Origin of the sequence: Heterorhizobium halophytocola, assembly GCF_017873095.1 — a bacterium.
GTDB lineage: Bacteria > Pseudomonadota > Alphaproteobacteria > Rhizobiales > Rhizobiaceae > Allorhizobium > Allorhizobium halophytocola.
In genome coordinates this window covers 55,370-169,893 of sequence record NZ_JAGGJU010000006.1, presented here as the reverse complement: position 1 = coordinate 169,893, position 114,524 = coordinate 55,370, and the positions used below count along the sequence as shown (strand labels likewise).

105 protein-coding genes and 1 riboswitch (2 of these 106 running past the window's edge) are annotated in these 114,524 nt (G+C 63.7%); of the genes, 51 read left to right on the top strand and 54 right to left on the bottom strand.

Annotated elements, in window-relative coordinates; all coding sequences use genetic code 11:
* The 5 genes from sufD to J2Z17_RS12430 all read right to left on the bottom strand — a co-directional run.
* Positions 1-589, bottom strand: the start of a protein-coding gene (gene sufD, locus J2Z17_RS12450) for a Fe-S cluster assembly protein SufD (protein WP_209945417.1). Its footprint begins 692 nt before the window's first position; 589 of the gene's 1,281 nt are visible here — the first part of the coding sequence; the start codon lies at positions 587-589; the stop codon falls past the left edge of the window.
* A 22-nt stretch (positions 590-611) separates the two neighbouring features.
* A complete protein-coding gene (gene sufC / locus J2Z17_RS12445) occupies positions 612-1,367 on the bottom strand; it encodes a Fe-S cluster assembly ATPase SufC (RefSeq protein ID WP_209945415.1) in 756 nt (251 codons plus the stop codon).
* Between the two features lie 48 nt (positions 1,368-1,415).
* Entirely contained in the window at positions 1,416-1,574 is a 159-nt protein-coding gene (locus tag J2Z17_RS12440) for a hypothetical protein (RefSeq protein ID WP_209945413.1), read from the bottom strand.
* A gap of 109 nt (positions 1,575-1,683) precedes the next feature.
* Positions 1,684-3,153 carry a Fe-S cluster assembly protein SufB gene (gene sufB / locus J2Z17_RS12435; protein WP_209945410.1) on the bottom strand — a complete coding sequence of 490 codons (1,470 nt, stop codon included), beginning with the start codon at positions 3,151-3,153 and terminating at the stop codon, positions 1,684-1,686.
* 145 nt (positions 3,154-3,298) lie between these two features.
* Entirely contained in the window at positions 3,299-4,465 is a 1,167-nt protein-coding gene (locus J2Z17_RS12430) for a cysteine desulfurase family protein (protein WP_209945408.1), read from the bottom strand.
* Between the two features lie 217 nt (positions 4,466-4,682).
* Here J2Z17_RS12430 and J2Z17_RS12425 point away from each other — a divergent pair, with 217 nt between their 5' ends.
* The 3 genes from J2Z17_RS12425 (at position 4,683) to tyrS (ending at position 7,789) form a co-directional block, all read left to right on the top strand.
* Positions 4,683-5,360, top strand: coding sequence for an alpha/beta hydrolase (locus J2Z17_RS12425; protein WP_209945407.1), 678 nt, complete (start codon positions 4,683-4,685; stop codon positions 5,358-5,360).
* Positions 5,361-5,512: 152 nt separating this feature from the next.
* Entirely contained in the window at positions 5,513-6,406 is an 894-nt protein-coding gene (locus tag J2Z17_RS12420) for a patatin-like phospholipase family protein (RefSeq protein ID WP_209945405.1), read from the top strand.
* 126 nt (positions 6,407-6,532) lie between these two features.
* A complete protein-coding gene (tyrS, locus tag J2Z17_RS12415) occupies positions 6,533-7,789 on the top strand; it encodes a tyrosine--tRNA ligase (protein ID WP_209945403.1) in 1,257 nt (418 codons plus the stop codon).
* A gap of 217 nt (positions 7,790-8,006) precedes the next feature.
* Here the strand turns inward: tyrS and J2Z17_RS12410 are convergent, their stop codons facing one another.
* Both J2Z17_RS12410 and J2Z17_RS12405 read right to left on the bottom strand, forming a co-directional pair.
* Complete coding sequence (locus J2Z17_RS12410) at positions 8,007-8,351, bottom strand: hypothetical protein (protein WP_209945401.1); 345 nt, start codon at positions 8,349-8,351, stop codon at positions 8,007-8,009.
* Between the two features lie 198 nt (positions 8,352-8,549).
* Entirely contained in the window at positions 8,550-11,969 is a 3,420-nt protein-coding gene (locus tag J2Z17_RS12405) for a YhdP family protein (protein WP_209945399.1), read from the bottom strand.
* Positions 11,970-12,091: 122 nt separating this feature from the next.
* On the opposite strand from J2Z17_RS12405, the gene J2Z17_RS12400 reads away from it, so the two are divergent.
* From J2Z17_RS12400 to J2Z17_RS12380, 5 genes are all read left to right on the top strand, one after another.
* Positions 12,092-12,559 carry a peroxiredoxin gene (locus J2Z17_RS12400; protein WP_209945753.1) on the top strand — a complete coding sequence of 156 codons (468 nt, stop codon included), beginning with the start codon at positions 12,092-12,094 and terminating at the stop codon, positions 12,557-12,559.
* 15 nt (positions 12,560-12,574) lie between these two features.
* On the top strand, positions 12,575-13,414 hold the full coding sequence (locus J2Z17_RS12395; RefSeq protein WP_245224066.1) for a ferritin-like domain-containing protein: 840 nt from the start codon (positions 12,575-12,577) through the stop codon (positions 13,412-13,414).
* 160 nt (positions 13,415-13,574) lie between these two features.
* A complete protein-coding gene (locus J2Z17_RS12390) occupies positions 13,575-14,915 on the top strand; it encodes a M23 family metallopeptidase (RefSeq protein WP_245224064.1) in 1,341 nt (446 codons plus the stop codon).
* 327 nt (positions 14,916-15,242) lie between these two features.
* A complete protein-coding gene (locus tag J2Z17_RS12385; RefSeq protein WP_209945397.1) occupies positions 15,243-16,760 on the top strand; it encodes a DEAD/DEAH box helicase in 1,518 nt (505 codons plus the stop codon).
* The gene (locus tag J2Z17_RS12380) at positions 16,757-17,176 is read left to right on the top strand and encodes an NUDIX domain-containing protein (RefSeq protein WP_342454402.1); all 420 of its coding nucleotides are present in this window, start codon (positions 16,757-16,759) and stop codon (positions 17,174-17,176) included. Before J2Z17_RS12385 ends, J2Z17_RS12380 begins: the two co-directional genes overlap by 4 nt.
* Before the next feature lie 13 nt (positions 17,177-17,189).
* On the opposite strand, the gene J2Z17_RS12375 is transcribed toward J2Z17_RS12380, so the two are convergent.
* The 9 genes from J2Z17_RS12375 to J2Z17_RS12335 all read right to left on the bottom strand — a co-directional run bounded on the left by J2Z17_RS12375 (position 17,190) and on the right by J2Z17_RS12335 (position 25,393).
* Positions 17,190-17,951 carry a DUF2182 domain-containing protein gene (locus J2Z17_RS12375; protein WP_209945395.1) on the bottom strand — a complete coding sequence of 254 codons (762 nt, stop codon included), beginning with the start codon at positions 17,949-17,951 and terminating at the stop codon, positions 17,190-17,192.
* The gene (locus J2Z17_RS12370; RefSeq protein WP_245224063.1) at positions 17,948-19,441 is read right to left on the bottom strand and encodes a tyrosinase family protein; all 1,494 of its coding nucleotides are present in this window, start codon (positions 19,439-19,441) and stop codon (positions 17,948-17,950) included. The genes J2Z17_RS12375 and J2Z17_RS12370 overlap by 4 nt, the downstream gene beginning before the upstream one ends.
* Positions 19,442-19,635: 194 nt before the next feature.
* The gene (locus J2Z17_RS12365) at positions 19,636-19,989 is read right to left on the bottom strand and encodes a TfoX/Sxy family protein (protein WP_209945393.1); all 354 of its coding nucleotides are present in this window, start codon (positions 19,987-19,989) and stop codon (positions 19,636-19,638) included.
* A 4-nt stretch (positions 19,990-19,993) separates the two neighbouring features.
* Positions 19,994-21,628 carry an NTP transferase domain-containing protein gene (locus J2Z17_RS12360; protein ID WP_209945391.1) on the bottom strand — a complete coding sequence of 545 codons (1,635 nt, stop codon included), beginning with the start codon at positions 21,626-21,628 and terminating at the stop codon, positions 19,994-19,996.
* Positions 21,625-22,329 (bottom strand): XdhC family protein, encoded by a 705-nt coding sequence (locus J2Z17_RS12355; RefSeq protein ID WP_209945389.1) that lies wholly within the window; start codon positions 22,327-22,329, stop codon positions 21,625-21,627. The genes J2Z17_RS12360 and J2Z17_RS12355 overlap by 4 nt, the downstream gene beginning before the upstream one ends.
* Complete coding sequence (locus tag J2Z17_RS12350) at positions 22,329-22,658, bottom strand: XdhC family protein (protein WP_209945387.1); 330 nt, start codon at positions 22,656-22,658, stop codon at positions 22,329-22,331. The genes J2Z17_RS12355 and J2Z17_RS12350 overlap by 1 nt, the downstream gene beginning before the upstream one ends.
* A gap of 2 nt (positions 22,659-22,660) precedes the next feature.
* Positions 22,661-23,914 carry a vWA domain-containing protein gene (locus tag J2Z17_RS12345; RefSeq protein ID WP_209945385.1) on the bottom strand — a complete coding sequence of 418 codons (1,254 nt, stop codon included), beginning with the start codon at positions 23,912-23,914 and terminating at the stop codon, positions 22,661-22,663.
* A gap of 3 nt (positions 23,915-23,917) precedes the next feature.
* Positions 23,918-24,844, bottom strand: coding sequence for an AAA family ATPase (locus J2Z17_RS12340; protein WP_209945383.1), 927 nt, complete (start codon positions 24,842-24,844; stop codon positions 23,918-23,920).
* A 54-nt stretch (positions 24,845-24,898) separates the two neighbouring features.
* Positions 24,899-25,393 (bottom strand): flavin reductase, encoded by a 495-nt coding sequence (locus J2Z17_RS12335; RefSeq protein ID WP_342454401.1) that lies wholly within the window; start codon positions 25,391-25,393, stop codon positions 24,899-24,901.
* 195 nt (positions 25,394-25,588) lie between these two features.
* Here J2Z17_RS12335 and J2Z17_RS12330 point away from each other — a divergent pair, with 195 nt between their 5' ends.
* Positions 25,589-26,695, top strand: coding sequence for a branched-chain amino acid ABC transporter substrate-binding protein (locus J2Z17_RS12330; RefSeq protein ID WP_209945741.1), 1,107 nt, complete (start codon positions 25,589-25,591; stop codon positions 26,693-26,695).
* A gap of 12 nt (positions 26,696-26,707) precedes the next feature.
* Here the strand turns inward: J2Z17_RS12330 and J2Z17_RS12325 are convergent, their stop codons facing one another.
* Entirely contained in the window at positions 26,708-27,472 is a 765-nt protein-coding gene (locus tag J2Z17_RS12325) for an SDR family NAD(P)-dependent oxidoreductase (RefSeq protein ID WP_209945380.1), read from the bottom strand.
* A gap of 122 nt (positions 27,473-27,594) precedes the next feature.
* Here J2Z17_RS12325 and rpe point away from each other — a divergent pair, with 122 nt between their 5' ends.
* The 4 genes from rpe (at position 27,595) to purB (ending at position 30,903) form a co-directional block, all read left to right on the top strand.
* Positions 27,595-28,272 (top strand): ribulose-phosphate 3-epimerase, encoded by a 678-nt coding sequence (rpe, locus tag J2Z17_RS12320; protein ID WP_209945378.1) that lies wholly within the window; start codon positions 27,595-27,597, stop codon positions 28,270-28,272.
* Positions 28,269-29,003 (top strand): DUF2259 domain-containing protein, encoded by a 735-nt coding sequence (locus J2Z17_RS12315; RefSeq protein WP_245224059.1) that lies wholly within the window; start codon positions 28,269-28,271, stop codon positions 29,001-29,003. The genes rpe and J2Z17_RS12315 overlap by 4 nt, the downstream gene beginning before the upstream one ends.
* Complete coding sequence (locus tag J2Z17_RS12310; RefSeq protein ID WP_209945377.1) at positions 29,000-29,533, top strand: hypothetical protein; 534 nt, start codon at positions 29,000-29,002, stop codon at positions 29,531-29,533. Before J2Z17_RS12315 ends, J2Z17_RS12310 begins: the two co-directional genes overlap by 4 nt.
* 62 nt (positions 29,534-29,595) lie before the next feature.
* Entirely contained in the window at positions 29,596-30,903 is a 1,308-nt protein-coding gene (gene purB / locus J2Z17_RS12305; RefSeq protein ID WP_209945375.1) for an adenylosuccinate lyase, read from the top strand.
* A gap of 88 nt (positions 30,904-30,991) precedes the next feature.
* Here purB and J2Z17_RS12300 read toward each other — a convergent pair whose 3' ends face one another.
* On the bottom strand, positions 30,992-31,795 hold the full coding sequence (locus J2Z17_RS12300; protein ID WP_209945373.1) for a DUF2189 domain-containing protein: 804 nt from the start codon (positions 31,793-31,795) through the stop codon (positions 30,992-30,994).
* Positions 31,796-31,960: 165 nt separating this feature from the next.
* Here J2Z17_RS12300 and J2Z17_RS12295 point away from each other — a divergent pair, with 165 nt between their 5' ends.
* From J2Z17_RS12295 to J2Z17_RS12270, 6 genes are all read left to right on the top strand, one after another.
* The gene (locus tag J2Z17_RS12295) at positions 31,961-32,509 is read left to right on the top strand and encodes an RBBP9/YdeN family alpha/beta hydrolase (protein ID WP_209945371.1); all 549 of its coding nucleotides are present in this window, start codon (positions 31,961-31,963) and stop codon (positions 32,507-32,509) included.
* Between the two features lie 257 nt (positions 32,510-32,766).
* Complete coding sequence (gene purC / locus J2Z17_RS12290) at positions 32,767-33,531, top strand: phosphoribosylaminoimidazolesuccinocarboxamide synthase (protein WP_209945369.1); 765 nt, start codon at positions 32,767-32,769, stop codon at positions 33,529-33,531.
* Between the two features lie 22 nt (positions 33,532-33,553).
* Entirely contained in the window at positions 33,554-33,796 is a 243-nt protein-coding gene (gene purS / locus J2Z17_RS12285) for a phosphoribosylformylglycinamidine synthase subunit PurS (RefSeq protein ID WP_209945367.1), read from the top strand.
* Positions 33,797-33,815: 19 nt separating this feature from the next.
* Positions 33,816-34,073: a hypothetical protein gene (locus J2Z17_RS12280; protein WP_209945365.1), complete on the top strand. Its 258-nt coding sequence runs from the start codon at positions 33,816-33,818 to the stop codon at positions 34,071-34,073.
* On the top strand, positions 34,070-34,744 hold the full coding sequence (gene purQ / locus J2Z17_RS12275) for a phosphoribosylformylglycinamidine synthase subunit PurQ (RefSeq protein ID WP_209945363.1): 675 nt from the start codon (positions 34,070-34,072) through the stop codon (positions 34,742-34,744). The genes J2Z17_RS12280 and purQ overlap by 4 nt, the downstream gene beginning before the upstream one ends.
* A gap of 14 nt (positions 34,745-34,758) precedes the next feature.
* A complete protein-coding gene (locus tag J2Z17_RS12270; RefSeq protein WP_209945361.1) occupies positions 34,759-35,139 on the top strand; it encodes a hypothetical protein in 381 nt (126 codons plus the stop codon).
* A gap of 108 nt (positions 35,140-35,247) precedes the next feature.
* On the opposite strand, the gene J2Z17_RS12265 is transcribed toward J2Z17_RS12270, so the two are convergent.
* Positions 35,248-35,529: a DUF1127 domain-containing protein gene (locus J2Z17_RS12265; protein ID WP_209945359.1), complete on the bottom strand. Its 282-nt coding sequence runs from the start codon at positions 35,527-35,529 to the stop codon at positions 35,248-35,250.
* A gap of 82 nt (positions 35,530-35,611) precedes the next feature.
* Here J2Z17_RS12265 and J2Z17_RS12260 point away from each other — a divergent pair, with 82 nt between their 5' ends.
* The 7 genes from J2Z17_RS12260 to J2Z17_RS12230 all read left to right on the top strand — a co-directional run bounded on the left by J2Z17_RS12260 (position 35,612) and on the right by J2Z17_RS12230 (position 42,420).
* Complete coding sequence (locus J2Z17_RS12260; protein ID WP_209945357.1) at positions 35,612-37,030, top strand: aminotransferase-like domain-containing protein; 1,419 nt, start codon at positions 35,612-35,614, stop codon at positions 37,028-37,030.
* Positions 37,031-37,118: 88 nt separating this feature from the next.
* A complete protein-coding gene (locus J2Z17_RS12255) occupies positions 37,119-37,673 on the top strand; it encodes an acyloxyacyl hydrolase (protein ID WP_209945355.1) in 555 nt (184 codons plus the stop codon).
* Positions 37,674-37,812: 139 nt separating this feature from the next.
* Complete coding sequence (gene purL, locus J2Z17_RS12250) at positions 37,813-40,047, top strand: phosphoribosylformylglycinamidine synthase subunit PurL (RefSeq protein ID WP_209945352.1); 2,235 nt, start codon at positions 37,813-37,815, stop codon at positions 40,045-40,047.
* A gap of 16 nt (positions 40,048-40,063) precedes the next feature.
* Positions 40,064-40,297, top strand: a complete 234-nt coding sequence (locus tag J2Z17_RS12245) for a BolA/IbaG family iron-sulfur metabolism protein (RefSeq protein WP_209945351.1) — start codon at positions 40,064-40,066, stop codon at positions 40,295-40,297.
* A 17-nt stretch (positions 40,298-40,314) separates the two neighbouring features.
* Entirely contained in the window at positions 40,315-40,542 is a 228-nt protein-coding gene (locus J2Z17_RS12240) for a hypothetical protein (protein ID WP_209945349.1), read from the top strand.
* Between the two features lie 205 nt (positions 40,543-40,747).
* The gene (gene grxD, locus J2Z17_RS12235) at positions 40,748-41,080 is read left to right on the top strand and encodes a Grx4 family monothiol glutaredoxin (RefSeq protein ID WP_209945347.1); all 333 of its coding nucleotides are present in this window, start codon (positions 40,748-40,750) and stop codon (positions 41,078-41,080) included.
* 134 nt (positions 41,081-41,214) lie between these two features.
* A complete protein-coding gene (locus J2Z17_RS12230; RefSeq protein WP_209945737.1) occupies positions 41,215-42,420 on the top strand; it encodes a multidrug effflux MFS transporter in 1,206 nt (401 codons plus the stop codon).
* A gap of 86 nt (positions 42,421-42,506) precedes the next feature.
* Here the strand turns inward: J2Z17_RS12230 and J2Z17_RS12225 are convergent, their stop codons facing one another.
* The 4 genes from J2Z17_RS12225 to rpsD form a co-directional block, all read right to left on the bottom strand.
* Complete coding sequence (locus J2Z17_RS12225) at positions 42,507-43,331, bottom strand: inositol monophosphatase family protein (protein ID WP_209945735.1); 825 nt, start codon at positions 43,329-43,331, stop codon at positions 42,507-42,509.
* Position 43,332: 1 nt separating this feature from the next.
* Complete coding sequence (gene ttcA, locus J2Z17_RS12220; protein WP_209945345.1) at positions 43,333-44,220, bottom strand: tRNA 2-thiocytidine(32) synthetase TtcA; 888 nt, start codon at positions 44,218-44,220, stop codon at positions 43,333-43,335.
* A 103-nt stretch (positions 44,221-44,323) separates the two neighbouring features.
* Entirely contained in the window at positions 44,324-45,256 is a 933-nt protein-coding gene (locus J2Z17_RS12215; RefSeq protein WP_245224054.1) for a glutaminase, read from the bottom strand.
* 63 nt (positions 45,257-45,319) lie between these two features.
* On the bottom strand, positions 45,320-45,937 hold the full coding sequence (rpsD, locus tag J2Z17_RS12210; RefSeq protein ID WP_209945341.1) for a 30S ribosomal protein S4: 618 nt from the start codon (positions 45,935-45,937) through the stop codon (positions 45,320-45,322).
* Positions 45,938-46,297: 360 nt separating this feature from the next.
* Here rpsD and J2Z17_RS12205 point away from each other — a divergent pair, with 360 nt between their 5' ends.
* Positions 46,298-47,155: a D-alanyl-D-alanine carboxypeptidase family protein gene (locus J2Z17_RS12205; RefSeq protein WP_209945339.1), complete on the top strand. Its 858-nt coding sequence runs from the start codon at positions 46,298-46,300 to the stop codon at positions 47,153-47,155.
* Between the two features lie 75 nt (positions 47,156-47,230).
* Here J2Z17_RS12205 and J2Z17_RS12200 read toward each other — a convergent pair whose 3' ends face one another.
* Positions 47,231-48,154 (bottom strand): alpha/beta hydrolase, encoded by a 924-nt coding sequence (locus tag J2Z17_RS12200; RefSeq protein WP_209945337.1) that lies wholly within the window; start codon positions 48,152-48,154, stop codon positions 47,231-47,233.
* Between the two features lie 150 nt (positions 48,155-48,304).
* Here J2Z17_RS12200 and pepT point away from each other — a divergent pair, with 150 nt between their 5' ends.
* Positions 48,305-49,546: a peptidase T gene (gene pepT / locus J2Z17_RS12195; protein ID WP_209945335.1), complete on the top strand. Its 1,242-nt coding sequence runs from the start codon at positions 48,305-48,307 to the stop codon at positions 49,544-49,546.
* 68 nt (positions 49,547-49,614) lie between these two features.
* A complete protein-coding gene (locus J2Z17_RS12190) occupies positions 49,615-50,046 on the top strand; it encodes a DUF1810 domain-containing protein (RefSeq protein ID WP_209945333.1) in 432 nt (143 codons plus the stop codon).
* 192 nt (positions 50,047-50,238) lie between these two features.
* Here J2Z17_RS12190 and J2Z17_RS12185 read toward each other — a convergent pair whose 3' ends face one another.
* The 3 genes from J2Z17_RS12185 to J2Z17_RS12175 form a co-directional block, all read right to left on the bottom strand.
* On the bottom strand, positions 50,239-51,768 hold the full coding sequence (locus tag J2Z17_RS12185) for a helicase HerA domain-containing protein (RefSeq protein WP_209945331.1): 1,530 nt from the start codon (positions 51,766-51,768) through the stop codon (positions 50,239-50,241).
* 91 nt (positions 51,769-51,859) lie between these two features.
* Entirely contained in the window at positions 51,860-52,999 is a 1,140-nt protein-coding gene (locus J2Z17_RS12180) for an MFS transporter (RefSeq protein WP_377300072.1), read from the bottom strand.
* A 90-nt stretch (positions 53,000-53,089) separates the two neighbouring features.
* Entirely contained in the window at positions 53,090-53,281 is a 192-nt protein-coding gene (locus J2Z17_RS12175) for a YjiS-like domain-containing protein (protein ID WP_209945326.1), read from the bottom strand.
* Positions 53,282-53,442: 161 nt separating this feature from the next.
* Between J2Z17_RS12175 and J2Z17_RS12170 the strand changes: the two genes are divergently transcribed.
* Entirely contained in the window at positions 53,443-54,153 is a 711-nt protein-coding gene (locus J2Z17_RS12170) for an ArsR/SmtB family transcription factor (RefSeq protein WP_245224053.1), read from the top strand.
* Between the two features lie 9 nt (positions 54,154-54,162).
* On the opposite strand, the gene J2Z17_RS12165 is transcribed toward J2Z17_RS12170, so the two are convergent.
* From J2Z17_RS12165 to J2Z17_RS12145, 5 genes are all read right to left on the bottom strand, one after another.
* On the bottom strand, positions 54,163-54,396 hold the full coding sequence (locus tag J2Z17_RS12165) for a DUF1127 domain-containing protein (protein WP_209945322.1): 234 nt from the start codon (positions 54,394-54,396) through the stop codon (positions 54,163-54,165).
* A gap of 408 nt (positions 54,397-54,804) precedes the next feature.
* On the bottom strand, positions 54,805-55,596 hold the full coding sequence (gene murI / locus J2Z17_RS12160; protein WP_209945321.1) for a glutamate racemase: 792 nt from the start codon (positions 55,594-55,596) through the stop codon (positions 54,805-54,807).
* Positions 55,597-55,736: 140 nt separating this feature from the next.
* Positions 55,737-57,686, bottom strand: a complete 1,950-nt coding sequence (locus J2Z17_RS25535; protein WP_209945319.1) for an FUSC family protein — start codon at positions 57,684-57,686, stop codon at positions 55,737-55,739.
* A gap of 104 nt (positions 57,687-57,790) precedes the next feature.
* Entirely contained in the window at positions 57,791-58,609 is an 819-nt protein-coding gene (locus tag J2Z17_RS12150) for an RNA methyltransferase (RefSeq protein WP_209945317.1), read from the bottom strand.
* A gap of 91 nt (positions 58,610-58,700) precedes the next feature.
* A complete protein-coding gene (locus tag J2Z17_RS12145; RefSeq protein ID WP_209945315.1) occupies positions 58,701-59,222 on the bottom strand; it encodes a hypothetical protein in 522 nt (173 codons plus the stop codon).
* A 246-nt stretch (positions 59,223-59,468) separates the two neighbouring features.
* Here J2Z17_RS12145 and J2Z17_RS12140 point away from each other — a divergent pair, with 246 nt between their 5' ends.
* The 3 genes from J2Z17_RS12140 (at position 59,469) to J2Z17_RS12130 (ending at position 63,122) form a co-directional block, all read left to right on the top strand.
* Positions 59,469-60,683: an NADP-dependent isocitrate dehydrogenase gene (locus J2Z17_RS12140; protein WP_209945313.1), complete on the top strand. Its 1,215-nt coding sequence runs from the start codon at positions 59,469-59,471 to the stop codon at positions 60,681-60,683.
* 166 nt (positions 60,684-60,849) lie between these two features.
* The gene (locus J2Z17_RS12135; RefSeq protein WP_209945311.1) at positions 60,850-61,095 is read left to right on the top strand and encodes a hypothetical protein; all 246 of its coding nucleotides are present in this window, start codon (positions 60,850-60,852) and stop codon (positions 61,093-61,095) included.
* Positions 61,096-61,466: 371 nt separating this feature from the next.
* A complete protein-coding gene (locus tag J2Z17_RS12130) occupies positions 61,467-63,122 on the top strand; it encodes a SulP family inorganic anion transporter (RefSeq protein WP_209945309.1) in 1,656 nt (551 codons plus the stop codon).
* Here J2Z17_RS12130 and J2Z17_RS25530 read toward each other — a convergent pair.
* From J2Z17_RS25530 to recA, 3 genes are all read right to left on the bottom strand, one after another.
* Positions 63,106-64,341, bottom strand: coding sequence for a GGDEF domain-containing protein (locus J2Z17_RS25530; RefSeq protein WP_209945307.1), 1,236 nt, complete (start codon positions 64,339-64,341; stop codon positions 63,106-63,108). The genes J2Z17_RS12130 and J2Z17_RS25530 overlap by 17 nt on opposite strands.
* 327 nt (positions 64,342-64,668) lie before the next feature.
* Positions 64,669-67,329: an alanine--tRNA ligase gene (alaS, locus tag J2Z17_RS12120; RefSeq protein WP_209945304.1), complete on the bottom strand. Its 2,661-nt coding sequence runs from the start codon at positions 67,327-67,329 to the stop codon at positions 64,669-64,671.
* Between the two features lie 164 nt (positions 67,330-67,493).
* A complete protein-coding gene (recA, locus tag J2Z17_RS12115; protein ID WP_209945302.1) occupies positions 67,494-68,582 on the bottom strand; it encodes a recombinase RecA in 1,089 nt (362 codons plus the stop codon).
* A gap of 245 nt (positions 68,583-68,827) precedes the next feature.
* Here recA and J2Z17_RS12110 point away from each other — a divergent pair, with 245 nt between their 5' ends.
* Both J2Z17_RS12110 and J2Z17_RS12105 read left to right on the top strand, forming a co-directional pair.
* Complete coding sequence (locus J2Z17_RS12110; protein WP_209945300.1) at positions 68,828-69,772, top strand: carbohydrate kinase family protein; 945 nt, start codon at positions 68,828-68,830, stop codon at positions 69,770-69,772.
* A 30-nt stretch (positions 69,773-69,802) separates the two neighbouring features.
* A complete protein-coding gene (locus J2Z17_RS12105) occupies positions 69,803-70,732 on the top strand; it encodes a pseudouridine-5'-phosphate glycosidase (protein WP_209945298.1) in 930 nt (309 codons plus the stop codon).
* 101 nt (positions 70,733-70,833) lie between these two features.
* On the opposite strand, the gene cckA is transcribed toward J2Z17_RS12105, so the two are convergent.
* Positions 70,834-73,428, bottom strand: coding sequence for a cell cycle histidine kinase CckA (gene cckA, locus J2Z17_RS12100; protein WP_209945296.1), 2,595 nt, complete (start codon positions 73,426-73,428; stop codon positions 70,834-70,836).
* Between the two features lie 263 nt (positions 73,429-73,691).
* On the opposite strand from cckA, the gene J2Z17_RS12095 reads away from it, so the two are divergent.
* Positions 73,692-74,870: a flagellar biosynthetic protein FliO gene (locus J2Z17_RS12095; RefSeq protein WP_209945294.1), complete on the top strand. Its 1,179-nt coding sequence runs from the start codon at positions 73,692-73,694 to the stop codon at positions 74,868-74,870.
* A gap of 561 nt (positions 74,871-75,431) precedes the next feature.
* Here the strand turns inward: J2Z17_RS12095 and dksA are convergent.
* Positions 75,432-75,851 carry an RNA polymerase-binding protein DksA gene (gene dksA, locus J2Z17_RS12090; protein WP_209945293.1) on the bottom strand — a complete coding sequence of 140 codons (420 nt, stop codon included), beginning with the start codon at positions 75,849-75,851 and terminating at the stop codon, positions 75,432-75,434.
* 275 nt (positions 75,852-76,126) lie between these two features.
* On the opposite strand from dksA, the gene J2Z17_RS12085 reads away from it, so the two are divergent.
* The 4 genes from J2Z17_RS12085 (at position 76,127) to J2Z17_RS12070 (ending at position 79,957) form a co-directional block, all read left to right on the top strand.
* The gene (locus J2Z17_RS12085; protein WP_209945292.1) at positions 76,127-76,636 is read left to right on the top strand and encodes a SixA phosphatase family protein; all 510 of its coding nucleotides are present in this window, start codon (positions 76,127-76,129) and stop codon (positions 76,634-76,636) included.
* 82 nt (positions 76,637-76,718) lie between these two features.
* A complete protein-coding gene (locus J2Z17_RS12080) occupies positions 76,719-78,194 on the top strand; it encodes a YcjX family GTP-binding protein (protein ID WP_209945291.1) in 1,476 nt (491 codons plus the stop codon).
* A complete protein-coding gene (locus J2Z17_RS12075; protein WP_209945290.1) occupies positions 78,191-79,255 on the top strand; it encodes a YcjF family protein in 1,065 nt (354 codons plus the stop codon). Before J2Z17_RS12080 ends, J2Z17_RS12075 begins: the two co-directional genes overlap by 4 nt.
* 162 nt (positions 79,256-79,417) lie before the next feature.
* Positions 79,418-79,957, top strand: a complete 540-nt coding sequence (locus J2Z17_RS12070) for a hypothetical protein (RefSeq protein WP_209945289.1) — start codon at positions 79,418-79,420, stop codon at positions 79,955-79,957.
* An 84-nt stretch (positions 79,958-80,041) separates the two neighbouring features.
* Here the strand turns inward: J2Z17_RS12070 and folK are convergent, their stop codons facing one another.
* From folK to folP, 3 genes are read right to left on the bottom strand one after another with little or no spacing between them, the layout of a single operon-like run.
* Complete coding sequence (folK, locus tag J2Z17_RS12065) at positions 80,042-80,584, bottom strand: 2-amino-4-hydroxy-6-hydroxymethyldihydropteridine diphosphokinase (protein ID WP_280923363.1); 543 nt, start codon at positions 80,582-80,584, stop codon at positions 80,042-80,044.
* Entirely contained in the window at positions 80,568-80,936 is a 369-nt protein-coding gene (folB, locus tag J2Z17_RS12060) for a dihydroneopterin aldolase (RefSeq protein WP_209945288.1), read from the bottom strand. The genes folK and folB overlap by 17 nt, the downstream gene beginning before the upstream one ends.
* The gene (folP, locus tag J2Z17_RS12055; protein WP_209945287.1) at positions 80,933-81,796 is read right to left on the bottom strand and encodes a dihydropteroate synthase; all 864 of its coding nucleotides are present in this window, start codon (positions 81,794-81,796) and stop codon (positions 80,933-80,935) included. Before folP ends, folB begins: the two co-directional genes overlap by 4 nt.
* Before the next feature lie 103 nt (positions 81,797-81,899).
* Here folP and J2Z17_RS12050 point away from each other — a divergent pair, with 103 nt between their 5' ends.
* Positions 81,900-82,526 carry a DUF922 domain-containing Zn-dependent protease gene (locus J2Z17_RS12050; protein WP_209945286.1) on the top strand — a complete coding sequence of 209 codons (627 nt, stop codon included), beginning with the start codon at positions 81,900-81,902 and terminating at the stop codon, positions 82,524-82,526.
* Positions 82,527-82,830: 304 nt separating this feature from the next.
* Here the strand turns inward: J2Z17_RS12050 and J2Z17_RS12045 are convergent, their stop codons facing one another.
* Both J2Z17_RS12045 and J2Z17_RS12040 read right to left on the bottom strand, forming a co-directional pair.
* Positions 82,831-83,151, bottom strand: a complete 321-nt coding sequence (locus J2Z17_RS12045) for a 2Fe-2S iron-sulfur cluster-binding protein (protein ID WP_209945285.1) — start codon at positions 83,149-83,151, stop codon at positions 82,831-82,833.
* 162 nt (positions 83,152-83,313) lie between these two features.
* Positions 83,314-83,679, bottom strand: coding sequence for an Hpt domain-containing protein (locus J2Z17_RS12040; RefSeq protein ID WP_209945284.1), 366 nt, complete (start codon positions 83,677-83,679; stop codon positions 83,314-83,316).
* Between the two features lie 474 nt (positions 83,680-84,153).
* Here J2Z17_RS12040 and J2Z17_RS12035 point away from each other — a divergent pair, with 474 nt between their 5' ends.
* Together J2Z17_RS12035 and J2Z17_RS12030 are read left to right on the top strand one after the other, a co-directional pair.
* Positions 84,154-89,982, top strand: coding sequence for an apolipoprotein A-IV repeat region-like domain-containing protein (locus J2Z17_RS12035; RefSeq protein WP_209945282.1), 5,829 nt, complete (start codon positions 84,154-84,156; stop codon positions 89,980-89,982).
* Between the two features lie 222 nt (positions 89,983-90,204).
* A complete protein-coding gene (locus tag J2Z17_RS12030) occupies positions 90,205-90,756 on the top strand; it encodes a cytochrome b (protein ID WP_209945280.1) in 552 nt (183 codons plus the stop codon).
* 156 nt (positions 90,757-90,912) lie between these two features.
* Here the strand turns inward: J2Z17_RS12030 and J2Z17_RS12025 are convergent, their stop codons facing one another.
* From J2Z17_RS12025 to J2Z17_RS12005, 5 genes are all read right to left on the bottom strand, one after another.
* Complete coding sequence (locus J2Z17_RS12025) at positions 90,913-91,560, bottom strand: ABC-type transport auxiliary lipoprotein family protein (RefSeq protein ID WP_377300071.1); 648 nt, start codon at positions 91,558-91,560, stop codon at positions 90,913-90,915.
* A 6-nt stretch (positions 91,561-91,566) separates the two neighbouring features.
* Positions 91,567-92,937: an MlaD family protein gene (locus J2Z17_RS12020; RefSeq protein ID WP_209945278.1), complete on the bottom strand. Its 1,371-nt coding sequence runs from the start codon at positions 92,935-92,937 to the stop codon at positions 91,567-91,569.
* A 9-nt stretch (positions 92,938-92,946) separates the two neighbouring features.
* The gene (locus tag J2Z17_RS12015; protein ID WP_209945276.1) at positions 92,947-93,759 is read right to left on the bottom strand and encodes an ABC transporter ATP-binding protein; all 813 of its coding nucleotides are present in this window, start codon (positions 93,757-93,759) and stop codon (positions 92,947-92,949) included.
* Positions 93,760-93,769: 10 nt separating this feature from the next.
* Positions 93,770-94,921: an ABC transporter permease gene (locus J2Z17_RS12010; RefSeq protein WP_377300069.1), complete on the bottom strand. Its 1,152-nt coding sequence runs from the start codon at positions 94,919-94,921 to the stop codon at positions 93,770-93,772.
* A gap of 187 nt (positions 94,922-95,108) precedes the next feature.
* A complete protein-coding gene (locus J2Z17_RS12005) occupies positions 95,109-95,954 on the bottom strand; it encodes a UDP-2,3-diacylglucosamine diphosphatase (RefSeq protein WP_209945274.1) in 846 nt (281 codons plus the stop codon).
* A gap of 242 nt (positions 95,955-96,196) precedes the next feature.
* Between J2Z17_RS12005 and J2Z17_RS12000 the strand changes: the two genes are divergently transcribed.
* From J2Z17_RS12000 to J2Z17_RS25525, 4 genes are all read left to right on the top strand, one after another.
* Positions 96,197-98,506 carry an NADP-dependent malic enzyme gene (locus J2Z17_RS12000; RefSeq protein WP_209945272.1) on the top strand — a complete coding sequence of 770 codons (2,310 nt, stop codon included), beginning with the start codon at positions 96,197-96,199 and terminating at the stop codon, positions 98,504-98,506.
* Positions 98,507-98,783: 277 nt separating this feature from the next.
* Positions 98,784-99,455, top strand: coding sequence for a helix-turn-helix transcriptional regulator (locus J2Z17_RS25410; RefSeq protein ID WP_280923362.1), 672 nt, complete (start codon positions 98,784-98,786; stop codon positions 99,453-99,455).
* 123 nt (positions 99,456-99,578) lie between these two features.
* Positions 99,579-100,220 (top strand): acyl-homoserine-lactone synthase, encoded by a 642-nt coding sequence (locus J2Z17_RS11990; protein ID WP_209945270.1) that lies wholly within the window; start codon positions 99,579-99,581, stop codon positions 100,218-100,220.
* Positions 100,221-100,368: 148 nt separating this feature from the next.
* Positions 100,369-101,472 carry a DUF2865 domain-containing protein gene (locus J2Z17_RS25525; protein ID WP_209945268.1) on the top strand — a complete coding sequence of 368 codons (1,104 nt, stop codon included), beginning with the start codon at positions 100,369-100,371 and terminating at the stop codon, positions 101,470-101,472.
* A 5-nt stretch (positions 101,473-101,477) separates the two neighbouring features.
* Here J2Z17_RS25525 and bluB read toward each other — a convergent pair whose 3' ends face one another.
* The 3 genes from bluB to J2Z17_RS11970 form a co-directional block, all read right to left on the bottom strand.
* A complete protein-coding gene (gene bluB, locus J2Z17_RS11980; protein ID WP_209945265.1) occupies positions 101,478-102,185 on the bottom strand; it encodes a 5,6-dimethylbenzimidazole synthase in 708 nt (235 codons plus the stop codon).
* 48 nt (positions 102,186-102,233) lie between these two features.
* Positions 102,234-102,429, bottom strand: a riboswitch (cobalamin riboswitch).
* 30 nt (positions 102,430-102,459) lie between these two features.
* Positions 102,460-103,302, bottom strand: a complete 843-nt coding sequence (locus tag J2Z17_RS11975) for a TolB family protein (RefSeq protein ID WP_209945263.1) — start codon at positions 103,300-103,302, stop codon at positions 102,460-102,462.
* 29 nt (positions 103,303-103,331) lie between these two features.
* Positions 103,332-105,011 carry an NAD+ synthase gene (locus J2Z17_RS11970; protein ID WP_425342635.1) on the bottom strand — a complete coding sequence of 560 codons (1,680 nt, stop codon included), beginning with the start codon at positions 105,009-105,011 and terminating at the stop codon, positions 103,332-103,334.
* Positions 105,012-105,270: 259 nt separating this feature from the next.
* Here J2Z17_RS11970 and J2Z17_RS11965 point away from each other — a divergent pair, with 259 nt between their 5' ends.
* The 3 genes from J2Z17_RS11965 to J2Z17_RS11955 all read left to right on the top strand — a co-directional run bounded on the left by J2Z17_RS11965 (position 105,271) and on the right by J2Z17_RS11955 (position 109,659).
* Complete coding sequence (locus tag J2Z17_RS11965) at positions 105,271-107,157, top strand: LTA synthase family protein (protein ID WP_342454400.1); 1,887 nt, start codon at positions 105,271-105,273, stop codon at positions 107,155-107,157.
* Positions 107,158-107,512: 355 nt separating this feature from the next.
* Positions 107,513-107,929 (top strand): TadE/TadG family type IV pilus assembly protein, encoded by a 417-nt coding sequence (locus J2Z17_RS11960; protein WP_209945261.1) that lies wholly within the window; start codon positions 107,513-107,515, stop codon positions 107,927-107,929.
* A gap of 2 nt (positions 107,930-107,931) precedes the next feature.
* Positions 107,932-109,659, top strand: coding sequence for a pilus assembly protein TadG-related protein (locus tag J2Z17_RS11955; protein ID WP_209945259.1), 1,728 nt, complete (start codon positions 107,932-107,934; stop codon positions 109,657-109,659).
* 76 nt (positions 109,660-109,735) lie between these two features.
* Here the strand turns inward: J2Z17_RS11955 and J2Z17_RS11950 are convergent, their stop codons facing one another.
* On the bottom strand, positions 109,736-111,112 hold the full coding sequence (locus J2Z17_RS11950; RefSeq protein ID WP_209945257.1) for a class II 3-deoxy-7-phosphoheptulonate synthase: 1,377 nt from the start codon (positions 111,110-111,112) through the stop codon (positions 109,736-109,738).
* 224 nt (positions 111,113-111,336) lie between these two features.
* Here J2Z17_RS11950 and J2Z17_RS11945 point away from each other — a divergent pair, with 224 nt between their 5' ends.
* On the top strand, positions 111,337-112,227 hold the full coding sequence (locus tag J2Z17_RS11945) for an alpha/beta hydrolase family protein (RefSeq protein ID WP_209945254.1): 891 nt from the start codon (positions 111,337-111,339) through the stop codon (positions 112,225-112,227).
* Positions 112,228-112,269: 42 nt separating this feature from the next.
* Here the strand turns inward: J2Z17_RS11945 and J2Z17_RS11940 are convergent, their stop codons facing one another.
* The 3 genes from J2Z17_RS11940 to gor form a co-directional block, all read right to left on the bottom strand.
* Positions 112,270-113,205, bottom strand: coding sequence for an ATP-grasp domain-containing protein (locus tag J2Z17_RS11940; RefSeq protein WP_209945252.1), 936 nt, complete (start codon positions 113,203-113,205; stop codon positions 112,270-112,272).
* 2 nt (positions 113,206-113,207) lie between these two features.
* Entirely contained in the window at positions 113,208-113,948 is a 741-nt protein-coding gene (locus J2Z17_RS11935) for a hypothetical protein (RefSeq protein ID WP_209945250.1), read from the bottom strand.
* A gap of 107 nt (positions 113,949-114,055) precedes the next feature.
* On the bottom strand, positions 114,056-114,524 hold the final stretch of the coding sequence (gor, locus tag J2Z17_RS11930; RefSeq protein ID WP_209945248.1) for a glutathione-disulfide reductase. The gene runs 920 nt beyond the window's last position; only the last 469 of its 1,389 coding nucleotides appear in the window; its start codon lies beyond the right edge, outside the window; its stop codon occupies positions 114,056-114,058.

The following is a 114,524-nucleotide window of genomic DNA, read 5'->3' as shown; positions in this document are numbered from 1 at the left end:
CGTCGGCTGCCAGATGCCGCTCGATCACGGTCGCCTTGCTGCCGGCGCCGAAGTCGACCGGGAAGCGGCTGTGAACCTGGCCGCCGGCGTGGATGCATTGCAGCTCCACCGGCTGCTCGAGCTCGGCGTCGGCCTCCAGCGACAGCACATAGCCGTCGGAAACGAAGCTGCCGTTGATCTGGCCGATGGCATCGTCGTGACCGATAGCCACGAGGTCGGCGGCATGATCGCCGGCGCTGAGGGCATCGGTGAGCTTGGTGACCGTAAGGCCGCCCGGCAGGCTGTCGGGTGTCGCGGCATAGCCCTGGACCAGGGCGATCTTCGTCGCCCCGGAGACAATCGTGTCGACCGAGTTGGCGCTCGCCGTGGTGTCGGACGCCGGCACCTGGCGCAGCAGCGATTTCAGGTCGGTATAGTGCCATGCCTCGACACGGCGCGTCGGCAGCCCGCCCCGCTTCAGCTGGTCGAACAGCTTGTCGCGGGCGGTGAAGACGGCGCCATTGCCGGGCAGCGAGCCCACCTGTTGCGAATAGGCTTCGTTCAGCGCGCTCTCGGCGGCTGTCGGCCTGTTTGCAGCATTCATATCCATTGGGAAAGCCCTCCTCTGCCGATCAGGCCGCTTCGCCGATGATGTCGTTATAGCCGTTGGCTTCGAGCTCGAGTGCCAGGTCCTTGGTCCCCGTCTTGATGATCTGGCCCTTGTAGAGGACATGGACCGTGTCGGGGACGATATAGTCGAGCAGGCGCTGGTAGTGGGTGATGACGATGGTGGCACGGTCGGGCGACTTCAAAGCGTTGACGCCGTCGGCGACGATCTTCAGCGCATCGATGTCGAGGCCCGAATCGGTCTCGTCGAGCACGCAAAGCTGCGGCTCCAGCAGCGCCATCTGCAGGATTTCGGCGCGCTTCTTCTCGCCACCGGAGAAACCGACATTCAACGGCCGCTTCAGCATGTCCGGATTGATCTTCAGCTTGGCTGCGGCATCCTTGACCAGACGCATGAAATCTGGCGTCTTCAGCTCGTCTTCGCCACGCGCCTTGCGCTGCTCGTTCATCGCAACCTTCAGGAACTGCATGGTGGCAACGCCCGGGATCTCGACCGGATACTGGAAGGCGAGGAAGATGCCCTTGGCGGCCCGCTCGGCCGGATCGAGCTCCAGAATGCTCTCGCCGTTGTAGAGGATGTCACCCTCGGTAACCTCGTAGTCCTCGCGGCCCGACAGGATATAGGACAGCGTCGACTTGCCCGACCCGTTCGGGCCCATGATGGCGGCAACTTCGCCCGCCTTGACCGTCAGGTTGAGGCCGCGGATGATTTCGGTGCCGTCTTCGGCGATACGGGCGTGCAGATTTCTGATTTCAAGCATGAACAACGATCCTGATAGTTTGGCGCCCCTGGCGCATTTTTCTTCAATTCAAAAGCCGAGCAGCTGGTGGACGATCGGCAGGAGCGCCGCCGAGACGGCGCCCGTCGCAACCCCTATGCCGGCCTTGGCCACCTTCGAAATCGGCGGCGCATAGGCGGCAAGTCCACCGCAAACCACGGCGTAGTAAACCAGATTGACCGGATCCATCGTCATCCTCCTCAAGAGACACGCCCCAGTCTTACACCGGATCCGTGTTGCGAGAGAATGCTTGTTTCCGGCCTGCCCGGCGCTCACCGCCGGGCATGACTGACGAAAATCAGCCGACGGAACCTTCGAGCGAGATGCCGATCAGCTTCTGCGCCTCGACTGCAAATTCCATCGGCAGTTCCTGGATGACTTCGCGGACGAAGCCGTTGACGATCAGCGCAATCGCCGCCTCTTCCGGAATGCCGCGCTGCAGGCAGTAGAACAGCTGGTCTTCGGAGATCTTCGACGTGGTCGCCTCGTGCTCGAACTGCGCCGTCGAGTTCTTGGCCTCGATATAGGGCACGGTATGCGCCCCGCACTTGTCGCCGATCAGCAGGCTGTCGCACTGGGTGAAGTTGCGGGCATTCGTCGCCTTGCGGTGGGCCGAAACCTGACCGCGATAGGTGTTCTGCGAAACGCCGGCCGAGATCCCCTTGGAGATGATGCGGCTCGATGTGTTCTTGCCGAGATGGATCATCTTGGTGCCCGAGTCGATCTGCTGGTGACCGTTGGAGACCGCGATCGAATAGAACTCGCCGCGCGATCCGTCGCCGCGCAGGATGCAGGACGGATATTTCCAGGTGATCGCCGAGCCGGTCTCGACCTGGGTCCAGGAGATCTTCGAGCGGTCGCCGCGGCAATCGCCGCGCTTGGTGACGAAGTTGTAGATGCCGCCCTTGCCGTTCTTGTCGCCCGGATACCAGTTCTGGACGGTCGAATACTTGATCTCGGCATCGTCGAGCGCCACAAGCTCCACCACGGCGGCATGCAGCTGGTTCTCGTCGCGCTGCGGTGCCGTGCATCCCTCGAGATAGGAGACATAGGCGCCGTCCTCGGCGATGATCAGCGTGCGCTCGAACTGGCCGGTGTTCTTTTCGTTGATGCGGAAATAGGTCGACAGCTCCATCGGGCAGCGAACGCCCTTGGGCACGAAGACGAAGGACCCGTCGGTAAACACCGCGGAGTTCAGCGTGGCATAGTAATTGTCGGTGGCCGGCACGACCGAGCCCAGATATTTCTTCACCAGCTCTGGATGCTCGCGGATCGCTTCCGAGATCGACATGAAGATCACGCCGGCCTTGGACAGCTCTTCCTTGAAGGTGGTGACGACCGACACCGAATCGAACACGGCATCGACGGCAATCTTCGAGGTCTGGACGCCGGCCAGGATTTCCTGCTCGCGCAGCGGAATGCCGAGCTTCTCGTATACGGCCAGAAGCTCCGGATCGACCTCGTCGATGGACTTCGGCCCCGACGTGCTCTTCGGCGCGGCGTAGTAATAGATGTCGTTGAAGTCGATCTTCGGATAATCGACACGAGCCCATGTCGGCTCTTCCATGGTCAGCCAGCGGCGATAGGCCTCAAGACGCCATTCCAGCATCCATTCGGGCTCCTGCTTCTTGGCCGAGATGAAACGGATGATGTCTTCCGAAAGGCCTTTCGGGGCCTTGTCGACTTCGATCATCGTTTCGAAACCGTATTTGTACTGGTCTACGTCGATCTGGCGAACCTGATCGATCGTCTCCTGGACGGCAGCCATTGCGCACTCCAATCTTGCCGGGTCAAGGCCGGCAGCTTGTCAATGTGTGAGGCGAATTCTCGCCTCCATGTAAGTATGCGGAAGTGAGATTTCACCCCCGCCGTGGTTCACGACGGCGCCTTGGCAGCGCCGATCGCAGAATCTGTCAGGCCGCCTGGCCCTGCCCGCGGCGTCGCCCGGCAACCGTCGCGAAGATCGCGCCGGCCCGGTCGATATCGTCCGCGGTTGTCGTCGCCCCGAGCGAAATACGCAAGCCCCCCGCCTGTGGATCAAGACCCATGGCCGTCAGAACATGGCTCTGGCCGACCTTGCCCGAGGAGCAGGCCGAGCCGGCAGACAGCGCCATGCCCTCGAGATCGAAGGCGATCTGCCCAGTTTCCGACTTCAGCCCCGGCAGGCCGAAGAATATCGTGTTGGGCAGGCGCGGCGCGTCTGCCCCGTAGATCACCATATCGGGCGCGCAGGCCTTCATATGCTGTTCCAGCGCGTCGCGCAGCCCGGCGATGCGCGTATTTCGCTCCGTCAGGTCATGTTGCGCATGGTGCGCCGCCGCGCCGAAACCTGCGAGGGCCGCAACGTTCTCCGTGCCGCCGCGATGGCCCTTTTCCTGCCCGCCCCCCGTTACCAGCGGCTTCGGCATCAGCATTTCGCCGCGCGACACAAGCGCACCGGCACCTTTCGGCCCGCCGATCTTGTGCGACGAGACGATCAGGAAGTCGGCATCGAGCGCCTCGATGTCCACCGCCATGCGGCCGATCGCCTGCACGGCATCGACGACCATCAGGCCGCCCTTGGCATGCACCAGAGCTGCTGCCGCGCGCACCGGCTGGATGACGCCGGTCTCGTTGTTGGCAAGCATGATCGCCACCATCGGCAAACCGTCTTCGGCTGGATGGGTATCCAGCAGGGCGCCCAGCGCGTCGATATCGACCACGCCATTGCGACCGACCGGGATTTCGCTGACCGAAGCGGCATCGAAGCGACCGCCCAGCCGGACGGCCGGATGCTCGATGGCAGAGACATAGAGACGACCGATCTTCAGCGGCGACCGTCCCATGCGAAAGTCCGGCGTCAGCACGAGACTGGCCGCCTCGGTCGCACCGGCGGTGAAGACGAGATTGGCGGTCGACGCATGGACGAGCGACGCCACCTGACGACGGGCCTTTTCAACCGCCTGGCGGGCCGCACGGCCTTCCGAGTGCACCGAATTCGGATTGCCGCAGAGCGACAGCGCGGCGAGCATCGCGGCGCGCGCTTCATCCAGAAGCGGCGCCGTCGCGTTCCAGTCGAGATAGATCCGCGTCTTGCCCATTGAGACCCCTGCCAGTCCGAAGGTTCCGGTCTCGGCGCATTTTGCTTGAAATCCGCGCCTTGACTGTCCTATGACACGATCCACCAGAGCAGTGGCCTTCAATCACAGTTTCGAACCGTTCTAAACTGGGTTGTAGAAAAGATGACTTGTTGCGTCAAGTCATCTTGGCCCATCCAAGGGTGTTCGACACACCAAAAACGACAGCACCGGAGTATCAATGCCCGAAGTCATCTTCAACGGCCCGGCAGGGCGCCTCGAGGGCCGCTATCAGCCGTCCAAGGAAAAGAGCGCCCCGATTGCGATCATCCTGCATCCGCATCCGCAGTTCGGCGGCACGATGAACAACCAGATCGTCTACCAGCTCTTCTACATGTTCCAGAAGCGCGGCTTTACGACACTTCGGTTCAATTTCCGCAGCATCGGGCGCAGCCAGGGCGAATTCGATCATGGCTCGGGTGAATTGTCGGATGCGGCTTCGGCGCTCGACTGGGTGCAGAGCCTGCATCCCGATTCGAAGAGCTGCTGGGTTGCCGGCTATTCCTTCGGGTCCTGGATCGGCATGCAGCTTTTGATGCGCCGTCCGGAAATCGAGGGCTTCATTTCGGTCGCGCCGCAGCCCAACACCTACGATTTCTCCTTCCTCGCGCCCTGCCCGTCCTCCGGCCTGATCATCCACGGCGACAACGACAAGGTGGCGCCGGAAAAGGATGTCCAGGGTCTGGTCGACAAGCTGAAGACCCAGAAGGGCATTCTGATCACCCACAACACGCTGCCGGGTGCCAATCACTTCTTCACCAACCAGGTGGATACGCTGATCGACGAATGCGGCGACTATCTCGACCGCCGCCTCGACGGCGAACTGGTACCGGAACCGGCCGCCAAGCGCATTCGCTGAACCATCTTGAATATTGCGGAAGGGCGCCGCGTCGAACCGGCGCCTTTTTTTCGTTTCGCGACTGTCGAAACGACGCAGCCCCCATCTTCAGGTTGACAACCCGCCCTGCCCTTGGCTCACTTCAGGCAACGTCAACGCGCCAAGATCGGGCCATGCAGGATCTTTCTTTCGATGTCATCGGATATGCGGGCGGCGGCAATCGTTGCTACTGGCAGAGCGGCTTCGTCGAAGCGCTGAATGCCCGCTATCCGCAGAAGCCCCGCCATTATGTCGCCGTCTCTGCCGGTGCCTATCACTGCGCGATGAACCTGATCGGCATCGGCGAGCGGGTGCGATCGGCGGCCTACGGCTTTGCCGGCGAGCACAGGCCCGACATCGACTGGCGCGCGCTGCGCAGCGGCCGTTCACCGCTCGTGGTCGGCGACCTGTTCCGCCAGTTTCTCGCCCGCGAGTTCGGCCCGCTGGAGCTTTCGGCCCTGAAGGCGGCGCCACCGATCCTGATTCAGGTGTCGCACCCGCCGGCATGGATGCCCGCCAGCATGGCCGCAATCGGCTCGATCACGGCCTACCAGATCGAGAAACTGCTGACCGGCGGCCGCCATTCCAGGGCGGGACGCTATCTGGGGCTCACGCCGGCCTGGATCTCGACCCATGACATGGCGACGCCCGAGGATCTGGTCGGCGCGATCATGGCCAGTTCCTCGGTGCCGCCCTTCATGCCGGTCGGCCGCATCAACGGCCGGCCGGCGCTCGATGGCGGACTGACCGACAACCCGCCGCTTGCCAGGCTCGCCCAGGCGGAAGACAAAGGATTGCGCACGCTGCTGATGACGACCCGGCATGGCCGCGCGCCGCCGTCCTCGCCGGGGCGCACCATTGTCGGCCCGAGCGAGGAAATTACCGTCAACAAGTTCACCGTCGGCGACGAGGCCGGATTGCGGCATGCCTTCGAGGTCGGGCTTCGCGACGGCGAACGTTTCGCCGCACGGCTGCCGGCCCTGCTCGGAGGACGCCGTCGGCAGGATCCGTCGCAGGCCAGCGCCTGACCCATTGCGGGGCGTGATCGAAGTGATCGCCAATTTTCATACGCCGGCGGGTGCACATTCTCGAAAAACGGTGCTAAATCGCGCCGCGTTTCCTAACAAAGTCAGCATCCAGAGAGCCCCAAGGCCATGTCCAAGTTCAAATCCGATTTCCTGCGCACCATGCACGAGCGCGGCTTCATTCATCAGGTCTCCGATGAAAGCGGCCTCGACGATCTGCTCGCCAAGGAGACCGTGACGGCCTATATCGGCTTCGATCCCACGGCACCGTCATTGCATGCCGGTTCGCTGATCCAGATCATGATGCTGCACTGGTTCCAGGTGACCGGCCACCAGCCGATCTCGCTGATGGGCGGCGGCACCGGCATGGTCGGCGACCCCTCGTTCAAGGAGGAGGCACGCCAGCTGATGACGGTCGAGAAGATCGAGGACAATATCGCCTCGATCAAGCGCGTCTTTGCCAACTACATCGATTACGACAAGGGCCCGAAGGACGGCGGCCTGATGATCAACAACGGCGAATGGCTGCGTTCGCTGAACTATCTCGAATTCCTGCGCGATGTCGGCCGCCATTTCTCGGTCAACCGCATGCTGTCCTTCGAGAGCGTCAAGACGCGCCTCGACCGCGAGCAGTCGCTGTCCTTCCTCGAATTCAACTACATGATCCTGCAGGCCTACGACTTCGTCGAGCTCGCCAAGCGCTACGACTGCCGGCTGCAGATGGGCGGCTCGGATCAGTGGGGCAATATCGTCAACGGCATCGATCTGGGCCACCGCATGGGCACGCAGCAGCTCTACGCGCTGACCTCGCCGCTTCTGACCACCTCCTCCGGCGCCAAGATGGGCAAGTCGGCCAATGGCGCGATCTGGCTCAACGCCGACATGTTCTCGGCCTATGACTTCTGGCAGTACTGGCGCAACACCGAGGACGCCGACGTGGAGCGCTTCCTGAAGCTCTACACCACGCTGCCGCTGGACGAGGTGGCAAAGCTTGCAGCGCTCGGCGGCGCAGAGATCAATGAGGCCAAGAAGATCCTGGCCACCGAGATCACCGCAATCCTGCACGGCCGCGGGGCCGCTGACGCGGCCGCCGAGACGGCGCGCAAGACCTTCGAGGAAGGCGCCGTCGCCCAGGACCTGCCGACGATCGAGATCGCATCCGCGGAACTCGACGCCGGGGCCGGGCTGCTCGGCCTTCTGGTCAAGGCCGGTCTCGCCGGCTCGAACGGCGAGGCGCGCCGGCACATCCAGGGCGGCGCGGTCAGGGTCAACGATAGCCAGGTGTCGGACGAGCGGCTGACGATTGCCAGCGACAGCGTGACGGCGGACGGCGTCATCAAGCTCTCCGTCGGCAAGAAGAAGCACGTGCTGGTGCGGCCCACCTGAACCGCAAACGATATTAAAACACTGCCTTATCCCCGGCCGGATCGCTCCAGCCGGGGTTTTTCGCTGTACGGCCGAGAATGGCTCCTTGACGGGAGAGACACGCACGGCAGGTCACTGAAGCAGGCGAATAATTCGCGATCTAACTGACCCTTTTCGCCGGTTTGTTCGCACAAACATCGGTGGCCGTCCCACCTGCCGAAGGCACGTCTCTGGCTGGTCAGCCACCGGTCGCCGTCACCAGACCGGTCAGGAAGAGAATCACGGTTATGGAGCCCATGATCCAGGACCAATAGCGCACCGGGATGAAAAACAGGCTGTCGTCGCGCTTCAGCACCAGTCGCTCGCCGGTCTGCGCGTCGATCATCGCACGGCCCTCGTCGGCGTTTTCGAGCAACATGGCCGAGAACACCGTGCCGCAGGTGGCAAAAAGCCCGAGAAACCCGGGCTCCAGCCCGCTGGGCATCATCGATTGGGCAAAAGAGAGTATCAGGCCGCCGGTCAATGCGCCGAGCGCCGCGCCCAGAATCACAAGAATGCCCCAGCCTCTCCAAATCACGAACATCAAGCAGGTCCCTTCCCGATCGCTTGAAATGAGAATTGACGCGACATTGCGGCCGCGCGAAGGCAATTATACCTCTCTAAGAAAAAAGCATGCGAATTATAACCGCTGATTTTGAAGGGTTTATTAGCCTTTTACCGCCTTGATCCGGCCATGTTGCGGGACCCGCCCCCACAGGTCGCCCCACAAGTCGAAAGCCTCTCAGCGAAATTCGAAAATCTGGCGGAAGACGCCCGGTGCGATGATCGAGAGGGGATTGACGGTGACCTTCGGATGGGCGATCGCACCCGTCAGCCGGAAGGTGATGCCGAGCAGTCCGCGGTCGCGGCCATTGCCGAGAAGCGTACCGATGATCGGCAGTTCCCCCAGAATGCGATTGAGGCCATAGGCCGGCATGAAAGTACCGGTCATGTCCATGGCGCCGGTCTCGTCGCGCACCAGCCCCTGGAAGGTCGCGCCGACCTGCTCGCCGCGCACCACACCGCCATCGACCCTGATCGCCGACTGGTTGATCGCCAGGCGTGCATAGGCCCGCTGGAACCGCTCCGAACTGACATCGATATCACGCTTGACCGCGGCGTTGAGGCTGCGGCCGTCGGCGTCGGCCGGGGTGGAGACGATCGTCTGCAGCCGCTGCTCGTTATTGACGCTGAAATTGCGCACATCGACGGCGCCGTTCCAGCCACCATTGCCATCCCCGGTGAGCCTCAAATTCAACAGGCCGGAATCCATGTGCGTATAGAGATTGGCAAAACGCACAAGCGCGCCGGCATCGCTGGTCGTCAGGTCGATGCGGCGACGCTGCTGGACGCGCCCCATCTTGGCAACGACCGCCTGACTGCTGGAGCTGATCGCCTGCAGGTCGAAGGCATTCACCCGATCGCCGAGCGATCCATAGGTCAGCTTCACATTGCGCAGCGATTCACCGGCAAAACCGATGACGCGGTCGAGGCTAAGATCGAGCGACAGCTTGTCCTTCGACGCCACCGCGTCCGAACTGGGGCCTTCGCTGTCACCGGGCGTTTTCAGCGAGGCGATCAGCGCCCGTGCATCGGCCTGGGCGCCACCGACCTTGACGCTATAGGTTCGGCCGCTGTGCCTTACGGAAACCGAATAGTCGTCGCCGGCCGACAGCTTGACATTTTCCACATCGGCCGCGATCAGGCCGTTCTTGTTGAGGCTGAGGGCGCCGTGCGCCCCGAAACCGTCGCCCAGGAGACGGAAGTCCTCGATATGGGTGACGCCGTCGGCCTCCCTGACGTTGAAGGTCGCCTTGGCGGCGACGCCCTGCCCCTTGCTCCAGCCGACCCAGGGCAGTGTCATGCGCGCCTGGCGCAGGTCCAGTTGGATGGACTGGTCACTGTCGCCCTTCTGCGTCATCGTCAGTCCGACCGTGCCCTTGACGATGGCGTCGAGCCCCGGCGCCAACTTGTCGCGGGCGTCGTCGCTCAACTGCGCCTTGATCACCCGCTCGCGCGTCGTCACCGATGCATCCGAGACCGGTTCGACCAGCGCCAGATCCATGGCGATCCCATCGATATCGGCCTTGCCGTCGATACGGGCGCTTTGCGGATCGATCTTCAGCGTGCCGTCGAAGCTTTCGATCTTGCGGTTGGCATAGGGCTTGGCAAGCGACACATCCTTCAATGCGAGATTCGCGGTCCACTCCGGCGGAGGCGGGTTCTGGTCCGGCACCAGGCCGACCTTCAGCGCCAGACGCGCGGTGACATCGCCCGTCAGGTCCGCCGGTGTCAGGCCGGTTCGCTTCAGCGCATCGATCGGCTTGTAGGTGACCAGTTCGGCGACGGCATCCGCCTTGCCGGCAAGATCGAGTGCGATATCGGCCATCAGCGGCTTCTGGTAGGCATCGGAGACCGTCAATGTCCCGCCGCTCAGCTCGACCTTTCGCCCGGAGCGGAAATAGCTGGCGCCCGATTTGAAGGCGACGCTGACCTTGCCGCCATGCACCTCGACACGCGCCGCTGCGTCCCGCACCGGCGGGATATCGCCTGGAATATTGACCCGGGTATCCACCACATCGAAGGCGATACTCAGTTCGTTTCCGTGCAGCTGCAGCGGGCTCGGCTCGATTGTCATCCGGCCGGCCGGAATGAAGACGCTGATGGAGCCCTGCCGGACGGTGCCACCGATCAGATTTTCCATCACCCATTCCCGCGGCTTGTCGGCCATCCAGAAGGGCCAGAGCTGCTTGACGGCAGAGGTCTGCATCTGGGCGATCTGGCCGCTGAAGCTGATCTCCGGAGACTTGCCGTCGACAAAGCCCACATGCAGCGACCCGGCCATGTTGCCGACAGGCGTCGCAACCGTCAGCTGATCGAACTGCAGCTCGGACTTCGCATAGAGATAGCGGCCGAGCAGCTTGAAATCGAACGGAACCGAGGGTTCGCCCGATGCCGGGATGGAGGCGACCGCATCCTTTGCCAGCAGATCGATCGCGATGCCGGAACCACGCGCATAGGAGGGATTGAAACGGTCGAGATCGATCAGGCCGCCACTGAAGGGCACCACCGTCCTGCCGAACACCGCCCGCGACTTTCGAACCTCGATCGTGTCCTTCGAAAAATCGTAACCGAGCGCGATCTGCGTCGTCGTCACCTTCTGCGAATTGCCATCCATGTAGAAGAGCAGATCGCTGCCGGAGATCGCGGCCGACAGGCTCGGCGCCACCTGGTCGCCCGCCCGGAGTGCGGCAATCGATATCTCGACCTGTCCGTCCAGCCCCTGGCGTATCTCGCCCTCGGAGCTGTAGCGCAGCAGCACGGGGCCGAGGTCGAACCCTTCGAGCTTTGCCTGCAGCCGGCCCGTATGGCCCTTGTTGCGCTCGCTCTGGATCGACAGGGTCGTCGGCTTGCCGGCAATCGAGACCTCGCCGTCGATCTTCAACCCGCCGCGCAGCGCCCGCTGCAGCGTCAGATGATCGACCGCGATCTCGGCTCCCGGCGTCTCGCTCTTGCCGTGCAGGATGGCGAGATCGTCGATCACCACCTTGTCGAGACCGCCGCGCGAGATGAAATCCGAAGCCGTGTCGATCTGGCGGAAGGCCCGGTCCATCAGCTGCGGCACCGAATCGACCCTGAGCTTGGCCAGATCCATGGCCGGCCCGGCCGGCAGCCGGTCTGCGTCGATATCGACGCCGTCGCTGATGATCTCGTCGATCATGATCTTGCCGGACAGAAGCGACAGTGGCTCGATCACCAGGCGCAACCGGTCGGCGCGCGCCATCACCTCGCCTTCGGGCATTTGCCGGATGACGACGCCGTGCGCCTCGACCGCCAGGTCCAGCCCGTTGGAAAAGCGCAGCGCCGTGTCCTGGATCTCGGCGCTGTATTCCGAACCCAGTGCGGCCGACAGGGCATTGCGGGCGCTTGCCGACAAGGCACGGTCAAAGGCGCCGCTTTCGATCGCCATGACGAGGCCCGAGACGACCAGAATGATGAAAAGTGAAAAGATGGTGGCCAGACGCAGACAGCGGCGCCCGAACCCGGATCGCGCCGGGCAATGCACGATCAGCGGATCCTCAGCCTGGGCCGAAGGCAGCTGGTGCAGGGCAAGAATGTCTTTCCTGCGAAAGCTGAGCTTTTCGCCTCGTACTTCTCCCATGTCGGGTGAATGTGTCTCCAACAGTCGGCTTGAATAAGCTCTACGGCATAGACCTTGAGCGAAGCCTTTCCATCTCGTGGCTATGGTTTATATCGGCAATGAAGGCGAAAGAAAGGATCATGATGAACGTTTTAGATAAAGGTCAGAAAGCACCCGGTTTCAGCCTCCCCCGCGATGGCGGCGGCACGCTGTCGTTGACCGACTTCGACGGTCGGCCGGTCGTGATATTCTTCTATCCGAAGGACAATACCACCGGCTGCACCAAGGAGGCCACGGAATTCAGCGCCAATCTCGAGGCGTTCACAGCCAAAGGGGTCGCGGTGATCGGTATTTCGCCCGATTCGGCGAAAAGCCACGACAAGTTCGTCGCCAAGCACGGGCTGACGGTGGCGCTCGGCGCCGACGAGAGTCATGAGGTGCTCGAGGCTTATGGGGTGTGGAAGGAAAAGAGCATGTATGGCCGGACCTATATGGGCGTGGAACGCACCACGATCCTGCTCGACCGCAACCACGCGATCGCCGAGATCTGGCACAAGGTGAAGGTGCCGGGCCATGTCCAGGCAGTGCTGGATGCCCTCGATACCCTCTGACCGCGGAGCCGCCTGATGGACGTGCCGATGATTCCCGAGCCTCGATCCCTGCGGGCGGGCGCCACCCTGGCGATCGCCAGCAAGGATCTCGCGGTCAAATGCGCATTGACGCGGGAGACCGCCAGACGCTGGCGCGAGCGCCAGCTTTCCCTCAGATCGCCGCTCGATCCGCCCCTGCCCGACCGTCCCGGCCGGCCCGACAAGCCCGAACTCGTTCCGCCGAGAGATGTCGGCAAGCGCTCGCTCCACACTGTGCCGGGGCGTATCGCCATGCTGCATGCCCTTGCCCATATCGAACTCAATGCCGTCGATCTCGCACTCGATATCGTCGCCCGATTCGCCTCGGAGCCGGTGCCGCAATCGTTTTTCGATGGCTGGATGCGGGTGGCCGACGAGGAGGCCAAGCATTTCGGCATGGTCCGCGGCCGGCTGAACGAACTCGGCGCCGATTATGGTGACATGCCCGCCCATGACGGGCTCTGGCAGGCAGCCCATGCGACCCGCAACGACCTGACCGCCCGACTGGCGGTGGTGCCGCTCATTCTCGAGGCCCGCGGCCTCGACGTCACGCCGGCGCTCCAGGAAAAGATGCGCCAGAGCGGCGACCTCGACAGTGCCGAGGTGCTGAAGATCATCTATGAGGACGAGAAGGGCCATGTGGCCGTCGGCGCCAAATGGTTCAGATTTCTCTGTGCCCGCGAGCGCAAGGATCCCGCCCAAACCTTCAAGGAGCTGGTCCGCGCCAATTTCCGTGGAGCGCTGAAGGCGCCTTTCAACGATATCGCCCGCGCCGAGGCCGGCTTGACGCCATCCTTCTACCGATCGCTCACGGCAACAAATTTCGGTTGGATCTAATAGACTTAACGGCTCTCCCGACCCGGTCAGGAAAGCCTTTGTTAACCATATTGGCCTCTAATTTCCTCAGAGGAAACAAGCCCGATTCTGGGATGTTCCACCCCAAGCAAGCCGCATTAAGCAGTATGCTACTGCTGCGACTGAACTGAGGAGACTCCCCTTGGCCGTGAAATCGGACAGAGCCTTCGGCAAACGCCGCGAACCGCATATCATCATCCTGGCGCATGGCGACCAGATCCGGCATATGACGGTTCGCCCCTGGATGGCGGCATTGACGGCAAGCGTGCTGGGGATGATGGCCATCGGTTATCTCGGCTCGACCTCCTATCTCGCCCTTCGCGACAACCTGATCGGTGCCACCATGGCGCGCCAGGCGCGCCTGCAGCACGACTACGAGGACCGCATCGCCGCTTTGCGGGCCCAGGTCGACCGCGTTACCTCCCGCCAGCTTTTGGACCAGCAGGTGGTCGAGACCAAGGTCGACAAGCTTCTGCAGCAGCAACTGGCCCTCACCTCGCGGCACGGACGGCTGGGCGAGCTGCTCGATCGTGCGGAGCAGTCGGGCATTTTCGGTCCCGACGTGCCAGTGCCGACCGCAAGACCCAACCCCGGCAACGAACAGGCATCGGCCGCAGGGACGTCGAAAAAGACGGCACGGGCGATCGACAGGCTGCTCGGCAATTCGGCCGAGGCGGAAGCAACGCCGGACAATCTGAGCCTTGCCTATCTGCCGCTTCGCCAGACCGCAGCCGACAAGGCAGACCGGCTGTTTTCCAACGTCACCCGCTCGCTGAAATCGATCGAACGCGACCAGCTGAACCGCATGCAGAAACTGACGGTCGGCGCTCAGACGGCGGCCAACCAGATCGACAGCATCCTGACCGGGTCGGGCATCACGCTGCCGGATGCCGCGACAAGCGCAGACGGTGCCGACGGCGCCAAGGAGGCCGCTCTCGATCGCGACAGCGATGCCGTCGGCGGACCCTATCTGGCGCCCGAACCGCCGGCCGCATTCGACGCCACGCTCGGGCAACTGGACGACGCGCTGGACCGGCTGGAGCGGCTGCGCGACACCGCCCGGGACCTGCCCTTCGCCAATCCGGCGCCGGGCAGAGTCGTCACCAGCCCGTTCGGCAATCGCAAGGATCCTTTCCTCGGGCGCCTGGCGCTGCATCCCGGCATGGATTTTCGGGAGCCGCCCGGCAACCCGATCACCAGCACCGGCGCCGGGACCATCGCCGTTGCCGGCCCGGCCGGCGGCTATGGCAACATGGTGGAGGTCGATCACGGCTATGGCATCACCACCCGCTACGGCCATCTTTCCAAGATCCTGGTGAAGGTCGGGCAAGAGGTCGAGCCCGGCGACGTTGTCGGCCTTGCCGGCAGCACCGGACGGTCGACCGGCACGCATCTGCATTACGAGATCCGCCGCAACAATCGTCCGATCGATCCCCTCCATTTCCTGAACGCCGGGATGAAGCTCGAAGGCCTGGTCAACTGAGACGATCGGCGCATGGCGCCTCGGGTGGGGTTGACATCCTCGAACATCGGTCCATGTAGTGCATGCAAACGCACATCTCGAACCCTATACGGGTGAATGATCAGGGCGATCCGGCTTACATGATCCGCTGATTTACATCAGACTTGATCGACCGAACCGGATATTTGGTAACAATACACTGTAGCCAGCTGTGAGTACGGCCACGGAATCACCTGTATTCCTTGACTTTACAGCAGATTGCCACTAAGCGCCCTACCGACAGCCTTGCGTTATGGGCTTCCGATCGATCACAGTTCGCCCGAAAACGAAACGGACACAGATTTCCCTTTGACAACCTTTGCCGATCTTGGCCTGAGCCAAAAAGTATTGTCCGCCGTAACCGACGCCGGGTACACCATCCCGACGCCGATCCAGGCTGGCGCCATTCCCCCTGCCCTGCAGCGCCGCGATATCTGCGGCATCGCCCAGACGGGAACTGGCAAGACCGCCTCTTTCGTGCTGCCGATGCTGACGCTGCTTGAAAAGGGCCGAGCGCGGGCACGCATGCCCCGGACGCTCATTCTCGAACCGACCCGCGAACTCGCGGCACAGGTTGCCGAGAACTTCGAGAAATACGGCAAGAATCACAAGCTCAACGTTGCGCTTCTGATCGGCGGCGTGTCTTTCGACGAACAGGACCGCAAGCTGGAACGCGGCGCCGATGTGCTGATCTGCACCCCCGGCCGCCTGCTCGACCATTGCGAACGCGGCAAGCTGTTGATGACCGGTGTCGAAGTCTTCGTCATCGACGAAGCCGACCGCATGCTCGACATGGGCTTTATCCCGGATATCGAACGCATCGCCAAGATGATCCCGTTCACCCGCCAGACGCTGTTCTTCTCGGCCACCATGCCGCCGGAGATCCAGAAGCTAGCCGACCGCTTCCTGCAGAACCCGGAGCGGATCGAGGTCGCACCGCCGTCCTCGACGGCCAAGACGGTGACGCAGCGCCTGGTCGCCGCGCCGAACAAGGATTACGAGAAGCGCGCCATCCTGCGCGACATCATCAATGAAGAGACGGAACTGACCAACGCGATCATCTTCTGCAATCGCAAGAAGGATGTGGCCGACCTGTTCCGTTCGCTCGACCGCCACGGTTTTTCCGTCGGCGCGCTGCACGGCGACATGGACCAGCGTTCGCGCACGACCATGCTGGCGAACTTCAAGGACAACAACATCAAGCTGCTCGTCGCCTCCGACGTGGCAGCCCGCGGCCTGGATATCCCGGCCGTCAGCCATGTTTTCAATTTCGACGTGCCGATCCACGCTGAAGACTATGTTCACCGCATTGGCCGTACCGGCCGCGCGGGCCGCTCTGGAAAGGCATTCACTGTCGTGACCAAATCCGACGTCAAGCACCTCGACGCGATTGAAAAGCTGATCGGTGAGACTATCGAATGGAAGGACGGCGATCTGTCGAACCTTCCGGCGCCGGCCGAAGGCGAGAGCGACAGCCGCTCGCGCGGCCGCGGCGAACGCGGCCGCAAGGGTGGCAGGGGCAAGTCTGCCGATCGTCACACCAGCGAGCGCAAGACCGCAGAGGCGCAGCCGGCCGACCGCAAGCTGGAAGCGCCGATCGAGGAGCCGAGGGCTGCCGCCCCCGCACCCCGCGAGGAACCGCGTCCGGCCCGTTCGTCCAATAGCCGCAGTGATCGCAACGACCGGAATGATCGCAACGACCGTCCCTATCCGGCCAATGACGATCGTCGCAACCGTCGCCGTCACCGCGACGACGACGATGGTCCGACACCGGTGGGCTTCGGCGACGACATTCCCGCCTTCATGCTCATCGCCGGCAAGGCGTGAACTCTGACAACGGCAAGCCCGGGATCGATTTCCCGGGCCTCGGAGTCGGTCTCGCCATCATGCGGGATGACAAGATCCTGCTCTACAAGCGTGTAAAACCACCGGAAGCCGGCCACTGGAACATTGTCGGCGGCAAGGTGGATCACATGGAGCCGGCGGAACAGGCCGCGCGTCGCGAGGCGGTCGAGGAGACCGGTCTCGAAATCGGCGCAATCGAATTCGTCGCCATGACCGAACAGATCATCGCGGCCGACCGCCAGCACTGGCTATCCCTGCTCTACGTGACGCGGGACTTTACCGGCGAACCTTCCCTGACCGAACCTGACAAGCTTTCCGACTTCGGCTGGTTTGCACTGGATGCCCTGCCGGAACCGCTTTCAGCCTTTACCCGAGAGATCGCCCGCCATCTGACCTGACCTGCCCACACCGTCAGATCAGCGCGCGCGGCCGATCACTCGAGAGCGGCCATCGCCATCTGACGCTGCGCGCCGGGTTCAGGCGCTCCGAGACCATCACGCCGGTCACCAGAACCATCGCCTGCAGATGAAATGTCCCCATGGTGAGCGGGACGAGCATCAGCGCCCAGCAACTGGCAAGGCAATTCAGCGCCTCAAAGACACCGAATAACAACGCATCGACATCGGCTTCCGGTCGTCGATAGCGCAGGCGTGGGCTGCGATGGCACTCATTGAGGCGTGCCTGTTTCCATGGGCTGACTTGCCAGACGCCCGCAAGCACGAGAGCCGGCAGCACGGCGACTATCCCGACGCTCTCGCCAAGCGCGCGCAGCAGTGCACCAAGCCCCACAAGCGGCAGACAGGCCGCCATCCAGATTCCGCCATATCCGGCGAGAAAGAGACTCAGCGCGCTCGCCCGCCGGCGCGCCGGCATACGGTCCTGCAGATATTGCAGCGGCGGCGCCAAGAGCAGCGGCATCATGGCGACAAGCATCAGCAGCCAGGCGATCCAGGCAAGGCCGGAGCGGAGCGGGAAGCCTGCAAGCGCCGCGGCCACCCCCTGGTCGAGCAGCAGCTGCGAGGCGGACAGGCAGAGACCGTCGAGCGGCTCCCGCCCGCCGAGCCCCACGAGCCCCAGCCACCCACCGGCGCTGATCACCACAAGCCATGGCCATGGCGGCTCGCGCAGCAGCGAGGCCGCTGCGCGCATCGTCGAGACGAGATCCGGTTTCACGAAGGCTGCCGGTAGAGGCTGATCCGTTCGACGGTGATCGGCGCCTCGTCCGGGACCGGATGACGCGGCACGAGATGCACTTCGACTTCGCCGCCCTGCATCTCGCCTTTGTTTTCCAGACTGGACATCACGTCGGTCACGTCGAGGATTTCGGTTACTCCGTTGCCGGCTTGCTCGCCCTCGGGATTGGATGCCTTGCGCGCGCCGAACAGGCCAAAGGAACCGGCATGAAGATCGACGCGCTCCGCCCCCTTCTCACCGGCCGGCAGGTTGAAATAGACATCGACGACTATGCCGTCCCGACTGGAACGGATGTTTTCCAGGTTGAGCAGCATGCGGTGGTCGCGTGGTGCCTCGGGTGCCGTACCCTCGCGCATCTGGGCAAGCTTCGGTGACGGTCCACCCTCCATCTGCACCATGGTGACGGCCGCTACCGCACCCTTGAGCACCACGGGGCCGTTGTTGGCGCCCATCATTTCGACAGGTCCGGTCATTGTCCTGCTCTCCGCCCCTCCGGTGCCGCCACTCGCCTGAAGCGATGCGAGGGCCTTCTGCTGCACGAACTGATCATAGGTGTAACCAAGCGGCGCGACCAGCGTGTCGACCATTTCCGCCGGCGTATAGAACCAGGGATTGCCCGCCAGGTCCGGCATGACGAACTTGCGGTCCATCGGGCCATTCAGCCAGGCGGCATCGGTCGGGTCGGAATTGCCCGCCGCATTCCACACCGCCCACAGACGATCGATGTTGGCGTGATGCAGCCAGAAGATCGGATCGAGCCCGGCGGTGTCCGGGTCCGACATCAGCCCGGGTCCGGCGCTGTTCTGCCCGCCGATATCGACATGGACGATATTGTGCGGCTTGCTTTCGAGCCGACCGCTCACCCCGCCGCCATGGGAAAAGCCGGTCTTCAGCCCGCCGAAGCCGCTGCTGGCGCGGCTCGTTCCCGTATAGAAAGTGACCGACAGGGCCTCGAGCGTCACATCACCCGCCGGCAGAACAATCGGCGACGTACCTTGTCCGTAGCGCTGCTGCACGAATAGCGGGTTCGCGGATCCATCCGGCAGCGTTTGCCGGGAAAAGGCCGGCGGCAGAAGCCTGGCATTTGGCCTGCTGGTGTCGCTGTAGTTCCAGTAGGGCAAGGCCCAGTCGTCCGGGCCGCCAGCATCGACGATCGCCTGACGCAGCATGCTCTCGATCGCCCAGACATAGCCGCGATGCCAGGGCAGGAAATACCAGCTCTGATGCTGGCACTGGTTCCAGTAGAGCGTCTGGTCGGCCGGAACGGGTACCGGTTCGCCGGGGGTGAAATAACCGTATTGCTGCCAGAGCCCCGTGTCGATCCCGTGGACCGCGCCCATGAAGCGCCAGCCGGCAAGCGATGACAGCGGCCGTGCCTTCATCTCGCCCACCCCCTTGGCATACCAGAACAGCAGCGGGTCATCGACATCCCCGCCATTCGCCCAGACACTCTTGCGCACGAAAACCATGGCAATCCCCCCTTGAGGCGGGTCGAAAGGACAACAGGAAACCGCCCGCACACCCCTTCGACCCTTCAGGGGGCCGGTGCGGCGAAAAAGCTCTCGATGTGGTGGATACGCGCTACTGTCGAATACCAAACACAGTCAGGCACTACTTGCAACCCAAAATAGCATTGCAATCCCCCTGCCACCTAAACTGCAAGTCAGGCCTTCTGCGTCCTGGCCTTTGCCGGCTTGTCCTTATCTGCCCGCAGGCCCGCTTCGACCGCGAGCCGGACCCAGCGCGCCATGTCGTCGGGGTCGTCATAGGCGTCTTCGGGCACCGACCAATAGGGCATCGAGACCGGCGCCTTGCCCTGGCGCTGATAGACCCATTGGCTTGCCCCGGCCTCGGCAAATTGCGGGCCGGTGTTCGCATCCGCTTTGAACATCATGTCGCCGCGCAGTTCGATGGCGATGATCACCCCGTGGTGATAGATGCCCTTGCCGCCGAACATCCGCTTGATGGTGACGGGTCCGAGACTGGAAAACATCTCCTCGATTGCCGCATTGTCCATCGCCTCACCCCTTCAGCACGCCGCCGGCAAGCGCCACTGCGTCGGGCGTGTCGACATCCAGATGGGCAGCGGCGCCGAGTTCGACATCGATGACCGGCAGGCCGGAGCCCTCGACGATCGACCGCGCGCCAATATCGCCTTCCAGGTCCCGCACCGCCTCGTAGACGGCTTTCGGCAAAATGACCGGATTGCCGCGCTTGCCGCCGGCCGACGCCCGCACGATGGCGGCCCCGCGCTGCTCGCGAAAGACCGAGGTGAGCCGCTGCAGGTCCGCCGCCGTCAGGCCGGGCATGTCGGCGAGCACCACCATGACGCCGTCGCAGTCGCGCAAGTCGGGCGACGCAAACCCGGCGCGAAGCGAACTTGCCATGCCGCTTGCAAAGTCGGGATTGTGGACGAGCGCGACATCGAGCCCGGACACGGCCGCCTCGATCTCGCTTGCCCGATAGCCGGTGACGGCCACGACAGGTGCTGCGCCGCCGTCCAGCGCGATGCGCACCGAGCGCCGCACCAGCGCCTCCCCATCAAATTCGGCCAGCAGCTTGTGATGACCGTCGACACCCATGCGGCTTGCCCGGCCGGCCGCCAGCACCAGCGCACCGACGGACATCTGCGGCCGGCTGGTCGTCGCCCGCTCGCGCGGCAGCGGCCTGCTTGGAATTTCCATCAGCAACCCTCCGACGCCGAGACCCGTCAAAGCCTCGCACGTCGGCCATTCCCCGGCAAGCAGCCGGTTCATCACCCAGTCGAAACCGTTGACCTTGGGCGAGCGGGCGCAGCCCGGTGCGCCGACGACCGGAACGTCGCCGACCCGCCCGAGCACCAGCAGATTGCCCGGATCGACAGGCAGGCCGACCTGCAGCACTTCGCCGCCTGCATGGCGGATCGCCTGCGGGATCACGTCGCCGGCATCAACCATGGCCGAGGCGCCGAAGATGACGATCATCCGCGGCCTTTCGCCGTGCCGGGCAAGGCTGATGCCGATGGCCTCGGCCACCGCTTTTTCGCCGTGCGCCACCCGTTGCTCGGCAAGGATGCGACTGCCGGATGGCTGGAGCCGCCGCGCCAGGACATCGGCTGTCTTGTCCATCACCGAGGCCTTCAGCGACGGCAACTCGGTGGCGATCAGGGCCACGTCATGCGGCGCATAGGCCTTCAGCCGCACCGGCGCCTGCGCTGCAAAGATCGCGGCAGCGCGTTCGACATGGTCCTTTGCCACGGCCAGGGGAATAATCTTGACGGTAGCGACAAGATCGCCGGCGCGCACATCCGCATGATCGGCAAGACAGGCAAAGGTGACGGCCGGATCGACCCTATTGAACCGGTCTACGATATCCCGGTCGGCAATGAAGAGGCCATTGCAAGCCGCATGGATGTTGACGCGCCCGGTGGTCGCTTGCGTCAGCGTCAGGTTCGACGGGTCGATCGCAGCCGCCAGTCGCGCGGCCGCCTCGTCCTCGCCGAGATCACCGTCATCCAGCCGGCAGGCAATGACCGACGTCACACCCGCCGCAAGCAGCGTCTCGACATCACCGTTTGCCAGGGTATGGCCCTTGGCAAACCGCCGGTCCGGCAGCCGCAGCGAATGGGCGAGCACCAGTCCCGCCCCGTCGGCGACGGGAAACGCCCCGAAGTTCATGCAGCAGCCTCGGACAGCACGACGCCGCGGCGGCGGAACGAGCCGATGATGTCGGCAAGCACGGATACGGCGATCTCCGGCGGACTGGAAGCCCCGATATCGAGGCCGATCGGCGCCGAGATCTGTCCGATCTGCTCGACCGACAGCCCCTCCGACAACAGCCGCTCCACCCGCTTGCCATGGGTCTTGCGACTGCCGAGCGCCCCGACATAGAAGCATCCGGTCCGCAGCGCCGAGACCAGCGCATAGTCGTCGATCTTCGGATCATGGGTGACGGCGGCGAGCGCCGTATAGCGGTCGAGTGGCCGCTCCTTCAGCACATCCTCCGGCCAATCGGCGATCAGTTCGACGCCTTCGAAGCGCTCCGGCGTGGCAAAGGCGGTGCGCGGATCGATGACGGTCACGTCGAAGCCGGCAAGGCTTGCAATCGGGCAGAGCGCCTGGCTGATATGCACGGCGCCGATGATGACGATGCGCGGCGGCGGCAGATGGACGTTCAGAAAGACCCTGTTCCCGCCGATCTCGACGGTGCCGGACTTGCCGGACCGCAGCCGGTCATCGATCTCGTCTGCGAGCGCGCCATCGACCACCTCGCCCTCCCGGACCAGCCGCTCGGACCCGTCCTGAAGATTGGTGACCATAACGGCGGCTTCCCGGCTCTGCCGCGCGCCATTCAGCGCCTTGAGAATATCCAGCTGCATCAGTCGATCCTTTCGACATAAACGCGAATGCGCCCGCCACAAGACAACCCCACCTCCCAAGCCGTCTCGTCGGCAACGCCGAATTCCAGCATGCGGGCCTGTCCTTCGGAAATCACGTCGCCGGCTTCGGCAATCACCGCACCTTCGACGCAACCACCGGAGACGGAGCCTTCGAAATTGCCGTCGGCATCGATCACCAGATGGCTGCCGGCCGGACGCGGCGCCGAACCCCAGGTTTCCATCACGGTGGCGAGCGCCACCTGACGCCCCTCGGCCTTCCAGGCTTCGGCGATCGCCAGCGGATCGCGCGATACGCTCATTGCGTTCATGACTAGATTCTCCCTCGGTCGAGAAAACGACGTGGATGATGGTCCCGGCCTGTCGCTCCGGTCAGTGCAGCGGAGAGGTCCGCCAGAGACTTCAAATTGTGCACCGGACGCAACTCGTCAACATGCGGCAGCATAGCTTTTACACCTTGGGCCTTTGCCTGGAACCCGTCAAAGCGCAAAAGCGGGTTCAACCAGATCAGTCGACGGCAGGACCGGTGCAGCCGGTCGGTCTCGGCCGAAAGGTTGTCGACCTCGGCGCGCTCCAGGCCGTCGGTGATCAAAAGCACGATGGCGCCCTGTCCCAGAACACGCCTGCCCCAGAGGCGGTTGAACTCCCGCAGCGTCTCGCCGATCCGCGTGCCGCCGGACCAGTCCTGCACCAGCGCCGAGCAGGCCTCGACCGCGACATCCGGGTCCCTGGCGCGCATCTGTCGCGTGACATTCGTCAGGCGCGTGCCGAACAGGAAGGTATGAACCCGCCGGCGGCGTGCCGAAAGCGCATGCAGGAAATGCAGGAAGATCCGGGTATACTGACTCATCGATCCGGAAATATCGGCCAGAACCACCAGCGGCGGGGCAATCTCGCGGTGCGTGCGCCAGCGCGGGAGGATGAGATCGCCACCGGACCGCATCGCCGTGCGCATGGTCGCCCGGGCGTCGATCACGCTGGCCGTGGAGGCTGGCCTGAAGCGTCGGGTACGGGTCATGTCGAAGGCGCCATCCAGCTCCGCGATCGCTCGGTAGGCCGCGGCCAGCTCCTCGACCGACATCTGGGCGAAATCCAGCGTCCGTAGCCGCTCCGTATCCGAGACGGTCAGCCGCGCATCGATCTCGACTTCCTCGCGCTCGCGCTCGGGCGCCGATTTCCGTCGCGTTCCGGCCAGCGCTTCGCCAACCCTGGCCGCCCCCGGCTTTTCCTTCTGCTTCGTCGACGATTCCGGTGTCCGCGGCGACATCAGTGCGATCATCTTCGCCGTCAGATCGCGAGAGCGCCAGAACAGGACGAACGCTTCGTCGAATACCGGCTGGTCCTCGTGGCGGCGGATGAAGACGGCCGAAAGGGCCGCATGAAATTCGCTGCGCGAACCGATATTGATCGCCTCGATCGCCAGGATGGCGTCGGCGACCGCGCCGGGGCCCGGTTTCAGTCCCGCCCCGCGCAGCACGCGGGCGAAATGCACGATATTGTCGGCAAGACGTCCGTCGCCGGACAAAGGCGACGCATGGGGTAATCCGTCCGGGCCGCCGTCTGCCATGGCTCAGCCCGCCAGCAGCTCGGCGCGCACTTCCGACAGGAGGCGCTGGCCCTCGCCGCCCTTGATGCGGGCGATGTCGTCCTGGTATTTGAGCAGGGTGCCGAGCGTGTCGGAAATCGCCTGCGGATCGAGCGCCAGCCGGTCCAGCTCGGTGAGCGCACTCGCCCAGTCGATGGTCTCGGCGACGCCCGGATTCTTGAACAGATCGAGCCCGCGCAATTTCTGCACATAGGCGACCAGCTCGCGCGACAGCGCCGCATTGCAGCCGGGCACCCGGCGGCGCACGATCTCCAGCTCTTCCTCGGCGCTCGGGTAATCGACCCAATGATAGAGGCAGCGCCGCTTCAGCGCATCGTGAACCTCGCGGGTGCGGTTGGAGGTGACGATGACGATCGGTGGCTGCTGCGCCCTGATCGTGCCGAGTTCGGGGATCGTCACCTGGAAGTCCGACAGCACCTCCAGCAAAAATGCCTCGAAGGCCTCGTCGGTGCGGTCGAGTTCGTCGATCAGGAAAACCGGCGGCCCGCGGTCGGAGGGCTCCAGCGCCTGCAGCACGGGCCGCCGGATCAGATGCCGCTCGGCGAACACATCGCCTTCGATCCGCTCCCGGTCGCGAATGCCGGCGGCTTCCGACAACCGGATCTCCAGCATCTGGGCGGTATAGTTCCACTCGTAGACGGCCGAGGAAATGTCCAGTCCCTCATAGCATTGCAGCCGGATCAACGGCCGATCGAGCGCCTTGGCCAGCGCCTTGGCGATCTCGGTCTTGCCGACGCCCGCCTCGCCCTCGAGAAACAGCGGCCGTCCCATGCGCAGCGCCAGGAACACCACCGTCGCAAGTTCTCGTCCCGCCAGATAGTCCTGGCCGGCCAGAAGCGCGATCGTCGAACCGATATCGCCCGGCACGCCGTGATCGGATGGCACGGTCATGGCTCCTCCCTGATGCTCAAGGCCCGCATCTTCGGCGTGGCCCTGCGCAAAAGCTTACAGGCTGCGGAATGCCCGGTCCAGATAGACAAGAGACTGGTCGGCGGGTCCGAAATTGAGCGCCACGACCTCGCCGAACAGCACGGTATGGGTGGCGGTGACCTTAGTGTCGACCACCCGGCAATCAAAGGAGGCGATCGCATCCGACAGCACCGGGGCGCCGGTGATCAGCGTCGTCCAGTCGCCAAGCGCAAAGCGGTCCTCGCTCGCAAGACCACCGAAGCCGGCAAAGGCGGCGGCCAGGGCTTCGTGGCGTATGCCGAGCGTGTTCAGCACGAAGCGCCCGCTGTCGAAGAAGACGGCATTCTTTGCATTGGTGTTGTTGAGGCAGGCCAGCACCATGGGCGGGCTGTCGGATACCGAGCAGGCGGCTGTGATCGTCACGCCGCGCCGCACGCCTTCGTGCTCGCCGGTGATCAATTGCACATGGCCGGCGTAATGCGCCATCGCATCGCGGTAGAGCGCCGATTCTATTGCCTGTCGTCCCAACACATCCCTCTCCTGCCCGGCATTCACCGGTCAGCGTTTTCCGGTGGCGCCAGCATGCATGGCTGCGGTTACCGTTTCGACAACAGCAGATAAGGCCTATGCCTGCCTATTGAAAGTGCCGGACAAACAGCTTTGCCGTTTCCATCGGCGTCGCGAGGCTTTAGCATGACCGGCGAGACCAACAAGGAATGCCCGTCCATGGCCACGCTCGCCGTTCATGCCCGACACCTTTTCAGCAGCGCACCGGCGCGGGCGGCTCTGGTGATTGTGTTCGGACTGGGGGCGGCACAGGCGCAGGCGGCAACCCTTGCCGTGGTCGCGCCGCAATCCGGACCGTTTGCCCCGCTTGGCCAGCAGATCATCGCCGGCGCCAAGGCGGCGGCAGTGGCAAGTGGGCAAGAGGTGGCCCTGATCGATGAAAGCTGCGACGAGGCCGACACGCGCTCGGTCGCCGACGCCATCGTCAATGCCGGGGCGGATGCCGCGATCGGCTTTCTCTGCTCGGAGACACTGGCGCATGTCCTGCCGGACCTGACAAAGGCCGGCATTCCGGCGATCACCGTCTCCGTTCGCTGGAAGAGCCTGATGGAAGACGCCGTCAAATATGGCTGGCCCTTCTACCGTCTGGCGCCGGCACCGGACGACGAGGGCGAGAAGATCACCCAGACCATCCTGTCGACCTGGGCCGACCGGACGATTGCGCTGATCGATGACGGAACCATCCACAGCCGCGAGCTTGTCGACGAGGTGCGCAACAAGCTCGAAACCGGCGGACTGAAGCCTGTTTTCGTCGACACCTTCAGGCCTGGGCAGGAGAACCAGATCGCCATCGTCCGCCGGCTCCAGCGGGCCGGCGCAAGCCATGTCTTCATCGGCGGCGACCGCAACGATGTCGCCATCATCGCCCGCGACGCCGCGGCAGAAAACAGTGGCTTGACGCTGATCGGCGCCGACAGCATGCGGGCCGCCGACCAGCCGGTGGCGCTTCCGGACGGTGTCTATGCGATCGCGCTTCCGGATTATGCCCAGCTGCCGGAGGCACAGCCGACGGCCGAGCGGCTTCGCGCGGAAGGCATCGAACCCGAAGGCTATCTGCTGCCGGCCTATGCCGCGGTCCAGATCGTCGATGCGGCCCGGCAGCGGGCAAACACCAAGCCGCTTGCCGAGGCAATCGGCAGCGGATCGTTCGACACGGCGATCGGACCGATCGGCTTCGGCCCAGATCATGAGCTGATCACCAATCCCTACCGACTGCAGGAATGGGAGGGCGGCAAATTCGTTCTCGTCCCGCCGCCCGGCCAATAGCCTCAAATTGCTTTACACCGGATAAGGCCATTGCGGCTGCGAAAACAGGCCGCCATCCACCCAGATCGTCTGGCCGGTAATGAATCCGGCCTGTTTGGACGCCAGAAACAGCACGGCAGCGGCAATGTCATCCGGAGTGCCGGCCCGGCGCAAGGGGGTGATCCGGCCCCAGCTCTCTTCGTAATCGGGCGCCTCGGCCAGCGTGCGTTCCGTCACCACAGCTCCCGGCGCAACGCAATTGACCCGGATGCCATCGGGCCCGAGCTCGACCGCCGCGACCTTGGTGAATTGCTCGATACCGCCCTTCGAGGCGGTGTAGTCGACGAGACGGGGAAAGGCGAGCTTGTTGCAGCCCGAACCGATATTGACGATCGCGCCCGCGATGCCCTGATCCTTCATCCGTCTGGCGGCGGCCTGGGTGTTGAGGAAGGTTCCGGTCAGGTTGGTACGGATCACCCGGTTCCACGCCGCCTCCGAAAGCTCCAGCAGCGGCGCCCAGGTCTGGATGCCGGCATTGTTGACCAGGACGTCGGGTGCCGCGCCCGCAAAGGCACAGGCCTCGTCGAAGAACTGTTCGACGGCAGCCCCGTCTCCAGCGTCGCAACTAAGCGCGACCGCCGCACCGCCCGCCGCCTCGACCTCCGCCAACACCGTGCCTGCGGCGTCCGCAGCCTCAAAATGGCTGAACGCCACCCGGTATCCGGCTGCGGCAAAGGCCAAGACCAGGCCGCGCCCGATGCCGCTGCTGCCGCCGGTCACAACCGCAAATCCCGTCATCTCCATCCCTCCCGACATGGTCCTCACACCGCCACTCCTAGCAGCTGGCAGCCAGTTGTACAGGCCATCCCCCGGTGATAAAGGCGAGCACAGAAAACGTCGTCCGAGGAGCCCGTTTGCCGATGACCCGTCCCGTCAGAATTGCCCCGTCCATTCTTGCCGCCAATTTCGCCAAGCTCGGCCAGGAGGTCGAGGACGTCATGACGGCCGGTGCCGACTGGATCCATCTCGACGTCATGGACGGGCATTTCGTGCCGAACATCTCGTTCGGTCCTGCAGTCATCAAGGCACTCAGGCCGCACACCAAGGCCTTTTTCGATTGCCACCTGATGATTGCGCCCGCGGACCCCTTCCTCGAAGCCTTTGCCGAGGCAGGCTGCGACCAGCTGACCGTGCATGTCGAGGCCGGTCCGCATCTGCACCGTTCGCTGCAAACCATCCGGGCGCTGGGACTGAAGGCCGGCGTCTCGCTCAATCCGGCGACCCCGCTGTCCTCGATCGAACACGTGCTGAACGATATCGACCTGATCCTGGTGATGAGCGTCAACCCCGGCTTCGGCGGGCAGCAGTTCATCCCGGCCATGGTCGACAAGATCGCCAAGACCAATATGATGATCGGCAGCCGGGAGATCGAGCTGCAGGTCGACGGTGGCATCACCGCCGAGACGGCCCCGCTGGTGACGGCGGCGGGTGCCAATGTGCTGGTCGCCGGCTCGGCGATCTACAAGGGCGACGGCGTTGACGATTACCGCAAAACCGTCGACACTCTCAGAAAAGCAGCCGAGGGAGGCCGCGCTTGAGATCGACCGGCAAACGCGTCATCGCAATCCTGATCGGGGTCTGGCTCGGTTCCGCCGGAGCCCACGCCGCCGACATTGCACATTTTTCTCCACTCGGCTTTTCCGCCGACGGCAAGGTTTTCGCGTTCGAGCAATTCGGTGTTCAGGACGGTTCCGGCTTCCCATATTCCGATATCTTCTTCGTCAATACCGACAATGACACCTTCGTTGCCGGCACGCCGCTGCGCCTGCGGATCGACAATGAGAGCGCCACGCTCTCCGATGCGCGCAGGCAGAACATGGACAAGGCCCGTGATTTGATCGACCGGTTCGCCATCACCGATCACCCGGGACAGCTTGTCGCCCTCAATCCCTTCGGCGAGCTCGACAACGACCCGCACGAATTGCGCTACCGGGCCGTTGCCGCCGACCCGCCCTTTGGTGGCGCCTACAGGCTCAGTCTCGAGGAATTCGATCAGGAACCGCCGGCCGGTTGTGAAAACCTTGCCGAAACGATCAAGGGATTTCGGTTGCGGCTGACAGAGACCGACGGCAAGACCAGCGATGTCCTGCTGCACGAGGACGGTCCGGTGCCGAAGAGCCGCAACTGTCCCCTCGGCTACCGGATCGCCGGCGCGATGACCTATCATGAGGGCGGCGAAAGCACCGTGCAGGTGGCGCTGGTCATGGTTATCTCGCAAGGCTTCGAAGGCCATGACGGCCGGTGGATCGCCGTTCCGTTCCGTCCATGACGAACCTTGGCGATGCGCCCGCATCGCGGCCACACCGCAGCCTGACCGCACGCATCGCAGCGGCTCGGCCACCCTGGTTCGACTGGCTTGCCGGCGCCCTTGCCTGGGGGATCGCCATTGCCGCGGCGGCATGGATCGGATACCGGCTTTCCCATTCCCTCTCTGCCAGTCACGACACGATATTGCTGGTGCTCCATTTCATCGGCGCAGCCATCGCCTGGTTGATCGCCCTGCCGCTGATCCGCGGCCTGGTATGCGACCGGCGCGCGGCGACCCGGTTTGCCGCCGCTCTGCTATTGCTCGGCGCCGGCACCATTCTTCTGATCGCCTTTGCCTATGCCATGCAGTACAGACAGTTCTATTCGAGATGGCACGCGCCCTTCGGCACGATCACCTGGTGCTACCAGTTCGTCTTTACCGGCGCGGTCGCTGCCTATCAGTTCGCCGTACTCGGAATCCGTCCGCTGCTTGCCGTCGGCGGACCACTGCTGATTGCCAGCTCCCTGTGGCTGGCACACCGCAACCGTTGAGATCGCCGCCACTTCTTGCTAAAGCGGCCCCAACGATTTCAAGACACGAAAGCTGAACGCCGATGATCCCTCGCTATTCGCGGCCCGATATGGTCGCCATCTGGTCTCCCGAAACCAAATTCCGCATCTGGTTCGAGATCGAGGCCCATGCCTGCCAGGCGCTCGCCGATATCGGCGTGATCCCGGAAGACGCTGCCAGGACGATCTGGGAAAAGGGCAATGCGGCCGAATTCGACGTCGCGCGCATCGACGAGATCGAGGCCGTCACCAAGCATGACGTCATCGCCTTTCTGACCCATCTGTCCGAATTCATCGGGCCCGACAGCCGCTTCGTCCATCAGGGCATGACCTCGTCGGACGTGCTGGATACGACTTTCAATATCCAGCTGGTGCGCGCTGCCGACATCCTGCTCGACGGCATGGACCGACTGCTGGCCGCGCTGAAGGCCCGCGCCTTCGAGCACAAGGACACCATTCGCATCGGCCGCAGCCATGGCATCCATGCCGAGCCGACGACGATGGGCCTGACGCTTGCCCGCTTCTATGCCGAGATGGACCGCAACCGCGCCCGTCTGGTCGCAGCCCGCGCCGAGATCGCCACCGGCGCGATTTCGGGTGCCGTCGGCACCTTCGCCAATATCGACCCTCGGGTGGAGGAATATGTCTGCGACAAGCTCGGCCTGCAGCCGGAGCCGATCTCGACCCAGGTGATCCCGCGCGACCGCCATGCGATGTTCTTCGCCACCCTCGGCGTCATCGCCTCGTCGATCGAAAACGTCGCGATCGAAGTCCGCCACATGCAGCGCACCGAGGTGCTGGAAGCGGAAGAGTTCTTCGCGCCCGGCCAGAAGGGCTCGTCGGCCATGCCGCACAAGCGCAATCCGGTGCTGACCGAAAACCTGACCGGTCTTGCCCGTCTCGTGCGGATGTCGGTAACGCCGGCGATGGAGAATGTCGCCCTCTGGCATGAGCGCGACATTTCCCACTCCTCTGTCGAGCGCGCCATTGGCCCCGACACCACCGTAACGCTGGATTTCGCTCTCAACCGGCTCGCCGGCGTGATCGAGAAGCTGGTGGTCTACCCCGACAACATGATGAACAACCTCAACAAGTTCCGCGGCCTCGTTCACTCGCAGCGTGTTCTGCTGGCCCTGACGCAGGCCGGCGTGTCGCGCGAGGACGCCTATCGCCTCGTTCAGCGCAATGCCATGAAGGTGTGGGAACAGGGCAAGGACTTCCTGGAGGAATTGCTGGCCGACGGGGAAGTCCGCGCAGCCCTGCCGGAGGAGACCATTCGCGAGAAATTCGACCTCGGCTACCACACCAAGCATGTCGACACGATTTTCCGCCGGGTTTTCGGCCAGGGCTGAGCAGAGCGCGCCAGAGCTTTCAGCCTGCAGTTATCGACGAGGCCGTCCGCTCGCGGGCGGCCTCTTGTCGTTGCCCTCACCCGATCGGTCAGCCGGCCGCCGGCGTTACAAGCCGGGTGTAAAGATGCCAGGTGGCATGGCCCAGGATCGGCACCGTGATCGTCAGTCCGACCAGCATCGGCAGAAACCCGATCACCAGCATGACCGACACCACGATCCCCCACAGCGCGACCTGGACCGGGTTCCTAGCGGTGACCCTGAGAGAGGTCTCGATCGCCCGCCCCGCCCCGCAATCCTGTTCGAGCAGCATCGGGAAGGCAATGATGGTCGAGGCGAGGACCACCACCGCGAAGATGAAGCCGATCGCAATGCCCCAGATCATCAGTGACAGGCCGGAACCGGTGTTGAAGATATCGGCCAGAAACCAGTCGAAGCGCAGGGGCACGTCACCGTCGAAAAAGTGGATATAGAGCCCTTGTGCCACCAGTAGCCAGAGCAGTTCGATGCCGACCAGCATGGCGCCGAGGGCCAGCAGCGACGGCAAGGCCGGCGAATCCCGCAGCGCCGCGATATCCTGCCACGACGTCTGAAGCCCCGCCTCGCGGCGGCGGCTCATTTCGTAGAGCCCCAGTGCCGCAAACGGTCCGATCAGGGCAAAGCCGGAGGCCAGCGGAAACAAAAGCGGCAGCAGGTTTGCACCCGCCGCCCAGGCCATCAACAGGATTCCCGCGACCGGATAGATCAGCCCGAGGAAGACATAGTGGGATGGCTTGGCATAAAAGTCTTCGGCGCCCTTGCGCAGCGCGTCTATGACATCGGCATTCGAGATCTTGTTGACCACCGGCCGGGCAAACTCCTCGCCGGGTGCGGCCCATACATGAAATGCGGTCATGGCACAGTCCTCTCGTTTCACGCGGTGTGAAGCCGAAGCGGATCGCGGCGAACGCTGTACGCCGACGCATCCCCTGGAACCACCGGCAGCGCAAGCCTAGCAAATTTCCAGGCGATTGTCGCCCGATCCCTTGACAGCCGGCGGGTGACCGCACAAATCGGGCCCATGAAAGCTTCAGACGCAGACATCATCATCGTTCCCGGCTACACCAATTCCGGCCCCGACCACTGGCAGTCCCGCTGGGAACAGAAACTCTCCACCGCCCGCCGCGTCGAGCAGGCCGAGTGGTCTAAACCCGTACGCGAAGACTGGGTTGCCCGCCTGGTCGAGGAGGTCAATGCGGCAACCAAGCCCGTGGTGCTGGTCGCCCATTCGCTGGGTATCCCGACCGTCATCCACGCCGTGCCGCAGTTTACCAAGCCGGTGGCCGGTGCGTTCTTCGTAGCCCCGCCGGAAGTCGACAATCCGAAGATCCGGCCGAAGCATCTGATGACCTTCGGGCCCTACCCGCGCGACCCTCTGCCCTTTCCGACGATGACGGTTGCCAGCCGCAATGACCCGTTCGGCTCCTACGAGCATGCCGACGACATCGCCGCCGCCTGGGGCTCGCTGCTGGTCGACGCTGGCGAATCCGGCCATATCAATGCGGAATCGGGCCATGGCCCGTGGCCGGAAGGCACCATGGTGTTCGCCCGCTTTCTCGCCCAGCTTTGAGCGGCACGGCGAAGACGCGCCCGGTCCGGTTGCCGCGCGTACGCGCCATCATGGGGGCCATTTTGCCGTTTAAGGGAAAAGCGGGTACATATGGATGGGCTGCGAATCTGGCCGGAGGGACGCCCGGCCGGCTAAAATCCCGGAGGACGGCCCCACAGCCGCATTGTGGAAACGTATGATTTCCGATATGGCACCGGTCAAATTACCATTTCACCGCGCCGTCGCATGATGGCGCCAACAGACAGAGTACCCCTTACATGAACCGTCGCCGCCGTATTTACGAGGGCAAGGCCAAGATCCTCTACGAAGGTCCGGAGCCGGGCACGCTCATTCAGTTCTTCAAGGATGATGCGACCGCATTCAACAAGAAGAAGCACGACGTCATCGACGGCAAGGGCGTTTTGAACAACCGGATCTGCGAATACCTGTATTCGCATCTGAACAAGATCGGCATTCCGACCCATTTCATCCGCCGCCTCAACATGCGCGAACAGTTGATCAAGGAAGTCGAGATGATCCCGCTCGAGGTCGTCGTGCGCAATGTCGCCGCCGGCTCCCTGTCGGAACGCCTCGGCATCGAGGAAGGCGTCGTCCTGCCGCGTTCGATCATCGAGTTCTACTACAAGTCCGACGCGCTCAACGATCCGATCGTCTCGGAAGAGCACATCACCGCCTTCGGCTGGGCCAACCCGGCCGAGCTCGACGACATCATGGCGCTGGCCATCCGGGTCAACGACTTCCTGTCGGGGCTTTTCCTCGGCATCGGCATCCAGCTCGTCGATTTCAAAATCGAATGCGGCCGGCTGTTCGAGGGCGACATGATGCGCATCATCCTGGCCGACGAGATCTCGCCCGACAGCTGCCGGCTGTGGGACATGGAGACCCGCGAAAAGCTCGACAAGGACCGTTTCCGCCAGGATCTCGGCGGCCTGCTCGAAGCCTATCAGGAAGTCGCGCGCCGGCTCGGCATCATCAACGAGAACGAACCGATCCGCGGCACCGGCCCGGTTCTGGTCAAGTAAAGACAAGGTCAAGGAGTTGCCAGTGATCAAGGCACGTGTCACCGTCACGCTGAAGAACGGCGTTCTCGACCCGCAGGGCAAGGCGATCGAGGGCGCGTTGTCGAGCCTGGGCTTTAACGGCATCGGCCATGTCCGTCAGGGCAAGGTCTTCGATCTCGAAGTCGAGGGTGACGACAAGGCGAAGGCCGAAGCCGAACTCAAGGACATGTGCGAGAAGCTCCTCGCCAATACCGTCATCGAGAACTATACTATCGCCATTGACTGAGGTTGGATGGAGCGCGGCAGTGGCCGAAGTGACAAGCGAACTGATGCATGAGCTGATGAAGAAGCTCAGCCAGCGGTTCGACAAGGTTGACTTTACCCTAAGCGAACTGCGCGCCGACAATACAACCTTGCGCGGACAGCTTCACGTCCTGCAGGGTGACATCAACAATCTGCGCATAACCGTCGGTCAGGTGGAAAACCGGCTGGATCGCATTGAAAACCGTCTGGAGCTGCGGGAGCTCCAGGAAGCCCAATCAAGGTTCGAGCCACACCCATGAAATCAGCCGTCGTCCAGCTCCCAGGCCTCAATCGTGACCGCGACATGATCGCGGCCCTCACCAAGATCTCCGGGCAGGCGCCGGTGACCGTCTGGCAGACGGAAACCGAGCTGCCGGATGTCGACCTGATCGTCATCCCCGGCGGCTTCTCCTACGGCGACTACCTGCGTTGCGGTGCGATTGCGGCGCGCATGCCGGTCATGCAGGCGATCAAGGCCAAGGCGGATCAGGGCGTCAAGGTGCTCGGCGTCTGCAACGGCTTCCAGATCCTGCTCGAGGCAGGCCTGCTGCCCGGCGCGCTGATGCGCAATGCCTCGCTGAAATTCGTCTGCAAGGAGATCAAGCTCGAGGTCGTCAATGCCGAGACCGACTTCTCCCGGGCCTACGAAAAGGGCCAGATCCTGCGCTGCCCGGTTGCCCATCACGACGGCAACTACTTTGCCGATGCGGAAACGCTGCAGCTTATCGAGGACAATGGCCAGGTCGTCTTCCGCTATGCGGACGGCACCAATCCGAACGGCTCGATCAACGACATCGCCGGCGTCATCAACGAAAAGGGCAATGTGCTTGGCCTGATGCCGCATCCCGAAAACCTGATCGAGGCCGCCCATGGCGGCAATGACGGGCGGGCGCTCTTCGCCTCCGCCCTCGACGTCATCGCAGCAGCCTGATCGGTCGACATACCATGCGCCTGAAACTGACGCTCGTCCTGATCGGCCTGGCCGCTCTTACCGCCTGCCAGAGCAAATCGACCGCGCCGGCATCCGGCGCGTCGGCACTCGACGTCATGGAAAAGGTCGCCGTCTCGGCCAATCGATGCTGGTTCAAGTCGAGCGATCCGGCCTTCAAGAGCTATGCGCTTTCGCCGGAACTGTCGTCCTTCTCCGACCAGCCGCGCATCCTTGTGGTCCGCAAGGGTTCGCCGGACATACGGCCGGTGCTGGTTGTCCAGGCGAGCGGCAAGCCGCCGAAGCTGAGCGCCTTCGGACCGATGATGGGGGAACCGCTCTCCGGCCGCGTCAGCAAGGACGTGCAGCGCTGGGCCGGCGGCGACAGCGGCTGCTGAGCAGACCTTGCGAGCCCGGCACCGCCGTTGGGGTAGCGATGCCGGACCCGTCACGCCATCGAGTGACGGCGCGTGTTCAAATATTCTACAGATCAGGCCTGAGACCGATCAGAGCAGCAGCCGGGATCTTGCGACCTCGCTGCGCGCGCGCAGCTTGCTGATGCCGATATCGGCCAAGAGCGCATCATCGAGATCGCGCAACTGTTTGCGGCCCTGCCGCGTCAGGTGCCACATCACCAGGCGATCGAACATCCCTACCAGTCCCGTGCGATAATTCGGTCTCTGCCGCGCCGGCAGCAATTCGTCGCGCACATAAACCAGCGTTTCGCGGGTGAAAGCGTCGGGGTAGATTGTATCGATTGTCGCAAGATATTCGTCATGCTTGCGCATATTGCACCTGTTCATTTTTTTGAGTTCGGTGCAATCCAGATAGATTGACTATTGAACGGGTACAATATACTGAATTGTCACGATGACAAATTGGCTCCCAAATCTCAAGCAGGGCAATGGCCCGCTCTACATTCGCCTCGCCGACCAGATGGAAGATGCCATCATGGACGGTGGGCTGGCTGCCGGAACGAAGCTGCCGCCGCAGCGGAACCTGGCCTTCGACATAGGGGTTACAATCGGAACAATCAGTCGCGCCTATGCCCTGCTGCATGAACGCGGCCTGGTCAGTGGCGAGGTCGGCCGCGGCACCTATGTGCTGTCGCGACAGGAGATATCGCCTCAGGCCAGCCACGATCCGGTGACGGCGAGCCTTGTCGGGACGCGACCTTTCAGCGCGCCGCCCGGCAAGATCCGCTTCGACAGCACCGCGGCGCCGGATGTCGGGCAGAGCGCGGTAATGGCCGACATCATGGCCGAGATCGCGCGCGAACTGCCCTCGGAGATCTCCAGCTATACCCGCAGCTTCCCCGATCACTGGTACGAGGCGGGCGCCCGCTGGCTCTCCGACGGCAACTGGTCGCCCTCGCCCGACTCGGTCGTGCCGACGCTTGGCGCCCACGCAGCCATTATGGCGGTCCTGACGGCCGTGACGGCGCCGGGCGACAAGATCGTCTTCGAGCACCTGACGTTTTCGCAGGTCAGCCGTGCTGCCGGCCTGGTCGGGCGACGCACCTGTCTGGTCGAGTCCGATCACGACGGCATCCTGCCGGATGATTTCGAGCGGGTCTGCATCCAGCAGCACCCGAAGGTCGCCTTCATCATGTCGTCGGCGCAGAACCCGACGCTTGCCACCTTGCCCCTCGAGCGGCGCAAGGCAATTGCCGGGATCGCCCACAAATACGGCGTCTGGCTGATCGAGGACAATCTCTACGGCGCCATGGACCAGAAGCAGATCCCGTTGCTCGCCGAGCTGGCGCCCGACCGGACATTCGTGGTCGACGGGCTGTCGAAGGCGGTCGCCGCCGGCGTGCGCGGCGGTTGGGTTTCCTGCCCCCCGCATTTCGCCCAGCGTATCCGCATCGCCCACAAGATGATCACCGGCGGCTTGCCCTTCCTGCTCGCCGAACTCTGTGCCCGGCTCGTCCTGTCGGGCGAGGCCGAGCGTATCTGGGGCCTCTGCCGCGCGGAAATTAGCGCCCGCGAATCCCTGGCGCGATCGGTGCTTGCCGGACACGATTTCTGCTCCAATCCGGACATTCCCTTTCTCTGGTTGAAGCTGCCGGACCCCTGGCTTTCCGGGACGTTCAAGAACGCCCTCTTCAACAATGGCGTGCTGATCGACGACGAGGACGAATTCCGCGCCGGCCGCTCGGACAAGACGCATCACAGGGTGCGACTCGGCTTCTCACCGCCCGGCGATCGCAAGACGGTCGAGACCGGCCTCACCATTGTCCGCCAGCTTCTGGAAATGCCGTCGGCCGGCTATGACAGCGTCGCCTGAGAGGCTATCCGGGCGGGCGAATTTTCCTGGTTCTGATCTGCTGCGACGCATGCTAGCGATAGGTATTCGTTACAACGGAGATTCGCGGATGCGGACCGCTGAATTTGCAACTGCCGGAGCAGCGCTCCTCCTCTTCCTCCAGGCCGGGACATGCAATGCTGCCGACTGGTCGGTCAAGGAAATACGGACCGGGCTGTCTGCGTCGATCCAGGACGGGCGCAGCCAGGAAACAGGGCTGTTTCCCAACATCACCTTCTTCTTCGACCCGTTCGACGCGATGGATGCCACCACGCCGCTCGACCTGTTACTGCATCCCAGGGTGAATGTCGGGGCGATCCTCTCCACCAGCGGCGAGACCAACCTCGCCTTTGGCGGCGTCGACTGGAAAATTCCCGTGACCGACAAGCTCTATCTCGATCTCGGCTTCGGCGGGGCCGTACATGACGGCACGCTGACGGGCAATACGGACGGCCCCAATCTCGGCTGTCACTTGCTCTTCCACGAGTCGGTCGCCGCCGGCTACCGCATTACCGATCGCTTCGACCTCGTTGCCAGCGTCGATCACTCCTCGCATGCGGAATTGTGCGACGGGCCGAACGACGGCGTCAGCCATGCGGGCCTTGCGGTGGCCTATCATTTCTGACAGCCGCGATCGGCCGGCGACGCGCATGCAAGGCGGCGGGATAAGCCTCGGCGGAGCCCATTTTCCTGTCGCGCTTGACGGCCACATGGGTTAAAGAGGCGCCAAAGCCCCGAAAATGGCACCGATCCCAGGAAAAGAGATGACGATCCCGAATTCGATTGCGATCACCCCGGAACTTGTAGCTTCGCACGGGCTGAAGCCCGACGAATACCAGCGGATCCTCGATCTGATCGGCCGCGAGCCGAGCTTTACCGAACTCGGCATCTTCTCCGCCATGTGGAACGAACATTGTTCCTACAAATCCTCCAAGCGTTGGCTGCGCACCCTGCCGACCACCGGCGCCCGCGTCATCCAGGGTCCCGGCGAGAATGCCGGCGTTGTCGATATCGATGATGGCGATGTCGTGGTGTTCAAGATGGAGAGCCACAACCACCCGTCCTATATCGAACCCTATCAGGGGGCCGCGACCGGCGTCGGCGGCATCCTGCGCGACGTCTTCACCATGGGTGCCCGGCCGATCGCCGCCATGAACGCGTTGCGTTTCGGCGCACCGGATCATCCGAAGACGCGACACCTCGTCTCCGGCGTTGTTGCCGGCGTCGGCGGCTATGGCAATTCCTTCGGCGTGCCGACGGTCGGCGGCGAAGTCGAGTTCGACGAGCGCTATAACGGCAATATCCTGGTCAATGCCTTTGCAGCCGGCATCGCCAAGTCCGACGGCATCTTTCTCTCGGAAGCCAAGGGCGTTGGCCTGCCGGTCGTCTATCTCGGCGCCAAGACCGGCCGCGATGGCGTCGGTGGCGCGACCATGGCGTCTGCCGAATTCGACGAGCAGATCGAGGAGAAGCGCCCGACCGTGCAGGTCGGCGACCCCTTCACCGAGAAATGCCTGCTGGAAGCCTGCCTCGAACTGATGGCAACTGGGGCCGTCATCGCCATCCAGGACATGGGGGCTGCCGGTCTTACCTGTTCGGCCGTCGAGATGGGCGCCAAGGGCGGTCTCGGCATCGAGCTCGATCTCGACAAGGTGCCGGTCCGCGAAGAGCAGATGACCGCCTATGAAATGATGCTTTCGGAAAGCCAGGAGCGCATGCTCATGGTGCTGGAGCCCTCCAAGGAAGAGGCCGCCAAGGCGATCTTCGTCAAATGGGGCCTGGACTTCGCCATTGTCGGCAAGACCACCGACGACCTGCGCTTCCGTGTGCTGCATCAGGGCAGCGAAGTGGCGAACCTGCCGATCAAGGAACTCGGCGACGAGGCCCCGGAATATGATCGCCCCTGGCGCGAGGCCGACAAGCGTGGCGCCCTGCCCGCAAACCTGGTGGCCGAACCCGAAAACTACGGCGATGCGCTGCTGCAACTGGTCGGGTCCGCCAACCAGTCGAGCCGCCGCTGGGTCTACGAGCAGTACGACACGCTGATCCAGGGCAATTCGCTGCAGCTGCCGGGCGGTGACGCAGGCGTGGTGCGCGTCGACGGCCATCCGTCCAAGGCCCTCGCCTTCTCCTCCGACGTCACGCCGCGCTATGTCGAGGCCGACCCGTATGAAGGCGGCAAGCAGGCGGTCGCCGAATGCTGGCGCAATATCACGGCCACCGGCGCTGAGCCGCTCGCCTCGACCGACAACCTCAATTTCGGCAATCCGGAAAAGCCCGAAATCATGGGCCAGCTGGTCCAGGCGATCCAGGGCATCGGCGAAGCCTGTGCGGCGCTCGATTTCCCGATCGTCTCCGGCAATGTCTCGCTCTACAACGAGACCAATGGTGTCGCGATCCTGCCGACGCCCACGATCGCCGGTGTCGGCCTTCTGCATGACTGGAGCCGCATGGCCAGGATCGGCGGAGCCAACGAAGGCGATGTGGTGCTGCTCATCGGCATCGACGGAAGCCATCTCGGCAGCTCGATCTACATGCGCGACATTCTCGGCCTGACCGACGGTCCGCCGCCGGAAGTCGATCTCTATGCCGAACGCCGCAACGGCGATTTCGTCCGCTCCGCCATCCGCAACGGCCAGATCTCGGCCTGCCACGACATTTCGAGCGGCGGCCTGGCGCTTGCGCTCGCGGAGATGGCGATGGCCTCCGGCAAGGGCATGACGGTATCGCTAGCCGACAGCCGCGGCCTCAACCACGCCCTGCTGTTCGGCGAAGACCAGGCACGCTATGTCGTCACGGTCTCCCCGGATCTTGCCAATTTCATCTGCGCCAATGCCGAAGGTGGCGGCGTGCCGTTCCGCCGGCTCGGCACCATCGGCGGTTCCGATCTGGTGATCGAGGACGTGCTGAGCCTGCCGGTCACGACATTGCGTGACGCCCATGAATCATGGTTTCCTGATTTCATGCATGGCGACGCGCTGAGCGCCGCCGCGGAATAACCAGGAGACTGTCAACATGGCGATGAAACCGGGCGATATCGAAGACATGATCAAGGCGGGCATTCCCGGCTCGAAAGTCGTCATCCGTGACCTGGCAGGAGACGGCGACCACTATGCAGCCGAGGTCGTCGCGGAAGCCTTCCGCGGCAAGACCCGGGTGCAGCAGCACCAGATGGTCTATGACGCACTGAAGGGTAATATGGGCGGCGTACTGCATGCGCTTGCCCTGCAGACTTCCATCCCCGAATAGACAAGGCGTGAAAAGCGATGGCGCTCGGCATCGGCAGTATCGTTGAAGGCATCATCGAAGGCGCGCTGAAGGAGGTCTTAAAGAAGACCACCGGTCGCACGTCCGCCCGCCACAAGCGCCAGGCACGCTCCAAGACGACCGGCCGTTTCGTCAAGAAGAAGGCCGTCGCCCGCAAGCCGGCCAAAAAGCAGGTCAGCCGCCGACGCACGACCGCCAAGCGCAGCAGCCAGCGCGCCCCCCGGTAGCGCGACACCGGCCTGTGGCCGTGTCACATGCCTGTCGCAGTCGCCGGTCAAGAGATCCGTCCAAGCCCGGGTGTTCATGCCGCAGACGGCGGCAGACCGGCACGGCGCTGCCGGACGGCAAAAGCACTGGTAATCGTGGCTGCACGTTGTTATCTAGCGAAAAGACAAAGCAGCGGCCTTGAACCGCATGTGAAAGGACAAAACCATGAGCGCAAACGATTTCATCGCAAACGAAGTCAAGACCAATGACGTCGTCCTCTTCATGAAGGGCACACCGCAGTTCCCGCAATGTGGTTTCTCCGGCCAGGTCGTGCAGATCCTCGATTACCTCGGCATCGACTACAAGGGCGTCAACGTTCTTGCCGACGACGAGATTCGCCAGGGCATCAAGGAATATTCCAACTGGCCGACCATTCCCCAGCTTTACGTCAAGGGCGAGTTCCTCGGCGGCTGCGACATCATCCGCGAGATGTTCCAGGCGGGTGAACTGCAAAACCACCTGCAGGGCAACGGCATTGAGGTCCGCGGCGCGGCCTGAATGACGCGGGGGCGTTTGGCGCCCCGCTTCCCCAATCGTCCGTTTTTCAGAAAGGCGCTGCATCTGCAGCGCCTTCCGTTTGCAAAAGGTCCACGATGTCCAGTCCCTCGTCCCACCCGCCAGCGCTCGGCGCCATGCACCGGTTTGAATTCATCGCGCTGATGGCGGGGATGATGTCGCTGACAGCGCTAGCAATCGACAGCATGCTGCCGGCACTGGACCGCATCGGCGACTCGCTTGGCGTCACCAATGCCAATCATCGCCAGTATATCGTTTCGGCCTTCCTGCTCGGCTTTGGCGTCGCACAGTTGATCTACGGTCCGCTGTCCGACTGGCTCGGCCGGCGCAAGCCGGTCATCTTCGGCATCTCGATCTATGTCTTTGCCGCGCTCGCCGCCATGGTCGCACCGAATTTCGAGACCATGCTCGCCATGCGCGCCCTGCAGGGGCTGGGAGCCGCGGCACTGCGGGTCATCACCGTCTCCATCGTGCGCGACGTCTATGGCGGCCGCCGCATGGCGGAAGCCATGTCGCTGATCATGATGGTGTTCATGATCGTGCCGGTGATCGCGCCGGGCACCGGCCAGATCATCATGCTGTTCGGCAACTGGCACTGGATCTTCGCCTTCATGGCAACGGGCGCGGCGGTCGTCGGCGTCTGGATGTATGTCCGCCTGCCGGAGACGCTGCCGGTCGAACAACGCCGCCCGTTCAATCCGAAGACCATCGCAGCCGGTTTCCGCATCGTGCTGACCAACAGGCTGGCGCTTTGCTATACGCTGGCGACGACCTTCATCTTCGGTGCGCTGTTCGGCTTCATCAACTCGGCCCAGCAGATCTATATCGACATCTACGAACTCGGTGACTGGTTTGCGGCAGCCTTTGCCGCGGTGGCAATCTTCATGGCAGCCGCTTCGTTCATCAATTCAAGGCTGGTCGGCCGGTTCGGCATGCGCAAGCTGTCGCACGGCTCCCTGCTCGGCTTCATCGCCATCAATCTCGTCTGGCTGATCGCCCATTTCGTCGGGCCGCAGCCGATGCCCTTTCTGATGTTCCTGACGCTGTTTGCACTTTCGATGTTCCAGTTCGGCTGGATCGGCGCCAACTTCAACTCGCTCGCGATGGAGCCGCTCGGCCATGTCGCCGGCACGGCCTCCTCGGTGCTCGGCTTCATGAGCACGGTCGGCGGCGCATTGATCGGCGCGATCATCGGCCAGTCGTTCAACGGCACATCGGTCCCGATGGTCGCCGGCTTCTTCGTGGTCTCGATCATCGGACTGGTCTTCGTGCTGATCGCCGAACGAGGCAAGCTCTTCCAGCCCCATAATCCGGCGGTCTGAAACGTTCGCATGCAAGACATGTAAAACCCGCAGCAAGGGATTCTTGCTGCGGGTTTTTGCGTCTTACGTACCGCTATCTTGCGTTTTCAGAAGGTGAAGATCTTCCGGCGCAGCTCCTGCCAGCTGCTCTCATCCGGAGCGATCAGCAGGCCGCCTTCCACCTGGCCCGGTTTGTAGACCGAACCATCGAGCCTGCGCACATGCGCACCGGCCTCCTCGCAGATCAGGGCACCGGCCAGATGATCCCAGGGCATCAGCTTGTGATACATCAGGAAATGAAAGTGACCGCCTGAAAACGCACGATATTCGTGAGCCGCGCAGCGATAGGTCGTAAACAGCCTGACCTCGGCCAGATTGGTCAGCATGGTGCGGCGGTGTTCGACCGGGATATAGCTGGCATTGGCAATGCCGACCATCTGGTCGAGCGGCATGGGAGGTGCGAGCGTCGCTTCCGTCTGGCTGCCGTCTGCGCCGCAGAACCAGGCGCCGGAGCCCCTTTCGGCAATCAGCCAGTCATTGCCCATCGGGTCGTAGATGACGCCGGCGACAGTCTCGCCCTTGGCAACGACCGAGGCCATGACGCCGAACAGCGGCAGGCCCGAGGCGAAGTTGAAGGTGCCATCGATCGGATCGATCACGACGGCCAGATCCGCGTCGGCAAGCTTGTCGAGCAGCGAAGGATCGGCGGCCACGCCCTCCTCGCCGATGAACAATGCATCCGGCATGGCCTCGGCCAGCCGCGCCATGATCCGCCGCTCGGCGGCCTCGTCGGCTTCCGTGACGAGATCGATCGCCTCGGTCTTGACGCGTATGTCCTCGGCGCCGAGATTGCGAAAGCGCGGCAATATCTCCGTGGCCGCCGCCTCCTGCAAGATATTGGCAAGCAACGCGATGTCGAGTTCGGCCATGATGTCAGTCCTTGGCTTTGGGGTGGAGGTCCTTGAAGTCGAAAAGGGCGGGGTCGAGCAGATGGGACGGATTGACGTGGCCGAGCGCCCGCAGCATCGCGTCCTTGCGGCCCGGCATCTTCGCCTCGATGCCGGCCAGCATGTCCTTCATCGCATTGCGCTGCAGCCCGTCCTGCGAACCGCAGAGATCGCAGGGGATGATCGGAAAGGCCATCGCCTCGGCAAAGCGTGCCAGATCGTCCTCGGCCGCATAGGCGAGCGGTCGCAGTAGCATCAGGTCGCCTTCGTCGTTCAGCAGTTTCGGCGGCATCGAGGCAAGCCGTCCGCCGTGGAAGAAGTTCATGAAGAAGGTTTCGAGAATATCCTCCCGGTGGTGGCCGAGCACCAGCGCGTCGCAGCCTTCTTCCCGGGCGATGCGGTAGAGATTGCCGCGGCGCAGCCGCGAGCAGAGCGAACAATAGGTGCCACCCGCCGGCACCTTCTCCTTCACGATCGAATAGGTGTCGCGATATTCGATCCGGTGCCGCACGCCGATCGATGTCAGGTAGTCCGGCAGCACGTGCTTGGGAAAATTGGGCTGGCCCTGGTCGAGATTGCAGGCGACCAGTTCGACCGGCAGCAGTCCGCGCCATTTGAGATCGAGCAGCAGCGCCAGCAGGCCGTAACTGTCCTTGCCGCCGGACAGGCCGACCAGCCAGCGCTTCTGGCCCTTCAGCATGTCGAAATCGTCGAACGCCTGGCGGACCTGGCGGATGAGACGCTTGCGCAGCTTGTTGAACGACACGGAACGTGGCGCAGCGGCAAACATCGGATGCACCCCAGCCGTGTCCGCCGTTTCGGCGTCGTGGATGTCGGCGTCCTTTGCTGCGGTGTCAAGCTCATTTAGGGTCATCGGGCAAGCTCGTATAACTGGGCGCAACCGGGTGCGCACCTGGCGGTGCGCAACTGGCGCACAAGACGGATGTGACGCCACATGACGCGTTACGCCGCGAAGATCAAGCCCCGAAGACCGACCAGCCGGTCTGGTTGGTAAGCATTTCGAGCGCCAGCGTGCCGAGCGCGGAATTGCCGACCTTGTTGAGGCCGGGCGACCAGACCGCGATCGAAGCCTTGCCCGGCGCGACCGCCAGAATGCCGCCGCCGACGCCGCTCTTGCCCGGCAGGCCGACATGGAAGGCGAAATCGCCGGAACCGTCGTAATGGCCGCAGGTCAGCATCAGGGCGTTGATGCGCCGCGCCCGGCTGGCGCTGACGACGGAATAGCCGCTGATCGGATCCGCCCCCTGGGCTGCCAGGAACAGGCCTGCCCGCGACAGCTGGCGCGTCGTCATGGCGAGCGCGCACTGGTGGAAATAGACGCCGAGCACATGCGCCACGTCGTGGTGCAGATTGCCGAAGGAGCGCATGAAATTGGCCAGCGCCGTGTTGCGCGATCCGGTGGCGGTCTCCGACATCGCCACGGCCCGGTCGATGGTCAGCATATCGTCATCGGCCAGATAGCGCATGAAGCGGACATATTCGCCGATCGCTTCCTTCGGCTTGTAGCTGCCGAGCACGATGTCGCAGATGACGATGGCGCCGGCATTGATGAAGGGATTGCGCGGGATGCCGTGCTCCTGCTCGAGCTGGACGATCGAGTTGAAGGCTGTTCCGGACGGCTCCCGCCCGACACGCTTCCACACCGTCTCGCCCGCCTGCCCCAGCGCCAGCGTCAGCATGAAGACCTTGGATATGCTCTGGATCGAAAACGGCGTCTCCGCATCGCCGGCGCTGAAGACCTGGCCGTCGACGGTGGTGATGGTGATCGCGAATTGCTTCGGGTCGACCTTGGCCAGCTGCGGGATGTAATCCGCAACCTTGCCTTCGCCCCGGCGCTCGGAAAGCGCGGATGCTATATCATCGACGACTGCCTGCAGATCCATAAGCATGCCCCTGATGCGAAAAAAGCCGCCCGTTGCCGGGCGGCTTTCTGAAATAACGCGCTCGAGTGATTAGCGCGAGTAGAATTCGACGACCAGGTTCGGTTCCATGATGACGGCGTAAGGCACGTCGGCAAGGGTCGGAATGCGAACGAAGGTGGCGACCATCTTGTGGTGGTCGGCTTCGATGTAGTCCGGAACGTCGCGCTCGGCGAGCGAAACGGCTTCCAGAACGGTCACCATCTGCTTCGACTTTTCGCGCACTTCGATCACGTCGCCGGCCTTGCAGCGGTAGGAACCGATGTTGACCTTGACGCCGTTGACCGTGACGTGGCCATGGTTGACGAACTGACGGGCAGCAAAGACGGTCGGGACGAACTTGGCGCGGTAGACGATGGCGTCCAGACGCGATTCCAGCAGACCGATCAGGTTTTCACCGGTGTCGCCCTTGCGGCGGTTGGCTTCTTCGTAGGTCGCGCGGAACTGCTTCTCGCGAATGTCCCCGTAGTAGCCCTTCAGCTTCTGCTTGGCGCGTAGCTGCACGCCGAAGTCGGAAAGCTTGCCCTTGCGGCGCTGACCGTGCTGGCCGGGGCCGTATTCGCGGCGGTTGACCGGGGACTTCGGACGGCCCCAGATGTTTTCGCCCATGCGGCGGTCGATTTTGTACTTGGAAGATGCGCGCTTGCTCATCGTATTTCCTTAAAGTTCAACATGCTGGAGCGATCCGTTGACGGACCGGCTCCCAAGGAAACACGCCCTCCTCTGAGTTCCTTTTTCGAACTCTGACAGGTTTCTCACGAAAGCGTTTCGGAGGAAACCACGGGACATGTCAGTGAAACACCGGACATCGCTGCCCGGCGTTGGCGGGGCTATAGGGGCAATCCGGCGGGAAGTCAAGCGAACCGGTCGCATGGATGTGGATTGGACGGACATCAGGCGCCCGATCACGATCTTCTGCCTTATTTTAGCAGCATGCTGACACGGCGGCAATTCCGCTCTATGTGTGACGGCGAACCCCGTCTTTTTTCAGAAACCGACCCAAGGCCAAACATGCTGCCCCGCCTCTCCCGGCTCCTCGCTGGCGCCACCCTGACCCTCTCGCTGACCCTTGCTGCCTCCCTGGCGCAGGCAGCGCGCGCCTATATCGTCGTGGATGCCACCAATGGCACCGTGCTGGAATCGCAAAATCCAGGCGAGCGCCTCTATCCGGCCTCGCTGACGAAGATGATGACGCTCTATCTGACCTTCGAGGCGTTGAAGCAGGGGCGGCTGCACTGGGACGACCGGCTGGTGATGTCGGAAAATGCCGAGAGCAAGGATCCTTACAAGTTTGCCGTCGGCGCCGGTCGATCGATCTCCGTGCGCGAAGCCGTGCTCGGCATGATCATCCTGTCGACCAATGATTCGGCCGTGGCCGTGGCCGAGACCCTCTCCGGTTCGGAAGCCGCCTTCGGCAAGGTGATGACCGCCAAGGCACACGAACTGGGGATGAAGGACACGACCTTCACCAATCCCGCCGGGCTGCCGGACCCGATCCAGGTGACGACCGCCACCGACATGGCGCGCCTCGGCATGGCGCTGATGCGCGACTTCCCCGAAGAGTTCAAACTGTTTTCCGAAAAGCGGATGGTCTTCCGCGGCATGAAGCTGCATGGCCACAACGGCGTGCTGATGGCGCATGACTGGGCGGACGGGATCAAGACCGGCTACACCGAGGCCTCCGGCTACAATCTGGTGACATCGGCGACGAACGGTGCGCGGCGGCTGGTCGGCGTCGTGCTTGGCAGCGACACCGAGGCCGGCCGCGACGCCGAAATGGTGTCGCTGATGGAGAAATATCTCGGCCCCCTGCCGCCGCCGGCCGTCGCCAACAGCGATGCCGAGATGGGCGACACAGGCTCCAACTGATCGTTTAAGCGACAGGCTGACAGGCCGCTCCGACCCGTGCCTGCCTTCAGGTGCGGCACGGCACGGCTGGGGTTGTCAGCCGATCAGCGCCCTTGCCTTCAGCCAGCCTGCCAATGTCTGCGTCCAGCTTTCGGTCGCGCTGCCCGGCCGTCCCATGCCGAAGCCGTGGCCGCCGGAGCCGAGCTGGAGAAGATCGGCCGGCACGTCATGGGCATCGAGAGCCCGCTTCAGGATCACCGTGTTCATCGGACTTGCGATCGGGTCGTCGACCGCCTGCACCAGGAAAAACGGCGGGCAAGCCTTGTCGACATGGGTTTCCACCGACCACTCCCGGCTTTGCGCCGATGTCGGATGCGCGCCGACCAGCGACCGCCGCGTGACGGTATGGTCATAGGGCGGTACCAGGGTAACGACCGGATAGGCAAGGACGGCGAAATCGGGCCGCGCGGACACCAGGTCGATCCCGTCGGACGCGCCATAGACCGGCTCGAACGCCTGGGTTGCCAGCATGCCCGCCAGATGACCGCCGGCTGAAAACCCGATGACGCCGACCCGCCCGATGTCCAGGCGGAAGGCCGGTGCGCCGGCGCGGATCACCCGCATGGCCCGCACCGCATCCTCCAGCGGCGCCTTGGCGCCTGAGACCCACCCCTCGCCCGGCAGGCGGTAGGTCAGCACGAAAGCGGTGATGCCGCGCGCGGCAAACCAGTCGGCCGCGGGATCGGACTCGGCGCCCTCCTCGATCCGACGATAGCCGCCGCCCCCGGCAATCAGCACGGCCGCTCCATTGGAGACGGCCGGTCGCACGACGCGAAGATGCGGGGTCGCGACGTTGGAGACCGCGCCTCTTGCCGTACGCCTGATCGGCCCCCTCGGCCCGCCACCCTCCGGTGGCCCCGCCGGCCAGAGAGACAGGCTGCTCGCCTCGCCCGCTTCGACCCGTGTGGAAAAAAGCAGCGGGGCGACACAGGCGGTGAGAAACTGACGACGGACGAGCAAGGAGAGCCTCCAGACAAAATAATCATGACAGGGCGCTTCACCTCGCCACGATTATTTCGCATAACAATTGTGGCCCCGCCGAGACACAGCTCACGATATTCCGAGCGACGCCTTCATCGTCCCTTGCCCAGCGTATTTCAGGATTTCCGCATGACCGACACCGTTCTTGACCGCTTCCTCCGCTATGTCGTCATCGATACCCAGTCCAATGCCGCATCGAGCTCCCAGCCTTCGACGGACAAGCAAAAAAATCTTGGCCGGCTGCTGGTCGACGAACTGGCCGCGCTCGGGCTTGAAGATGCGCATCTCGACGAGCACGGCAATGTCTATGCGACGGTGCCCGGCAATGTGGAAAAATCCGTGCCGGTGATCTGCCTCTGCTCGCATATGGACACGGCGCCGGACTTTTCCGGCAAGGACGTCAAGCCGCAGGTGGTCAGGGCCTATGCCGGCGGCGATATTCCGTTGGTCGGCGATCCGAGCCGTGTCATCCGCGTGGCCGAGCATCCCGATCTTGAGCAGCAGATCGGCCACGACATCGTCACCACCGACGGCACCACGCTTCTGGGTGCCGACGACAAGGCAGGCATTGCCGAGATCATCAGCGCGGCGCAATATCTTCTGGAAAACCCGCAGATCAAGCACGGCGCGGTCAAGCTGCTGTTCACGACCGACGAGGAGATCGGCCGCGGTGCAGACAAGGTCGATCTCGCCAAGCTCGGCGCCAGGTTTGGCTACACGCTCGATGGCGGCCGGATCGGCGACGTCGAGAACGAGACATTCTCGGCCGACGCGGTGACCATCGATATCACCGGCGTCGCCATGCATCCGGGTACCGCCAAGGGCCGCATGGAGAACGCGATCAAGATCGCCGCCGACATCGTCAGCCGCCTGCCGAAGGACATCACCCCGGAAACGACGGAAGGCAAGGTAGGCTTCATCCATCCGACCGGCATCACCGGCGCCATGGAAGGCGCGCAGATCAAGCTGATCATCCGCGACTTTGCAGACGAGGGCCTCGCCGAAAAGCAGGCGCTGCTGCGATCGCTGACCGAAAGCGTGCTCTCGGAATATCCAGGCTCGAGCTTCACCTTCACCGTTGTCCAGCAATATCGCAACATGAAGGTCGTGCTCGATCAGCATCCGGAAGTGATGGACAATCTGATCGAGGCGGTAAAGCGCGTCGGTCTGACGCCGGTCCAGCACAGCATCCGCGGCGGCACCGATGGTTCGCGGCTGTCCTTCATGGGCCTGCCCTGCCCCAATATCTTCACCGGCGGCCATGCCTATCATTCGCCGCTCGAGTGGATCAGCGTCCAGGACATGGAAACGACGGTTCGCACCATCGTCGAACTGGTGAAAGTCTGGGAACAGCGCGCGCCGGAGAATTAACCTTCGCTTAACAGAACATCTACACGGATCGCGCGTTTAGGTATAAGGTTCAACCGGGAGGAATTTCGATGGATGATCCGTACGACCTCAATCGCTTCGTCAAGGCGCAGGCACCCTTCTATGAACAGGCGGTCAGGGAGCTTCTCCGTGGCCGCAAGATGACCCACTGGATGTGGTTCATCTTTCCGCAGCTGGAAGGCCTGGGCTCCAGCATTCCCGCGCGGCGCTATGCCATCACTTCGGTCGATGAGGCCCGCGCCTATCTGGCTCATCCGGTGCTCGGACCACGGCTGAAGGAATGCGCATGCATCCTGCTCGGCCATCAGGGACGCACCGCCGAGCAGATCTTCGGACGGACCGACATGCTCAAGCTTCGGTCGTCGATGACCCTGTTCGCCCTCGCCAGCAAGCAGCGCTCGGTGTTCCGCGAGGTGCTCGATCGCTACTACAACGGCAAGAGCGACAGCCTGACGCTCGACCGCGTACCGCAGGCCGCCTGAACAGGACGGGGCCGGCCACGGCCGGCCCGAAAGCTGCGAGACCGGAGAAGGACGTGTCCGGGTATATCCCGAGCATTCCCAAGCGCGGCTTGTCTCTTTCAGTTGAGAGCCGGGGACGGCACCAAGGCGTCAAGGCTTGCCAATCCATGGGCATCCGGCGCCCTTCCGGGCACGTCTGTCCCAATCGGTCCGTCACTCGGCGGCTGAGCGCAGGTCCTGTCCCTCGTCGTCCGCCGCATTCGGATCCCCCGGCAGCGTTTCCGCCTCCAGTTCCGGGAAGGCGACAATGCGCTTGCCGGCAAAGTCGGTGTGCACCACAATCAGCCCTTGTTCCTCGAAATAGCCGAGCAGTCGCCGGGCACGGCGCGCCGAATGGGTGCCGTAGGCCTTGGCCAGGCGCAGGTCCGACGGGCAGGGCTCGGCGCGAATGGCAGCCCGCGCCATCAGCAGGAAGACCCCTTGCAGATCGTCGGACACCCCGGAAGAGAGCGACAGCGCCGTGGCCCAGGACGCGCTTGCCGCGGTTTCCTCGTCCACATCGGCACGGCTGACGGCGACGCGACGGCGAAACTCGCTCATCGCCATCGGCGGCCCGCCGACGCGGCGCATGCGGGCCCGCACCAGGAATTCCTGATAGAGCACCGAATCCGTGCGGAACGCCGATTGCGGGTCGGCGAGGATCTCGTCCAGCACGCCGACAAGACGCTCCTCGCGTTCCTCCTCACTGAGCGCCGGAGCGGCTGTGCGGGTGGGTACAGCGGGGCTGTCCTCGCTGGCGGCGGGCGCCGCCTTGGAGAGTTCCGCCAGAATATCCGTTGTCGGCCGGGGCGCGGGTGCTGCGCGGCGCTGGGCGACGGGTCGGGTAAACTCCTCCGGATCCGGGGTGAACACCAGATCCTCGACATCCTCGGGCGCATTCGGCAGCGGCATCAGCTTCGGGCTGGACGAACGGGCCGAGGTCTCCACGTCGCCGATGATGATCGGCAGCGGCCGACGCGACAGCGCCGGACCGAGGGCGACGAAATTGCCGCGCTTCAGGTCGCGGAACATCTCCGCCTGGCGACGGTCCATACCGAGCAGATCGGCAGCACGCGCCATGTCGATATCGAGAAAGGTTCGACCCATCAGGAAGTTGGAGGCTTCGGCGGCCACGTTCTTGGCGAGCTTTGCCAGACGCTGGGTGGCGATCACGCCGGCCAGACCACGCTTCCGGCCACGGCACATCAGGTTGGTCATCGCCCCAAGCGACATGCGGCGGGTGTCTTCGGTGACGTCGCCGCCGACCGAGGGCGCGAACATCTGGGCTTCATCGACCACCACCAGGACCGGAAACCAGAATTCGCGGTCGGCATCGAACATGCCGTTGAGGAAGGCGGCGGCGGCCCGCATCTGCTGCTCGATCTCGAGGCTTTCGAGCGTGAGCACGCAGGAGACCCTGTGGCGGCGGATGCGGTCGGCAATGCCGGCGAGTTCCGCCTCGGTCCGGTCGGCATCGATGACCACATGGCCATATTTGTCGGCCAGGGTGACGAAGTCTCCTTCCGGGTCGATGATGACCTGCTGCACCCATTCGGCGGACTGTTCGAGCAATCGGCGCAGCAGATGCGACTTGCCCGAGCCCGAATTGCCCTGCACCAGCAGGCGCGTCGCCAGCAGCTCCTCGATATCGAGCTTGGCCGGCTGACCGCCTTGCACCGTTCCCATATCGATTCCGACCTGCAACGCAACAACCTCTTCACATCTGGAGCATCGTGTTCATTTAGCAGGTTCTGTCCTGCAATGCGCTGTCCGGCGCAGACTTACTCACAGCCAATTACGCCGGCTCAGGCTCAGGCTGGCGCGACTCATGTGTCGTGAGCGCGCCTGTCAGCAGCAGGCTTATAGCAAGGGCAGGCAGCAGCATGGCAAGCCCTGTTTTCAATCCGAAGGCCTTGGCGGCAAAACCGATGACCGGCGGCCCCACCAGAAAGCCCAGCAATGCGATGAAGGAGAGGATCGCGACACTGGCTGCCGCCGGACGGTCGGTCAGTGCCGCCGATGCGCTGACCGCCAGCGGAAAGCCGACCGACACACCGAAGCCGACGATGACGAAGCCCAGATAGGCCACCGGCAGGACGGGTGCGATCACGACGACCAGCATGCCGATCAGCGCAAAGACGCCGCAGATGCGTGCAAGCATCACCGCGCCCAGCCGCGCCTTCAAAAGATCGCCGACAAAGCGGCCGCCGGCCGCCACCAGGGCAAACAGCGTGTAACCGAGGCCTGTCAGGATGCCATTGGTGGCAAACAGGTCGCGCAGATAGACGGCAGACCAGTCGGCGACCGCGCCCTCGGTCATGGTGATGCCGAAGGTGAACAGGCAGATCGCCAGAAGGGCCGCACTCGGCAATTTGAACGGCAAGCGCACCACCGCCACCGCATCATCCGCGGTTTCCGCTTTCGGCAGCCGGACACCGACGAACAGGCCGGCCGGCAGAACGACGATCGCGACCGCGAAGACCGCCGGCGCCGGGCCGAGGCCGAGCGAGGCCAGCGCCCCACCGATCAGGCTGCCGGCCATGATGCCGAGGCTCCAGAAACCATGGCAGCGGTTCATGATCAGCCGCCCGCACATCTTCTCGATCTGATCGGCCTCGACATTCAGGCTGAGCTCCATCGTCGTCATCGCCGCCCCGAGCAGCATCAGCGTGGCGAACAGCATGCCCACGCTGCCGGACAGGGCCGGCACGAAAACCAGGCCGAGAAAGATCCAGAAGCCGTAGAGGATCGCCTGCCTGCTGCCGATCCGCGCGACCAGCCGGCCGGCGAAGGGCAGCATGACAAGAATGCCGACGGGCATGCCGATCAGCGCGATCGCCAGATCGCCGGGACCGATGGCCAGGCGCGCCTGAATGTCGGGAATGCGCGGCAGCCAGGCGCCGAAGGCGATCGGCTGCAAAAAAAAGATGGCCATGATCAGTCGCACGGGTGACATGAAGAAGCGCTCGTCGGATGGGAGGAAGACGCAGAATCGGTATGATGCCCGCAGACTAGCCGAAATTCGTCAGCACCAGAAATGCCGCTCGCCCTGCCGTTTCGCCACGGACCGCGACAGGCCGATATCGGCCAGCAGCCGATCGTCCAGTGCCATCAGGTGACGGCGACTGCGGCGGCGGTGCCGCCAGCGCCACAGGCACAGCCACAGGCGGTGCCTCAACCCGCGCGCAACGCCGGTATCGGCGCTGTCATCGGCCATCGGCCCGTTCCTGTCAGTCTCGCCCATCGCATCACCCTCCGGTCAGGTTTTCAAGCCGAGAGCGAAATAGCCTGCCCTGCCCTCCGGATGCTTCGGCCCCGGCCGAACTGTCGGGGCATGACGCGTGGCGGTTCTCGCGCTAGACTGGAGCCATGAACGAGATGGCCAACCCCATATCGATCGCCGAGATCGGCGCCCTGATCGGCGATGTAGCCCGCGCCAACATCCTCTCCGCCCTGATGGGCGGCAAGGCGCTGACGGCGACCGAGCTTTCATGGCATGCCCGGGTGAGCGCCCAGACGACCAGCGGCCATCTGGCGAAGCTGCTGGATGGCAAGCTTGTCGCCGTCGAGAAGCAGGGCCGGCATCGCTATTATCGCCTGGCCTCGCAGAATGTCGTGGACGCTCTGGAACAGCTGACGACGCTTGCGAGCCTCGGGCCCAAACGGCATCGCCCGACGGGGCCGAAGGACGTGGCCATGCGCCGTGCCCGCACCTGCTACGACCATCTCGCGGGGCGGATTGCGGTCGCGATCGCCGACCGGCTGACATCTGCCGGCTATATCCAGATCGACGACGGCGCCGGTCTTGTCACCGACGAGGGCCGCCGGTTCTTCTGCGATTTCGGCATAGATCTCGATCCGAGACCCGGCAGCCATCGCCCGCTTTGCCGCTGCTGCCTGGACTGGAGCGAGCGGCGCATGCATCTCGGCGGCCGGCTCGGCGCGGCGATCCTGAAACGCACGAAGGACCTCAACTGGCTGCGCGCGGGAAGCAGCAGCCGGGCACTTGACCTCACCCCCGCGGGCGAACGGGGACTGCGCGACGTTTTTGACATCGCGCAGTCCGATCTTGCCATCGACGCGGCCTGATCCCGGCCCTTAAAACGGCGGCAGGATCACATCGAGCGGGTGCACCGGAAAACGCTTCTCTTTGAGGGGCATCCCGACATCGCGCAGCATCCTGTCGGAGAGATTGGCCAGCGCATTGTTGTAGTGGCGACGCCTGGTCATGGCCCGCAGCAGCGAACGGATCACCCGGCGCACGCCGAAACGTCTGTAGACTTGTTCGATGACGTCATCGACGTCTTCAATCACCAATTGTATTTTACCCATGACGGCTCATTCCCGGAGCCCCTCGGCCACCAGGTCCTCATAAAAATGGAATGACGCGATGATGGCGAGAGCAGCGATCTGCGAACGCAGGAAAGCTATCGATCAACGCGATTATGACAGAGAGTTCAGGAAAACGCCAAAGCGCTGATATTCCGGACTAAAGCGCCCGGAAGGTTCGGCCTGCCTGATTACCTGTCGCAAGGTTCATCAAGGGAAAGGCCGATCCGCCAGAGAGGCGCATAAGCACGAGAATATGGGTCATCGAACGCCTCCTTAGGTTTGAGTTGCGGATGGCCGGAAGACTGCCATGCATCCCTCGGGTCGGCAAGCGTGCAATTCGCGATTGCAGACAAAGTGTCGCATCTGTTGCTCTTCAGCAACAACTGCGAGATCCGCCGGTAGGGCTGGTCAGATCTTCAGGCCGAAGCCCTGCATCAGCCGGCGCGTCGAAAAATCGGGCAGGCCGGAGGTGAATATAGCCTGATCCCAGCCATGCGACGGGTCCGCGCCTTCCACCTGCGGCACCAGCCGCCGCGCCTGGCGGGCGATCGCCTCGGCAGGATCGATCCAGTCGACCGGCCAGGGTGCCAGACGGCGAAACACATTGGCCATGAACGGATAATGGGTGCAGGCAAGCACGACGATATCGGTGCGCCGTCCGTCTTCCTCGATGAAGCAGGGCGCGATCTCCGCCAGCACATCGTCGTCGGGTGCCGTCTCGCCGCGGATATAGGCTTCGGCCATGCGTGCGAGGTTTTGCGACCCGACGAGACGCACGTGACAGCGCCCGGCAAAGGACTGGATCAGCTCACGGGTATAGGCGCGCTTGACAGTGCCGGGCGTCGCAAGCACGGAAATCAGGCCGGACCTCGTGCGCTCTGCCGCAGGCTTGATGGCCGGCACCGTGCCGATGAAGCAGCGATCGGCAAATCGCGCCCGCAGATCCGCACCGGCAAGCGTGAAGGCGGTGTTGCAGGCAATGATGACGGCCTGCGGATCGTGGGCGTCGAACAGCGTTTCGAAGAGATCGAGAATGCGGGCACTGAGCGGCGCCTCGTCCCATGCGCCATAGGGAAAGCCTGCATCATCGGCAACGTAGAGAAACGGCCGCTCCGGCATCAGCACCCGCGCCTCGCGCAGCACCGTCAGACCACCTATCCCCGAATCGAATACCAGAACAGGCTTCAGTTCCTCGACCATTCCCTATGTCCCTCCTATGCCCCTCGGACCGGCAGACCGCGTCCGCCCTACCCCGCACCGTGACGAACGGCAAGGCCGGGCGTGTTCAGCCGACACGCTGCCGCAACTTTGCGACACGAATTCGGCAGTCGGCGCATCCTTCACCGGTCCTCGGGATAGAGGCGGGCCATCGTGGCGTCCAGCGCACTCAGCGTGTCGTCCGGCGCGCGGGGAAAACTCGACACGCCACGCAAGGGGGCCGAGGCACTGCGGTCGCGGTCGATATAGAAACATTCGGCCTTGCGCGCCTGCAGGTCGTCGAGCCGCGCCAGAAGCTTGTCCGTGGTCATCGCGTCCGGCGCGCCGTCGTTCAACGGGCCCTGCCGCGCGGCAAGCCTTGCCCAATAGGTGGTGGCAAGAAACAGCGACAAGGTCTGGCGCACCTTGCCGGGCCGGGTCACCACCTGCCACGGCGTCCCGATCGGCCTTGCGGCATCGACCAGCCCGCCATAGGCCTGGTCGAGATCCTGGGCAAGACGACGCATCGTGGCTGCCGGCGCCGCGCGCCCGCCGAGCGCCTCCAGCAGTGCGCGCAAGGCTGCATAATAGCCGGCAACCGCGGCTTCCAGCGGCACCCGCGACCGGGTCGGAAACACCGTCGCCGACACCAGCATGCCAGCCAGCGTGCCGATCACCGTCTCCTCGACCCGCAGCCAGGCAAGTTCCACGGTCAGCACGCCCATCAGCGCATAGACCAGCGCCAGCGCTGCCGAGATGAAGAAGGTCATTCGCGCATAGGACACCGGCAGGCTGTAAAAGGCGAAGAACAGGCTGGACAGCGCAAGAAGCGCCGTCGGGATCTTCCAGTCGCCGATCAGCAGACCGATGCCGAGCCCGACGAAAATGCCGAACAGCGTGCCGAGCGCGCGCTGCGTCGCCCGCACGGCGGTATCGCCGCGCGACCGCGTGTTGACGAACACCAAAAAGGCGCTGATGACGGCCCAGAACCAGCGTTCGCGCGACAGGGCCAGACCGAAGCCCATGGCGATCCCGGCCGCCAGCGTCACCTGCACCGCCGTCATCAGGGCCTTGCGCTCGAGCATTGCCGAAAGGCCCGGCCCGGCCGCGTCCGGCTTCTGGCCGGGCAGGATCTGGATGGCGGGAATGTCGCGGGCCAGCGCCGCCTTGGCCGCCAGCAGCCAGTCGAGCGCCCGGTGCGCGTCGCTCAACGGCCCCGTCGCCGGATCCGCCTCGGGCGCCAGATGACCAAGATCGCCGAGCCCGGCGAACAGCACCTCTGCCGGCAGCAGGCTTTCGCGGGCGCTGACGATCAGGCTTTCCGCGGCGAGCTGAAGCTCGACCAGCTGGACCTGCAGATCGAGCACGACCGCGTCCTCCGAGGCGGCCTCGTCGCCAGCCAGCAGCCCCTGCGCCATCAGGACGGCCTGCTTCAGCCGATGTGCCCGGCGGCGCAACTGCTTTCGATCCTGCTCGTCCAGCCTGCCGCGCGCGGATATCTCACCGAGGTCGAACAGGATGGCGTCGACCCTTTGCAGCGCGGCCCGCACGGCGCCCTTTAGAGAATTCAGCCGGTTTTCAGGAATGATGACGAACCGCACGACCTGCGCGACGATGGCGGAAATCGCGATGCCGATGATCGCATAGGGCACGTCGGCAAGCGCCGGATGAAAATAGGCCGCCATGAAATAGGTCATGAAGGCATACATCCCGAGCGCCGTGTAGCGCGGGCCGGCCGACCGCGCCAAAGCTGCGAGAAAGATCACCACCAGAAATGCCGCATCGCTGGCGACGCGATAGGGTTCGAGCGCCGCACCCAGCACCAGCACGACGGATGCGACGAGAATGCCGAGGATGCGCGTCCAGGTCTGTGCCCTGATGCCGTTGTCGCGCACCACCAGCACGCCCTGGATGGACAGCGCGATGCCGAGGGCATAGCCGGCGACAGGCATCGGATGGATGAAGTTTGAAAACGCCGCAGCGACGGCCACCGCCAGCACCAGGCCGACGAGCACGCGTGCACCGAGCTTCAGCCGGACCAAGGCCGGGTCGATGCCGAGCAGGTTGTCCATTACCCCGGTGATGATCCTCACGGCCGCTCCCTTGCCCCTTCAGCCCGCCCGGCCGCGTTCAAACGCCGCGCATGACCATCAACACGATTGGCGTCCAGGATGTCAAAGCCGGGACTGCGGACCTGCTATTCGTCAGTCTCTATCGCATCCGGCTCGTCGGGCCGTGACAGGCCCCTCGGATTCTGCCGGCTGTAGCGATCGAAAGTCCGGAAGACGCCGCGCAGCACATTGATTTCCGGTTCGGTGAAGGCCCGGCGCGACAGGACGGCGCGCAAGTTCTCGATCATCCGCTGCCGCTTGCCCTCCGGCCGGAAATAGCCGCGCGCATCGAGCGCCTCCTCCACCTGCTCGAACAGGCCGACCAGCTGGTCCTTGGTCGCAGGACGCTGCTCGGCCGCCTGGAACCGGGTCTCGCCCAGATCCTCCATGCCGGATTTCATCCACTCATAGGACATCAACAGCACCGCCTGGGCGATATTCAGCGAGGCGAAGGCGGGATTGACCGGAAAGGTGACGAGCTCGTCGGCGAGTGCCACCTCTTCGTTGGTGAGCCCCCAGCGCTCACGGCCGAAGAGAATGCCGGTGCGTTCCTCGGCCGAGAATTTCGCCCGCAAGGTGGCGGCGGCCACCACCGGCGAGCGAACCGGCTTGAAGCCGTCGCGTTCGCGCGCGGTGGTCGCATAGACGAAATTGAGATCGGCGATCGCCTCTTCCAGCGTGTCGTAGACCCGGGTGGCATCGATCACATGGTCGGCCTTGGAGGCGGCGGAGCGCGCCTTCTCGCTCGGCCAGCCGTCGCGCGGATTGACCAGGCGCAGTTCCCAGAGGCCGAAATTGGCCATGGCCCGCGCGACCATGCCGATATTCTCGCCGAGCTGCGGCTCGACCAGAATGATTACCGGCCCTTCGGCCATCAATTCGCGCTCGCTGTTGGTCCCTGCCATGATCGTCATCCGCATTTCTTCAAACGGCGGTCTCAGTGGCACAAAGCCGCGACAAAATCAAAGCCACAGGTAAACCGCCGCCTTTGCCGCGTCATTGCGCGGCGATCTCGCGCAGCTCCTGCCGGATCGATCCGCCGTTTTCGCCATCCCGCTCGGGTCTGAAGTCGTCGATAACCGGATGCCCGCCCTCTTCCGTCACGGAAAACACCAGCACGGTATCGGCCTTGTCGTCTGCCGTGTCGCCGAAACAGAGGTGGTTCTGGAAACGGGCGGTGACCGCACCATCGCCCTCGTCGACGATCCGGATGTTCTCGAAGGCGCAGCCGTCCTGCCCCTGGGCGATCGGATCGTAGTCGAACGGATAGCCGCTCGTCTCGCCTTCGGGCAGGTCATAGGCCGGATGCAGGGCGGCGGCCCGGTAGTCCGCGGCAAATCCCGTGCTGAAAAGCCGCGCCAGCTGCTCCTCGCCGAAGACCTCGTCCTCGGTCGGATCCGTCACGGCCCAGTTGCCGGCCGCGATCTCGATCAGCTGGCGAACGGGCGCCGTCATATCCTGCGCACAGGCACTGCCGCCGGCAAGTGCCAGAACCATGCTCACGACCAAAGATTTCATGCCGTCTCTCCCCACCCCTCCTGGACGTCTGCGACCGCACAATAGCGCCGGGTCTGCAAAGCTCAAGCACGCAGAACGTGCTCAGCCGCGCGCGCCAGCTGGCGGAATCGGCTCTGGCGCCGATGAAAAACGTCATCTGGCGCGCCGTCCTTCTTTGCAGTTCCAGCCGGCGATGCTATAGCGCTCCCACATTGGTTATCACCACCCCCGGGACATTGCTCCCCCCAGCAGTTCAAGAGGCATTTCATGAACAAGATCAAGGTTGAAAATCCGGTCGTCGATCTCGACGGCGACGAGATGACACGCATCATCTGGCAGTTCATCAAGGACAAGCTGATCCTGCCCTACCTTGACCTGAAGATCGAGTATTACGACCTCTCGGTCCAGAAGCGTGACGAAACCGACGACCAGATCACCATCGATGCCGCCAATGCGATCAAGAAGCACGGCGTCGGCATCAAATGCGCCACGATCACGCCCGACGAAGGCCGCGTCGAGGAGTTCGGCCTGAAGAAGATGTGGCGTTCGCCGAACGGCACGATCCGCAACATCCTCGGCGGCGTGATCTTCCGCGAGCCGATCATCATGAAGAACGTGCCGCGTCTGGTTCCGGGCTGGACCAAGCCGATCATCGTCGGCCGTCACGCCTTCGGCGACCAGTACCGCGCCACCGATTTCAAATTTCCCGGCAAGGGCAAGCTGACGATCAAGTTCGTCGGCGAAGACGGCGAAACGATCGAGCGCGACGTGTTCGACGCCCCGTCCTCCGGCGTTGCCATGGCGATGTACAACCTCGACGACTCGATCATCGATTTCGCCCGCGCCTCGTTCAACTATTCGCTCCAGCGCGGCGTGCCTTGCTACCTGTCGACCAAGAACACCATCCTCAAGGCCTATGACGGCCGCTTCAAGGATCTGTTCCAGGAAGTGTTCGACAAGGAATTCAAGGAGAAGTTCGAGGAAGCCAAGATCTGGTACGAACACCGCCTGATCGACGACATGGTCGCCTCGGCGCTCAAGTGGTCCGGCGGCTATGTCTGGGCCTGCAAGAACTATGATGGCGACGTCCAGTCCGACATCGTTGCCCAAGGCTTCGGCTCGCTCGGCCTGATGACCTCGGTGCTGATGACCCCGGATGGCCAGACGGTCGAAGCGGAAGCCGCCCACGGCACCGTGACGCGCCACTACCGCCAGCACCAGAAGGGTCAGGAAACCTCGACCAACTCGATCGCCTCGATCTTCGCCTGGACCCGTGGCCTTGCCCACCGCGCCAAGCTCGACGGCAATGCCGAGCTCGCGACCTTCGCCGAAACGCTGGAAAAGGTCTGCATCTCGACCGTCGAGTCCGGTCACATGACCAAGGATCTCGCGCTCCTGATCGGTCCGGATCAGCCGTGGCTCTCGACCACCGCCTTCCTCGACAAGATCGACGAAAACCTGCAGAAGGCCATGGCCGCCTGAGCCATTAGCTGCAGCAAAGACAAGATGAAGCGGTCCTCACGGGCCGCTTTTTCTTTACCACCTGCAAATATTGCAATGCAACAAAGCTTGACACTTCGAAATAAGCGCGTTCTCATGCATCATCCGTGAGAGGAGTCACGGATAGACTCATGGGAGGAGTCCTGAAATGCTCAAATTCGTCAGTCAGCTGTCCATTGTTCTGGCAAGTCTTGCCGCGGTTCCGGCAGCTTCGATGGCCGATACGCTGCCCGCCAGCCAGGAAGTCGCCATGCATCATCTCATTCCGACAACGCACGACGACATCCACACCGGCGCCGTGTCGAATGACGATGCCAATGCCCTGCACAAGAAGGCGGGCAATGGGCGTATCCTGCCGGCCGGTCATTCGGCAAACGGCACAGGCAACGACTGACACGGATCTCCCTGCAGCTTTCCTGACACACGACGATACGCGGCGCATGGCCTGACCGGCTGGCGCGCAGGAGGATTGTCGACCCAGCAACATCCGCCGGGCGGATACTTGGCCGGCCGCATACTGTTGTGCCGGATCTGCCGCACGCGGCGAACGCGTCTCTCGCATGAGCATCTGCCGCAGGAGCGGCACGCCTTCGGGCGCTCGGGATGTCGTGCCTTTGAAAGCACAAACCGGCGCCGTTTCTGCGCGAAACCGTTTCTGGCTTCTCCAACGCGATAAGAGAACCGCCCTAGCAAATTCCAGCTCTTGCGCCGGCGTCGCAGGGCGCCTTTACTTGGCTATCCCTTCGCACCCACCGCCGAGTCGCCATGGCCCTTCCCGCCGACGCCTTCGAACCGAAATCCATCAGCGTGTTCAGGGAGGGCTATTCCCTCGACCGCCTGAAGAGCGACGCGATCGCCGGCCTGACGGTCGCCATCGTCGCCCTGCCGCTGTCGATGGCGATTGCCATCGCCTCCGGCGTCACGCCTGATCGCGGCCTCTATACGGCCATCATCGGGGGCTTCCTGGTCTCGGCCCTTGGCGGCAGCCGCCACCAGATCGGCGGGCCAGCCGGCGCCTTTATCGTGCTTGTGGCGGCCACGGTCGCCCGCCACGGCGTCGACGGATTGCTGCTGGCAACGGCGATCTCCGGCCTGTTCCTGATCATGGCCGGCGCCCTTCGGCTCGGCAGCTATGTGAAATTCATCCCGTTTCCGGTCACCGTCGGCTTCACCGCCGGCATCGCCGTCATCATCTTTGCAAGCCAGCTGACGGATCTTTTCGGTCTGACCTTGCCGGTGAAGGAGCCGGGGCCGCTGGTCGACAAGTTGCCCATCCTGCTTTCGGCCTGGCGCACCGCCAGCCTGCCGGCGGTCGCGACCGCCGCCTTGACCATCGCGGTCATCTTGACCCTGCGCCGCTTTGCACCGCGGCTGCCCGGCCTGCTGATCGCCGTCGTCGTCGCGTCGACGATCTCCGCGACATTCGGCCTCGACATCGCCACCATCGGCAGCCGCTTCGGCGGCATTCCGCGCACCCTGCCGGTGCCGGCCCTGCCGCATGTGACGCCGGAACTCCTGCTGGCTGTGCTGCCGGATGCGGCAGCCTTTGCCTTGCTGGGATCGATCGAGTCCCTGCTCTCGGCCGTGGTCGCCGACGGCATGACCGGGCGACGTCACCGCTCCAATGTCGAACTGATCGGCCAGGGTGTCGCCAATATCGGTTCGGCCCTGTTCGGCGGAATCTGCGTCACCGGCACGATTGCACGCACCGCAACCAATGTGCGGGCCGGCGCGACCAGCCCGGTTTCCGGCATGTTTCATGCCCTGTTTCTTTTGCTCTTTACGCTGCTTGCCGCCCCGCTTGCCAGCTATATTCCACTCGCAGCGCTTGCCGGCGTGCTTGCCGTCGTCGCTTGGAACATGATCGAGCGCCCGGCCTTCGCGGCCCTCGTCCGTTCCTCGCGCGGCGACGCGGCCGTGCTGTTGGTCACCTTCCTGCTGGTGGTTTTCCGCGACCTCACCGAAGGCATCCTTGTCGGCTTCAGCCTCGGCGCGCTGCTGTTCATCGGCCGGATGAGCAAGGCGATGACCATCGGGCCGCATGCGGAGACGTCGCCCGAGCGCCCGCTCGACCAGGGCGACGGCGACACCGTAGTCTACCGGCTGAGCGGCGCCTTCTTTTTCGGTGCCACGGCCACGGTCGGCGCGGTGCTCGATCGCATAGCCGATCGCCACCGGCATTTCGTCCTCGACTTCTCCGACGTGTCGCTGCTGGATGCGACCGCCGCCAATGTCATCGAAGGCACGGTGAGAAAGGCCGAACGCGCCGGCGTCGCGGTCTATATGGCCGGCGTCGGCCCGGACCTGAGGCGCATGCTGGAAGCGCATGAACTGACGGCCGGGCGCGTCCGCTATGTCGCAACCATCCCCGAAGCCCGCGCCCTGATCGCGCAGGCCGAAGAGGTCAGTTCCCGCGCATGACGCGGCGATCCGCGCCCTTGTTTTCGGCCATCAGCGAGGCGATCAGGTTGAGACCCGCGCTGGCATTCAGCGCGGTGACCCGATTGCGGCCATTGCGCTTGGAGATATACAATCCGCGATCGGCAACGCCGAGCAGGAAATTGAGGTCGGCATAGCTCGCCTGATCGGCGGACACGCCGATGCTGACCGTCATCGTCAGGGTCTGGTCGCCGATCGCAATCGACGCGCCGGCCACGGCCTCGCGCAGGGTCTCACAGACCTGCCGCGCCTGCTCCTGGCCACAGCCGGCCATATAGAGCGCAAATTCCTCTCCGCCGATGCGGCCGAACACCATGCCGGGTTCGAGCCTGGCGCTGACGATCTCGCTGAAGGCGATCAGCGCCTGGTCCCCGCCCGCATGGCCGAGCGTGTCGTTGACCCGCTTGAAATGGTCGATGTCGAGCAGCGCGAGCGCGCCTTCATCCTCGCGCCGGCGGCGCAGCGCCTCCACCTGCTGGATGAAGGCCCGGCGATTGATCACGCCGGTCAATTCGTCGATCTCCGCCTGTCTTCGGTAATGGCGCTCCATGCGCTCGCGTGACAGGACGATCAGCGCCATGCCCAGCGCCTGAAACTCCGCAAACACCAGGGCGGCAAAGACGCCTTCGACCAGCGTCTGATAGGCGGTGATGCCGGGGGTTATGAAGAGGACGAGCGCCAGGACCGCCTGTGCCAGGGCTGCCCCGCAAAGGGCCGCCAATGCCAGACGGCGGCTGGCGGTCGTTTCATGCGCGGAGACCGCCGAATTCCCCACACCGAAGGCGCAGAATGCAGACCATCCGGCACAGCAGAAGGCGCTCGCCGCCAGTCCGGCGGCACTTGCCGGCAGGATGGCATTGCCGATCAGCGTCAGGGCACCCCAGAGCAGCGGTGCACTCCAGACGATCCGCAGAGACACCGAACGATTGTCGAAGGCGCGCAAGCCCGCCCAGAAAAACGCCAGCCAGCAGGCAATCAGCACATGGCTCAGCCCATCGCCGATACGCAGCGCCGGCCCTTCGAGAAAGCCCAGACATTTGGCCAGCGCGCCGGCAGCGCCCATGATGTTGCCGACCGCCCAATAGAAAAGCTCCGTCCGCTCCGGCGATCGCAACCAGCTGCGCGTGACGAAGACCGCCATGATCGAGGAAGACGCCAACAGGCAAAGCATGATGGCGCCGGAACTGAAAAACTCACCCACTACCCGCTCCCGTCTATGGTGAGAAAAATAGCGAGGAAGAATGAAGAATTCGAAAATGCTCAGAAAGGCCAAAAGGCAGGCCCTGAAAGGGTTTGGCACATCGCCTGAATGGTCGTGGCGCAGTCCGGCAGCCACAGCGATCGCCACACAGACCACCGACGACGCATGAAAAAACCGCCGGTACCGGCAGAGGTATCGGCGGCTCTTGACGGGCCAAAGCCTGTCGCGATCTTCAGATTTGCTTTCGCACTTCAGAGGCTTGTATTTGCGCCCGTCTGCCGAACCGGAGCCCAATTCGGCAGACGGGCGCTGATCTTTGAAATTCGATCAGCCGGCGATGGCGACCCGCACCGCTTCGACCGCGGCAGCAGCAGCAGCACCATCGGGACCGCCGGCCTGCGCCATGTCGGGGCGTCCGCCACCACCCTTGCCTCCGAGTGCCGCCGAGGCGACGCGGACAAGATCGACCGCGCTGAAACGATCGGTCAGATCGGCCGTGACGCCGACCACCGCGCTGGCCTTGCCGTCTTCGGCAACGCCGATCAGCACGACCACGCCCGAGCCGATGCTCTGCTTGCCGTCGTCGGCAAGGCCCTTCAGGTCCTTCGGATCGACACCGGCCAGAACCTTGCCCAGATATGTGACGCCACCGACATCGACGGCATCATCGCCACCGGCAGCCGTGCCGCCGCCCATGGCGAGCTTGCGTCTGGCATCGGCCAGTTCACGCTCCAGTTTCTTGCGCTCGTCAATCAGCGCCTCGACGCGCGACACAACGTCCGTCGGCTGCACTTTCAGGCTCGATGCGAGCGATTTCACCCGCTCGTCCTGTTCGGCAAGATACGCCCGGGCGGCCTCGCCGGTCAGCGCTTCGATACGGCGCACGCCGGCACCGACCGCACTGTCGCCGAGGATGCGCACGACACCGATCTCGCCGGTCGCACCGACATGGGTACCGCCGCAGAGCTCCACCGAATAGGGCTTACCGGCCTTGTCGCCATGCAGCCCGGTGCCCATCGACACGACGCGGACTTCGTCGCCGTATTTCTCGCCGAACAGCGCCATGGCGCCCTCGGCGATGGCGTCATCGACGCTCATCAGACGGGTGGAGACAGGCGCGTTCTGCAGCACGATCTCGTTGGCCATCTCTTCGACCTGCCGCAGCTCTTCGGCCGACATCGGCTTGGGATGCGATACGTCGAAGCGCAGCCGCTCGGGCGCGACAAGCGAGCCCTTCTGCGCCACATGCGTGCCGAGGATCTCGCGCAGCGCTTCATGGATCAGGTGGGTCGCGGAGTGGTTGGACCGCAGCCGGCTGCGGCGGGCATGATCGACCACCAGCAGCGCCGGGACGCCCGGCTTGACGGAGCCCTCGCGGACGGTGGCGACGTGCACGAAGACCCCCTCGCCGCGCTTTTGCGTGTCGATGACATCGAGCACGAAGCCTTCGCCGGAGATCACCCCGACATCGCCCATCTGGCCACCCGATTCGCCGTAAAACGGGGTCTGGTTGACGACCACCTGCACGGTCTCGCCGGCCGCTGCCGACGGGATCGAGGCACCGTCGCGCACCAGCGCCTGGATTTCCCCTTCGGCGCTCTCCGAGCTATAGCCGAGAAATTCCGTGGCGCCGAAACGATCCTTCAATTCGAACCAGATGCCTTCGGCGGCCTTGTCGCCCGAGCCGGACCAGCTGGCGCGCGCCTCGGCCTTCTGCCGCTGCATGGCGTCGTTGAAGCTGGTGATATCGACGCCGATGCCCCGGTTGCGCAGGGCATCCTGGGTCAGGTCCAGCGGGAAGCCATAGGTGTCGTAGAGCTTGAACGCGGTCTCGCCGTCCAGCGTGTCGCCCTTGTCCATCGACTGCGTGGCATCCGACAGCAGCGACAACCCGCGCTCGAGCGTCAGCATGAAGCGCTTTTCCTCGAGCTTCAGGGTCTCGGTGATCAGAGCCTCGGCGCGCACCAGTTCGGGATAGGCGCGACCCATTTCCGACACCAGCACCGGCAGCAGCTTGTAGAGCACCGGTTCGCGGGCTCCGAGCAACTTGGCGTGACGCATGGCGCGACGCATGATGCGGCGAAGCACATAGCCGCGGCCCTCGTTCGAGGGCAGCACGCCATCGGCAATCAGGAAGGCGGTGGCGCGGATGTGGTCGGCGATGACCCGGTGACTTGCAGCCGCCTGCCCTTCGGCGCGCGATCCGATCGCTTCTTCCACCGCCGCGATCAGGCGGCGGAACAGGTCGGTTTCGTAATTCGAGGTGACGCCCTGCATGATCGCCGCCATGCGCTCCAGCCCCATGCCGGTGTCGATCGACGGCCGCGGCAGGTCGAGCCGTGTCGTCGCATCGATCTGGTCGAACTGCATGAAGACCAGATTCCAGAACTCGAGGAAGCGGTCGCCGTCCTCGTCTGCGCTGCCGGGTGGTCCGCCAAAGACGTTTTCGCCCTGATCGAAAAAGATCTCCGAGCAGGGACCGCAGGGACCGGTATCCCCCATGGTCCAGAAGTTGTCCGACGTCGGAATGCGGATGATCTTGTCGTCGGAAAAGCCGGCAATCTTCTTCCAGAGATCGGCCGCCTCGTCATCCTCGGAATAGACCGTCACCAGAAGGCGATCCTTCGGCAGATCGTATTCCTTGGTGATCAGGTTCCAGGCCAGCGAGATCGCCTGCTCCTTGAAATAGTCGCCGAAGGAAAAATTGCCGAGCATTTCGAAGAAGGTGTGGTGGCGGGCGGTATAGCCGACATTGTCGAGGTCGTTGTGCTTGCCGCCGGCGCGCACGACCTTCTGGGCGGTCGTCGCGCGGCTATAGGGGCGCTGTTCGAGGCCGGTAAAGACGTTCTTGAACTGCACCATGCCGGCATTGGTGAACATCAATGTCGGGTCGTTGCGCGGCACCAGCGGGCTGGAGGAAACAACCTCGTGTCCATTCGTCTTGAAATAGTCGAGGAAGGTCGACCTGATTTCGTTTACGCCGCTCATCTCACGCCCTTCATTGCCACCGCGTCTGGTGGTTCCTTCAAAAAACAATGGCTTTTATCGCCCAGCCTCGACCCTGTCCAGACGAACAAGCAGAACCGGCCATACATCTTTCGACATATGGCCGGCAATTCTTCAAAGCCTGACAAAACGAGGGGCGAAAGACATCAGCCTTCGCTTGTGTCGTCGTCGTCATCCGGGTCCGGACCGCCCTGCTGCAGGAAGCGATCGGCGATCAGGCCGGCGTTCTGGCGCAGCGACAGCTCGATCTCGCTTGCCACTGCCGGATTGTCGCGCAGGAAAGTCTTGGCGTTTTCCCGGCCCTGGCCGAGCCGCTGGCTGTTATAGGAGAACCAGGCACCCGACTTCTCGACAATACCGGCCTTGACCCCGAGATCAACGAGCTCGCCGGTCTTCGAGACGCCTTCGCCATACATGATGTCGAATTCCACCTGCTTGAAGGGCGGCGCCATCTTGTTCTTGACCACCTTGACGCGGGTCTGGTTGCCGACCACCTCTTCGCGATCTTTCACCGCACCGATACGGCGGATATCCAGGCGCACGGACGCATAGAATTTCAGCGCATTGCCACCGGTCGTGGTTTCGGGCGAGCCGAACATCACGCCGATCTTCATGCGGATCTGGTTGATGAAGATCACCATGCATTTCGACCGCGAGATCGAGGCGGTGAGCTTGCGCAGTGCCTGGCTCATCAGACGCGCCTGCAGGCCCGGCAGGCTGTCGCCCATCTCGCCTTCGATTTCCGCGCGCGGCGTCAAGGCCGCCACCGAATCGATGACCAGAACATCGATCGCACCCGAACGCACCAGCGTGTCGGTGATCTCGAGCGCCTGCTCGCCGGTATCGGGCTGCGAAATCAGGAGATTCTGCAGGTCAACGCCGAGCTTGCGGGCATAGACAGGATCGAGCGCATGCTCGGCATCGACAAAGGCGCAAACGCCGCCACCCTTCTGGGCCTCGGCGATCGTCTGCAGTGCCAGTGTGGTCTTGCCCGAGCTTTCCGGCCCGTAAATTTCGATGATACGTCCTTTTGGAAGACCACCAACGCCGAGCGCGATGTCGAGCCCCAGAGAACCCGTCGATACGGTTTCGATCTCGACCACGTTCTCGTTCGAACCGAGCTTCATGATCGAGCCCTTGCCGAACGACCGTTCGATCTGCGAGAGCGCCGCTTCCAATGCCTTACTTTTATCCACCACCTTGTCCTCAACGAGCCGCAAAGAATTCTGTGCCATTTGATCCACCTTTAGGTTATTGAAGCCGCATAGGCAATGAAGCACCTGCCAGACTGTATGTACATGATTTGTTCTCATTCCACAAGCCCCAGTCAAGCAGCTGATATTGCTGTACATTATGCTGAGCGTTCTATTTTTGTACCTCGCACATGCCTTAATATGAGCTTCGAACACCGCGTCATGCCGGGAAGGACACCCGTGGGCGTGTGCGATTCGGATATTTCCGCCGACGGACGCTTTATCCGATGAGCGTCCCGATCCTCGTTCTCGGTGGTGCCCATATCGACCGACGCGGCCGGATTGCCGGTCCGCTGACAATGGGCGCCAGCAATCCCGGCAGCTTCATCAGCGAGCCCGGCGGGGGCGGCTTCAACGCGGCCTGCGCGCTCGCCCGCCTCGGCCACCCTGTCCGTCTGGTGAGCCCAAGGGGTGGGGATGCCGCCGGTGAAGACGTCGGTGCGGCCGCGCGCGCAGCCGGGATCGACGATCGACCCTTTGTCTATCTCGACCGTGCAACGCCGAGCTATACGGCCATTCTCGACAAGAACGGCGATCTGGTCGTCGCCCTTGCCGACATGGATCTCTACCGCCTGTTCTCGCCCAGGCGGCTGACGACGCTCAGCATGCGGGCCGCGGTTGAGGGTGTCGATGCGCTTCTGTGTGACGCCAACCTGCCGGCAGAGACGCTGGCGCTGATCGGCGACATCGCCCGGATCCGCGGCGTCAAGCTTGGCGCCATCGCGATCTCCCCCGCCAAGGTGGTGCGTTTTGCCCCCTCTCTCGACCGACTGGACTGGCTGTTCATGAATGTCGCCGAAGCGCGCGCGCTGACGGGCGCCGACACCGAGCAACCGCGCCGGTGGCCAGAACTTCTGCGCGAGCGCGGTCTGAAGGGCGGCATCGTCACCAATGGCGCCGGACCGCTGATCGCCTTCGAGGGCGATACCGCCTATGCGGTCCAGCCGCCGTTGATCGACGGCGTCACCGATGTCACCGGCGCCGGCGACGCAACGGCCGCGGCCTTCTTTTCCGCGCGCCTTAAGGATATCCCGCTGGCGCAGGCCTCCCGGATGGCGGTCGCGGCCGCCCTTGCCACGCTGAAAACCGACCGCGCCACCGCGACCGAGCTTTCGGGCGAGACGCTTCAATCCGAGCTTTCCCTTGTCCCGCCCGCCGAAATGCTATTGTGAGACGTCACGAGCCACAGACCGGAAAGATTGATGACCAGACCTCATTCCCCTCTCCTGCCGATCAGCTATTCCAAGGACGTTGCCGCCGCCAAGGCGCGCGGCGCGCCGCTGGTCGCCCTTGAATCGACGATCATCACCCATGGCATGCCCTATCCCGGCAATCTGCGGATGGCGGCAAGCGTCGAGGAAATCATCCGCCAGCAGGGTGCCGTGCCGGCAACCATCGCCGTGATCGACGGCACGCTGCATATCGGTCTCGAGCCCGAACAACTCGCAGCGCTGGCACAGGCAAGCGACGTGATGAAGCTGTCGCGCGCCGACCTTGCGTTTGCGATCGCCGAGCGCCGCACGGGTGCCACCACGGTCGCGGCCACCATGATCGCCGCCAGCCTTGCCGGAATCGGTGTCTTTGCCACCGGCGGCATCGGCGGCGTGCATCGCGGGGCGGAGGAAAGTTTCGACATCTCCGCCGACCTTCAGGAACTTGCCCGCACCGGCGTCATCGTCGTCTCGGCCGGCCCGAAGGCCATTCTCGACATCCCGAAAACGCTGGAAGTGCTGGAAACCAGCGGCGTGCCGGTCGTCACCTATGCCGAAGAAGCATTCCCGGCCTTCTGGTCGCGGATCTCGGGCCTCAAAAGCCCGCTCACCCTGTCGAGCCCGGCCGCGATCGCCAATTTCCAGCGCAGCCGCGAGATGCTGGGGATCGAGGGCGGCATGCTGATTGCCAATCCTGTCCCGGCAGACGACGAGATCGCGCGCGAGGAGATGGAAATCTATATAACCCGCGCACTGGCAAGCGCCGATGACGAAGGTATCACCGGCAAGGATGTCACGCCCTTCCTGCTCGACGCGCTGTTCAAGGTCACGGAAGGCCGCAGCCTGAAGACCAATATCGCGCTGGTCGAAAACAATGCCCGGCTGGCCGCCGAAATCGCCGTGGCGCTCGCGTCGAGCTGACACGAAACGCCGGTCGGCAATTCTGCACGACCGGCGATCAATGTCCGAGGACGGCCGGCGCGAACCCCATCGGCTGCCGTCAAGGCGGTCAGGACTGCCGTTCAGCTGTCCAGCATTTCCCGCACGGCGACTGCCAGCTGCTTCAACGAGAACGGCTTCGGCAGGAAACCGAATTTCGCGTCCGCCGGCAGGTTCTTGGCAAAGGCATCTTCCGCATAGCCTGAAACGAAGATGAAGCGCATGTCGGGATAGGTCTTGCGCAATTCGCGCAGCAGGCTCGGCCCGTCCATTTCCGGCATCACCACGTCGGACACCACGATGTCGACCTTGCCCTCGAGCCCTTCCATGATCTCCAGCGCCTCGACGCCGGAGCCTGCCTCATGCACGGTATAGCCGCGCGTCTCCAGCATGCGCTTGCCGCCACGGCGAACGGCCTCCTCGTCCTCGACCAGCAGCACGACCGCCGACTTGCCGGTGAGATCGGCATCCTCGTCGGGCTTCTTTTCCAGCTGCGGCGCCGCCGGTCCGCCGACATCGCCGGCCGGCGCGTTCTGGTCCACCTCGATGATGTGGCGGGGCAGGAAGATCTGGAAGGCCGTGCCCTTGCCGACTTCCGACACCGGATAGATGTAGCCGCCGGTCTGGCGGATGATGCCATAGACCATGGCCAATCCGAGACCGGTGCCCTTGCCGACTTCCTTGGTGGTGAAGAACGGTTCGAAGATCTTGTCCATGATTTCCGGCGATATGCCGGTGCCGGTATCGGCAACCTCGATCATCACGAAGTCCTCTTCCGGCAGGCCGCGATGGTTGAAGGCGCTGGTGGCCGAGGCCAGGATATTGCGGGTGCGCACGGTGATCTGGCCGCCATCGGGCATGGCGTCGCGGGCGTTGACGCACAGATTGACCAGGACCTGTTCGAACTGTGAAAGGTCCGTCTTGACCGGCCAGAGGTCCCGCTCGAATTCGACGTTGAGCTTGACGTTGGTGCCGGACATCAGCCGGTCGACCAGAATGCGCAGGTCGCCGATGACGTCGGTCAGGTTCAGCACCGAGGGGCGCATGGTCTGCTTGCGCGAGAAGGCCAGCAGCTGGCGCACCAACACCGCGGCCCGGTTGGCATTGCGCTTGATCTCCATCAGGTCGGCAAAGCTCGAATCCGATGGGCGCGCCTGCAGGAGCAGATGGTCGGAGGAGAGCAGGATGGCCGTCAGCACGTTATTGAAGTCGTGCGCGATGCCGCCGGCAAGCGTGCCCACCGCATTCATCTTCTGGGTCTGGGCCATCTGCGCCTCGAGCGCCTTCTGGTCCGTCACGTCGACCGCATAAACGATCGCGGCCTCTTCCGGCGCCTCGTCGCTCTGGTCGATCACCGCATTGACGTAGAAGCGGAAATGTCGGCCCTCGACGGTCGGATGGCGCGAGTCGATCGGCGCGATATCGACCTGCCGGTCCTTTGCGGCCGCCAGCGCATGCGAGAACTCTTCGCGCGCGCCGTCGTTGAACACGGTCTGCAGCAAGGCACCTGCATCGATCTCGTCGCGCGACAGCAGGTCGGAGAACAGCTTCAGGAACGGCGCGTTGGTGCGCAGCACCCGGCCCTCGCCGTCGACCGAGGCAATGGCCATCGGGGTGTTGTTGAAGAAACGGGTAAACCGCATCGAAGCCGCGGAGGTCTCGTGCTCCTGCGCGCCGCCCTTGGTGCGCGCCAGAACGATCGTGCGGCTTTCGCCCGGCGCGCCATCGCGGGCCGAGCGCACGCGGTGCACCAGCTGCACCGGCAGGATCTGGCCGTTCGACCGGCGCATGTCGAGATCGAGTGCCTCGGTCTTGGTCAGCCCCGGCTCGGCCTGAATAGACTGCACCAGCGCCATGCCCTCACCGGCCACGATGTCGGATATGTGCAGCGAGCCCGGCTGGAACTTGGTGAGATCGACCCCCAGCCATTCCGCCAGGGTCGCATTGATATAGTAGATCTCGCCTTTGCGGCCGGCGGAGAAGAAGCCGGCCGGCGCGTGGTCGAGATAATCGATGGCGTTCTGCAATTCCTTGAAGAAGCGCTCCTGGTCGTCACGCTCGGCGGAGATGTCGGCGATCTGCCAGACCTGCATTTCGCGCTTGGCACCTTCGAGCGCCACCGCGCGGGCGCGAAGCCGGTACCAATAGGCGCCGCTGCCGTTCGGCGCTTGGGCGCCCAAGGGCTTGGACAGACGAAATTCCTCATAGCCGTTGCGACCTTCGCGCAGCGCGTTGACCAGCCGATAGAGCGCCTCGGAGGATTCGCGGTGCTTCGACAGCAGCGCCTCCAGGGTTTCCACCTGGGTCGCCTTTCGCGCACCGGTCAGCCGGCCATAGGCATTGTTGGCGTAGACGATCCGGCCCTTGGCATCGGTGATGATCGTGCCTTCCGGCTGGCTGGCCAGAAAGGCCCGTGCCAGCGTGTCGGACTGCGACTGCGGCATGACCTCGACCAGGCCGATCACCGACGACACCAGGAAAAAGATCCCGACCATCGCCAAAATGCCCAGAAGGCCGATCATGACCTGACTGTCGAGGCTGTCCTTGAAGATCACGAAGGCGGCCGCGACGGCCAGGAGCACGAGCGCGATCAGCAGGATACGGATCGCCGTGCCGGATCGGTTCTTGCGCTCGACCAGCGGCGCGCCATCGTCCTCGGGCTTGTGCGGTCTGTTCATCAATCCCTCATGCATGCCGCCCGATGGAGACGTCTCCCAAAGGGTCGGATTCGCGCAGTTTATTCTGTTTAGCAAGTTGGTGTCCGCACCAAAAGCTGCCCGGAGACCGTTTTGGCAAGACTATTCACAGCCAATCCTTGCGCGGGAATGGCCTTGAGCGGCCGAAGGATGGAGATTGCATGCATTCGCGCTGCACGCATCGACATTTCCGACGCGTTGCCAAGGACCTGCTTTCCTGTCAGAAAGTCGCAAAGGAGACGACAATGCTCGATGATATGGTCAGTGCTTACGGCAACCGCTTTCTGGTCGCGGCGCTCGGGGTCAGTCTGGCGCTGCTCGGGCTGTTCGTCGTGCTCTGGGTCCTGAGGCATCGTGCGCCCTCGCCCTTCGTGCGCGGCGGCCGCAACCGCCAGCCCCGCCTGCAGGTTCTCGACGCCGCCGCGATCGATGCGCGTCGGCGGCTGGTTCTGGTGCGCCGTGACAATGTCGAGCATCTGGTAATGATCGGCGGCCCGACCGATATCGTCATCGAAAGCGGCATCGGCGAGGAACGCCCCTATCTGGCGGTCGATCGCGCTGCCGAAACCGCAGGGGCCGTCGACAGCGAACCGCGGCTCGCCACGCCCGAGCCGGCACGGCAAGCGGCCGCCGTGACAGCCGCGCCCACCATGCCCGTCGATGTGCCCTCAGTCCCCGTCCGCGAATCACGGCCAGCAACTCCAGCCGCCCCGTCGCGCGGCGAAGACGCAAGTGTCGCCACAGCTTCGATCGATCCGCCCACGGAAGCGATCCGCGCGCCGCAGCCGTCCGCGCCGACCGTCTCCGCGCCACCCCCGTCATCCCAGGCCCCGGCCGCTTCTGTGGAAAAGACCGAACCGACCCTGTCCCTGCCGGAGAGACTGGCCCCGGTCGAAGCGCCCGCGCCGAAGACCCCGCCGCCCGTGACGCGCACGGAGCCTGTGCTTCAGGCCCCGGCACAGCAGATACAGACACCCGAAATACAGACTCCTCAGGTACAGTCGCCTCAAGCCCCCGTGCCGCAGGCCCAGCCAGAGCCGGCCCCGGCGCTACGAGCCCAGGCGCCGCAGGATAAAGAGCCGCCCCAGTCCCTTCAGGCCGACCCGGATTTCAGCAAATTTCTGGAGGACCACATGATCACTCATCTGGACGGGTTGAAGGAAGGCCGTTTGCAGAGCGTGACCCGGCCGGCGCCGACCGTGATGCCGCCGGTTGCGGCCAACATTCCTCCGATGCCGCAGCATGCGCCGGCTCCGGCAAGGACCACCACCCTTCGCCCGGAAGCGCTGGCGCCCCAGCGACCCGCCGCCCCGCCCGGCCAGAGCCATCCGAAAGAGATCCGGCCGGAGGTCAAGGAAGACACCAATCTGCAGCAGGAGATCGCCAAGATCTTCGGCGAAATGGGCGGCAATCGTCGCGACTGAAAACCCGCGGTCTTTCCGACCGGGCACCGTCGCACCGCACGAGCCGTGTGCAGGGCAAGCGCCGGTCGGCAAAGCCGCCGTTCCTTCCACGCCCGTCGATAGCGGCAGATCCTGCGACGATCTATGATCGGCGGGGAAAAGGAGCGTGCGCGGTGGGGCCTCGCATGAACCCTACATATCGCTTCCATCCGGAGATGGTGCTACGGCCGCGAGAATAACACCGTGTCACGCGCACATCCGAGAATATCATCCGACCGGATCTTATCAAAGGGGATCGTGACGAGCCCAGGAGGACTTCTCTGTCGTTGCCCGGCAAACGTCGAATCTGGCCTCGCCAGAGGTGTTTCTCCAAGGCATATATAATGGGGAAAGCAGACGTCGAAGAGTTGCGTCCGACGGCGTCGGATCATGCATACGGAGAGGCCAGATCACAGGCCCTGCAATCGGCCTGATAGAGACAACCGGCCGACATCAGGCTATCGGCGCCCGACACGGGTTTCGCCCGGCGTCAACTGCATACGAACCGCTCCCTGCGCCACCGGCGCAAAGAGGAAGGCGGCCTTACTCGTCCCGGTAGACCTTTTCCCGACGTTCGTGGCGCTCCTGCGCCTCGATGGACAGGGTTGCGATCGGTCGGGCGTCGAGCCGCTTGAGGCCGATCGGCTCGCCGGTCTCCTCGCAATAGCCATAGGTCCCGTCCTCGATCCGCTGAAGCGCAGCGTCGATCTTGGAAATCAGCTTGCGCTGACGGTCCCGGGCACGCAGCTCGATGGCACGGTCGGTCTCTGAAGAGGCTCTGTCGGCGAGGTCCGGATGATTTGCGCTTTCCGCGGCCAGGTGTTCCAGCGTTTCGCGCGCCTCACGCAGAATGTCGTTTCTCCAAGCGATCAGCTTGGCGCGGAAATAAGCCCGCTGATTGACACTCATGAACTCTTCGTCTTCCGAGAGCACATACTCCTCAAGATTGATCTTCTCACTCAACGCGATTCTCCTGAAGAACATCTCAACGGCGGCTGTATATCCCCTGGAACTTTCAGGTTCAAGCCTTTCAAACGGCTTTTGGAATTTTATTGAACTGACATAAAACCCTCATAAATGCTCAGGAATTCAGCATAAAATGAGCTCGCCTGCATAAAACTTCGGCGCGCGAGCAAACACCCCTACGACCGCTGCCGGGTTGCAGGGATTTTCCACAGTTGACGCTGGCGCCAATCTGCCGATAGTTCCGCCAAAGAGGAATGCGACAGGACTTGTGCATGACCGCGAACAGGGCCCCGCAACGCCGGATCTATCTCGTCAGACACGCGAGCGCCGCCTGGACGAAGCCCGGAATGTGCGATTTCGACCGTCCCCTGACCGATCAGGGTATTGCCGAGGCCCGCGACATCGCGGCCCGCGCCAGCGCCTGCGGCTATCATCCGGCGGCCATATGGTCGTCCTCCGCCGTGAGATGCCGGCACACGACCGAGATCCTGGCGGAAGCGCTGGAGTGCAAGCCGCATCTCGAATTGACCGACACGCTCTATAATTGCGAAAGCGATATCTATCACGCGATCCTGGACGGGCCGACAACCGACGGCGCCTTGATGATCGTCGGCCACAATCCGACGCTGGAGGACATGCTGATCGAACTGGCCGGCAGCCAAGCCTTCGACGACCATATTCCCTTCGGTTACCCGACGGCGGGTCTTGCCGCACTGGAGCAGCAGGTACCGCAGGCAGGTCCCGCCTGGAGGCTTGCCGGCTTCCTCAGCCCCGGCAGATAACCCCGCGATCGCGCCGTCGATCTTTGAACCGGCCGATGCACCTCCTATATCTCTCTTCGAAAACAGCAATGCGGAGCAGGTCTTGGCGTCTCAAATCACCACCTTTGCCGATGAGGCCGTCATTGCCTTCGACAACATCACCGATCGCGCCGCCAATCTCGTCAATCCGTCGATCCGGCTCGGCGTCACTGGGCTGTCACGCGCCGGCAAGACGGTATTCATCGCCTCGCTGGTCCACAATCTCCTGCATGGTGGACGGCTGCCGCTGTTCGAACCGCTGCAATCGGGACGGATCAAGAAGGTGAGGCTGGAGGAGCAGCCGGACGACGCCGTTCCCCGCTTTCAATACGAGGATCACATCCGGGCGCTGGTGCGCGACCGCGAATGGCCCGATTCCACCCGCGCCATATCCGAACTGCGCCTGACCATCGACTATGACAGCGCCAGCGGTTGGAGCCGCTTCTTCTCCGCCGGCAAGCTGTCGATCGACATCGTCGATTATCCCGGCGAGTGGCTGCTCGATCTGCCGCTGCTGGCTCAGGACTTCCGCACCTTCAGCGAACGCACGGCAGAGATGGCGCGCTCCGGCATCCGCGCGGAACTGTCGCGGGACTGGCTGGAATTGACCGCCGGTATCGATATAGATGCCCCCGCCGACGAAATGATCGCGCGAAAACTGTCGACGGTGTTCACCGCCTATCTGCGCGCCTGCAAGTCCGACGAGCGGTCGCTCTCCACGCTGCCGCCCGGACGGTTTCTGATGCCGGGGGATCTCGACGGCTCCCCGGCCCTCACCTTTGCACCGCTGCCCGACATGCCGGCCGGAGCGGCGAAGAAGAACTCGCTGCGGGCGATGATGGAACGCCGCTACGAGGCCTACAAGAATGTCGTGGTGAAGCCCTTCTTCCGCGAACATTTCGCCCGCCTCGACCGCCAGATCGTGCTTGTCGATGCCCTGCAGGCGATCAATCGCGGACCGGAGGCGGTGCAGGACCTGGAGCGCGCGCTGGCCGATGTGCTCGGCTGCTTCCGCCCCGGCACCAATTCCTTCCTGACGGCGCTGCTGCGCCGTCGGATCGACCGGGTGCTGGTCGCCGCCACCAAGGCCGACCATCTGCACCACGAGAGCCATGACCGGCTGCAGGCGCTGACCCGCCGTCTGGTCGAACGCGCCATTCGCGGCATCGGCATGAGCGGCGCCGGCATCGAGGTCATGGCGCTTGCCTCCGTCAGGGCAACGCGGGAAGCGACCGTCAAGGAGAATGGCGAAGACCTGCCGGTGATCGTCGGCACGCCGATGGAAGGCGAGATGATCGACGGCGAACGCTTCGACGGCAAGCGGCGCACCGCAGTCTTCCCCGGCGACCTTCCACGCAAGCTCGATCCGCTGTTCGAGGCGCTCGACGGCACCGTGCCCGGCAGCCGCCTGCCGCATTTGAATGTCGTGCGCTTCCGGCCGCCGGAACTCGAGGAGACCGCGGAAGGACTGACACTGTCCGTGCCGCATATCCGCCTCGACCGCGCACTGCAATTCCTGCTGGGAGACCGCCTCGCATGACACGCACCCCGGACAAGACAGGCGGGCCGCGCCGCCCGATGCGTTTCGACATTCCGGACGAGGCTCCGGCCACGCCGCCGCCTCAGGCACAGCCCCGCCAGCCGCGCAGTTTCCGCGACAATGTCGTCGTCACGCCGGACGAGGAGGACGTGTTCCTCGCAGAAGCCGCCGCTGCCGAAGTGCTGCCGGCCCCGCCGCGCAAGCGCCGCTTCTCCTTCCTCAAGCTGGCCATCGGTGCGCTCAGCCTGCTGCTGTCGCTCGCCTTCGGTCTGTGGATCGACCAGCTGATCCGCGATCTGTTCAGCCGTGCCGACTGGCTCGGCTATACCGCCATCGGCATTGTCGCCGTCGGCCTGTTCGCCGTCCTGATGGTGGTCATCCGCGAGATCACCGGGCTGATGCGGCTCGATGCCACCCAGATCATGAAGGCCGAAGCCATCGAGGCGATCGCGCTTGGCAATGCCAAGGAGGCGCAAAGCGTCGTCCAGCAGCTGACCACACGGCTCCACGGCCGGCCGGAAACCGCCAAGGGCCGCGAGACGCTGCGCGCCGCCAAGGACGACATCATCGATCCGCCGCAACTGCTCGAACTGGCGGAGCGCGAGCTGCTGAGCCCGCTCGACCGGCGGGCGCGGGCGCTGATCGTCGCCTCCTCCAAGCGCGTCTCCGTGGTGACCGCCGTCAGTCCGCGCGCCTTCGTCGATCTCGCCTATGTGCTGATCGAGGTGACGCGGCTGATCCGGGCGATCGCCGAGCTATACGGCACGCGGCCCGGCCGGCTCGGCATGCTGCGGCTGGTGCGCGACGTGCTGGCGCATCTGGCGGTGACGGGCTCGATTGCGGTCGGCGACGGCCTTGCCCAGCAGGTGCTCGGCCATGGCCTTGCCTCGCGGCTATCGGCGCGTCTCGGCGAAGGCGTGGTCAACGGCATGATGACCGCCAGAATCGGCATCGCGGCCATGGATCTCTGTCGCCCCCTGCCTTTCAGGGCCGTCCGGCGACCGGGTGTCAGCGATTTCATCGGCGATCTGACGCCGGGGACCCAGCCCCCCACCGCCTGACCACCGCCTCAGGATTACCGCACAATCACCTTGCTATCACCCGAAGCTGCGACCTGCGGTGGATTGCCGAATGGCGCGAATATGGTTAAGGGAAGGGAACCGTTAACCATTCGAAGATAATATCACCGACAGGTTTTCGGTCGCTCGTACCAAGGTAATTCGATGGCATTCCGCTCCCCTTCCCTTGCCAGCCTGTTGTTGGCAGCCACGCTTGCACTCACCGCCGCGCTGCCGGCGGCTGCGCAAGGCGGGACACGCGACAAGCGCTTTTTCGACACCGTTGCCGGCACCTGGACCGGGCCCGGCGAGATCGTCGCCGGCAAATACAAGGGCACGCGCTTCACCTGCAATCTGACCGGCATTTCCGGTGACGGCGGCCAGACCGGCCTCACACTCGACGGAACCTGCCGGGTCGGCGTCTTCTCGCAGCCGATGAAGGCGGTGATTTCCCAGGTCGGCGATGGTTATCAGGGCAAGTTTCTCGATGGCGCCGCCGGCAAGGGTCTCGACATCGTGTCCGGCACGGTCAGCGGCGACCGTGTGATCATGGGCATCAACCGCGCCAAGCTGAACGGGGCCATGGTCGCCCATCTGCAGAACCAGACGGCGATGAACATCACCATCTCCGTCCGTGTCGAAGACCAGCTCGTGCCGGTGATCGGCCTGAAGCTCAATCGCCGCGGTGCCGCAAGCGCCGACTGACGGGCCTCTTCCAAAAAAACGTTATTCGACATTCTGACCGCATGCCCAAGCCCGTCGATCGCGGGCTTTCCGGCGTTCGGCAACCTATTCGGCCATCCACCAGTCGCCGGCCAGAGTTTCGGCGGCAATGGCGCCATGTTCTATCGTCGCCACCCATTGATCGACGGGCTTGCCCGCGATCATCAGCTTCGGCGCGATATCGGCCAGAGGCACCAGCACGAAGGCGCGCTCGGTGATCCGCGGATGCGGAATGGCAAGCGTATCGCTCGACACGTCGCGGTCGTCATAGGTGAGGATATCGATATCGAGCGTGCGCGGCCCCCAGCGATCGCCCCTTACCCGCTTCAGGGCACGCTCGATCGACAGGCAGAATTCCAGCAGCGCCTGCGGCGGCATGCGCGTCTCGATCAGCACGCAGGCATTGAGAAAATCGGGCTGGTCGGTCTTGCCCCATGGCGGGGTGCGATAGAGCCGCGAAACCTCCAGCACACGGCAGTCCGCATGCGCTTCGACATGGCGCAGCGCCCTGGCCATGGCCGTCCTGGGGTCGCCGACATTGCCCCCGAGCCCGAGCGTCGCCCGAACCCAGCTTCCGGCGTCGGGCGTCTCCTCAGCGGGCGGTTTCAAGGCTCACCTGCACATAGTCCAGAATGCCGGGCACGGGTGCCGAGGGCTTGCGCACGTTGATACGCACCCGCTGGATCGGCGGAAAGCGGGTGAGCAGGGCGTCGGCGATATCCTGCGCCAGTGCCTCGATCAGTTCGCGGCGGGTATGGACGACGATCTCCTCGATCACCTTGAACACGCTGCCATAGTCGACGGTATTGTCGATGAGGTCGCGGCGCACGGCCTCACCGGCCGGAAGGTCGAATTCCGCATCGACATAGAAGCGCTGCCCCAGGAACTCCTCCTGCGGAAACACGCCGTGGCGGGCGAAGAAAGCGCAGTTCTTCAGGGTGATCGTATACTGGCTGGTCAACGGTCGCTTCCTTCCTGTTCGGCGCGGGCCGCCCGCAGCATAGCATCGGCGACTGCCAGCGCATCCCGGCTGGCCGCGACATTGTGAACCCTGAAAACGCTGGCGCCCTTCAGCCAGAGCAGGGCCGAGGTGGTAGCGGTCGCGATATCGCGACCCTTGGCGTCGCGCCCCGTCACCTCCCCGAGAAACCGCTTGCGCGAGGTGCCGACGAGCAGCGGATGACCAAAGGCGTGCAACGCCTCGAAGCGCGCCATCAGGGCGAAGTTCTCTGCCGCCGTCTCCTTGTTGAAGCCGAATCCCGGATCGAGGACGATAGCGGCCGGATTGATCCCGGCGCTGGCCGCAATCTCCAGCGAGCGATCGAGAAATTCATGCTGGTCGACCACCACATCGGCCGACTTTACCCGTCCGCGGCCCGTATGCATGATACAGATCCCGGCCCCCGTCTCGGCCGTCATGACGGCCATGGCGGGGTCGTATTGCAGCCCCCAGACATCGTTGACGATATGGGCGCCGGCATTAATGGCAAGCCTTGCGGTTTCCGGCCGGTAGCTGTCGACCGAAATGACCGCCTCGGTTTCGCGCACCAGGCGCGCGATCAGCGGCAGGATCCGGGCCTGCTCCTCGTCGGCCGAGACGGCCGTGGCACCGGGCCGGGTCGATTCGCCGCCGATATCGAGGATATGGGCACCCTCCTGAAGAAGCGTCAGCGCGTGGGAAAAGGCCGCGTCCGTCTCGGCATGATCGCCCCCATCGGAAAACGAATCCGGCGTCACGTTGACCACCGCCATGATCAGCGGCATATGGCCGAGCGCGAGACTGCGTCCATGGGCCAGCTGCCAGCTTCGTGTCTCCGCCATCGCCACCGGCCATCTCCGTACATTAAATTTCGCCGAGCGATATTGCGCTCGCCATGCCTATGCCCCAAGGTCGCGGCGAATACAACTGAACGGGCTCCGTCTCATGAAATTACCCTACGGGCTTGCGCCAGCCGCCCTGGCCAGTCTGTTTCTGCTGACATGCACGCATCAGGCCCCAGCCCAAGCCATTGTCCGCAAGACGGTTTCCTACTTCTCCATCGGCGGCCATACCGCCGAGGATCTCGACCGGGAACTGCAGACGGCCGGCCCCTTCACCAACAGCACGAACTCGCGGCATCCCGGCGCCACGAAGATCAAGTTCGACGGTGAACTCAACTACGTCCAGAAGAACGGTCGATGCAGCATCGGCACGATCAAGGTCATCGTGAAGGCGCACATGATCCTGCCGCGCTGGAAATACCGTCGTCACGCGACGAAAGACCTGGCAATGATCTGGGATGCCCTGTCCAGCGACATCGAGCGCCACGAAGCCCGGCATGCCGAAATCGCCAAGCAGCACGCCCATTGGCTCGACAATGCCCTGCGCGCCCTGCCGCCGATGGCAAACTGTAGCGTCCTGCAGGACAAGGTGGCGCAGATTTCCGACGAGGCGATTGCCGCGCATGACAAGGACCAGATGCGATTTGACCGGGTCGAGGCGATCAATTTCGAACGCCGGATGATTCGCATCCTGCAGACCCGCCTGCAGCGCAGCAACACCGGCAAGTAATAGCACCATCGATTTTGAGTGGATTCCGCGGCATTTGGCAGGGAAACTTGCCCGGGCCTGACGCATATACCTGTGAATAACAGGCTAAAACTCGCCCTAGAACTTGCGAAGATACTAAAGTAATAATGAGATCAACATGCAAGTCGCAGAAATTCTACCAGGTTCTCCTGGCGTGTCCATCAGCCGCGGGTGCTCCTCCCTCTCCCAAAGGCGACGCGCCCACTTTGCCTCGCTGACCGCCCAAGGGCACAGCGAGGCACTTTTTTTTGCGTCCGCCATGGCGTGCAGCCGACGGCGCGGATGATCAGCCCTGACGCTCCGGAACATTGACCACCAGGCCATCGAGGGCTTCGGTGACCTTGATCTGACAGGAGAGCCTGGAATTCGGCCGGACATCCGACGCGAAGTCGAGCATGTCCTCTTCCATCGGTGTCGGCTCGCCGACCGCCGCCGTCCAGGCTTCATCGACATAGACATGACAGGTGGCGCAGGCGCAGGCCCCGCCGCACTCGGCTTCGATGCCCGGCACGGAGTTGCGCACGGCGTTTTCCATCACCGTCGATCCCGGTGCGGCATCCAGTTCGAAAGGCGTGCCGTCGAAGGCGATGATCGTCAGTTTTGTCATGCGTGAATATGTCCAGATCTGCTGAGGAAAGGCGCGGGCCGGCACTTTTCCCCGAATTCGTCTGCCTAGTCAATCATTGCGGACGCACAGGCGCGTGAACACCGCGGCACCGCCGGGGCAGATCGGCCTTGCCCCTCCCGCCGTCTTGGAGAGCGGCTGCGCTTAACGGCAGAGCTTCAGGATGAAATTCTCGGTCTCGACGATCGATGCACCGAGGAGTGCGATGCTCTCGGCCGTCACGCCCTCGCCGCTCAGCCTTTCGCTCGCCGCACAGATGCGGCGCGCGCCGAGATTGCCGGCCATCGCACCGAGCAGGTCACTTGCCCGCCGGATCTCCTGCAGATCGCCTGAGCCCAGCACCTGCAGGCAGCTGCGGGCCTGGCGGCTGAACCCCTTCAGCGCGTCCAGTTCGGCCTCGGAGTTGCCGTGATATTCCGTGGCAAGCCAGGCAAGATCGACCGGCGAAGCGCAGTCGGTGGGAATGGCCTTGGCGGACGGAGTGGCGAAAGCGGCGTTGGCACGTGCCATGATATGCATCCCTGGTTCATTGGCGTTCAGGGCTTCCATGATCCATGCTGCGGCTTGGAATTCGATTAAGAGCACCAGCCTGCGCAAGGAGATTGAAACTAAGGTTAATTTTAAGTAAAGGCCTGAGGCTTTTTGGCTTTCAGCCCGCGATTTCGGCCAAATTCTGTTAACAATTGCAAGGGAAACTCGCCCCGCAGGACTGGCATAATTGTCATCCGGGGGTGAATGTGTCACTACGATACGGATCAATGGGCAATTGCGAGTATTTTTTTGCCCGGCAAGACCGAAGGATGGTATGAAGGAAAGCCGTCAGGCGGCTGAAATTCATCAGGAATGGTCTTGAGATGCACGTCGAGGCAGGTGCCCATGCGGGTGAGGTCGGCATCGACGGGTCAGGACGGCGGAATAGTCTCTGCGCATGACGCGCGGACGCCAGGTTTCGCCGGCCTTAAGAGTTGTAACGAGGCGTAACCAATGGCGACCAAGAAGACGAGCGAGTCGATTGATGAAAGTGCCTACCAGGCGCTTGAAGACGCTCTGAGGATCGATTTCGACGATGCCGATGCTCCAGCGCCCGCCGATTATCCGGCCAAGCCATCGGGCGCCGCCGCAGCGGAATCGCCTGCCAGGCAGAGAACCGCAGAGCGCAAGCCCTCCCCGGCTGCCGAGCCGACGCCTCGCGCCCCGGTATTCGAGCCTGCCAATGACGGCTCGCGCCGCAGCCCCGCCGCCATCCTGAAATCGCTTGAAAGCGGCTCGATGAGCTCCGCCCTGCGCAACGCGGTGATCGTCTCGGTCCTGTGGGTTGTGGGCGCCGTCGGCCTGACGCAGATCCTCTACGGGTCCTCGCTCTGGCACTCCCGCTCGCTGTCCGACATCATGCAGCAGCCCGGTCTGATCGCCATTCCGATCGGCACTTTGCTGCCGATCCTGCTGTTCTTCGCCTTTGCCGTCATGGTCGCCCGCGCCCAGGACCTTCGCAACGTCGCCCGTTCGATGGCCGAAGTGGCGCTCCGCCTGGCCGAACCGGAAACCGTTGCCACCGAGCGCCTGATGACCGTCGGCCAGGCCGTCCGCCGCGAAGTCAACGCGATGAACGAAGGCATCGAGCGCACGATCGCCCGGGCCAGCGAGCTGGAAAGCCTGGTGCATTCGGAAGTGTCCGCCCTCGAGCGCTCCTATACCGACAACGAAATGCGTGTCCGCGGCCTGGTCCACGAACTGGGCGCCGAGCGCGACGCGATCGTCAATCACGCCGAGCGCATCCGCTCCTCCATCACCGGTGCCCATGACCAGCTGAAGGAAGACCTTTCACTGGTCTCCGAAGAGATCTCTGTCCGTCTGGCGACATCGGGCGAAGCCTTCGCCTCGATGATCGACACCCGTGCCGCCACGCTCACCGAGCGCTCGAATGCCGCGGCCACCGCGCTCGGCAACCTTCTGACCGCCAAGACCGACAGCCTGGTCGAAGCCCTCGGCGCATCGGGCTTCGCGCTCACCAGCGAATTCGACAACCGCCTGGAAGAACTGACGACCAGCCTTTCGGAAAAGAGCGACAAGCTGCTCGGCGACTTCGAGACCCGCGCCTCGACGCTGGAAGCCAATACGGACCGCCTGAATTCGGCGCTGATCGAACGCTCCAAGCAGTTGAACGAGACCCTGGCGGAGCGCACCCGCGCTATCGCCGAAAGCCTGTCGACCGGCGAAAAGAGCATCACCAACTCGCTGGAGGACGTGCTTGGCCGCCTGAATTCGAGCCTCGACGAAAAGGGGGCGAATTTCCGCCAGGCGCTGCAGTCGAGCGTCGAGGACATCACCGTCGACATGGATCTGCGCACCGGCCTCTTCGAAGACCGCCTGCAGGCCACCGTCGGGCAGATCAACACGGCCTTCGACGGCCGCGTATCCGAATTCGCCAGCGCCTTCGACGAACGCGCCGGCTCGCTCGACAGCAAGCTCAGCGAAAGCCTGCACCGCATCAACGAGAGCCTGAGCAGCACGGCGGAATCGGTCGACGGTCTGCTGACCACCAGCATCGAGCGGATCTCCGGCTCGGTCAGCGACCAGTCCTTCGCTCTGGCGGCCGCGCTTGGCACCGGTCAGGACATAATCGAAAGCGCGCTCGCCAACCGGGCCCAGGAAATCGCCGACACGATGGCGGAGAAGACCCGCGCCTTCGACGAGGGCTTCGCCACGGCGCAGGAACGTCTGGGCCAGACGCTCGAAAGCCGCAGCACCGCGTTTGCCGACACCCTGAACGCCAGCCAGGATCGTTTCGAGCAGGATCTTTCGGCCCGCAGCAGCGAAGTGGTCGAACGCTTCGAGGGCAGCCACCAGCGTCTCGCCGCGACGATCGAATCGAAGACCGCCGAAATCAACGGCCTGCTCGCCAGCGGTGCCGACAGCGTCGCCCGCAGCCTCGACAGCCATGCCGGCAGCCTGATCGGCGCCATCTCCGGCACCGAAGAGCGCCTGAGCGAGACGCTCAGCACCCGTACCCGTGAAATCACCGAGACCCTTGCGACCGGTCATTCCCGTCTCGACCAGGCCCTGGAAGAACGCACCGAGACCCTGAACCAGTCGCTGAGCGGCACCGAAAGCCGGATTTCCGAAGTGCTGGACCGCAAGTCGGCCGCCATCATCGAGAGCGTATCCGACGCCGAACTGCAAATCGAGACCGCCTTCGCGCTGCGCACGGAGACGCTGCAGAGCACGTTCACCGACAACCAGCAGCGTCTCGAAGACACCCTGTCCAGCCGCACAGCCGAGATTGCCGGCACCATCACGGCCGCAACCGACCGCGTCGAAACGGTCGTCAACGATGGCGCGGCCCAGATCGACGGTGCCCTGTCCGACAATTACGAGCGCATCCGCACCTCGCTCGACGCCGGTCGCGACGCCATCAACACGGTACTTGGCGAAGCCCAGGCAGGCCTCGAAAACACCCTCATCGAACAGGGTGCTGCCCTCGGCGCCTCGGTTGCCGCGAGCACCGGCATGCTGGAACTTTCCTTCGAGTCGCATGCAGACGATATCCGGCGCAGCATCGACGACAGCAGCAAGCAGCTCGACGAGCGCCTGCGCAACACCGTCGGCGCGCTTGCCGGCGACATCGGCACGGCGGCTGCCGAAGTCACCCGTTCGGCGGAAGACTTCTCCAACCGCGTCGAAACCTCGATTTCCGGCATGACCAATCGCCTGGACAATACCTCGCAGCGGATCGAGACCAGCCTCGGCACGCTCGACGACCGCATCCGCCACGGTCTCGACGGCGTCGACAGCCGCGTTGCCGAAGCCGGCGAGAAATTTGCCGAACAGCTGTCTGAAAAGGTTGCTGGCATCGAGCGCGCCGGCAGTGCTGCCTCGGACCGCATCGCCACCGTCCTCAACGACGGGGCATCGCGGGTCGCCGAAACCTTCGACAGCCGCACCGCGCAGATCGATGAGCGCCTGTCGACGATGGACCGCGCGCTCAATGTCGGCCTCGAAAACGTCAGCCGCACGATCGAAGGCAAGGCTACCGGTCTGGCAGGCGCGCTGCGCAGCGCCGTCTCGGATGCCGCCCGGCAGATGGATGACGAAGCCAGCCGTTCGACCGCCCGTCTGCAGGAGACCGGCGACCAGTTCGCAGCCCGTCTCGGCGAAACCGGCGATCAGTTCGCTGCCCGTCTGGGAGAGACCAGCGAACGGTTGGAAAGCCGCTTGTCGGAAACCCAGTCGCGACTGGCAAGCCAGGCTTCGGAAGTCACCGGCAATTTCAACCAGGCCGGCGAACAGATCGCGGCACGCCTTGGCGAAACCAGCGAGCAGTTTGCCACCCGCCTGCGGGAAACCGGCGACCAGTTCGCCGAAATTCTCGGCCAGACCGGCGACCAGTTCGCCGAAAAGCTCGGCAACACCGGTGAGCAGCTGGAAACCCGGCTGTCGGATACCCAGACGCGCCTTGCCGCCCAGGCGACCGAGATCGCCGATGGCTTTACCCAGGCCGGTGATCAGTTTGCCGCCCGCCTGACCGACACCCAGACCCGGCTTGCGGGCCAGGCGGCCGATATCGCCGTCAGCTTCAGCCAGGTCGGCGACGCGATCGCCAGCCGCGTTGCCGAAACGGAAGGTACGCTGCATCGTCAGCTCGACGCGCTCAACAATACCCTCAACGAAGCCGGCAGCACGCTGAACACCACCCTCAGCGAGGCCAGCGAAAGCCTCAATTCCACGCTTCGCCAGGCAGGCGATGCGCTGGAAATCCGCACCCAGTCGATCAACGCATCGCTGTCCAGCAATGCCGGTGAGATGGCGGGTTCGCTGGAAGCGGTCGAAAAGGCGCTGGAAGCACGCGGCAATGCCATCCGCACCGTCCTCGACGACCGCACCCGCGAACTCAACTCGATCCTTTCGGGTCGCTCGGCCGAGCTCAACCGTATCCTCGACGAAAAGGCGCTGCCGGCGATCGCCGACTTCACCCAGACCAGCCGCAAGGTTGCCGACGACGTCGCGGCCGCCGTCCAGCAGGGCACCGAGCGCCTGCGCGGCGAAAACGGTGCCATCATCAGCGCCATCAGCGACCGTGCCGACGATGCGGCCCGCCGGATCACCGAGACGGAAAATTCGCTGACGGCTGCCGCCGGCGGCCTGATCGATCGCCTTGCCCAGAGCAATGCGGCCATCAGCCAGACGGTACAGCAGGCTTCCGTCGATCTGGCCAATGTCGATCAGCAGATCGGCCAGGCAACCGAGCGCTTCGCCCAGACGACCGGCCAGGCAGCCGATGTGCTTTCGACATCCAGCCGTCTGCTCGACGACCAGCTGCAGCGTCTGAGCACCGCCACCGACGGCGCCCTGTCGCAGGTCACCCACATCGTTGGACGCTTCGGCGAACACTCCAAGGTGCTGGGCCAGGCGTCCGAACTGCTTTCGGCGGCCCAGTCCAACCTGGCCGGCACGCTGGAAGAACGTCAGCAGGCGCTGCGCGATCTTTCGGTCGGTCTGGTCAAGCGCTCCGAGGAAATCGAAAACACCATGCAGTCGCTCGGCAACATGGTCGAGACCGCCTTCGACCGCGTCGAAGAGCGCTCGGGCAATGTCGCCGGCAATCTGCGTCAGTCCGTCACCTCCGCCTTTGCCGATATCGGCGGCATTCTCACCGAGACCGAGGCGCAGGCGAACACGACGGCCGCCAGCATGCGTGACGCGCTGCTCGCCGCCGGCCAGGATGCCACCCGCTCGATCGAGGCCACGCTTAACGACGCCGAAAAGCGCTCCGACGAGCTGGCAAGCCGCCTGCGCACCGGTCTGTCCGGTTCGCTGACGGAAGTCGATCGCGCCTTTGGCGAAGCCGGCCGCAAGTCGGACTCGGCCGCCGCCCATCTGCGCGAAGCCCTGAAGGGTGCCGTCGAAGATGCCGTCGGCCGCTTCTCCGGTGCCACCGAAGAAATCCGCCGCTCGGCACAGGATATCCGCCAGGAACTGGACCTGACCCGCAACGAGCTGAAGCGCGGCGCCTTCGATCTGCCGGAAGAGGCCAAGGAAAGCGCGGCAGCCATGCGCCGCGCCGTGTCGGAGCAGATCCGCGCGCTGCAGGACATCTCGCAGCTCGTCGGCCGCACATCGCATCCGCTGGAAGTCTCGACACCGCGCAAGGCGATCGCAGCGGAACAGCCGGCACCGCGTCAGGTGGCGGCCCCCGCGCCTGCCCCGCAACAGCCAGCGCGTGCGCCGGCCCCGGCCGCCCCTGCTCCGGCAGCACCTGCGGCCAATCTCGGCCTGCGCGGCAGCCTGCCGATGGACGCCGCACCGGCGCCGGCCACCCGTGCACCCGCGCCGGCCCAGCCCCGCGGCAACGAAGGTGGCGGCTGGATCTCGGATCTGCTGCGCGGCGCTTCGCGTGACGAACAGCCGGCCGGCCAGACAGGCGGCCGCAGCGCCGAGCCGGCGCGCGCCGGTGACAGCCGCAATCCGCGCCATGTCGTCGAATCGCTGAACTCGCTGTCGGTCGATATCGCCCGCGCCATCGATCACGACACCTCGGTCGATCTGTGGCGCCGTTATCAGCGCGGTGAGCGCGACGTCTTCACCCGTCGCCTCTACACGCTGAAGGGCCAGCAGACCTTCGACGAGATCAAGCGCAAGTTCGACCAGGAGCCGGAATTCCGCGCGGCCGTCGATCGCTACATCACGGACTTCGAAAAGCTGCTGGCGGACGTGGCCCGCACCGACACCGACAAGTCGGTCACCCAGTCCTATCTCACCTCCGACACCGGCAAGGTCTACACCATGCTTGCCCATGCGGCCGGACGCTTCAACTAAGCCGTCTCCCGCAAATATCGGACCAAAACAAAACCGCCGGCGCAATGCCGGCGGTTTCGTTTTGTCGACCCTCTTGTCCGAACATGCCCTGTGTCCGACCTAAGCGGTCAGCATGCGTCCTTCTTCACGGGAACGTCATCGGACGTTACCGCACGGTAAGTTGCGCCGGGACCCGGGGACTGGAAATGTGATGCCGGGAGGCGCCGATTCCAAGGAGCATGAATGTCGTATTCGGCAACCCCTTATATGCTGGACCACGGTAGCGGATACGGTCTGGTCTCCCGGGGTTTTCACTGGCTGATGGCGCTTCTGCTGACCTGGCAGTTCCTGACCGCATTGCTTCACGTCATCGACCGTCAACGGGCGGTCAGCGCCATGGCGTGGAGCACCCATCACGATGTCGGATTTCTGCTGTTCGTGCTTGTGCTGCTGCGTGGGTTGTGGGGCTTGTCGAATGCTGGCCGCAGACCGGCGCATGCGGGCCGGCTCGGCCGACTTGCCAGCCTGGGCCACCTCGCACTCTATGCCCTGATGGCCTATGTGCCGGCCGTCGCACTTTTGCGCCAGTTCGGGTCCGCCCGTGCCTTCTCGCCGTTCGGCATTCCGCTGATGAAGGGCGGCGGAGAGAAGATCGGCTGGATGACGGAACTCGGCAGCGCCAGCCACGCGCTGGCCGCCTGGGCCTTGCTTGCCCTGATCGGCGGCCATCTGGCGATGGTGATGGTGCATCATTTCGTCTGGAAAGACGAGACGGCGGCACGCATGGTCGGCTGAGCGCCGCGCAGCCTGCCGCGTCTGGGAGCAGGCTGCCGATCCGAATAGCGGAATTCGATGCCTCAGGGCCACGCGGGGCGATCGCGATACACGCAGATCAAAGCCCGAGGAGATGGACTTGTGCCGGTTATCCCGGCACCAGTCCATCTTGCAATCTCAAAGGACCTTGAGTGTCCAGTTGACGATCTGGGTCGTCACCGTGCCGAAGGCCTGGTCGAGCGCCGCCACGAAGGCGGCATTATCGCCGCCGCGGGCCGGCATGGTGGCGGAAAACACCTGCTGGCGCACGATCGTGCCATTGCGATCATTGAGCAGCTTGGCCGAAATCTCGATCACGGCGCGATTGCCACCCTGCGTATCGACCTCGAAGGACCGGATATCCGTCAGCAGCTGGTAGTCGATTGCCAGCCCCTGCCCCGGAATGCCCACACCGCCGAGCTTGCCAGTGTCCTCGAAGGCCTGGACGAGCTTGGATTGCACCATCAGCGGCAGGTTGTCACTCCACTGCGACTTGCCGAGATACTGGATTTCCGAGTCGGAGAGACGCACCAGCACATGGTCGCTGTCGAGCGCCTTCAGGGCCGACGGCGGCGGGATCAGCAATTGCCGGCCCCGCGCCGACGACTGCCTGGCTGCCGGTACCGAGGCCGCACTCAGATCGAAGGTATCGTTCTTGGCGGAAGTGCCGCAGCCGCTCAAAAGCAGGGCTGCCATCGGCAGCGCCATCGCGGCGCGGGCCCATCCACGGTGCGCGCCGCCATGGCGCTGCCTCGTTCTACTCGTCGTCACACTCGAACGCATCATGCCCCCTTAGCGCCGTGTCCGGCCGTCATATTGCTTGACCGTCTCGCCACCGAAGAGCAGGCGCTGCGGATCCGCATCGAAATTGCTGATCGTGTTGTTGAGATTGCGAACCGCCGAACGCGTATCGTTCACCAGCTGCTCGACATTGCGCAGCCCGGTATTGGAGAACTTGGCAAAGTTCGCGGCGATCGGTCCGATCTGCTTGTTGAGATTGTCGGCCACTTCGCGGATCGAGCTCAGCGTCTTGCGTGCCTCGACCGACAGCGACTTGGTATCGTCGGAGCCGAGCAGGTCGTCGACCTTCTTCAGGATGCTGTCGACGCGGTTCGACGAATTGTTGAGCTTGTTGGCGAGCTGGGTGAAATCGGTGATCGCGCCATCGATGTCCTGCTTGCGGGCGCTGACGCTGTTGCCGACTTCGGCGAAGCTGTCGATCGCGCCGCGCGCCTTGGCGGTGGCGGCAGAAACGTCATCGACCACCTGCCCCACCTTCTGCGTGTCGACGGCTGCCATCAGCTTGTCGACCTGGTCGAGCGTCGAATTGGCCTTCGCACCGAACTGCTTGAAGTTGTCGACCGTCTGTTTGAGGTCGGCAACCAGCGGCTCGACCTTGCCGGTAATGTCGGCAACGTTACGGCTGACGGTCTGGGCATTGGTCAGGATGTCGTCGACCTTCTTGGCATCGACCGCGCGCACAAGGTCCTCGACTGCGGCAAGCGTCGTATCAAGGCGCCCCGACACCTTGGTAATGGTATCGGAGAGCGCGCTGACGCTCTGCAGGAACTTGTCGATGCCGTCGGCATTGTTGGCCAGCGCCTGGGAGAAGGTCTGGGCATTCTTCACCGTCTGGGTCAGCGGCTCGCGGGCATCCTGAATGAAGTCCTGCAGATTGCCGATCGCATCGTCGGCCTTTTTCAGGATCTTGTCGGCAGTCGCCAGGAGATTGGTGACGCTCGACTGGTCCGCGTCGAGAACGGCCGGTTCACCCTTGTCGATCGCTTCCTTCAAGATCTGCTTGTCACCCGGCGCGCCACCGGAAAGCTCGACATAGGCGGCACCGGTCAGCCCCTGGATTTCCAGGATGGCCTTGGTCGACGCCGTCACCGGCGCATCCTCGCGCACCTCGGTCATGGCGATCGAGAAATTCGGGTCCGACTTGTCGATGAACAGGCTGCGCACCGCACCCACCGGAATGCCGTTGAACCGCACCGGCGAGCCGACCGAGAGGCCGTTGGCGGAGCCCGGAATACGGATGATCAGCTGGGCCATCGGACCGCCGCGCCCGAATTCGGACATCCAGTAGATGAAGCCGAAGGCAGCTGCCAGCACAAGCACTGAGAAAAATCCGACGATGGCGTAATTGGCTCTAGTTTCCATATGATAACGTCACTTCGCGGTTTGTTCGTCGTCGCCCGGACGGACAATTGTCCGCGCCCGCTTGCCACGAAAATAGCTTTGTACCCAGGCATCGTCGAAGGCGAGCATATCGTCTAACGTACCTTCGACCAAGACCCGCTTCTGTCCGAGAACGGCAATCCGGTCGCAGACGGAAAACAGGCTGTCGAGGTCATGGGTGACCATGTAAACGGTCAGACCCAACGTGTCGCGCAACCTTGCGATGAGTTCGTCGAATTCGGCAGCCCCGATCGGATCGAGGCCGGATGTCGGCTCGTCGAGAAAGACCAGATCCGGGTCGAGCGCCAGTGCGCGGGCGAGCGCCGCCCGCTTGATCATGCCGCCGGAGAGTTCCGACGGATATTTGTCCGCCGCATCCGGCTGCAGACCGACCAGCTTGATCTTCAGATAGGCCAGATCATCCATCAGCGACTGCGGCAGATCGAGATATTCGCGCATCGGCAGCTGAATGTTTTCCTTGACCGTCAGCGAGGAAAACAGCGCGCCCTGCTGGAACAGCACGCCGAGACGCGTATCCAGCGCGGCCCGCTCTTCCACCGTCGCCTTGTCGTAATCGGCACCGAGAATTTCGATCGTGCCGGCACGGCGCGGCAGGAGGCGCAGCACCGTGCGCATCAGCACGGACTTGCCGACACCCGACGCCCCGACGAAGCCGAGGATCTCGCCGCGATAGACGTCGAGGTCCAGCTTGTCGAGAACGACCTTCGAGCCGAAGCCGACAGTCACTCCGCGCACCGACAGCACCGTCTGCCTCTCGCTCTTGTTGTCTGACGCAGCGATCATTCCACCCCCCTTAAAAATCTATCGCGGAGTAGAAGATCGCAAAGACCGCATCGATCAGGATGACGATGAAGATCGACTTGACCACCGAGGCCGTCACGTGCTGGCCGAGCGATTCCGCGCTGCCGCCAACCTTCATGCCCTCGACGGCGGCGACCACGCCGACCGCAAGCGCCATGAACGGCGCCTTGATCATGCCCGACGCAATCGTCGAATAGTCGATTGCCTCGTGCAGACGTGACAGGAAGACCTGGTAGGTGATGCCGGAATAGATATTGGTGACGACAGCTGCGCCCATCAGGGCGGCAAAATTGGCAATCACCGCCAGCAGCGGCAGGGCGATGGTCAGCGCCACCAGCCGCGGAAAGACGAGAACACCGATCGGATTGAGGCCGATCACCTTCAGCGCGTCGATTTCCTCGCGCATCTTCATCGAGCCGATTTCAGCCGTAATCGCGCTGCCGGAGCGGCCGGCAATCATGATCGCGGTCAACAGCACGCCGATTTCGCGCAGCTGCAGAATGCCGACGAGATCGACGACGAAGACCTCGGCGCCGAAATAGCGCAGCTGGAACGCCCCCTGCTGCGCAATGATCGCACCAATCAGAAAAGACATCAGCGAGACGATCGGCACCGCACGCACGCCCATATGGTCGAGCTGGTTGACGACGGCAGCCGGCGACACGCCGCTGCCACGACCGAACTTGATCTGCGCCCCACGCACCGCAGAGCCGATGACATAGAGCATGGCGACGATATCGTCCCAGAGCTCGAAGACGGTGCGGCCGATCGGCCCGAAGACCCGCTGGAAGATCGGTGCCGGCGGTGCGGCATCCGGTGGCGGAACGAGCTCTTCCGGCAGCGCCTCGATCAGTTCGACGATCTGCTGCGGCGCGCCGTTGACGACGGCATCGGTATTGTGTGCATGCGAGGCGCTGATCAGCCGCCGGACCAGCCAGGCGCCGGTGGTATCCATGCGGGAGACGTCGCTGAGGTCGATTTCGAGCGCGCCACTGCCCATGTCGCGCTCAAGCTCGGTGAGCTTCGACAAGACGGGGCTGACGCTGCTGTTGATCCAGGGGCCGCCCAGGCGCACCTTCGTGGCGCCTTGCTGACCGGATGTTTCTACATCGATCGTCGCCTTGTCTTGCTGCAGCGGCTTCAAACGAACAGATTCCTTCGGACGCACTCACGACCTGCGGCGACTCGGAGTTGAATGCCGTCAGTGTCTGCGAATATAGCGGCCGGCAGCCGCTTTCACATCCGTCCTCAAGCAGTTAAGGCCGAGCCGTCACCTTCCTGCAACACATGCCTGATGGCGAACATGCCCTCACCGCCTGCGAAATCGCAGATCAGGCGGCATGGGCTTTCTTCTTGCCGAGCTGGTCGACCGGAAAAGGCGTCGCCACCGGCGGCGGCAGCGCCTTGACCGTGGCGTCACCCGGCTGCACCTGCGACCAGGTGATCATCTCCAGCCGGCCGTCGTGATGCTCTGCCACCGCGGTGCAGCTTTCTACCCAGTCACCGGTGTTGACATAGTGGATGCCGTCAATGTCTTCCATCACGGCGTGATGGATGTGACCGCAGATCACGCCGTCGACCTCGTTGCGGCGGGCCTCGTCGGCCACCACGCGCTGAAACTCGCCGATGAAATTGACCGCCTGCTTGACCTGCAGCTTGGCCCAGGCCGAGAACGACCAATAGGGCATGCCGAGCTTGCGGCGCACGGCCGCCAGCACGACATTGATGGCGATCGCCGCGTCATAGGCCCAGTCGCCCAGATAGGCGAGAACACGCGCATTGCGCACGACGACGTCGAACTCGTCACCGTGCAGCACCAGATATTTCTTGCCGTCGGCGGTCTCGTGGATGATCCGCTCGGCGACCTCGATGCCACCGAAATGGGTGCCTGGAAAGTCACGCAGGAATTCGTCGTGATTGCCGGGGATATAGATGACGCGGGTGCCCTTGCGGGCCTTGCGCAGCAGCTTCTGCACCACGTCATTGCATTCCTGCGGCCAGTACCAGCTGCGCTTCAGCCGCCAGCCGTCGATGATGTCACCGACCAGCACGATGGTCTGTGCCTCGTGCAGGCGCAGAAACTCCAGCAGGAAGTCGGTCTTGGCGGCTTTGGAGCCCAGATGAACGTCGGAGATGAACAGCGTTCTCAACGATTTCGGTGCGGATTGATCGCTCACGGCAGCCTACCCTCTGGCTTGATCTCGTCTAAGCCATCCAAAACCAGAGTCTTGTATCAGGAACATGACAATGCCCGCCCGTGGCTTCGCGCTACAGACATTTTGTCGCAGGCAGGTGGCGGGGACACCTCGTTTTAGCAAAAAACGACAGATTCCGGCGTCGGCCGCGGCCGCCGGGTCTACCACCCCCCGGCAATTGGTGTATGGAGGGGCTCGATATTTTGAGCAAATGCGGTGAGACAATGGACGCGACAGACAAAGGCAAGCAGGCAGGTCCGGCTAAGGGCGATCTCGATGAACAGGCATTGTTCTACCATCGTTATCCGCGCCCGGGTAAGCTCGAGATCCAGGCAACCAAGCCGCTGGGCAACCAGCGCGACCTGGCGCTGGCCTACTCGCCGGGCGTCGCCGCTCCCTGTCTTGCCATCCGCGACGAACCGGATACCGCCTTCGACTATACCGCCCGCGGCAACCTGGTCGCCGTGATCTCCAACGGCAGCGCCGTGCTCGGGCTTGGCAATATCGGCCCGCTGGCGTCCAAGCCGGTGATGGAAGGCAAGGCCGTCCTGTTCAAGAAATTCGCCGGCATCGACGTCTTCGACATCGAGATCGACGCGCCGCGCGTCAGTGACATGGTATCGACGGTCGCAGCGCTGGAGCCGACCTTCGGCGGCATCAACCTGGAAGACATCAAGGCGCCGGAATGTTTCGAAGTCGAGGCACAGCTTCGCGCCAAGCTCAACATCCCGGTCTTTCACGACGACCAGCACGGCACCGCGATCATCGTCGCCGCCGCCGTCGTCAACGCCCTGGAGCTTGCCGGCAAGAAGATCGAGGACGCCAAGATCGTCGCCTCCGGCGCCGGTGCGGCGGCACTTGCCTGTCTCAACCTCCTGGTCGAACTGGGCGCCCGCCGCGAGAACATCTGGGTCCACGACCTGGAGGGTCTCGTCTATGTCGGGCGCGAGGTCCTGATGGACCGATGGAAATCGATCTATGCCCAGGAGAGCGACAAGCGCGCGCTGAACGAGACCATCGATGACGCCGATGTCTTCCTCGGACTGTCGGCCGCCGGCGTATTGAAGCCCGAGCTTCTGGCCCGCATGGCGGAAAAGCCGCTGATCATGGCGCTTGCCAACCCGAACCCTGAAATCATGCCGGATGTGGCCCGCGAGGCTCGACCCGACGCTATGATCTGTACCGGGCGTTCGGATTTCCCCAACCAGGTCAACAACGTCCTCTGCTTCCCCTATATCTTCCGCGGTGCGCTGGATTGCGGCGCGACGACGATCAACGAAGAAATGAAGATGGCGGCCGTGCGCGCCATTGCAGCCCTTGCGCGCGAGGAGGCCTCGGAAGCGGCGGCCCGCGCCTATGGCGGCGAAGCGCCGGTGTTCGGACCGACCTACCTGATCCCCTCGCCCTTCGACCCGCGACTGATCCTGCGCATCGCGCCGGCCGTTGCCAAGGCAGCCGAAGAGAGCGGCGTCGCCCGTCGGCCGATCACCGACCACGACACCTATCTCGACCAGCTGAACCGCTTCGTCTTCCGCTCGGGCTTCATCATGAAGCCGATCTTCGCCACCGCCAAGCTTGCCTCCAAGCGCCGCGTCATCTTCGCCGAAGGCGAGGACGAGCGCGTGCTGCGGGCCGCCCAGGCCCTGGTCGAGGAGAATGCCGCCGAACCGATCCTGATCGGTCGTCCGCAGATCATCGAGACCCGGTTGAAGCGTTTCGGCCTGCGCATCCGCCAGGATACCGATTTCGACGTGATCAACCCGGAGGACGATCCGCGCTTCCGCGACTATGTCGATGAATATTTCAGCTTCGTCGGCCGCCAGGGTGTCACGCCCGAGGGTGCCCGCACGATCGTGCGCACCAACACGACCGTGATCGGCGCGCTGGCGGTCAAGCGCGGCGACGCCGACGCCCTGATCTGCGGCATCGAGGGACGCTATGACCGGCATCTGCGCGACGTGCGCCAGATCATCGGCAAGAAGCCCGGCGTGCTCGACTTCTCCGCCCTCAGCCTGCTGATTTCGCAGCGTGGTGCCACCTTCTTCACCGACACCTATGTGACCTATGACCCCACGGCCGAAGAAGTCGCCGAAGTCACCATCATGGCGGCAAACGAGATCCGCCGCTTCGGCATGACCCCGCGGGCTGCCCTGCTGTCGCATTCGAATTTCGGTTCCAGGGATTCGGTCACCGCCCGCAAGATGCGCACGGCACTCGGCATCGTGCGCGAACTGGCGCCGGATCTGGAAGTCGATGGCGAGATGCATGGCGACTCCGCGATCGCCGAAAGCCTGCGCAAGCGGGTAATGCCCAACAGCACGCTGACCGAAGAAGCCAATCTTCTGGTCTTCCCCAATCTGGATGCCGCCAATATCGCGCTCGGTCTTGCCAAGACCATGCTCGACGGACTGCATGTCGGCCCGATCCTGCTGGGCGCCGCCATGCCGGCCCACATCCTGTCGCCCTCCGTCACGTCGCGCGGCATTGCCAACATGGCAGCGCTGGCCGTCGTCGAGGCGTCTCAACCGGACTAACCGGCGGCTCGGACAACCGCCATCTGCGTGGCCCGGAACCCGGTGCCACGCCGGCTTATTTCAATACCCCTAAATACTAATTGGTTCCAAGACATGTCCACAGTTCCTGCACCGCCGCAGGTCGTGTTCTGTCTGGACAAGTTGGAACCGACCGCCCACTCTTTCCCTTTCTGCTTATAGGGGTTTCAGTACGATGGGCGATCGTATGAATTATTATGACCTGATTGATTGGCTCGAAGAACAGCGGTCTGTTCGGCCACACGACTTTTTCAACCGCATGAAACGCACCTTTGGACTGGCGCATGTGCTCTATGTGGATGCCGGTCCGGCAATGTATGACGGGGCCGGACTGACCGTCCACTGCCTGCACCATACGCTCGATGCGCGGGCGGTGGCAGCGCTGTCACTCTTGGGCACCTCGCCCCTGCACGACGTGCTGAAAGCGGCGATGGCCGGCGTCAAGCCGATCGACTGGGCCACGCTGCAGAACAAGCATTCGTCAGCGGCGACCTTGGGCGCGATGGCCCACCGGCTGGACCTGCGGCAGGCCGGTGCCTGCTACCCACTTGCCTCGCGCAATGGTCGCACGGCGATCCTGGCGGTCAACATGGACGCCGATGCCCGCGCGTGGTCGCAGTTCAGGCGCCTGCACGACCGAGACCTCCATACGCTCGGGGTGTATTTCCATGCGGCAATGCTCGACCGCAGGCCGCCCCTGGTCTCCGTTGCAGCCAGCGACACGAGCGACAATCCGGCTCTGACACGCCGCGAACTGGAAACGCTGCGCTGGGCGGCGGCCGGCAAGAGCTATTGGGAAATCGCCAAGATCCTCGGCATCACAGAACGGACAGTGCGGTTTTTCATGTCCAATGCACGCCGGAAACTGAACGTGGTAACGAACACGCAGGCGGTCGCGGAGGCCTATTGCCACGGCCTGCTATCGCAATAATCCAAAAAAACCCTATTCGAGCGATAATGCGAAATAGTTAACCATTCGTCAACTGTCGCTACCGCCAGTTTCATAGGGAGCAAGCGTCTTGCACTTTGTGGGTGTAAACCCATGGAGGCACACATGATCGAAATCATTTCCGGCGCAGAAGGCGAGAAACACGCAGCATCGCTCGCAGAAGTCTTCCGTCTCCGCAAGCGCGTATTCCATGATTTGCTCGGTTGGGACGTCAATGTGAGGGACGATATCGAGATCGACCACTATGACGACGCCAACCCGGTCTATGTTCTCTCGCGGTCCCCCGAAGGCCGTCTGCGGGGGGCCCTCCGGTTGCTGCCAACCCTTGGCCCCAACATGCTGGACGATACTTTTCCACAACTTCTGGGCGGTCAGCCGGAAATCCGCAGTGCCGCGATCTGGGAATCCAGCCGCTTCTGCATCGAGCCGGAGATCTCGCAGGACCGTGCATCCAATCAGGTGACGATTGCCGCCGCCGAACTGATGTGCGGTGTCGGCGAGCTCGGCATCGCCTCCGGCGTCAGCCATGTCGTCACGGTGACCGATGTCTTCCTCGAACGGATGTTCCGCCGCATGGGTTGCCCCGGCGAGCGCATCGGCCCGCCGCAGAAGATCGGCTCGGTCATGGCCGTCGGCATTGCATGGGAGGTCAACGACGCCCTGCTCGACCGGATGAAGGCCGTGGCCGACATCAGCGACCGTCTCGTCGACCCCGCGCTTTCGCTCGGCAAGCTGCGCGCGGCATAACGGTCGCGCCCGTCAGCGGATCCGGGCAAACCGGCGCCGATCGACGACAAGAGATGCGATTGGCCTTTTGGGCCCGTCGCCGGTATGTTAGCAGCATGTAAGACGCTTCGCCCGTCCGACGTTTCGAACAGCCGAACGGATCATCTGCGTGAACAACCGCTATTTTCTGCTGCTAACCGTGCTTGCCGGCCTCACCCTCGTGCCGGCCGGTCTCGTACGGGCGGCAGGAGTTTGTGCGCAACTGGCCGAGCAACTGGCCTCCTTGCCGGAGGTCATCGGCTCGTCGGTCCAGGCGCGGGCGATATCCAATGCCATCAACCAGCAGAACCTGGAGATGCAGAAAGCGCAGCGACAGGCCCGTGAGCGCAATTGCCCGACGGCCAGCGTCACCACTTTCGGCGCTGTGCACGACCCCGTATGCGACGACATCGCGGATGCCCTCACCCGCATGGCCGCCAACCAGAAGCAGCTTTCTGTCCAGTATGAGAGCGTCAGTCGCGCGGCCAGCCTGACGGCCCGCCGTGCCAGGCTGAGTGCGGCGCTGAAGAAGAATGCCTGCACCGGAGACGAGATCGCCACCGCCGAAAGCGATGACGCCGAAGCCACACGGGACCGCGATGAGGAGATGCGGCCTTCCACTGACTTCTTCTCGAGCAGGCAGACGGGCGAGCCGGCCGGCAATCTGGACGAGGGCCGTGTGGCAGAGGGAGCGTCAGACCTGCCGCCCGACAGCGGGCCGTTGCGTACAGTCTGCGTGCGCACCTGCGACGGGGCATTCTTCCCGATTTCGTCCCATGCCACGCCGCTGAATTTCGAAGCGGATGCCCAGACATGCCGGCAGATGTGTCCGGGCGCCCGGGCCGAGCTGTTTTACCATCCGCTCCGCTCGCCAGAAAGCGACGACATGGTGTCGGCCGAGACGGGCCGCCCCTATAGCGAGATGCCGAACGCCTATGCCTACCGCGATACCACCCCGTCGGACACGCCCGCCTGCAGCTGCAATTTCTCGGCCTATTATCAGCAGAACATGCCAAAGGGTTTGGTGCGCCGCGACAAGCACAGCTATTCGTCCGTCACCCATATCCCGCTGGTCCCGAAGAAGCGGGCAGAGACGAAGATCGATCCGCGCGAGCGGGACTATGATCCGGCAAGAGACGCCGCCCGCCAGGTCGGTCCGGCCTTCGTGCCGACCGAGACGACCAGCATCGACCTCATGCATCCGCGAGGCGATGGTGTTCAGCCCCAGCAGTAACCGCATCAGGTGCCAACGGCCGGGCCCTCTTCCTCCTGCCACCGCTCCTCGAACACCAGGCCGTCCAGCGGCAGTCGCTGGCGCCAGCCCCGGACGGCCAGTTCGGGCGCGTCGAAAAGCTGTTCCACGTAGCCGACGCAGAACCAGCCGATAATCTCGACGCGCCTGGGAATGCCGAGGATCTGCCGCAGGTCATCGGCGCGGTATATGCTGACCCAGCCGACGCCGACGCCCTCGGCACGCGCGGCCAGCCAGAGGTTCTGCACGGCGCAGACGGTGGAATAGCTGTCCATCCGCGGATTGTGCGTCCGCCCGAGGATGACCGGCCCGCCGCGATCCGGGTCGCAGGTGACGCAGATGCCGAGCGGTGCCTTGCGGATGCCCTCGAGCTTCAGCTGCCTGTAGCTGTCGCGGCGCTCGCCCTCGAACATCTCCGCAGCCTCGTCGTTGGCTCTGGCAAAGGCCTGCCATACCGCTTCGCGCCTGTCCGCATCGCGCACCAGGAGAAAATTCCAGGGCTGCATGAAGCCGACCGAAGGCGCCGCATGGGCGGCCTGCAAAAGTCGCCCCACGAGATCGTCCGGCAAGGGATCGGGCAGGAACTGGTCGCGAACATCGCGACGGGTATGAATCGCCCGGTAAACGGCGTCGCGATCGGCCTTGCTGAACGCGGCGGCGCGCACGAGGTGATCGTCTGGTTCGTCTTGTTGCATCGTCAAATCCCCAACAACGCATCGCGACCGCCTGCCGTCCGCGCAAGGCTGGGTCCATGACATCAGGCCGGTCTTCTGGCTCGGCATCGACTGACCTGCCGCCTTCCCGGCGCTAGCGCCAGTGGCCGGAGCAAGGGCGCTCCATGGCAGGTCATCAACCTCACAGCGTTGGGCACGCGCCGGACTTGTCACCGGCTTCCCGATTCTCCCGCACAACGCGGGCACCTGATAGCTGTCCGTTCTATCCGATCCGGCGATGGCGACAAGCCGGCAATTACGCGTGTGTCGCCTGTTCGGGAAAATAGCGCACGAAGGCGAAGGCCCGGCCGTCCGGCGACCAGCTCGGCACGTTGATCGAGCCCTGCCCGCCAAAGAGTTCGAACAGCGTTTCGAGGTCGCTGCCGTCCGGCTTCATCAGCCGGATACGCACCTGCTTGTCGCGCGGATGATCGAAGACATCGGGGTCATAGGAGATCAGCACGACCTTTTCGCCATCCGGCGAGGGATGGGCAAACCAGTTGCCGTAGTTATCATCCGTCAGCTGCTGCAGCGCGCTGCCATCGCAGTGCATCCGCCAGATCTGCATCAACCCGGTGCGGCTGGAGTTGAAATAGATCCACTGACCATCGGCGGAGAAATCCGGTCCGTCATTGCGGCCCTCGCCGAATGTCAGCCGCGTCTCCGGCTCGCCATCGACCGAAATGGTGTAAATGTCGAATTCGTCGTTGCGGATTCCGCAATAGGCCAGCGTCTGGCCGTCCGGCGACCAGCCATGCCAATAGGACGGCATCTGGGCCGTGACCTGCAGCGGCACGCCGCCACCGACCGGCAGCGTGTAGATACAGGATTTGCCGTATTCGGTCTTGTCGGAGATCACCAGGCTGCGGCCATCGGGCGAAATCCCGTGGTCATTGTTGCAGCCGACGGCAAAGCCCGTATCGATAGGCTCCAGCGTGTCGGCGCCCTCGACAGCCAGCCGATAGAGCAGGCCATCCCCGTTGACGATGAGGTGAAGCCCGTCCGGCGTCCAGTTCGGTGCTTCGACCAGCTGCGTGGTCTGGAATATCACCCGTGTCCGGCGGGTGGCCAGATCGTAGATCTCCACTGAACTGCGCATCGCTCCTCCTCGCGCGCCGTCTGCCCGCCCTAGCGGTCGCGATACCGGTTGGTGATCGGATAACGCCGGTCGCGGCCGAAATTCTTCTTGGTGATCTTCACGCCCGGCGCCGACTGCCGACGCTTGTATTCCGCCAGATAGAGCAGATGCTCGATCCTGTGGACGGTCGCGATATCATGCCCACGGGCCACGATGTCGTCTACCGACATCTCGCCTTCGACCAGGCATTCGAGGATATCGTCGAGCACCGGATAGGGCGGCAGCGAATCCTGGTCCGTCTGGTTCGGCCGCAACTCGGCCGAGGGTGCCTTGGAGATGATGTTGGCCGGGATGACCTCGCCCGAAGGGCCGAGCGCGCCGGGCGGCACATGGGCGTTGCGCCAGGCGCTCAGGCCATAGACCTGCATCTTGTAGAGGTCCTTGATCGGATTGAAGCCACCATTCATGTCGCCGTACAGCGTCGCATAGCCGACCGACATCTCCGACTTGTTGCCGGTGGTCACCACCATCGAGCCAAACTTGTTGGAGATCGCCATCAGGATGGTGCCGCGGGTGCGGCTCTGCAGGTTCTCCTCCGTCACGCCGCTCTCGGTGCCCTCGAAGGTTTCCGACAAGGCGGCGAGGAAGCCCTCGACCGGCTCGGCGATCGGCACGATATCGTAGTCGCAGCCAAGCGCCTTGGCGCAGGCAGCCGCGTCGGAAAAGGATTCCTCGGAGGTGTAGTGATAGGGCAGCATCACCGTGCGCACCCGTTCCTCGCCGAGCGCATCGACCGCAATGGCCGCGCAGAGTGCCGAGTCGATACCGCCTGAGAGTCCCAGGATGACGCTGCGGAAGCCGTTCTTGTTCACATAGTCGCGGAAGCCCAGCATGCAGGCGCGGTAGTCCGCCTCCTCGCCGGTCGGGATCTGCGACACCGGCCCCTCCTCGCACCGCCAGCCATCGGCCCGCCGCCGCCATGTCGAGACATAGAGCGTCTCCTCGAACTGGCTCATCTGGAAGGCCAGCGTCTTGTCGGCATTGAAGGCAAAGCTGGCGCCATCGAACACCAGCTCGTCCTGCCCGCACAGCTGGTTGGCATAGATCATCGGCAGGCCGCTTTCGATCACCTGCTTCAGCACCACCTGATGGCGGATATCGACCTTGCCGCGATAATAGGGCGAGCCGTTCGGCACCATCAGGATCTCGGCCCCGCTTTCGGCCAGGGTCTCGGACACCCCCAGATCGCCCCAGATGTCCTCGCAGATCGGAATACCGAGCCGCACGCCGCGGAAATTGATCGGCCCCGGCATCGGGCCGGCGGTGAACACGCGCTTTTCGTCGAATTCGCCATAGTTCGGCAGGTCGACCTTGTCCTGAACGGCGATGATCCTGCCGTCATCGAGGACGGCGATCGCATTGTGGCGCCCTTCCTTGCCCTGACGCGGGAAGCCGACGACGATGCCCGGACCGCCATCGGCGGTGTCGGCTGCCAGTTGTTCCACGGCCGACAGGCAGGCCGCCAGGAATGCCGGCTTCAGCACCAGGTCTTCCGGCGGATAGCCGGAGAGGAAAAGCTCCGTCATCAAAAGCAGATCGGCGCCCTGGCGCGCCGCATCGGCGCGCGCCTCGCGCACTTTGGCAAGGTTGCCGGACACGTCGCCGACGGCCGGATTGAACTGGGCGACGGCGATGCGGAGGGTATCTGGGCGTGGGGTCATATCGGTCATGTTATCCATTTAGCGTGCAGGCATCGGCTCCGCAACGGCGATCGGCGTGGCCCTTGGCCAAGAAGCGGCCCGCGGAGCGAATAAATCTGATCGCAGACCCTGTTTGGCACATCGTTCATCTAGCGTTCATGACAATTATATGACAGTTTCATGACGCTTGGGGATCGGGGCGGGCCGCATCTAAGCCGTTAAAATCCGGGATGTTTTTCAGGAGAGCAAATTGCCTCTACCGTCGATCCGTGGCCAATTGGCCGCTATTGTGAGACCTCTAGCCGTCGAAGACGCCGTCGTCCCGCAGCGGATCTGGCGCGTCGCCCAACTGCTGGCCGGGTCTTTCACGCTCGCCATGCTGACGGTCTTCCTGACGGAGTGGCTGAGCCGCGGCAGCCTGACGGATATCGGCGATTTCTTCCTGGCCGCCAACCGCCCGGGACTGGCCGTCTGCGGCCTTGTCTGCCTTGTTTTCCTGCTGGTCGACGGCGTTCTCGGTCGGTCGCATCAGGCTACGCTGGTGGTCATGCCGCCGCTTCTGCTGCTCGCCTTCATGTCCGCCCAGAAGCAGAACTATCTGCCGGACCCGCTCTATCCGAGCGATTTGCTGTTCGGCCGCCAGATCGGCGAACTGATGCCGGTGCTCGTCGCCGCCCACCCGGTGCAGGCCGCCCTGACCGGCCTCGGGGTCTTGGGCTCGATCGTCCTGCTGGTCAGTCTCTGGGTGCTGTCGCGCCGTCATCTGTCGAAGCTGACCGTGCGTGGCCGGATCGTGCGCATCGCCCTTGCCCTGCCGATCCTGATCGCTGCCGTTCCTTTTCTCGACTATACCCGTTTCTATGTCCTTCGCGACCGGCTGAACATGATCCCGATGATGTGGGACCAGCAGGCCAATTACCGCCATAACGGCTTTCTGGTGGCTTTTGCCTTCAATGTGCCGATGGCCAAGGTCGCCGCACCCGCCGGCTACAACGCCAATGCCATGCAGGCGATGACGCCGGGCGATACCGGTTTCGGCTACTATCCGACCAGCCGGCCCGACATCATCATGGTGATGAGCGAGTCCCTCTGGGATCCGACCCGCCTGGACGGCGTCACGTTTTCCAGGGATCCGATGCCGACGGTCAGGGCCAACCGCTCCGGCAATATCGTCTCGCCGGAGTTCGGCGGCATGACCGCGAATGTCGAGTTCGAGGCGCTCACCGGCTTCTCCAATGCCTACCTGCCCTATGGCAGCATTCCCTATCAGCAATATGTGCGCCGGCCCCTTCCTTCGCTTGCCACGTTCCTGCGCTCCAGCGGCTATGTCGCCAAGGCCTTCCATCCGTTCCAAGCCTGGTTCTGGAACCGCGGCACCGTCTATCCCTATCTCGGCTTCGACAGCTTCCTGTCCGAGGAAAATCTGCCGACGATGGACAAGCGCGGCATCTTCGCCTCCGACGAGTCGCTGACAAAGGCGATCATTCACGAGGCGGACGAGAGCCGTGACCCGTTCTTCTTCTTCGCTGTGACGCTACAGGGCCACGGTCCCTACGAGCCGAACCGCTATGCGCGCAACACGATCGACATCGAAAGCGCGCAGCTGAGCGACAGCAGCAAGGCAGCGCTCGCGACCTATACGCAGGGTGTCAAGGAATCCGACGACAGCCTGAAAAAGCTGATGGACTGGGCTTCCAGCCGTCGGCGCGAGACCCTGATCGTGCTGTTCGGCGACCATCTGCCCCCGCTCGGAACCGTCTACACCGATACCGGCTACATGCCGCAGGTCGTCGCCACCCGCCGGGCGGAGCCGGAGACGCTGAAGCGGCAGCACGAAACGCCGTTGGTCGTCTGGTCCTCCAGGCGCGGCGTGATCAAGGACATCGGCGCGATCAGTCCGTCACAGCTGCCCTATCACATCGTGCGGCTCGCCGGTCTCCATCATCCCTTCTACACCGGCCTGCTGGGTGCGGTGGAAAAACGCTATCCGATCGTCGATCGCACGCAGCTCATCGACCCCGATGGCGTCGGCCAGATGGACTGGCAGGCGGACGCGGCCGAACAGGACCCCCTGTTGAACCGCTACCGGCTTTTGCAGTTCGACATGATGTTCGGCAAGACTTACGCCCGCGACAGCTTCTTTCCCGAGTTGAGATCGATTTCAAACGGCAGCTGACCAGCGCCGCGCCTGCGCAGGGTCATGCATTCTGATTGCGGACTTCATACAACAGAATAGATTAGCATACGGATCAGATGCGGCTCGCTGCATGCTGCATGCCGGCGAATAGAGAGTGTGTATTGAGACGGCGAAAGCGATAACAATACGGATCAATTCTACGGTATCAGCATCGAGGACTTAGCACCGTAGTGGCCAAGAGGTACGGTGCGGATGCTTGTATTATTTTGCATTGTTAACAATCTCGTGAAACTACAGGAAATCCTTGCATTTTAACGTTCCTGAAAACACGGCTCTAAGATCTCACGCACATCTTATTCTCCTAATTAAGAAATTAACAAAGGAGGACGATGCCATGCGATTGAGAGCCCTTTCAGACACCCGGGGCGCCGCCGCGATAGAGTTTGCCATTCTCGCGCCGGTGTTTCTGCTCATCGTCTTCACGATGATCGGCTACGGCATCTATCTGGCAGCCTCCCACTCCGTTCAGCAGCTGACGGCGGATGCCGCGCGTACCGCCCTTGCCGGCCTGACGGAAAGCGAACGGACGCGGCTCGCGGACGACTATATCCGCGGCACGGCCGATGACTATGCCTTTCTCGACAAGAACCGGTTCCACGTGAGCGTCAGCGACGACAGGAACAGCCCCAATCAGTTTACCGTCGCAATCAGCTACGACGCCTCGGCCCTGCCGATCTGGAATCTCTACACCTTCGTCATGCCGAACCAGCGTATCGACCGACATGCGACGATCCGCATCGGAGGGCTCTGACCATGGCCAGGATCACCGCGACAGGTCGCCGCCTTCTTGCAGCGACCGATGGCAATTTCGCCATTTCCTCCGCACTTCTGCTGCCCGTCGTCATCGGCACGCTGGCCTTGGGCGTCGACTATGGCGGCCTGACGCTGCAACGCCGGGCGCTGCAGCAGACCGCGGACCTCGCCGCGATCCAGGCGGCCTCGGACCTGTCGTCGCCGGCAAAGGCAACCGCTGCCTATTTCGGCGCGAACGGAATAGACATGCCGGTTCTCGACGGCCAGAAGCTTCTCTGGCCGGACCGCGCGGCAGAGGCGGCCGACCTCACAGCGCTGCCCGACGCCCTCGCCCGCGTCACGACCGGCACCTACGAGCCCGATGGCCGGATCACCGTCGAAGAACGCTTCCGTCCGGCAGCGAGCCGCCCGGATGCGGTCAGGGTCGACCTTACCCAGCGTGCGCAACTGCATTTCGCTTCCGTCTTCGCCGATCCGCCGCTGCTTTCTGCCAGCGGCATCGCCGCGCGTCGCAAGCTTGCCGGTTTTTCGATCGGCAGCCGTCTGGCGAGCCTGCATGGCGGCGTGCTGAATGCGGTCACCAGCGCCTTGCTCGGCACGAAAATCGACCTCGACGTCATGGATTACGAGCAGCTGGCGGATGGTGAAGTCTCGGCACTGGACATGCTGGACGCTCTGAATTCGAAACTGGATCTGCAGGCGGCCAGCTATCAGGACATTCTGGATGCCGATATTCGTCTGCCGCAAATCGTCGAGGCGATGGCCTCCGGATCGGCGCAATCATCTGCCGTAAACCGCGCGCTGGACCGCCTGGCCGACGCCCTCGGCCGGTCGACCACGTCGATCAAGCTGTCGAGGGTCATGTCCCTCGGCCAGCTTGCCATGCTGGCGCCGGGCAGTGCCGCTGCCCATACCGTCGAGATCGAGGCGCTGGATCTGGTATCCGCCCTTGGCGGCATTGCGCAGAACGGCCGGCAGGTCGCGGTCGATCTCGGCGCCACCCTACCCGGCCTGTCGGCCGCCAGGGTGACCCTTGCCATCGGCGAACCGCCGCAGGCAGTCCCGCCTTCGGCTGTCGGGGATGTCGGCACGGTAGTGCGCACCGCCCAAACCCGCCTCGCCGTCGAGGTCACCGGCGACGGCGTGCTCGCGCTGACCGGGACCAAGCTTGCCATACCGCTCTACCTCGAGCTTGCCCATGCCGAGGCACGGCTGTCGGCCATCGACTGCTATTCAGGCGGCACCGCAACCGTCGGCATAGAGGTGGTGCCGGGCATTGTCGAACTCGCTCTCGGCCGCGTCGACGCTTCGGCCTTTGCCAATTTCGGCCAGACGCCCCGCGTCACCAAGGCGAAGCTGCTCGACACCATGCTGATCGATATCGACGCGAAAGCCGAGGTCAGCAGTACCAATGCGAGCCCGAGGACGCTGACCTTCACGCCGACCGAGATTGCCTACAACACCACGAAAAACGTCTCGACGGCCAATGCGCTGACGACGCTGCAGCGATCGCTGCTCAGCAATCTGGACGCCGATATCCGTCTCGGCGGCCTCAAGGTCTCCTCGCCGCAGCAGGTGCAGGATGCCCTGGCCGAGACCCTGTCGGACCTGACACGGCCGATCGATGCGCTGCTCTACAACACATTGCTCGCGCTCGGGATCAAGGTCGGCGAAGCCGATGTCACGGTCAATTACGCGAGCTGTCAGCACCCCGTTCTGGTTCAGTGAACAAGCGCGTGGCACCAATTGAAAAGGCCGGGCAAAACCCGGCCTTCTTTTTTCATCTGGACGATCCCGGGACAGCTCAGCCGTTGGCGGCGATCATCCGCTTTTCGTCGCGCCCATCCTTCATCCGCTCGGCGAGCAGGAAGGCCAGTTCCAGCGCCTGGTCGGCATTGAGCCGCGGGTCGCAATGGGTATGGTAGCGATCCTGCAGATTTTCCGCCGACAGCGCACGCGCACCACCGGTGCATTCCGTCACGTCGTTGCCGGTCATCTCGATATGCACGCCGCCCGGATGCGAGCCTTCGGCGCGGTGGATCTGGAAGAAGCTTTCGACTTCCGACAGGACGCGCTCGAACGGACGGGTCTTGTAGTTGTTGAGCGTGATCGTGTTGCCATGCATCGGATCGCAGGACCAGACGACCTTGCGACCCTCGCGCTCGACGGCGCGGATCAGTTTCGGCAGATGGTCGGCGACCTTGTCATAGCCGAACCGGCAGATCAGCGTCAGGCGCCCGGCTTCGTTCGCCGGGTTCAACACGTCGATCAGGTTCAACAGGTCGTCGGCCTGCAGCGACGGGCCGCATTTCAGGCCGATCGGGTTCTTGATGCCGCGGCAATATTCGACATGGGCGTGATCGACCTGGCGGGTCCGGTCGCCGATCCAGATCATGTGGCCCGAGGTCGCGTACCAGTCGCCCGAGGTGGAATCGACGCGGGTCAGTGCCTCTTCATAGCCCAGCAGCAGCGCCTCGTGGCTGGTGAAGAAATCCGTCTCGCGCAGGCTCGGCTGGTTGTCGGCATTGATGCCGATTGCCCGCATGAACTCCATGGTCTCGGAAATCCGGTCGGCGAGCTTGCGGTAGCGCTCGGCCTGCGGGCTATCCTTGACGAAGCCCAGCATCCACTGGTGCACGTTTTCCAGGTTGGCATAGCCCCCCATGGCGAAGGCGCGCAGCAGGTTCAGCGTCGCAGCCGACTGGCGGTAGGCCATGATCTGGCGTTCGGGATTGGGAATGCGGGCATCCGGCGTGAACTCGATGCCGTTGATGATGTCGCCGCGATAGCTCGGCAGCTCGACATCGCCCTGCGTCTCGTTGTCCGAGGAGCGCGGCTTGGCGAACTGGCCGGCAATGCGACCCACCTTGACCACCGGCAGCTGCGCGCCATAGGTCAGGACGACGGCCATCTGCAGGAAGGCACGGAAGAAGTCGCGGATCGTGTCGGCACCATGTTCGGCGAAGCTCTCGGCGCAGTCGCCGCCCTGCAGCAGGAAGGCATTGCCTTCCGCCACATTGGCCAGATGCTTCTTCAGACGGCGCGCCTCACCGGCAAACACCAGCGGCGGATAGGTGGAAAGCCGCCCTTCCGCGTCACGCAGCGCCTGCTGGTCCGGATAGGCCGGAACCTGCTTGATCGGCTTCTGCCGCCAGCTGCTCGGGGTCCAATTCTGTGCCATGTCACTCACCATTCGTTGCGGACCGCCTCTTCCACCGGCCCAAATATTGGGCGGCTTATAGACGCATAAACCCATCTTGCAAAGCATGAACTTCGACCGGAACGGCCGCAAACCAGCCGGTCGGAGGCAGCCGGGACTGCCGTCCCTGCGCACTTCCTTACCTTTACGTACACGTCATATTGTGATCCTATCGCGGGGCTCGAACCTGGGGAGGAAAAGCAGCCATGGCGACAGAGGACAGGGCGCAGTCTGTGCCGGACGGCGCGTGCCTGACGAGGCCGATCACCTTCGCGGCACTCGATGATCATCCGCTGGCCGGCACGCTGTTTACCGGCACCGGCGACGGACCGCTTGCGCTGATCTCGTCGGCAGCCGCGGTGGCGCAGCGCTTCTATCGGCGTTTCGCAGAATATCTGGTGACGGAACGCAGCTTTCGGGCTGCCCTCACCTATGACTATCGCGGCGTCGCGGCATCGCGCACACCGCGCGACTGGACGCAATCGGTGATGATGCTCGACTGGGCGGAGAAGGATTTCCCGGCCGCCCTCGCCCGGCTGGAACAGGAGGCACCGGAGCGCCCGGTGGTTGGCGTCAGCCAATCCTTCGGCGGCCAGGCCCTGGGGCTCGGGCAACGCCACGATCATTTCCAGCGCTATATGATGGTCGCCGCCATGACCGGCCATTGGGCCAATCTGGAACAGCCGCTGAAAATCTTCGCCACGATGAACCTCGTCGGCGTTCCGATCGCCATGGTGACCGGACGGCTGCCGGGCTGGGTCGGCCTCGGCGAAGCCCTGCCCGGCACGGTCTTTCGCCAATGGGCACGCTGGGGGCGGCGCAAGGAATATTTCTTCGCCGATCCGTCGCTCCGGGCGGAGCAGCGCTTTGCCGAGGTTCGCACCCCGATCCTGGCGATCGGTGCCACCGACGACCCCTGGGGCACGCCGCGCGCCGAGGAGGCCCTCCTCAAATATTACAGCAACGCCCCGCTGGAACGCCGCCGGTTTACACCGCAGGAGGCCGGCGGCCCCATCGGCCATCTCGGCTTCTTCCGCAAGGAATACCGCGACCGGCTATGGGCACCTGCCGCCGACTGGCTTCTCAAGGGCTCGTGACCGCCGATCCGCCTGCCGGGCGTCTTGCCGGACTGTCACTGTTCATCCGGTCCTTGCCAGCCTCTCTCTTCCCTGGAATTCGCCCTGCAGCAGCTCATGCAGAATGAGGTCGGTGATCAGCCCATCGCTGACGTGATCGTGGACGGCAAACATCGGCCCCGTATTGACCTCCAGAAAACAGAGCGCGCCGTCGGATGCGCGCGTCTTCAGGTCGAAGGCACAGAAATCCAGCCCCAGCCGGTCGCACATCATCTCGCAGGCGGGCAACAGCGGTTCGACGGGCGATCCCGCAGGCTCGACGATCGTCATCGCGGCACGATTGTCTATACGGTAGTCCAGCGTTTCGCTTTCGACCCGGAAGACGGTGTAGGACCGACCGATGCGGTAGAGCCGGTATTCCGGATAGATCAGCCGCTCCTGCACGAATGCCGGGAGCGGCAGGCATCCATCCCGCGAAGGCGCGTCGCGAAGCGCCTCGTCGAGCTCCTTGCAATAGGCGCCACCATTGACCGGTTTGGCAACGCATGGACCTACCGCCTGAGAAAATGCCTCGATCGCCGCGCGTTCGTTGGTGACCAGACTGCGGGGCGTCGCAAGACCGCATTCTCTCGCCAGCGAAAGATCCGTGACCTTCATGCCGGCGAAAATCTGCATGCCGCGGTTCAACATGACGATGTCCGGTCGCCCGGCCAGCCAGCCGACGGCGAAGGAAAACCAGCTTTGGCCGCGCGGCAGCGCAGCGAGACTTTCCCTGCGACTGGAGCCGAAGACGTCGCACCGGACGAATGCGGCATCCACCGCCGCCTCCCGATCATCGACGAAGAGCATGCCCTGTTCGTCGATCCGCACGGCACACTCGGTCTGATCGTCGTGCAGCAGCATCAGGGCTTTTATGCCGCGCCGGTCGGCCCTGGCTTTCAGCCGCGCGAGGCAAGGGTCCCGGGCGCCGCCGGCGATCAGCACCCGAGGCGCAGCCATCCTCAGCGCACTCCGAACGGGCCGCGAAGGACCAGAGGCGACTGCGGATCGAATATCTCGCTTCCGAGTGTCTTGTTCTCAATTCCCGGGAGCTTCTCGAGCGCAACCGGACCGCTTTCGCCGACGATGCCCTTCGGCCCCTCTTCTGCGAGCGCGAGGGTTTTTGGCCCCTCCTCGGCAAGGGCAAGGGTCTTTGGAAATTCTTCGCCGACTGCGGCGGTGGAACCGCCCCCCTCCTCACCGAGCGCCAGTGTCGTCGGATCCTCTTCGCCCAGTGCACGGGTGGACGGATCTTCCTCACCGATGGCCCGGGTCGACGGCGTCTCCTCCCCGAATGCGAGCGTCGTGGGATTTTCCTCACCCAGCGCAAACGTCGTCAGCATCTCTTCACCGAGTGCCAGCGTCTTCTCGGTCAGGGGGTCGCGCGACAGAAGCTGCAGCAGCTGGTTCGTACGCGCGTGCACGAGCACTCCGACGATCCTGTCCACATCCCTGTCGAGAACGATCGACGCCGCAACGGGCGTCAGTTTCGGGATCACGATCCCATCAGGCGGATCTCCGACAAACTCCAGATCGAAAATGCCGTCAGACGACAATTCCTCTTCCAGGCTATCGAGCCGGACATTGGTGTAGCCCGGCGTAGAGGCGATCCCCATGGCTATGACGACCAGACGTGCGGGATCGCTCTTCTCCAGGCTGAGCTCGACCGATTGCACACTCAGAATTCTGACTGTTTTGGCCATGTCCACCTCCCCTATGGCAGAGACAGAAGTCAACACCAAAAGAGAGAATTTTGCAACCTATAACTGCATTTGCTAGCCAACACAACAATCAGCACACAGAGGCTATCTCAGACCCGCTCACCGTTCCGGATCCGGTAGCTCGGGGCATACATCGTCACCAGTTCTTCCGAAGCCGTCGGATGCACGGCCATGGTCCGGTCGAAGTCGTCCTTGGTGCAGCCGGCCTTCAGCGTGATGCCGAGCAGTTGCGCCATCTCGCCGGCATCGTGGCCGAGGATATGGGCGCCGACCACCTTGCGGTCGGCGGCGTTGACGATCAGCTTCATGATCGTCTTTTCCTGCCGCCCCGACAGCGTCGCCTTCATCGGGCGGAACTGGGCGCGATAGACTTCGATCTCCTCGAAACGCTTGGCCGCGTCGTCTTCGGAGAGACCCACGGTGCCGATCTCCGGCTGCGAAAACACAGCCGTCGCGATCAGGTGATGATCCGGCTTGGTCGGGTTGTTCTTGTACTCGGTCTCGATGAAGCACATGGCTTCATGGATCGCGACCGGCGTCAGCTGCACGCGGTCGGTG

Bases quoted from the DNA above. Each gene is read 5' to 3' on its own strand.
- sufC (WP_209945415.1), bottom strand. From the start codon at position 1,367: ATGCTTGAAATCAGAAATCTGCACGCCCGTATCGCCGAAGACGGCACC.
- J2Z17_RS12440 (WP_209945413.1), bottom strand. From the start codon at position 1,574: ATGGATCCGGTCAATCTGGTTTACTACGCCGTGGTTTGCGGTGGACTT.
- sufB (WP_209945410.1), bottom strand. From the start codon at position 3,153: ATGGCTGCCGTCCAGGAGACGATCGATCAGGTTCGCCAGATCGACGTA.
- J2Z17_RS12430 (WP_209945408.1), bottom strand. From the start codon at position 4,465: ATGGGCAAGACGCGGATCTATCTCGACTGGAACGCGACGGCGCCGCTT.
- J2Z17_RS12425 (WP_209945407.1), top strand. From the start codon at position 4,683: ATGCCCGAAGTCATCTTCAACGGCCCGGCAGGGCGCCTCGAGGGCCGC.
- J2Z17_RS12420 (WP_209945405.1), top strand. From the start codon at position 5,513: ATGCAGGATCTTTCTTTCGATGTCATCGGATATGCGGGCGGCGGCAAT.
- tyrS (WP_209945403.1), top strand. From the start codon at position 6,533: ATGTCCAAGTTCAAATCCGATTTCCTGCGCACCATGCACGAGCGCGGC.
- J2Z17_RS12410 (WP_209945401.1), bottom strand. From the start codon at position 8,351: ATGTTCGTGATTTGGAGAGGCTGGGGCATTCTTGTGATTCTGGGCGCG.
- J2Z17_RS12405 (WP_209945399.1), bottom strand. From the start codon at position 11,969: ATGGGAGAAGTACGAGGCGAAAAGCTCAGCTTTCGCAGGAAAGACATT.
- J2Z17_RS12400 (WP_209945753.1), top strand. From the start codon at position 12,092: ATGAACGTTTTAGATAAAGGTCAGAAAGCACCCGGTTTCAGCCTCCCC.
- J2Z17_RS12395 (WP_245224066.1), top strand. From the start codon at position 12,575: ATGGACGTGCCGATGATTCCCGAGCCTCGATCCCTGCGGGCGGGCGCC.
- J2Z17_RS12370 (WP_245224063.1), bottom strand. From the start codon at position 19,441: ATGGTTTTCGTGCGCAAGAGTGTCTGGGCGAATGGCGGGGATGTCGAT.
- J2Z17_RS12365 (WP_209945393.1), bottom strand. From the start codon at position 19,989: ATGGACAATGCGGCAATCGAGGAGATGTTTTCCAGTCTCGGACCCGTC.
- J2Z17_RS12360 (WP_209945391.1), bottom strand. From the start codon at position 21,628: ATGAACTTCGGGGCGTTTCCCGTCGCCGACGGGGCGGGACTGGTGCTC.
- J2Z17_RS12355 (WP_209945389.1), bottom strand. From the start codon at position 22,329: ATGCAGCTGGATATTCTCAAGGCGCTGAATGGCGCGCGGCAGAGCCGG.
- J2Z17_RS12350 (WP_209945387.1), bottom strand. From the start codon at position 22,658: ATGAACGCAATGAGCGTATCGCGCGATCCGCTGGCGATCGCCGAAGCC.
- J2Z17_RS12345 (WP_209945385.1), bottom strand. From the start codon at position 23,914: ATGGCAGACGGCGGCCCGGACGGATTACCCCATGCGTCGCCTTTGTCC.
- J2Z17_RS12340 (WP_209945383.1), bottom strand. From the start codon at position 24,844: ATGACCGTGCCATCCGATCACGGCGTGCCGGGCGATATCGGTTCGACG.
- J2Z17_RS12330 (WP_209945741.1), top strand. From the start codon at position 25,589: ATGGCCACGCTCGCCGTTCATGCCCGACACCTTTTCAGCAGCGCACCG.
- J2Z17_RS12325 (WP_209945380.1), bottom strand. From the start codon at position 27,472: ATGACGGGATTTGCGGTTGTGACCGGCGGCAGCAGCGGCATCGGGCGC.
- rpe (WP_209945378.1), top strand. From the start codon at position 27,595: ATGACCCGTCCCGTCAGAATTGCCCCGTCCATTCTTGCCGCCAATTTC.
- J2Z17_RS12310 (WP_209945377.1), top strand. From the start codon at position 29,000: ATGACGAACCTTGGCGATGCGCCCGCATCGCGGCCACACCGCAGCCTG.
- purB (WP_209945375.1), top strand. From the start codon at position 29,596: ATGATCCCTCGCTATTCGCGGCCCGATATGGTCGCCATCTGGTCTCCC.
- J2Z17_RS12300 (WP_209945373.1), bottom strand. From the start codon at position 31,795: ATGACCGCATTTCATGTATGGGCCGCACCCGGCGAGGAGTTTGCCCGG.
- J2Z17_RS12295 (WP_209945371.1), top strand. From the start codon at position 31,961: ATGAAAGCTTCAGACGCAGACATCATCATCGTTCCCGGCTACACCAAT.
- purC (WP_209945369.1), top strand. From the start codon at position 32,767: ATGAACCGTCGCCGCCGTATTTACGAGGGCAAGGCCAAGATCCTCTAC.
- purQ (WP_209945363.1), top strand. From the start codon at position 34,070: ATGAAATCAGCCGTCGTCCAGCTCCCAGGCCTCAATCGTGACCGCGAC.
- J2Z17_RS12270 (WP_209945361.1), top strand. From the start codon at position 34,759: ATGCGCCTGAAACTGACGCTCGTCCTGATCGGCCTGGCCGCTCTTACC.
- J2Z17_RS12265 (WP_209945359.1), bottom strand. From the start codon at position 35,529: ATGCGCAAGCATGACGAATATCTTGCGACAATCGATACAATCTACCCC.
- J2Z17_RS12260 (WP_209945357.1), top strand. From the start codon at position 35,612: ATGACAAATTGGCTCCCAAATCTCAAGCAGGGCAATGGCCCGCTCTAC.
- J2Z17_RS12255 (WP_209945355.1), top strand. From the start codon at position 37,119: ATGCGGACCGCTGAATTTGCAACTGCCGGAGCAGCGCTCCTCCTCTTC.
- purL (WP_209945352.1), top strand. From the start codon at position 37,813: ATGACGATCCCGAATTCGATTGCGATCACCCCGGAACTTGTAGCTTCG.
- J2Z17_RS12245 (WP_209945351.1), top strand. From the start codon at position 40,064: ATGGCGATGAAACCGGGCGATATCGAAGACATGATCAAGGCGGGCATT.
- J2Z17_RS12240 (WP_209945349.1), top strand. From the start codon at position 40,315: ATGGCGCTCGGCATCGGCAGTATCGTTGAAGGCATCATCGAAGGCGCG.
- grxD (WP_209945347.1), top strand. From the start codon at position 40,748: ATGAGCGCAAACGATTTCATCGCAAACGAAGTCAAGACCAATGACGTC.
- J2Z17_RS12230 (WP_209945737.1), top strand. From the start codon at position 41,215: ATGCACCGGTTTGAATTCATCGCGCTGATGGCGGGGATGATGTCGCTG.
- ttcA (WP_209945345.1), bottom strand. From the start codon at position 44,220: ATGACCCTAAATGAGCTTGACACCGCAGCAAAGGACGCCGACATCCAC.
- J2Z17_RS12215 (WP_245224054.1), bottom strand. From the start codon at position 45,256: ATGCTTATGGATCTGCAGGCAGTCGTCGATGATATAGCATCCGCGCTT.
- rpsD (WP_209945341.1), bottom strand. From the start codon at position 45,937: ATGAGCAAGCGCGCATCTTCCAAGTACAAAATCGACCGCCGCATGGGC.
- J2Z17_RS12205 (WP_209945339.1), top strand. From the start codon at position 46,298: ATGCTGCCCCGCCTCTCCCGGCTCCTCGCTGGCGCCACCCTGACCCTC.
- pepT (WP_209945335.1), top strand. From the start codon at position 48,305: ATGACCGACACCGTTCTTGACCGCTTCCTCCGCTATGTCGTCATCGAT.
- J2Z17_RS12190 (WP_209945333.1), top strand. From the start codon at position 49,615: ATGGATGATCCGTACGACCTCAATCGCTTCGTCAAGGCGCAGGCACCC.
- J2Z17_RS12180 (WP_377300072.1), bottom strand. From the start codon at position 52,999: ATGGCCATCTTTTTTTTGCAGCCGATCGCCTTCGGCGCCTGGCTGCCG.
- J2Z17_RS12175 (WP_209945326.1), bottom strand. From the start codon at position 53,281: ATGGCCGATGACAGCGCCGATACCGGCGTTGCGCGCGGGTTGAGGCAC.
- J2Z17_RS12170 (WP_245224053.1), top strand. From the start codon at position 53,443: ATGGCCAACCCCATATCGATCGCCGAGATCGGCGCCCTGATCGGCGAT.
- J2Z17_RS12165 (WP_209945322.1), bottom strand. From the start codon at position 54,396: ATGGGTAAAATACAATTGGTGATTGAAGACGTCGATGACGTCATCGAA.
- murI (WP_209945321.1), bottom strand. From the start codon at position 55,596: ATGGTCGAGGAACTGAAGCCTGTTCTGGTATTCGATTCGGGGATAGGT.
- J2Z17_RS12150 (WP_209945317.1), bottom strand. From the start codon at position 58,609: ATGGCAGGGACCAACAGCGAGCGCGAATTGATGGCCGAAGGGCCGGTA.
- J2Z17_RS12145 (WP_209945315.1), bottom strand. From the start codon at position 59,222: ATGAAATCTTTGGTCGTGAGCATGGTTCTGGCACTTGCCGGCGGCAGT.
- J2Z17_RS12140 (WP_209945313.1), top strand. From the start codon at position 59,469: ATGAACAAGATCAAGGTTGAAAATCCGGTCGTCGATCTCGACGGCGAC.
- J2Z17_RS12135 (WP_209945311.1), top strand. From the start codon at position 60,850: ATGCTCAAATTCGTCAGTCAGCTGTCCATTGTTCTGGCAAGTCTTGCC.
- J2Z17_RS12130 (WP_209945309.1), top strand. From the start codon at position 61,467: ATGGCCCTTCCCGCCGACGCCTTCGAACCGAAATCCATCAGCGTGTTC.
- alaS (WP_209945304.1), bottom strand. From the start codon at position 67,329: ATGAGCGGCGTAAACGAAATCAGGTCGACCTTCCTCGACTATTTCAAG.
- recA (WP_209945302.1), bottom strand. From the start codon at position 68,582: ATGGCACAGAATTCTTTGCGGCTCGTTGAGGACAAGGTGGTGGATAAA.
- J2Z17_RS12110 (WP_209945300.1), top strand. From the start codon at position 68,828: ATGAGCGTCCCGATCCTCGTTCTCGGTGGTGCCCATATCGACCGACGC.
- J2Z17_RS12105 (WP_209945298.1), top strand. From the start codon at position 69,803: ATGACCAGACCTCATTCCCCTCTCCTGCCGATCAGCTATTCCAAGGAC.
- cckA (WP_209945296.1), bottom strand. From the start codon at position 73,428: ATGAACAGACCGCACAAGCCCGAGGACGATGGCGCGCCGCTGGTCGAG.
- J2Z17_RS12095 (WP_209945294.1), top strand. From the start codon at position 73,692: ATGCTCGATGATATGGTCAGTGCTTACGGCAACCGCTTTCTGGTCGCG.
- J2Z17_RS12085 (WP_209945292.1), top strand. From the start codon at position 76,127: ATGACCGCGAACAGGGCCCCGCAACGCCGGATCTATCTCGTCAGACAC.
- J2Z17_RS12075 (WP_209945290.1), top strand. From the start codon at position 78,191: ATGACACGCACCCCGGACAAGACAGGCGGGCCGCGCCGCCCGATGCGT.
- J2Z17_RS12070 (WP_209945289.1), top strand. From the start codon at position 79,418: ATGGCATTCCGCTCCCCTTCCCTTGCCAGCCTGTTGTTGGCAGCCACG.
- folP (WP_209945287.1), bottom strand. From the start codon at position 81,796: ATGGCGGAGACACGAAGCTGGCAGCTGGCCCATGGACGCAGTCTCGCG.
- J2Z17_RS12050 (WP_209945286.1), top strand. From the start codon at position 81,900: ATGAAATTACCCTACGGGCTTGCGCCAGCCGCCCTGGCCAGTCTGTTT.
- J2Z17_RS12045 (WP_209945285.1), bottom strand. From the start codon at position 83,151: ATGACAAAACTGACGATCATCGCCTTCGACGGCACGCCTTTCGAACTG.
- J2Z17_RS12040 (WP_209945284.1), bottom strand. From the start codon at position 83,679: ATGGCACGTGCCAACGCCGCTTTCGCCACTCCGTCCGCCAAGGCCATT.
- J2Z17_RS12035 (WP_209945282.1), top strand. From the start codon at position 84,154: ATGGCGACCAAGAAGACGAGCGAGTCGATTGATGAAAGTGCCTACCAG.
- J2Z17_RS12030 (WP_209945280.1), top strand. From the start codon at position 90,205: ATGTCGTATTCGGCAACCCCTTATATGCTGGACCACGGTAGCGGATAC.
- J2Z17_RS12025 (WP_377300071.1), bottom strand. From the start codon at position 91,560: ATGATGCGTTCGAGTGTGACGACGAGTAGAACGAGGCAGCGCCATGGC.
- J2Z17_RS12020 (WP_209945278.1), bottom strand. From the start codon at position 92,937: ATGGAAACTAGAGCCAATTACGCCATCGTCGGATTTTTCTCAGTGCTT.
- J2Z17_RS12015 (WP_209945276.1), bottom strand. From the start codon at position 93,759: ATGATCGCTGCGTCAGACAACAAGAGCGAGAGGCAGACGGTGCTGTCG.
- J2Z17_RS12000 (WP_209945272.1), top strand. From the start codon at position 96,197: ATGGACGCGACAGACAAAGGCAAGCAGGCAGGTCCGGCTAAGGGCGAT.
- J2Z17_RS25410 (WP_280923362.1), top strand. From the start codon at position 98,784: ATGAAACGCACCTTTGGACTGGCGCATGTGCTCTATGTGGATGCCGGT.
- J2Z17_RS11990 (WP_209945270.1), top strand. From the start codon at position 99,579: ATGATCGAAATCATTTCCGGCGCAGAAGGCGAGAAACACGCAGCATCG.
- bluB (WP_209945265.1), bottom strand. From the start codon at position 102,185: ATGCAACAAGACGAACCAGACGATCACCTCGTGCGCGCCGCCGCGTTC.
- J2Z17_RS11975 (WP_209945263.1), bottom strand. From the start codon at position 103,302: ATGCGCAGTTCAGTGGAGATCTACGATCTGGCCACCCGCCGGACACGG.
- J2Z17_RS11970 (WP_425342635.1), bottom strand. From the start codon at position 105,011: ATGACCGATATGACCCCACGCCCAGATACCCTCCGCATCGCCGTCGCC.
- J2Z17_RS11960 (WP_209945261.1), top strand. From the start codon at position 107,513: ATGCGATTGAGAGCCCTTTCAGACACCCGGGGCGCCGCCGCGATAGAG.
- J2Z17_RS11955 (WP_209945259.1), top strand. From the start codon at position 107,932: ATGGCCAGGATCACCGCGACAGGTCGCCGCCTTCTTGCAGCGACCGAT.
- J2Z17_RS11950 (WP_209945257.1), bottom strand. From the start codon at position 111,112: ATGGCACAGAATTGGACCCCGAGCAGCTGGCGGCAGAAGCCGATCAAG.
- J2Z17_RS11945 (WP_209945254.1), top strand. From the start codon at position 111,337: ATGGCGACAGAGGACAGGGCGCAGTCTGTGCCGGACGGCGCGTGCCTG.
- J2Z17_RS11940 (WP_209945252.1), bottom strand. From the start codon at position 113,205: ATGGCTGCGCCTCGGGTGCTGATCGCCGGCGGCGCCCGGGACCCTTGC.
- J2Z17_RS11935 (WP_209945250.1), bottom strand. From the start codon at position 113,948: ATGGCCAAAACAGTCAGAATTCTGAGTGTGCAATCGGTCGAGCTCAGC.